Here is a 115011-nt window from a genome sequence, read left to right as displayed (position 1 = left end):
AGTCGACCCGCCACTGCAGGGTGTTGCCGGTCGGCCCGCCGCCGGTGGGCCGGTCCTCGGCGAGCTGGGCGAACCGGCCCCCGACCGAGGGCAGCAGGCTGACCCCGGCGACCGCGACGACCAGCAGGGTGGCGAGCATCCGACCGCTGCGGTGCAGCACCGCGACGACGATCAGCCCGAGCGCCGCGCCGAGGATCGCCGAACGGGTATTGGTCAGCATCAGGAAAGCCAGGGAAAGCCCGAGCAGTATGGCGAGGACCACCTGGGCGCGACGGGCCAGGAACCGGTAGATCGCGAACCCGAAGACGATCATGAACATCAGGTACCGGCCGAAGGTGGTCGACTGGCTGAACGGGCCGCTGACCCTGATGAACTGGCCTTTGACCTCGGACGGCACCTGCCCGAAGGCGCTGACCAGCACGGTGTAGAGCAGCGCCAGGGCCAGCGAGCCGTAGCAGGCGATCAGGATCCGCCGAACCGCCACCCGGTCGGGCATCAGTTGTTCGAGTACCACGAACATGACCACCACGGTCAGGATCCGCATCGCCTCGAGCAGGCTCGGCGTCGGCCGGTTCGCGCCGAGCGCGCTGACCAGCGCGGTCGCTCCGACCAGCAGCATCGCCCAGCCCAGCGGGGTGCCGCGCAACCGGCCGCTGCGGCGCAACTGGGCGGCGAGCCAGAGCCCGGCGGCGAGCAGGAAGAGCACCGCGACCATGGTCGACGGGTCGCTCAGCCGGGACGCCTGGTCGGTGTCCGTCCGGCCGGCGGTCGGTCCGCTCAGCTTGACCACGTCCAGCAGCGGACGCACGGCGAGCATCAGGATCACGTACCCGGAGAACCGGGTGATGGCCAGCACCCCGACGGCGGCTCCGGCGACGAGGGCGACAGGCAGCACCACACCGCGCCGGTCACCGGCGGCGAGTGCCAGGCCGACGGCAACGGCGACGGCCGCGGCGGCGGCCGCAGCGAGCACGCTGAGCAGCCGGCCCGCTGGCCGGGGTTCCCGCTGTCGTCTGGTCACCGCACGCCGATCCACTGTCCCGCTTTGCCAGTTGTCCCGCTTCGCCCGTTGTCGGGTCGAGCCGCGCCGCATACCCGGACCGCCACCGGCCCCGGGTCGGGGCGGACGGAGGTCGATCCGCCGTCCCGGTGGGCCGGCCCGGCCCACCGCCGTTCGCCGGTGGGCCGGCCTAATCTAGCTGGATCCGCAACGAGGCAGTATAGGCCGACACGCCGGGGCCGGCCATCAGCCGTCCGGTTCGCTGCGGGGCTGGCGGCGGGGCCGGATCAGCTGCGGCTTGCGGGCCGGCAGCAGATTCAGGTACAGCGCTTCCAGCTCGGCGGTGGCCGCGTCCCAGGTGTACTCGACGCCGACCCGGTCACGCAAGGCCTTTGCGCCAATGCGCTCCGCGTCCGGATCGGCGGCCAGCTGGCGCAGCGCGCGGACCAGATCGTCGGCGTCACCATCGCGGAAGATCCGGTGACCGGGTCCGTCGGCGGCGAGCACCTCGACGTGCGGGGTGATGTCACTAGCCACCACCGGCAATCCGTAGGAAGCCGCTTCCAACAGGGTCAGCGGCAGCCCTTCCAGCCGGGACGGCTGGACGAAAGCGGCGGCGTGCGAGTAGAGCTCGGCCAGCAGATCGCCGTACGCGAAGCCGGTGAAGACTACCCGAGGGTCGTCGACGGCCTCGGCGCGTACCCGGGCCACGAAGTCGTCGCTGAACGACGATCCGCCGACGATGGCCAACCGCAGGTCGGTGTCGACCTGGCGGAATGCGCGGACCAGCAGATCCGCCGATTTCTCCGGCACGAGACGGCCGACCATCAGCAGGTACCGGCCGGGGGTGAGGCCGAAGCGGGGGCCGATCTGTCGGGCCGGGACCTGGCGCGGGATGCCGACTCCGTTCGGGATGTAGCTGGCCGAACTGCCGAACCTGGTCTGGTAGTGGTTGGCCAGACCGCGGGAGACGGCGACCCGGGCGTCGGGCACGTACCCGCTGAGCCAGTGGGCGGTACCGAGCACCGTCTGGGCGAGCCGGCTCCACTTGGCCCGCTGCTGGTCGAGGCCGTGCACGGTGAGCACCACCTTGCTGCGGGCCAGGTAGCGGGGCAGCGGCGCGACCAGGCCGGGGCCGAGACCGTGGTAATGGACGATGTCCGGCCGGTCACGCATGGCGGCCAGGGTCGAGGTGGTGGAGTGCACGATGGCGTCGAGGTGTTTGCTGGCCACGGTTCGCACCTGGCGCAGCCGTACGCCGCGATACCGGTCCATCGGCACCGACCCGTAGCTGGGCCGGCAGTACACGGTGACGTCGTGTCCCCGAGCGGCCAGCCGGCTGGCCAACTCCTCGACGTGACGTTCAATCCCGCCGTACGTCGCGGGCATCCCCTTCTGGCCAATCATGGCTATCCGCAGCCGCCGGTGCTCCGTTCCCGGTTCGACACCATGCTGGTCGACCGGATGCGAACCACCGGTCACCTGGTGGGGTACGGCCACGATGCCTCCTTGGGTCCTGCGGGTCAGCTCTGCCGCTCGGCCACCGATTCAGCCAGGACGGTCAATTCCGCGCGCGTCTCGGGGGTCAACGACGCATCGACAAGAATGGTCACCGCTTCCTGGGTACGAATCCGGATCATCTGCTCGATCACCTCGAGAGCTCCCGTGTCGGCGATGATGCTGCGCAGTTCGTCGGCCCCGGTCGGGCCCAGCTCCGGATTGCCGAACAGCTCTCGCAACCGGGCTGCCTGGCTGCGGTCCGCCAGGTTGCGGGCCTGCGCCATCATCACCGTCGACTTGCCCTCTCGCAGATCGTCGAGCACCGACTTGCCGGTAACCGCCGGGTCGCCGAACACTCCGAGTACGTCGTCACGGAGCTGGAACGCGTCGCCCAGTGGATCGCCGAAGGCAGCGTACGCGTCCAGCAGTTCGGGGCCGGCCCCGGCAAGGGCGGCACCGATCTGTAATGGTCGGGTAACCGTGTATCTGGCGGCTTTCATCCGGATTACCGTCAGCGCACTGGCCACGGAACCGTCGCCTACGCCGGACACCAGGTCCAGGTACTGCCCGGCGATCACCTCGGTCCGCATCCCAGCGAAGATCGCGTAGCCGCGTCGGATCTGCTCGGCATCGAGCCCGCACTCGTGGAACATCTGGTCCGCCCAGGCGGCGCAGAGGTCCCCGCAGAGCAGCGCGGCGTTGTGACCGTAGCGGCCGGAGTCGCCCCGCCAGGACGAGCGGGTGTGCAGGTCGGCGAAGATTCGGTGCACCGACGGCTCGCCCCGGCGACGGTCGCTTCCGTCCATGATGTCGTCGTGGATCAGCGCGAACGCGTGGAAGATCTCCAGCGCGGCGGCGGCCGCGACGATCTCCCGGCAGTCCGCTCCCCCGGCACCGCGCCACCCCCAGTAGCAGAAGACCGGGCGCAGCCGCTTGCCGCCGGCCAGGACGAACCGGCGCAGTGTGTCGTACACCCCGCGCGATGCCCCGTCCGGCCAGTGCGGATCCTGCCGGTCGAGGAACGCCGTCAGTTCGGCGTCGCACCGCTCCCGCGGCGACCCGCCGATTCGACGGGCCGGCGCCACGGTCACCGGGACACCTCCGGTGCCGGTTCACCGGCACCGAGCCCGGCCAGCTCCAGCAGCAGCGACTTGACCTCGGTGGCGGCGAACCGGTCCTGGGCCGGCGCCGGGTCCGAGCAGAGCAGCACCGGGCCGTCGGCGGGGTCCTCCGGCAGCCGGCCGTGCGATCCGCGTACCGCCCGGGCACCGGCGTCCAGCCCGACCACGTTCATCGTGTACCGCAGGCCGATCTTCTTGCGGGCCAGGGCGATCGCCGCGCGTGCCTTGGCGGCACCCGCATTGGCCGGGTCGAACAGTAGCTCCGCCGGGTCGTAGCCGGGCTTGCGGTGAATCTCCACCAACTGGGCGAAGTCCGGCGCAGCGGTGTCGTCGCGCCAGTAGTAGTAGGTGAACCAGGCCTGCGGCTCGGCCACCAGCACCAGCTCACCGGAGCGCGGATGGTCCAGGCCGGCTGCCGCCTTCCTGTCGGCGTCGAGGACCTGCGCCACCCCGGGCAGGCCGGCACAGAGCTTGGCCACCGTCGCGACGTCGGCCGGATCCCGAACGTACACGTGGGCGACCTGATGGTCAGCGACGGCGAACGCCCGCGATGTCCACGGGTCGAGGTACTCCATCCCCGCCTGGGTGTAAACCCGCAGCAGCCCTTCGGCGCGCAGCAGCCGGTTCACGTGCACCGGCTGCGACACGTCGGTGATGCCGTACTCGGACAGCGCCACGACGGTCGCGCCGCGCGCCGCCGCCGCGTCCAGCAGCGGAGCCAGCACCGCGTCGAGTTCGGCCGCCGCCCGCTGCGCGTGCGGGCCGGCGCCACCGTAGCGTTGCAGGTCGTAGTCGAGATGCGGCAGGTACGCCAGGGTCAGATCCGGCGAATGGTCGGCCATGATCTGCCGGGTCGCCTTCGCGATCCACTCCGACGACACCAGCCCGGCACCCGGCCCCCAGTAGTTGAACAGCGGGAACGTGCCGAGCCGACCGGTCAGCTCGTCGTGCAGCTGCGGCGGATCGGTATAGCAGTCCGGATCCTTGCGCCCGTCGGCGTGGTAGATCGGCCGGGGGGTGACCGTCCAGTTGACGTCCGCACCCATGGCGTACCACCAGCAGATGTTCGCCACCGTGTAGTCGGGGCGGACCCGGCGCGCGGCCTGCCACAGTTTCTCCCCGCCGACCAGGGCGTTGTGCTGCCGCCAGAGAAACACCTCGCCGAGGCCGCGGAAGTACCAGCCGTTACCGACGATGCCGTGGCCGGACGGCGGCTCACCGGTCAGGAAGGTGGACTGCACCGAGCAGGTGACCGCCGGCAGCACGGTGCCGAGCTCGGCCTGGAAGCCGGAGTCGGCGACCGCCGCCAGCCGGGGCATGTGGCGCAGCAGCCGGGGGGTCAGGCCGACCACGTCGAGTACGAGCAGCGGGTTCATGCAGCGGCCTCCGATCCTGCGGCGGTACGGGTGGCGGCGGTACGGGTGCGGGCGCTCATGCCGAGCCCGACCAGTTCGTCGCGGGCCTGGGCGAGCTCGGCGGCGATCCCGGCGGCGAGCTGGTCGGGTCCGGTGGGGCGTTGTCCGGCCGGCAGCACCCCCCAGGTGTAGGTCTCCACGTCGAAGTGGTCGCAGCCGTCGCCGTCGATGATCGCGGCGAGACCGGCCCGCAGCTGCAGCATCGTCGAGGCCAGCGGCGCGACCGGCGCGGCGTGCAGTGGCACGTGGTAGTGCACCCGCCACGGGCCGGGCAGCCCGGCGTCGAGCGCGGCGTCGAGGTCGTCGGTCGCCCCGGCGACCCCGGACCGGGTCTGGTGCAGGAACCGAGGTTCGACGTAGCCGGCGATCGCGGACCGGTCCCGCACCGGGTCGGTGACCTCCAACGCGGCCGACACCTGGACCTTGACCACCGGTAGCCCGGCGGACCGCAGCCGACCGACCGCGGCGACCGGCTCCTCCCAGGCACAGGCGAGATGGGCCAGGTCGACGCAGACGCCGAGCCGGTCGGTGTCCACCCGGGCCAGCTGTTCGGCGGCCTGAGCGGTGGTCTCCACGACGCAGCCCGGTTCAGGTTCGAAGCCGACCCGGACGGTGCGGCCGGTGTCCCGTTCGACCTCGGTCAGACCGACGGCCAGCCGGTCCAGCATCCGGGCGCAGGCGTCGGCCCGCTCGGTGTCCCACGGCTCCCGCCAGGCCAGCGGCAGCGTGGAGATGGAGCCGCGCTCGGCGTCGTCGGGCAGCAGGTCGGCGAGGATCCGGGCCAGCGCCAGGGTGTAGTCGAGCCGGCGCGGGTCGGCCCAGTCCGGGTGGTACACGGCGTGTTTGACCACCGGCGCCTGAAACGCCTCGTACGGGAACCCGTTGAGAGTGACCACTTCCAGGCCACGGTCGGTGAGCGCGGTGCGCAGCCGGCGCCGGGCGGCCGGGTCGGCGGCGAGCGCGGCGGCGGCCGGCGCGGCCAGCCACAGACCCAGGCCGAGCGGGTCGGCAGCGAGCCGGTCGCGCACCGGCACCGCGTACGTGTCGAGCTGGCCGAGCACTCCGTCGAGGTCCTCGGCCGGGTGCACGTTGGTGCAGTAGCTGAGGTGGACGGTGCGCCGACGCCGGTCGTGCAGGCGCATCAGCCACCGCCCCGCATGATCGAGCTGCCTTCGAAGGTCGGTGCGGTGGCGGCGACGTCGCTCAGGTCGAGCCGGCCGGATTGGCCGTAGAACTCCACCGGGTTGCGCCACAGCACGCGGTCAACGTCGTCGGTGCTAAATCCGGCGGCCAGCATCGCCGCGCCGGTGGTCCGGGTCAGCAGCGGATCGGACCGGCCCCAGTCGGCGGCCGAGTTGACCAGGATCCGCTCCGGGCCGTACTCCTTGAGGATCTCCACCATCCGCGGCGGCGACACCTTGGTTTCCGGGTAGATGGAGAAGCCCATCCAGCAGCCGGACTCCTTGACCAGCCCGACTGTCACCTCGTTGAGGTGATCGAGCACCACCCGGCCGGCGTCGATGCCGGACTCGGCGACCACCGCCAGAGTCCGTTCGGTGCCCCGGGCCTTGTCCCGGTGCGGGGTGTGCACCAGGGCCGGCAACTCGTGCGCGCGGGCCAACGCCAGTTGGGCGGCGAACGCCTCGTCCTCGGCCGGGGTCATCGAGTCGTAGCCGATCTCGCCGACCGCCACCACCCCGTCCTTGACCAGGTAGCGGGGCAGTACATCGAGCACACCGGCGCAGCGGGGGTCGTTGGCCTCCTTCGGGTTCAGCGCGATCGTGGCGTGGTGCCGGATGCCGAACTGGCTGGCCCGGAACGGCTCCCAGCCGAGCAGCGAGTCGAAGTAGTCGACGAACGAGCCGACGTTGGTGCGCGGCTGGCCGAGCCAGAAAGCCGGTTCGACCAGGGCCCGGACCCCGGCGTCGGCCATCGCCTGGTAGTCGTCGGTGGTCCGTGAGGTCATGTGGATGTGCGGGTCGAAGATGCGCATTCACCCCTCCTGTCGGGTGGTGGTGTCTGCCGCGGTGCGCAGCCGCCGCAGCAGGGCGAGCGCGTCGTCCGGCAGGCTCCGGCCGGCGGCGACCCGCTCGTCGTGCAGCCCAGCGAGCATGATCAGCAGTTCGGCGTCGGCGCGGGCGTCGAGGCCGTGCACGGCAGCCAGCGGTACGCCGGTGAAGACGCACTTGAGCACCGCCTGACGCCACGCCGGCTGGTCGAGGTGGCGGGCGTACCGGCCGAGCGCGGCGGCCAGCAACCGGGTGTCGTTGGTCCGGATCGCGTCGTCGAGCAACGGCACCGCCCGGTCACCGACCGGCAGCAGCGGCAGCGCCTTGAGCACCGCCCGACGCTCCGCGGCGTCGCCGTGGTGGTAGCAGTCGGCGACCGCGGCGGCCAACTCCGCTTCAGTCGTGACGGTGGCCAGGTCGACGAGGAGCAGCACCCGGGCGGCCTCGTCGGCCGACCAACCCGGTACGGCAGCCAGCTCGGCCCGGCCGCAGCGGCGGCCCGCGCTGGCGAACAGCATCGGCAGGCTGACCGGGTCGGTGATGATCCGGCTCCGCGCCTGCGCGAGCCAGTCCGGATCGGGTACGCCGGCCAGCGCGGCGGCGAGTCTGCCTGCGACGTCGGCGGGGTCCTCGGCGGGCTGGGCGGACCGGTTCACAGCTGGCCTCCTTCAACGACGGTGCGGGCCGAACCCGTACTGGCTGATGCCGTACCGGCCGGTCCCGTGCGAGCCTGGAGTTCGGCGGACCGGAGGAACTCGATGGACCGGGCGGCGACCGCCGGGGCGGCATGTGAATGCCGGGGCAGCTCGACGGCGACCAGGCCCCGGTAACCGGCGGCGTCGAGGGCAGCCAGCACCGGCGGGAAGTCGATCTCCCCGGTACCGAACTCGAGGTGCTCGTGCACGCCCCGGCGCATGTCGTCGATCTGGACGTTGACCAGGTGCGCGGCCACGTCGGTGACACACTGCGGCACCGGCACCGGCTCCAGGCACCGACAGTGTCCGATGTCGAGAGTGATGCCGAACCGGACCGGGCGGCCCAGCGCGTCGCGCAGCCGCCACCAGCCGGCGATGTCGGCCACCAGCATCCCGGGCTCTGGTTCGAAGCCGAGGGTGACGTCGGCGGCGTCGGCCGCCTCGACGACCGTCGCGCAGCCGGCGACCAGCCGGGCCCAGGCGGTGGCGTCGTCGACGTCGCCCGGGCGCACCCCCGACCAGAAGGAGACCGCCTCCGCGCCCAGGTCGGCGCCGATCGCCACCGCCCGGCGCAGGAAATCGACCCGACGGGCCGCAGTGTCGTGCAGCAGGGTCGGGGCGTGTTTGTGCCACGGGTCGAGCAGGTACCGCGCGCCGGTCTCGACCACGACCGCGAGGTCGAGGTCCCGCAACTGGTCGGCGACCCGGGCCACCTTGCGGGGCAGACCGGCGGCGTACGGGTCGAGGTGATCGTGGTCGAGGGTGAGCGCGACACCCTGGTAGCCGAGGTCGGCGAGCAGCGCCAGCGCGTCACCGAGCCGATGGTTGGCGAAGCCGTTAGTGCCGTACCCGAACCGCAGCCCGGCTGCCGCGTCCGGGCCGGGCCCGCCGGTTGCCGGTTCCCGCTCGCCGGCCGGGTCGGCGGTCATGTCGGGGACACCTTGCGGGCCAGCCGCCGACCGATCGGCGCGGCGGCGGAGACGGCGAGCCCAACGGCGGTGGCCAGGCCGGTGCCGGTGGCCGCCGCCCGGGCGGTGAGCGCGCCCTGCAGGGCGGGCAGACCGACGATGCCGGCGCCGACCGCCGCGCGTACCTGTTCGGGCCGGGGGTCACGGGCGACCGCAGTCTGCGCGGCACCGTATCGGGCGGCGTACCAGCCGGCGAGTCCGGCGGTGACTCCGGCCCGCCACCAGTGGGCGGAGGTGGCCTGGCGGACCGACATGGCCCGGCCGACCGCCGGCGCGACGCTGGCCAGTGCGATGGCAGCGGTCCCGGCCAAGGTGGCCGCCGGCAGCCGGGGATCGGCACCGCTGACCTCACTACGGGACAGTTCGGTCACGGTGTAGGTGTGCGCGGCGACGGCCAGCGCGGCAGGCAGCGCGGCCCGGGTCCGGCCGGTGCCGGCCGAGCCGAGCAGGACATCGAGCCCTCGGCAGGCGGCCATCACCGCCGGGCCGGCCGGGGTGTTCTTGGCCCACAGGTCGTACGCCCAGATGGCGGCGGTCAGCGGCACGCCGACGGCGAGCGCCCGGCGGCCGCCGGTGACGGCGGTGAGCGCCAGCCCGGCGGTCGTGAGCCCGGCGGCGACACCGAGCGCGGCACCAGGTGTGACCCGGCCGGACGGGATGGGTCGCTGTGGCCGCTCGACCGCGTCGAGCTCCCGGTCGGCCCAGTCGTTGGCGGCCATCCCGGCCCAGTAGAGGCAGACCGACGCGCCGGCCAGCCCGGCGGTACGCGGGCCGAGCCCGCCGGCGGCAGCGGCCCCGGCGACCACGTCACCTGGCACGGACAGCGCTGCCGGTGCCCGGACCAGCTCGGCCAGATCCGACAGCTGTGGCGGTGTCATGCGACACCGCCCGGCTCGGCCGTCTGACCGTGCAGGTACGCGGTGAAGTCGACCAGGATCCGCCACTGGTCGCCGAGGGCGTGCGGGCCCGACCCGATCGGGTCCTTGAAGAAGAACGCCAGCTCCGGCAGGGGTCCGACGCGTCCGGCACGAGCGGCGGCGGCGGTCAGCCGGGCAAGGTCCAGCACCAACGGGGCGGCCAGTGCCGAGTCGCATCCGTGCCAGGTGAACTCCATCCGCATCCCGGTGCCGAGGAAGCCGGAGAAGGTGATCAGATCCCAGGCGGTCTTGAAGTCCCCGATGTCGTCGACGTACTCGATCCGGGTGTACCCCTGCGGCTGATAGCCGAGAATCTCGCCAAGTACCCGCTGCTTGCTGGCCGCCTTGGCCGCGTTGGCCGCCGGCTCGGCCAGGTTGGCCCCGTCGCCACCGCCCAGCAGGTTGCTGCCGGACCAGCTGCGGACCTGCAGGTTACGCAGCGCGAACATGGGTGCCAGCACCGCTTTCACCAGCGTCTCGCCGGTCTTGCCGTCATGCCCGGCGTACGGCGCCCCCCGCTGTCTTGCCAGCTCGTCGAGGGCCGGCAACCGGGCCCCCACCGACGGGGTGAAGTCGACGTAGCCGCAGCCGGCGCCGAGCGCGGCGTACGCCGCCAACGCGCTCGGCGGCAGCACCGGCGGGCCGCCGGATGCCTCGGTGAGCGCGGCGGCGAGCGCGGCCAGGTCGTGGTGCGCCGGATGCGGTGGCGGCGCCGGTTCGGTGGTCGAGACGTTGACCACCACTACCTGATCCAGGTCGTGCCGGCGGCGGAAGGCGACCAGGTCTGCGGCGATCGCCGCCGCTGTCTCGGCCTGGGTGGCCCCGGCCGGCAGCGGACGCAGCTGTGCTTCCAGACCGGTCAGCTCGGTGTGCAGGGCGGCGACCAGCCGCCCCGGGACCACACCGGCGCTGGCCAACGCGTCGGCCTTCTTCACCAGCGGCGTCGCGGCGATGTCGTGGCCGCCGAAGACGAGATCGGTGAAGTTGGGCAGGGCCGAGCCGCGCAGCGGCGGCAGTTCGGTGACGCAGCCGGTGGTGTCGGCCAGTCCGGCGCGCACGGCCAGCGCGCCGACGATGCTGGTGACCGCGACCGAGCCACGGGCTCCGATCAGCCAGACTCCGGTACGCATTCCTGCCTCCCAACGCCCGCCGCTGGCGGTGCTCGTTCTGCTGCCGGTTGTCTGCCTTGCCGGTTCGGCAAGGCCCCGTCCGTCCGGGCGCGCCAGGGTGGCACCACCGTCGACGGCGCCGAGGTCGGCGTCAACGACACCGTCGCGGGCCCGGTCGACCGGACGGACGGGGCTGTGGCAGGCAGGGACGTTCGGCGTTCGGCCCTGCCTCCCCCGCATTGAGTTGTCCCCGGCCGGCTCACGCCGGCCGCGGTACTGCTGGTCGGTCCCCGGCCGGGGACGGGTGGTGCGCCCGCCCCGGCGGTTACCGGGTCGTCGTCCGTGGGCCGGTGGCCGGCCGGCCACCGGCCCACGGACCGGTCAGCTCGCCGGGTTGAACATCCGGTCCCGGCTGAACTCACCGAAGAACACCGTGTCGTGGTAGTACGCCGGCAGCTTGTACTCCGACTCCAGCGATTCGTCGTACTTGTAGATCGGGCCACCCATCGGACCGACACCGCCGGTGCCGATCACCGGCCACTGGAAGTCACAGCTGCCGACCGGGTCGACCAGGTAGCTGTCCCGGCAAGTGGTGGTGGCGTTGAACGTGTACCAGAACTGCGGCTGCTCGACCGGCGGCAGCACGCTCAGAGCGGTGTTGCGCGGCGAGTCGTTGATCGGCGCGGCGCAGTTGAACGGCTCGCCCGAGGTTCCCGTCTCGAAGTCGTAGTCGATGTACGGCAGAGTCGGCGAGTAGCAGTACGGCCAGCCGTAATTGCCTGCGGTCTTGGTCGCGAACCACCGGCCGGTGCCCTCCGGGCCCCGCTGCGGGTCCGGGTTGCGCGAGTCCGGCGAGTAGTCACCGATGTAGACGAAGCCACGGTCGTCGACGTCGAACCGGAAGGGGTTGCGCAGGCCCATCAGGAAGATCTCCGGACGGGTCTTGTCATCGACGTCCTGCGACTCCCGGAACAGGTTGCCGGCCGGGATGCTGTAGCTACCGTCGTCCTTGACGCGGATCCGCAGCACCTTGCCCCGCAGATCGTTGGTGTTGGCCGAGGAGCGCGCGGCATCGTAGGCCGGACCCCGGGTCGCCGACCGGTTGATCGGGGTGTAGCCGTCCGAGCCACTGGCGTTGGTGTCGTCGCCGGTGACGAGGTAGAGCAGGCCCCGGCCGTCGAACTTGACCTCGCCGGCCACGTGGCAGCAGGCGCCCCGGTCGGTGTCGACCTTGAGGATCTCCTGCTCGGTCGACATGTCCAGGTGCGGGGTCGGCTCCTCGACGAACTTGACCCGGGAGAGCAGGTTGTAGCCCTTGAACGGCTCCCAGACGCTCGGGTCGTCACTGTTGGCCGGTGCGTCGCCCTCGTTGACGCCCGGGGTGGCCGGGTCGTCCACCGGAGTGTCCAGCGGTGGCGCGTAGTAGAGATAGACCCACTTGTTCTCGGCGAAGTTGGGGTCGAGGGTCACCGACTGCAGGCCGTCTTCGTCGTGCTGGTAGACGTCCAGGTTGTTGATGACCGGGCTGGCCCCCGACGATGGGTCGTACAGACGGATCTCACCGGCGCGGGTGTTGTGCAGCACCCGGCCGTCGGGCAGCACCGCGAGAGTCATCGGCTCACCGGGCTGGTCGTTGAGAACGACGCGCTCGTAGTTGGACTCGACGGTCGCGCCGCAGTCACCCTCGGCGATGCCCGCAGCCCATTCGATGCCACCGAGCAGGTGCTTGCGGACCGCCCCGATGGTGAAGGTGTCCGCCGAGGCGCCGAGACCGGTGTACCAGGACCGGCCGCCCTGGTAGTCCTGGCACCAGGAGATCGGGTGGTCGGCGCCCATGCTGCTGCCGTCCAGCGACGTCGGGTCGACGCTGGCCAGCACGTGCTGCACACCCCGGACGTTGCCGGTGTAGTTGAGGTACTCGTCCTCGACGATCACTTCGCGGGGCATCGTGGCCGTGGACGGGTGGTAGCGGTCGACGACGTCGATGACACCGGCACCGCTGGCGCTGGTGCCGGTCGAGGTGGTGCCTACCAGGCCACGGTAGAAGGCCCAGTCCGGCTCGGCGTCCACCGCGAGGTGCACGCCGAGGTAGCCACCGCCGGCCTTGACGTAGTCCTCGAACGCTTCCTGCTGCGCGTCGTCGAGCACGTCACCGGTGTTGTTGATGAACACCACTGCCGCGTAGTTGGCGAGGTTCGCACTGGTGAAGCTGGTCCCGTTGCGGGACACGTCGATCGTGAAGCCGTTGTTCTTGCCGAGGGTACGGATGGCGTTGACACCCTTGGCGGTCGACGGCTGGGCCGCCTCCTCGCTGTGGGTGTAGACCAGCACCTGGTAGTCGTCGTGGTGCTCGTGGCCGTCGTGGGCGACCGCTGGCGCGGTGGTGATCATGGGTGCGGCGAGTGCCGCACCCGCGGCGACGGCAAGCCATCGCCGGGCGGATCTACTCATCAGTCGTTCCTCCGGGGGTTCGGGAGGCTCACGCCTCACCGTGGGCACTGATTCCGTTGTAGACGGACAGTTACGGTTGGTGCCTCACCCCTGGCGCGGTGCCACGTCCGCCAGAGTCTTCTGGTACGCCCTGCTGGCCGTCCGGCGTGACCGGGGAATCCCGATCCGGTCACGCCGGACGAGCCGTCCTCGTACCCGCGGATCACCCGGCGCGGGGCGCAACCGCGCCGGGTGACCCTCGCCCACGGGACGAGGAGTCTCGGTTTCCAGACCTTGCCACGAAGGTCGGGCCGCTCAGGCCGGTGCCGTGGTCTTCACCGGATCCACGGTGACCCATTCGCCGAGCCCGGCCGACTGCTCCACCGCGGCCAGCGCCTGCTGGACCTGGAGTGCGTCGTCGAAGGACGGTGTCGGATCGTCTCCGGCCGCCAGCGCCGCGACGAAGTCACGGGCCTGGTGGGTGAAGGAGTGCTCGTACCCGATGCCGTGGCCGGGCGGCCACCAGGCGGACAGGTACGGGTGCTCCGGTTCGGTCACGATGATGCGGGTGAAGCCCTGCTCGGCCGCGGGCCGGGTGGCGTCGAAGAACTCCAGTTCGTTCATCCGCTCGAAGTCGAACGCGACCGACCCGAGCGAGCCGTTGATCTCGATCCGCAACCCGTTCTTGCGTCCGGTGGCGAAGCGGGTCGCCTCGTAGCTGGCCACCGCCCCACCGTCGAGCCGGGCCATGAACAGCGCGGCGTCGTCGACGGTGACCTCGCCGGTGGCCGGTTCGGCGTCGTCTGCGGACCCGCCGCCGGCCGAAGCGGTCAGCCCGCTGGAACCGGCCGGCAGCGGCCGCCGCTTGACGAACGTCTCGGTCAGCCCGCTCACCCGGGCGATCCGTTGGCCCGTTACGAACTGGGTGGCGTCGATGATGTGCGCACCGATGTCACCCAGCGCCCCGGAACCCGCCTTGTCCTTGCGCAACCGCCAGACCAACGGAAACTCCGGATCGAGGATCCAGTCCTGCAGGTACACCGCCCGCACGTGCCGGATCGTTCCAATCCGGCCGTCGGCGACGAGTTGACGCATCAACGTCACCGCCGGCACCCGCCGGTAGTTGAATCCGCACATCGACCGGACGCCGCCGGCCCGGGCGGCCCGAGCCGCGTCGGCCATCTGCTGCGCCTCGGCCACCGTGTTGGCCAGTGGCTTCTCGCAGAGCACGTGCTTGCCGGCGGCGAGTGCCGCGATGGCGATCTCGGCGTGGCTGTCACCCGGCGTACAGATGTCGACCACGTCGATGTCGTCCCGGGCGATCAGCGCCCGCCAGTCGGTGGTGTACGACTCCCAGCCGAGTTGGTCGGCGGCCTCGGCCACCTTGGACTCGTCCCGGCCGCACACTGCGGTCATCCGGACCCGCGCCGGCAGATCGTAGACCCGGTTCACGGTTCGCCAGGCCTGCGAATGCGCGGCGCCCATGAACGCGTAGCCGACCATGCCGACCCGCAGTTCGTTGTGTTCAGCGGACAAGGTAAGCCTCCCCGAAAAGGTCAGAACCCGAGCGGCAGGTACTCGCTCGCGTTCTCCTTGGTGATGGTCTCCGAGGCCAGGATGATCTCCTTGGGCACCTGCAGCTCGACCAGGTCGGACATGCCCCGGCCCTGCGCGATCAGGCGGGCGAGCGAGATCGCCGAGGAGGCCATCGACGGGCTGTAGGTGACGGTCGCCTTCAGCACGCTGTCGTCGGCCTGGATCGCCTCCATCGCCGCCCGCGAACCGGCACCGCCGACCATGATGAACTCCGACCGGTTGGCCTGGCTGATCGCGGCCAGTACCCCGATGCCCTGGTCGTCGTCGTGGTTCCAGATGGCGTCGATTTCCGGCAGGGCCTGCAGCAGGTTGGCCGCCTCGCGCTGACCGGAGTCGGCGGTGAACTCGGCCGCCCGCCGGTTGGCGACGGTGAAGCCGTGTACCTCGAGGGCGTCCTTGAAACCGGCGGACCGCTCCTGGGTCAACTCCAGCGCGTCGATCCCGGCGATCTCGGCGATCACCGGGTTGGCGATGCCCTTCTCCTGCATCTGAGCGGCGATGTAGTTGCCCGCCGACACGCCCATGCCGTAGTTGTCGCCCTTGATCTGAGTACGGTAGGCGAGCGCCTGGGTGAACGCCCGGTCCAGGTTGACCACCGGGATGCCGGCCTCCATGGCCTGCAGACCGCTGGCGGTGAGCTCAGCTCCGTCGTGCGGCAGCATCACGATGACGTCCGGACTCTGCGAGATCAGCGTGTCCAACGCGGCCCGCTGAGCGGCAGCGTCGGCACCTGCCTCGACGGTGAGGAACTCGACGTCCGAGTACGCCTCAGCCTGGGCCCGGGCGTTGTTGGTAATCGCCGCGAGCCAGCCGTGGTCGGCCGCCGGGGCGGAGAAGCCGATGGTGACGGTCTCACCGGGCTCGGAGTTGGGGTTGCCCTGGTTGGCTGCCTGCGTCTGGGTGTTGGTCGGGGCGGCTTCGTTGCTGGTGCACGCGCTCAGCAGTACACCAGCACCGACTGCGGCACCACCGGCGAGCAGCCGACGGCGGGACATGTCACCGGCGGCGGCACCGCGCGCGCCGAACAGTGTCCGGCGGGAGAAAGCGGTCATGACGACCTCCTGGATCGCAATGGCGAGGGGTTATCGGGGTGTGCGGGGCCTGGCGACCGTCGGAAGTCGACGGCCACCGGGCGGTGGATGGGTGTGTCAGGTGGGAGTCAGACGGTTCTTCGGTTGAAGAGCTGACTGAGGGAGTTGAACCGGAACTGCTGGATGAGAACGGCCACCACGATGATCCCGCCCTTGATCATGTTCTGGGATTCGGTGGATAGTCCGTTGATGGCGAACAGGTTGGTGATGGTGGAGAAGACCAGCACCCCGAACAGGGCGCCGATGATGGTGCCGCGACCGCCGGTGAGCAGCGTGCCGCCGATGATCGCCGCGGCGATCGCGTCAAGCTCGTACAGGTTGGCCATAGCGGCCTGGGCCGAGTTGGCCTGCGCGGTCAGCATGATCGCGCCGATGCCGCAGCACAGCCCGGACAGTCCGTAGATGAGCAGCGTGTGCCACCGGACGTTGATCCCGGCGAGCCGGGCCGCTTCGGCGTTGCCGCCGATGGCGACGGTGCGTCGGCCGAAGGTGGTGCGGTTGAGCAGCACCCAGCCGGCGGCGACCACCGCGGCGAGGATGACGACCAGCAACGGGATTCCGAGGATCCGCTGGGTGGCCATTCCGTTGATCACCGACGAGGTGGAGATTTGGGTCTGCTTGCCGGAGATGAGCGCGGCCAGCCCTCGCGCAGCCACCATCATCGCCAAGGTGGCGATGAACGGCACCAGCCGGCCGTACGAGATCAGCACTCCGTTGACCAGCCCGACGCACATCCCGACCACGACAGCGGTGAAGATCATGCCGCCGGGGCCGAAACTCTGGGTCGCTACCGTGGTGGCCCATACCCCGGCCAGCGCCATGATCGCGCCGACCGACAGGTCGATGCCGCCGGCGATGATCACGAATGTCATACCGACGGTGACCACGCCGATCGCGGAGGCCTGCTGCAAAATGGTGAAGATGTTGTTGCGGACCCAGGTAGGGTCACTGTATAGGTCGGGCCGGGTGGCAGCACCGATGATGACCAGAATGACGAGGACGCCGACCAGCCACAGGTTGCGGCGGGCGTACTCGCTGGCGTCGGAACGCCACCAGCTCTGCCGGGATGGTTCGTCCGCGCCGTGCGCCGGCGGCGCTGCCGGCTTCTCCTTACCGGGTACGGTCGCCGTGGCCTCTTCCGCGGTCACAGTCCTACTCCTTCGTTTACCGGCTGGCCGCTGGCCAACCGGTCGGGTCGCCCGGTCACGCCGTGGCACTTTCCTTCGCCGACCCCGACATGACGAGATCGAGCACGGTTTCCTCATCGATCTCACCGGCCGGGGCGTGGTGGACGACGCGTCCTTCCCGCATCACCAGCACCCGGTCAGCCAGCCCCAGTACCTCGGGCACCTCGCTGGAGACCAGCAGGACGCCCACGCCCTGCGCGGCGAGGTCGTGGATCACCTGGTACAGCTCGGCCCGGGCACCGACGTCGACGCCCCGGGTCGGCTCGTCGAGCAGCAGCAGCCGGGTGTCACCGAGCAGCCACCGGCCGACCACCACCTTCTGCTGGTTGCCGCCGGAGAGCTGGCGCACCGGACGGTGCACACCCCGGGGACGCAGCTCCAGCGAGCCGGCCACCCGTTCGGCGGCGCTGACCTCCCGGCCGGCGTCGGTGAACCCAACCCGGGCGAGGCGACCGAAGGTGGCCAGCGTGATGTTGCGGAAGATCGGTTCGCCCAGCAGCAGCGCCTGGCTCTTGCGTTCCTCCGGCGCCATGCCCATGCCGGCCCGCACTGCGGCACCGACGCTGCCGGCCCGTACCGGTTTGCCGGCCATCGTGACCCTGCCGGTGTCGGCGGTCCGGGCTCCGAAGATCGTCTCCAGCAGTTCCGAACGACCCGCACCGACCAGACCGGCGATGCCGACGATCTCCCCCCGTGCGACAGTCAGTGAGACGTCGCTGAACTCCCCCGCGCGGCTGAGCCGGGACACCTCCAGCAGCTGCTCCCCGTGCGGGTTGGGCTCCCGCTGTGGGAACACGTACTCGATCGACCGGCCGGTCATCCGGCTGACCAGTTCCTTGGTTGGGGTGGTTTGCGCCGACAGGTTCTGCGCGGTGGTCCGGCCGTCCTTGAGTACGGTGACCCGGTCACCGATCTCGCGGATCTCTTCCAACCGGTGCGAGATGTAGATGACCGCGATGCCCTGAGCGGTCAGTTCGCGAATGATCCGGAACAGGTTCTCGACCTCGTCGTGGGCAAGCACCGCGCTCGGCTCGTCCATGATGATCAGCTTGGCCTGGTGGGACAGTGCCCGGGCCATGCTGACCACCTGCTTGCCGGCCGCCGGCAGCGACCGGACCAGCCCGCGGGGTCGGATCTCGGCGTGGCCGAGTCGGCCCAGGATGTCGCGGGTGCGTCGGGCCATCGCCGACCGACGGACGAAGCCCGCGGTCCGCGGCTCGTGGCCGAGGAAGGCATTCTCCGCCACGGAGAGGTCGTCGACCAGGTCGAGTTCCTGGTAGATGGTGGCGATGCCGGCCCTCATCGCGGCCTGCGGATTGGCGAACCGGACCGGTCGGCCCTGCCATTCGACCCGCCCGGAGTCGGGGCGGTGCACGCCGGCCAGCACCTTGATCAGGGTCGACTTGCCGGCCCCGTTCTGGCCGAGCAGGCAGTGCACCTCCCCGGCGCGCACCTCGAGCTGCACCCCGTCCAGCGCGCGTACCCCGGGGAAGGTCTTCACGACATCGGTCAGCCGCAGCACCACGTCGCCGCCGGCAGCCACGGCCGGGGTGCCGCCGGGCTCGTCAACCGGCACGGCGCCGGTGGCCTCGGGGGCGCTCACGACGCCTGCTCGAAGGCGACGTCGCTGGCCAGCACGGAGGCGCCGGTCACGCCGGCCCGCGAGCCCAGCTCGGACAGCACGACAGGCAGGTTGCCGGTGGCCAGCGGCAGCGACCGCCGGTAGACCACGCTGCGGATCTCGGCCAGCAGGATGTGCCCGAGGTGGGCCAGACCACCACCGATCACGATCATCGACGGGTTGGCGAAACTGACCAGACCGGCGAGGACGCCGCCGAGCCGTCGGCCGCCGTCGCGGATCAGCCGGATGCAGGTGACGTCGCCTTCCATGGCGCACTCGGCAACGTCACGCGCGGTGAGCTCGGCCCGCTGGGTGAGCCGCTCGGCCAGCGCCGGAGAGGTGCCGGCCCGGGCGGCGGCGGCCGCCTCCTTGGCCAGCGCCGCACCGCTGAACAGCGCCTCCAGACATCCGGCGTTGCCGCAGGAGCACATCGGACCGTGCGAGTCGACCTGGATGTGGCCGATGTCGCCGGCGCAGCCGTCGATCCCCCGGTAGACCTGGCCCGCGAGGTAGATGCCGCAGCCGACGCCGGTGCCGAGCTTGACGAACAGGAAGTCGTCGACCGAGTGGGCCACGCCGCCGTGCCGTTCCCCGATGGCCATGATGTTCACGTCGTTGTCCACCACCGCCGGGCAGCCGTGCTCCCGGGCGAGCAGCTCGCGGACCGGGAACCGGTCCCAGCCCGGCATGATCGGCGGGGAGACCGGCACTCCGTCGCGGTAGCTGACCGGCCCGGGTACCCCGATGCCGATACCGTCGAGGCGCTCGTGCACCCCTTCGACCCGGGCCTTGGCGAGCAGCTCGTTGATTCGGTGCAGGATGACCTTTGGCCCCTGCCGGATGTCGGCGGGTTCGGTGTACGCGGCCACCGGCTCCAGCCGGCCGTTGGTGATCTCCACGTCGACCGAGCTGGCGCCCAGGTCGATCGCGGCGAACCGCAGGTCCGGGTTGAGCTCGACCAGGGTTGAGCGGCGGCCGCCCCGTGAGGCGGCCATCCCTGCTTCGGTCACGAAGCCGGAGGCGACCAGCCGCTCCAACTCGGACAGCAGGCGAGGGCGGGGAATCTCCAGCTGGTCTGCGAGCTCGGCCCGGGAGACCGGTCCGTTGTCCCGCAGCAGTCGCAGCAGCTGGAGGTGCAGAGGATCCGCCGTACGCATGGGGTCCACCTCCGACAGTGAGTAACACCGAGGCGACCTCGGCGTGTCGTGACCGAAACACTAAGAGTCTTCTCAGTCTCGTGTCCAGAGTTTCGGTCTACTGAAGCAAAACTTTTTCTGATCGTGACAGAAGTTGGGGCACCTACCCGAACCGAAGTTAACCTGGCCCGATGTATCTGGTTCAGGGCACGAGGGATCGACCGATCGGCCCTCGCGCAACGAGGGCGGAGCCCGGACACGCGGAACCGGGGTGCCGGCCGCCGCCGCGGCGGCGGCCGGCACCCCGGTCGGTTCACACGGTTGGATCAGTGGCCGCCGTGCCGGGTGACTGGCGACCGGTGGATCACTCGCTCTGGCTGTAGACGGTCAGTTCCGACATGTGCTGGTAGCTGCGCTCGGCGACCTCCAGCGACTGACCTGGGTTCTCCGATCCACCGGGAGCGGTGTCCTGCTCCCAGTTGGCGTGGTGGAAGTCGTAGTGCCCGATGGTCTGGAAGAACTGCTGGAAGTTGATGTCGCCGTCGCCCATCGGCGTCATCTCGTAGCCGTTGCTCAGCTCGGAGTTCTTGTTGCCGTCCTTGGCATGGAACAGCGGGAACCGCCGGGGCCGACGGGCCACGGTCAGGATCGGGTCGAACACCCGGGTCCGCTCCTTGCCGGCCGAGTTGATGAACGTGTGGTGCTTGTGCCGGGCGACGTAGCCCCAGTAAATGTCCATCTCGAAGTAGACGTACTTCGCGTCGGTCTTGGCCATGAAGTACTCGACCTTGCGGACACCGGACGAACGGGTCGGCCGTCCCTGCTCGTCCAGCGGGCCGGAGTCGAGCAGAAAGTTGTACGCAGCGTCATGGTTGTGGGTGTAGAGCCGCATCTTGCGTTCCCGGGCCTGCCGGCCGAGCTCGTTCCACAGGTCAGCGGCCTCGTTCCAGTCCGACTGGTAGTCGCTGCGGGTCGGGTCGCTGCCGGTGCCGATGTTCTTCATGCCGAGTTCCTCGGCGATGTCGAGCTCCTGCTGGAACGTCTCCGCATTGATCCTGGCGTGGGTGCCGTTTGCGACCAGGCCGTTGTCGTCCAGGATCTTGCGGATCTCGGTCGGCGTGATCTGCCGTCCGAGGATCTCCTCGCTCTGGGTGTAACCAGCGAACTCGACCTCCTTGTAACCGAGTTCCGCCAGGCGGGCCAGGACCCGCTCGAAGCCGTACGGCACGCCGCTGTCGTCCGGAGCGGCCCGGATGCGGTCCCGGACCGAGAAGAGGATGATGCCCCGGTTCTGCTCGGGGATCAGCGGGTCCACCGACCAGCCGTCCGGCCCGGGCCGGACGGCTGGTCTGCAGCACCGGCAGCCCGGCCGCACCGAGCACGGCAGCGGCACCGGCCGATGCGGCGAGGATGTTGCGGCGGGTGAGCGCCGGATTGGGTGGCGAGAGTTGCCCGTTGCGGCGTAGCACCTCGTCCATTCTGTCCACCTTTCTGCAGCGGCTCGCAGAGCCGCCGATGACGAGTGAGGAGGGTCGGGGTGTACGGAGCCGCACGCCGCCGAAACGCACGACCCCGGGGCGGAGAGGTTCGGATGGGTGGGTTCGGGTCGGTGCCGCGGTGGCGGGCACCGACCCCGAACCGCAGCTGTCTCCGCCATGCCCCTGGCGGGAGACAGCTCGGGCCTGGTGGCCCTGGTCGCGACCGGCGTTTACGACGCTGTGTCGCTGGTGTTACGTCTGGGGCAGACATCAGCCCCGGAGACCAGGGAAAGAATGACCCCGTCGAACTAAACTTTCAGGTGAACTACCGATGGCTTTGTCTTCCGCCAGCCAGAAGTCTGTACGACAGGACCCGGCAAGATCGATGACTGTCGCAGAAGGGTGCTTTAGGACGTCAGTTGCAGAGCAGCCGACCTACCCGACGCCCGGCGACGGTCAGCCCGAGCACCGTCACCCCGACCAGGTAGCCGACGTCGACCAACTGCGTCCACCCGACGGTGTCCACGGAGATCGCCCGGATCAGATGGACCGACCGGTACAGCGGGGTCAGCTCGACCAGCCAACGCAGCACCGACGGGTACGCCTCCGCCGGCACGAACGTCCCGGAGAACAGGAAGACCGCGAACTGGGCCGAGCCCATCAAGTCGAAGTCCTGCCAGCTACGCATGTAGGTGGACAGCGCCATGCCGAGCCCACCGAAGGCGAACCCGACCAGTACCGCCGCCGGGAACGCCAGCAGCGCCCGCGGGACGGTCGTCAACCCCATCACGACCATCACCAGCAGGAAGGTCGCCGAATAGATACTGCCCCGCGCCATCGCCCAGCCGAGCTCGCCGAAGGCCAACTCGGTCGGACGAACCGGGGTGGCCAGGATCCCGTCGTAGAGCTTGACGAACTTCATCTTGGCGAAGAAGTTGAAAGTCGTTTCCGACAACGCGCCGGTCATCGCCGAGGCGGCGAGCATCGCCGGCGCGACGAACGCGGCGTACCCGATGACGGCCCCGCTGCCCGGCAGGGCGATGTCCCCGATCAGCCGGCCCACGCCGACACCGATCGAGAACAGGTAGAGCAACGGCTCGACCACCCCGGAGATCATCACCACCCAGTACGCGGACTTCAGGGCGGCCGCGTTGCGCTCCATCACCGACCCGGCCCGCCGCACGGCCGCGCCGACCCCGAGCACCTGCGGCAGGACGAGGGTCACCACCGTTTGCCTCCTCTAGTGGATCAGACGCTCTCTAGTGGATCAGACGCCTGCGGAACCGGGTGACGGCCAGCCACCATCCGGCCGCCACCCAGAGGCTCAGGTAGCCGAGATGTCCGGGGACGGACCAGGCGGGCGTGGTGCCGAGCGAGGCCGCCCGGCACAGGTCGACCCCGTGCCAGAGCGGCGACAGGTAAGCCAGCCAGCGCACTGTCACCGGCAGCGACTCCACCGGAAAGAACACTCCGGCGAACAGGGTCATCGGGATGACCGCGAACCGGAACACGATGACCATGTAGCTGTCGCTGCGGATGGTGGCCGCGAAGGCGGCCACCGGCAGGGCGACGGCCGCTGCCAGCAGCACGGCCACCGGCAGGGTCAGCACCGCCCAACCTGAATGCAGCGCACCGAACGCGGCGGCCACCGCGAGGAAGGCCACGGCACTGGCCAGCACCCGCAGCAGGACGAAGGCGAGCAACCCACCGACGATGTCGGCGATCCGTAGCGGAGCGGCTATCTGTGAGTAGTAGGTTCGTTGCCAGGTGAACCCGCCCAGCACCGGCCACGAGGACTGCCCGATGGCCACCTGCAACGCGGTGGAAGCGATCAGACCAGGGACGATCCAGTCGAGATAGCTGAACCCACCGACCCCCTGGTCAACGTAGGCTCCCACCCCCACACCGAAGCTGAGCACCGTCAACAGCGGCAGCAGGAACGACGAGAAGACCGACGACCGCCAGGTCCGCCGGTAGCCGGTCAGGTTCGCTTCCAGGACGCTCGACGCCGGCCCGAACCAGCTCCGGGCCCGCGCCCCGGTCGATCGCGCGGTTGTCGTGGCCGTCGGCGTCGCGCCAGTGTCTGTCCCGGACATCCGTCGTCGCCCTCCCCGTACCCGGTCCCCGGCCGATGTTGTACCGCCCGGGTACGACATCGTGGAAACGACGCCCCGGCCCGACCGCCCGGGATCTACCGGCCCGGCGTACTCTACGGCGACGGCCGGACATCCTCACCGGGATTTCCGTCTCCCGGGTCCGCCGCCCGGGATGGTCGCCAAGTTCTCGACGGTGGTCAGCAACAGCACCCGTTGCAGCGCCTGCCCAGCTGCCAACCACCGCCGCTCGGTGTCGCCCGTGGTGGACAGCACGAGAATGGCGGGTACGGCTCGAAGCGTTCGGTGAACTGGGTCAGACGCGGCGCTACCAGGCCGAAGTTTCGGCGACCCAACTGTCAGTGCGGCCCCGCCGTCAGTGCGGGCGGTTGCGCTCGATCGCCGGCGCCGCGACGCGCTCCGCCCAGTCGATTCGGCGCACCTCGTATTCGACCTCGCCGTGCTCGACGCCCTCAATCGGATCGTCCCACTGCAGGTGGAAGCAGCGGGCCAGGCGCAACCCGGCCGCTTCCATCACCCGCCGCGAGGCGACGTTGACCGCCATCGTCTCGGCGAAGACCCGGTCGACGGTCGGGTGGTCGAACGCCATCCGCAGCAGCGCTCGGGCACCCTCCGAGGCGTACCCCCGGCCCCAGGAGGCGCGCCGCAGTCGGTACCCGAGCTCCACCTCGGTGATCGCCAGCCGACCACCCCGGCCGTTGACCACACCGCTGGCGGGACCGACACCGGCCGGACCGGCGGCGGCCGGCTTCAGCGCGAACCAGCCGATGAAGGCGCCGCTGGAGCGCTCGATGGCGGCCCACTTGCCAAAGCCCGGAAAGCGAAGATAGTCACGCAGGATCGCAGGCAGGACCTCGCGGCGTACGGTTTCGGCCGGGGTCGGTCTGCCTCCGGTGAGGTACCGCATCACCTCGGGGTCACTGTCCAGCTCGACGAGCAGTGGCAGGTCGTCGATGGTGAAGCGGCGTAGTGACAGCCGGTCGGTCTGCGCGATCATCCCCGGCCGATTCTAGTCGATCAGGGTCCGGCCGGTGAGATGCAGGAAGACGTCCTCCAGACCGCTGCGCCGGATCAACGCGCTGGTCGGCGCCAGCCCACGGCGGTGCACCTCGTTGAGCGCCCCGTCGCCGTCGCCGGTGTAGAGCAGGATCCGGTCCGGCAGCGCCTCGGTCCGTTCGGCGATTCCGCCCAGTTTGTCGGCGAAGCTGTCCTGGTCGTCGGTCGGGAACCGGAGTTCGACCACCTCCCGGGTGGAGTAGCGGGTGATCAGGTCCCGCGGCGAGCCCTCGGCGACGATCCGACCGCCGTCCATCACCACCAGTCGGTCGCAGAGCTGCTCGGCCTCGTCCATGTAGTGCGTGGTCAGCACCAGGGTGACACCCCGTTGCTTGAGCCGGAACAGCCGCTCCCACACCAGGTGCCGGGCCTGCGGGTCCAGCCCGGTGGTCGGCTCGTCGAGCAGCACGATGTCCGGCTCGTTGACCAGGGCACGGGCGATGGTGAGCCGGCGTTTCATGCCGCCGGACAGCGGCTCCACCTTGCTGCCCGCCCGGTCGCGCAACTGCACGAAATCGAGCAGTTCGTCGGCGCGTCGCCGGGCGACCGGGCGCGGGATCTGAAAGAAGCGGGCGTAACTGACCAGGTTCTCCCGTACCGTCAGGTCCTGGTCGAGGTTGTCCAGCTGCGGGCAGACGCCGAGCCGGGCCCGGATCGCCGGGCCGTCCCGCTGCGGATCCATCCCGAGGATGCGCAGGGTGCCGCCGCTGGGCGGGGAGACGCAGCCCACCATCCGCATGGTGGAGCTCTTGCCGGCGCCGTTCGGCCCCAGGAAGCCGAACGCCTCACCGGGCGCGACATCGACGTCGATGCCGGCGACCGCGGTGAACGCCCCGAACCGCTTGACCAGACCGCGTGCGTGGATGAGTGGCCCGCTACCCCGTTCAGTCACGGCCCCGACGCTACCGCGCGGCCCCGACAGGGACGCCAGCGAGTTTCGCAAGCAGGCACCTTCCGCCAGATCGGGGACAAAGTACTGTACGAGCATCTTGAAGTTTACGCTTTGATGCACTAAGTTTGCCATCCTGGCTCACTATTCCTGGGTCAGCGGGCGAGTTCGTCACCTCGCCCGATCCCTGCCCACGCCGGTCCGCTCCGCCCGCGTGTCCACCGGCCCTCCACGTCGGACGACGCCACGTGCCGGACCCAGGTGAAGGACAATGACCAACGTGTTGGGAGTGTGGCCGGAGAACACGCATCAGGCGCAGATCCTGCGCCTGCTCCGAGACGGCCCGTGCTCGCGCGCCGAACTCGGCGACGCGGTCGGCCTCTCCAGGTCGAAGGTGGCCACCGAGCTCGACCGGATGATCGACCGGGGTCTGGTGGAGACCGCCGGTCCGGCCGCGTCCCGCGGCGGTCGTCCGTCGTCGATCGTCCGGATCGCCGCCGCCACCCGCTTCCTCAGCATCGACATCGGCGCGAGCACTCTGGACGTGGCGCTCACCGACGGCGAACTGCAGGTCGTGGCCCGGCTGGCCGAGCGCACCGAGCTGCGTAAGGGTCCGACAGCGGTGATCGCGCAGGCCCTCGAACTGGTCACCAAACTGGCCGCCGACTCGGGCACCACGCGGTTCACCGGCGCCGGCATCGGGGTGCCCGGTCCGGTCAGTTTCCACGAAGGCGTGCCGGTCTCGCCACCGTTCATGCCGGGTTGGCACCGCTTTCCGGTACGGGAGATGTTCAGCACCGAACTCGGCTGCCCGGTGCTGGTCGACAACGACGTCAACATCATGGCGCTCGGTGAGAAACACGCCGGCATCGCCCGTTCGTTCGACGACTTCCTGTTCGTCAAGATCGGCGCCGGGATCGGCGCCGGGATAGTGGTCGGCGGGTACGTCTACCGGGGGGCCAACGGTTGCGCCGGCGACATCGGCCACACCGCTGTCGACGAGAACGGGCCGCAATGCCTCTGCGGCAACGTCGGCTGCCTGGAGGCGTACTTCAGCGGTGCGGCGCTGACCCGCGACGCGGTCGCCGCCGCCCGAGCCGGGCGTTCCGACCAGCTCGCCGAACAACTCGCCCGGATCGGCACGCTCACCGCGCTGGACGTCACCCGGGCGGCCGCCGCCGGCGACCCGGTCGCGGTCGGCATGGTCCGCGACGGTGGACGACGCGTCGGTCAGGTGCTGGCCCGACTGGTGAGCTTCTTCAACCCAGGGATGGTGGTGATCGGCGGCGGGCTCGCCGGAATGGGTCACGCGTTACTGGCCGAGATCCGAGGCGTCGTCTACCGCAGCTCACTGCCGCTGGCCACCGGCGACATGCCGATCGTCCTGTCCGAGCTGGGTGACCAGACCGGTCTGATCGGCGCTACCCGGATGATCAGCGACCACGTCTTCACCGCCAGCTGAGCCGACCTGCCCGACCCCGGGCGCATCCGCCACCGGACGGCTCCACCACCGCGGCCGGTCACGGCTGCTGCTCGACCGACGCCCGGGCCGCGGCCACCAATTCGGCGGTACGCTCGGGCAGCCAGGCCGCGTCGGTGTCGACGCCGGCGTCGTAGCGCACCGTCCAGCTCAGGCCGTCGATGCCGGACACCCGCCGGCCCACCACCCGAGCCCCACCACCATCCAGCTGGTGGTGCATGCTGTAGCCGACCGACCGGGTCACCCTGGTCCGGACCTGATCCGGAACGTCTCCCGGGTCCGAGAGGTCGAACGAGATTGCCGGCCCGTCGGCGACCACGGTGTAACCGTCGTGCTCAGACACCGTCTCGGCCGGCGTGACGACCAGCGTCTCGCCCGACCAGACCGCCTTGTGCACCCGGTGCCAGCCGAGCCGGGTGGCCCGGCCCGGCAACCACAGGCCCCGGTTGGTGACGACCAGCGTGCCGGTCGCGGTCCCACTCCAGGCCAGCACCCGCTCGTCACGGTCCAGCGGCGGCCGCTGGTCGGCCGGCAGCCGCGCGCTACGCCGAAACAGACTCCACACCGTCACAACCCTCCCACGGCTTGTTCGCGCAACGCACGCGCATGCTGTTCCAGGGAGAACAGCTCTCCGGCCAGGGTCAGATACTCGTCCTGGTTGGTCACCGGATTGATCCGCTGCACCTTCGACTTCAGCTCCCTGATCCGGGTGGTGACCGCTCCCCACTGCAGGCGGGCCAGGGTCACCGAGACGTAGTACGGGTCCGCCTCCCGGTCGACGTGCAGCGGTTCGACTGCCAGCTCGGCGACCAACGCCCGGGCCGCGAGGTCGGCGCAGTTGTCCCGGACCCGCTCGATCCACACCGCTCCGGTGGTAGCGGCTGCGGCCCCGCCGGCCTGCGCCATCGCGTCCCGCAGCACGGCGTGTACCGGATGCTGGTAGACCTCCGCGCCGAGATTGTCGAACATCGGACCGGCGAGCACCGGCACCTGGAGCCCGAGCTTCAACGCCTCCCGTTCGACCAACGTCTGAGGATCGTCCGGCTCGTTGCGCGGCTTCGGCGCCGCCGGCTCAGGCACCGCCGCCCGGCCGCCAGCGGTCCGCTGCGGCCCGGCCGCCGCCGCAAGCACTGCCCGCTGCACCGGTTCGATTTCCATCCCGAGGTCGCCAGCGAGCTTGCGCACGTACTCCGGGCGTTTGTCCCGGTCCTTGAGCTTCGCCACCAGCGGCGCGGCCCGCCGCATCGCCTCCACCCGGCCATCGACGGTGTCCAGGTCGAACCGGCTCAGTACCTGCCGCAGCGCGAAGTCGACCAGCGGTTCCCGGCGCGCGACCAGGTCGCGCACCGCGAGGTCGCCCTTTGCCAGCCGCAGATCGCACGGATCCATGTTGTCCGGGCTGACCGCGATGAAGGTACGCCCGACGAAACGCTGATCCTCCTCGAACGCGCGCAGCGCCGCCTTCTGCCCGGCCGCGTCCCCGTCGAAGGTAAAGATGACCTCCCCGGCGACCGCCTCGGTGTCCATCAGCAGCCGGCGCAGTACGCCGATGTGGTCCGCGCCGAACGCGGTGCCGCAGGTGGCGACGGCGGTCGGCACCCCGGCCAGGTGGCAGGCCATCACGTCGGTGTAGCCCTCCACGATCACCGCCCTGCCCTGCCGGGCGATCTCCCGCTTCGCCTGGTCGATCCCGTACAGCACGTGAGACTTCTTGTAGATCGGGGTTTCCGGGGTGTTCAGGTACTTTGGTCCGTCGTCGTCGTCGAAGAGCTTACGCGCGCCGAAGCCGATGACGTCGCCACCGAGCTCCCGGATCGGCCACAGCAGGCGGCGCCGGAAGCGGTCGATCAACGAGCCGGACCGGGCCTGGCGGGCCAGCCCAGCGGTGATCAGCTCCTGGGCGGTGTAGCCCCGCTGGCGCAGATGCCGGGTCAACTCGTCCCACGCGTCCGGGGCGAACCCGCACGCGTACCGCTCGGCGGTCGCCCGGTCGAACCCACGGCGGGCGAGGAACTCGCGGGCCGGCCGGGCCGCCGGGTCGGTCAGCCGGTCGACGTAGAACTCGACCGCGGCGGCGTGTGCCGCGGTCAGTCGTTGCCGCTGACCGGTCTGCTGGCGGACCGGCGCGGGACCGGCCTCGATGTAGCGCAGCTGGATCCCGGCACGGGCAGCGAGCCGCTCCACCGACTCGACGAAGGTGAGATGCTCGGCCTCCATCAGGAAGGTGATCGCGTCCCCACCCTTGCCACAACCGTGACAGAAGTACACGTTCCGGCCAGGTGCCACGGTGAACGACGGCGTCTTCTCGTCGTGGAAGGGGCAGAGCCCCTTGAGGTTGCCGCCACCGGCCGACTTGAGTGTGACGCTCTCCGAGATGATGTCGGCGATCGACGTACGCTCCCGCACCAGCGAGATGTCCTCGTCCCGGATCCGACCAGCCATGCTCTGCCGCCCTCCTTCGAGGTACATCCTGCCCTGCCGCCACCATCACCGACGGTGCGGGTGCCGAGAGCCGGGAGCCGGCACCCCACCGGCCGCAGCGGACCCCCGAACCCCACCCTGACCAGGCAGGCTTCTGTCAATACGCACTTTCCACGCCTCGCCGAAGAACAGACCTTGTCCTCACCTGTAACCAGGGCAATACTGTCTGTGTCGTACCTAGTGAACCGTTCGCTGGCTTGTTTCTCTTTCTTCACGATTCACTGTGTCTCGTCTACATTGCCGGATCCCCAGCCCGAAGGAGGAGGCACCCCCATGCCCCAGCTGCTACCCGAGACCAGCGCCACCGACCACCTGGACGTGATCGCCCTCGACGAAGCGCCCCGACTGTGCGCCCTCTACCGCGGCCAGGACGCCGAGCTGGCGCCGGAGGACGAGCTTCCACACATCGCCGGCTGGGTGCTGGCCTGGCCGGACGGCTCGGCCCTGACCCTGCTCACCGAGGGCGACCAGCCACGGATCATCTCCGGATCGCTGTCGAACGTCGAGACCTGGTGGTCGGCGCTGCTCGCCGCAGACCTGGTCGCGGTCCGCCCGCCGGCCGAGGGCCGAGTGAGCCACCGGCCGTGAACCGGATCAGACGCGGGTCGGACCCGGCCGCCCCGCCGGCCGGGTCAGCCGCCGGTGCCAGGAGATCGCCGCCAGATCGGTGAGTGACGCGACCTGGTCGATGATCACTCGGGCCCGGGCCCGGTCCTCCGACGCGTCCGACCACAATGGGAGAAATACCGGGTCCAGACCGGCCGGGGCGTACGCGGTCAACGCCTCGACGAGTTCGGCGAGGATTTCCCGCTGCCGCAGGTAGCCGGCGGCGGCACCCGGCCGACGCATCACGTAGCGCAACGTCAGCCCCTTCAACAGCGCGCACCGGGCGCGCACCACCCGCGGCACGACCAGATCGGCCGCGTACCGCCGCACCGGCTGCCCACCGGAACACTCCCGGGTGGCCGACACCGCGGCGGCGACGAACGCCCCGGTGAGCATGCTGGTCGTACCCTTCAGCGCTGCCTGGGCCGGGTGGCTGCCGTCGTAGCCCGCCAGCAGCCGCAGCTCCGGCCGGGCCAGCAACTCGGCCAGGATGCCGGTCAATTCGTCGGCGGACTCGGTGGAGTACATTGCGGCGACGTCGGCCGCCAGCGCAGCCTGTTCGTCGGGGTCCGCGATCAGCCGACCGAGGTCGATGTAGCCGCCATGGATACCGTCCTCCAGGTCGTGCACCGAGTACGCGACGTCGTCGGCCCAGTCCATCACCTGCGCTTCCAGGCAGCGCCGCCGGCCGTCGGGCGCGCCGTCGCGCAGCCAGGCGAACACCGGCTGGTCGTCGGCGTACACCCCGAACTTGCGCTCGCCGGGCCGGCGTGGCCAGGGGTACTTGCAGGTAGCGTCGAGCGAGGCCCGGGTGAGGTTGAGCCCGACGGAATCGCCGGACGGACCGATCACCTTTGCTTCCAGGCGGGTGAGCACCCGCAGCGTCTGCGCGTTGCCTTCGAAGCCGCCGTAGCCGGCGGACACCTCGTCCAGTGCCCGCTCACCGTTGTGCCCGAAGGGCGGGTGTCCGAGGTCGTGGGCCAGGCCCGCGACGTCCACCACGTCCGGGTCACAGCCGAGCCGGGCACCCATCTCGCGGGCGATCTGCGCGACCTCCAGCGAATGGGTCAACCGGGTCCGGGGTACGCCGTCCGCGCCGCTCGGATCCGCCAGATGCACCTGGGTCTTGGCCGCCAGCCGCCGGAACCCGGCCGAGTGCAGCACCCGGGCCCGGTCCCGCTCGTACGGGCTGCGCCCGTAGCCGGTGTCCTTGGCCGGCTCCGGCACCAGACGGTGCACGTCGGCGGCGCGACCAACCGCCGGGCCGTCCGGAGAGGGACTCACCTTCAGCAGCCTAACCGCCCTGGCGGCGCGGCGAACCGGCAACCCGACCGGCCCGTCGGGGGCGGCGAACCGAACCCCTCGTGCGGCGGCGCCGTCACCCGACCGGGTAACGATTTCGGGGTGGTTTCCGGTTTGTGTCGTGATGTTGACGTCGGCCCTGCGGGACCGCACCGACCAGCCCACAATCGGGGCGTGGCTGACCAGGGGTGGACCCGTACCAGCCGGCTCGTACACATCTGCGATGTCGCCGAACCGATGCGGTACGCCGTCGAGGAGCACTGCGCCGGCCAGCTCATGGGAGAGCTGGCCGGCGCCAGCGCCTGCTGTCTGACCAGTTCGACCGGCCCGACCGGATCGGCGCGACCACCGCGCCGTCATCATCGGGTCGACATCCTGCTCGGGCGGCACCTGGTCACTGCCGGGGACGATCCGCCGCACCGCTACGCCCGGTCGGCACGACTGGCCACGCTGGCGCTGGCCCTGCCGGCGGCGGACGGCATCCTGGTCACCGCCCGCTGGCAGACCCACGGCCGGCCCGAGTCCTGCTGGCTGGGGTTCGGCGACGGGCCGGACGGCCGGACGTTCCTGCTGCTGTTGCGGGCCGCGGTGGGGCGGGCCACTCAGCCACGTCCGCTGAGCACGCAGAACTCGTTGCCCTCCGGATCCGCCAGCACCATCCAGGTGACGTCGCCCTGGTCGATGTCGACCCGGCGGGCACCCATGTCGACCAGCCGCTCGACTTCTGCTGCCTGATCCGTCGGGCGCAGGTCGATGTGCAGCCGGTTCTTCAACTGTTTGCTCTCTGGCACCGGAACGAAGATCAGCCCGGGCAGTTGGTCCGGCGCGCGCCGGATCTCCACCTCGTCCGACGCCTCGTGCACAATCTGGTAGCCGAGCGCCTGCGCCCACCATCTGGCTAGCCGGGCCGGGTCGTGGGCGTCGACCACCAGGTTCTCCCACTGACTTGCCACCGGCCACCTCCTGAGGTCGTACGGACCCGGTTCCAGGCCTACCGTACGGCGACGACCACCGACCCGGCAGGGTGACGGGCCAAACACCCGAAGTCAGTTTGATGATCGTTCGCAATAGCCAATCAGTTATCAGTTGCTGTCCGATTGCCGATGGTTACGGGTCCACAAAGAAACATCGCCTGCGGTAACGTGCCAGGAGCACATCGTCACTGCCGCCTCGACCGGACGATTGGACAACCCGCTGGTGTCGATCATCGACCGACCGAGGCCCGCCGGCACCCCACCCGGCCCGGTGGCGGAACCCTGCGCCCACTGTCGCGCGGCGCGCAACGTCGCCGACGCCGCGCCGACCGCGGCCGCCCTCCCCGTCCGGCCACCACCCGCCGGTACGCCTGCGGCAGGTCGGTCGGGACGAGGTCGGCGACCAGCCAACCGGACGATCGAGTGAAGGAGACCGCCGGTGGACACTGACACCGCTATCGTTACCGAGCTGAACGGGCTACGCCACTGGGTGCCCGATGTGACCGGGTCCGTACTGACCGGGGTGGACGGCCTGCTGATCACCCACGACCTCGCCAGCACCGAAGCGGAGAGCATCGCCGCGCTGGCCGCCGCCAGCGTCGGCCTGGGGCGGCGGTTCGCGATGACCGCCGGCCACGGTGACCTGCGGGAGACCGTCATCCACGGCAACCGTGGCCAGGTCGCCCTCTACCCGGTGGGCGACCGGGCGCTGCTCGCCGTGCTCGCCGGACCGGGCACCGATCCGGGCCTGCTGCACGCCCATGGCCGTCGGGCCGCCCGGTCGATCGGCGAACTGCTGCGGAGCAGGCCGGCCGGCAACGTCGCGGCACCGGTGCCGGGCCTGCTGGACAACCACGCGCCGCTGGCGGTCCGCACCCCGATGGCGACCCTGCCGTACAACCCGGCGCTACCTCGCCGCCGGTTCTGACCAACGCCGGCCGGCGGGAACCGAGGCGGCGGCCGGGCACCCTCCTGCCCCCCAGGGTGCCCGGCCGTTCTTCGTCAGCGGCCGGTCAGCGGCTGTCCGAGCCGGTCGACTCGACCGTTGCCCGGCCGGCCTCCAGCCGGGCGACCGGCACCCGGAACGGCGAGCAGGACACGTAGTCCAGGCCCGCCTCGTGGAAGAAGTGCACTGAGTCGGGGTCGCCGCCGTGCTCGCCGCAGACCCCGATCTTCAGACCGGGCCGGGCGGCGCGGCCCTCCTCGACGGCGATCCGCACCAGCCGGCCCACGCCGTCCCGGTCGATCGACTCGAACGGCGAGATGCCGAAGATGCCAAGCTCCAGGTAACGCCAGAAGAACGCGCCCTCCACGTCGTCACGGGAAAATCCCCAGCCCATCTGGGTCAGGTCGTTGGTGCCGAAGGAGAAGAACTGCGCCGATCCGGCGAGCTGACCGGCGGTCAACGCGGCCCGGGGCACCTCGATCATGGTGCCGATCAGGATCTCGACTGACCGGTCGCCGAGCACCTCGGCGATGATCCGGTCGGCTTCCGCGCGTACCGTCTCCAGTTCCTGGACCGCACCGACCAGCGGGACCATGATCTCCGGGCGCGGATCGCGCCCGGCGGCGGCCAACTCGACGGCAGCCTCGGTGATCGCCCGCACCTGCATCGCGAACAACCCAGGGATGACCAGGCCGAGCCGCACACCGCGCAGGCCGAGCATCGGGTTCTGCTCGTGCATCCGGCGCACCGCGGCGAGCAACGCCGTGTCGCGGCCGGCGTCCTGACCCCGGGCCTGCGCCAGGGCGACCGAGACGGCCAACTCCTCAAGCGACGGCAGGAACTCGTGCAGCGGCGGGTCGATCAGCCGTACGGTGACCGGCAGGCCGTCCATCTCCTGGAAGATCTCCCGGAAGTCGGCCCGCTGCAGGGGCAGCAGTTCGGCCAGCGCGGCCGCACGCTCCGCCTCGTCACGGGCCAGGATCAGCCGCTCCACCAGTTCCCGGCGGTCGCCGAGGAACATGTGCTCGGTGCGGCACAGCCCGATCCCCTCGGCGCCGAACCGCCGGGCCCGCGCGGCGTCTGCGCCGGTGTCGGCGTTCGTACGCACCGCCAGCCGCCGCCGGTCGTCGGCGTGGGACAGGATCCGGTGTACGGCGAGCACCAGCGGGTTGGTGGAGCTCGCCGGGTCGACGGCGCCTTCGAAGTACTGCACCACCTCGGATGGTCGCACCGGCACCGCACCGAGGTACAGGCAGCCGCTGGTGCCGTCGATCGACACCACGTCACCTTCGGTGACGGTGAGATCGGCGACCATGAACCGCCCGGCCCTGGCGTCGATGTCGAGGGCGTCGGCCCCGCACAGGCAGGTCTTGCCCATCCCCCGGGCCACCACGGCGGCGTGGCTGGTCTTGCCGCCCCGGCTGGTCAGGATGCCCTGCGCGGCGATCATGCCGGGCAGGTCGTCGGGGTTGGTCTCCCGCCGGACCAGGATCACCTGCTCTCCCTGCCTGGCCAGCTCGACCGCCCGCGCCGAGTCGAAGACGACCCTGCCGACCGCGGCACCCGGCGAGGCACCCACCCCGGTGGCGATCGGCGGCGGCGCGTCGGACAGGTCGAAGCAGGGGAACATCAGCTGCGCCAGCTGTGCCCCGCTGACCCGGTGCAGCGCCTCGTCCAGATCGATGATCCCCTCGTCGACCAACTGGCTGGCGATGATGAACGCGGCGGCGGCGGTCCGCTTGCCGACCCGGGTCTGCAGCATCCACAGCTTGCCGCGTTCGATGGTGAACTCGATGTCGCACAGGTCCCGGTAGTGGTTCTCCAGCCGGGCCATGATGGCCAGCAGCTCGTCGTATGAACGGGGGTCGAGCCGGGCCAGCTCCTGCAGCGGCAGCGTGTTACGGATCCCGGCGACCACGTCCTCGCCCTGCGCGTTGGCCAGGTAGTCGCCGTAAACCCCCTGGTCACCGCTGGCCGGGTCGCGGGTGAAGGCGACGCCGGTGCCGGAATCCGGCCCCAGGTTGCCGAAGACCATCGCCACCACGTTGACCGCGGTGCCGAGTTCGGCGGGGATCCGCTCCTGACGCCGGTAGATCACCGCCCGTTCGGCGTTCCACGAGTCGAAGACCGCCCGGATCGCCAGGTCGAGCTGCTCGCGGGGGTCCTGCGGGAAGTCCCGGCCGGTGTGCGCGAAGAAGATCTTTTGGTACGCCCGGACCAGTCCGCGCAGCGCGTCGGCGTCCAGCGCGAGATCGTCGTCGGAGCCGGCGGCCCGCTTGGTTGCCTCCAGCGCCTGGTCGAACTCCTCCCCCGGCACCCCGCAGACCGTCCGGCCGAACATCTGGACCAGCCGACGGTAGGAGTCCCAGGCGAATCGTTCGTCACCGCCGGCCTGGGCGGCGAGCCCCGCCACGCACTCGTCGTTGAGGCCCACGTTGAGCACCGTCTCCATCATTCCCGGCATGGAGAACCTGGCCCCGGAGCGGACCGAGACCAGCAGCGGGTCGGCGGGGTCACCGAGCCGTTTACCCCGCTGGCGCTCCAGCCGGGCCAGGGCGGCGGCGATCTGGTCGGGCAGATCCGGCGGTACCGCGCCGGTCGTCAGGTAGGCCCGGCACGCCTCGGTGGTGATGGTGAAGCCGGGTGGGACCGGCAGGCCGAGATTGGTCATCTCGGCCAGGTTCGCGCCCTTGCCGCCGAGCAGATCCCGCTGGGAGCGGTTCCCCTCGGTGAAGTCGTAGACGTACCTGTGGTGATCGGTTGTCTGCCGGGACGGGTCGCCCGGTCCGCCGGATTCCGCCATTGTTGGCCTCCCATGTGCCGTTCGGCGCTGAACGATGGTTCACCAATGGCCATTGGTTGGCGCAGGTTAAGCGACCGGGGAGGCCAGCCGACAGTAGTGGGTGACCAGCCGCACAGGAAACGACACAGGCGGCGATCGGATACCCGTTCTGGGAGCGCTTCCGTGCGCAGTTCTGCGCATTCACCGGTGAGCTGGATCACGCCGGTCGACCGGTGTGAGGTACGGGATCCGCCAGCGGATCTCAGCCGCCGGAATCGGCGGTCTCCGCCCCGACCGGGACGGAATCGTCGTCCCGGCTGGCCAGCCATCCGCACGGAAGGAAGACCTTGCCCGGCGAGTTCGTCCGGCCCCGCGGCTGGCCCAACGTGTGCCGGGGGAACGGCTCGGCCGGGTCGAGCTTGGACAGCAGCGCGTCGAGCTCCGCCAGGCTGGACACCATGGCGAGGGCCCGGCGCAGCTCACCGCCGACCGGAAAGCCCTTCAGATACCAGGCCACGTGTTTACGGAAGTCGGTGCAGCCGTCCCGCTCGGCGTCGGCACGCCCGTCCCGTCCGGTGCCGAACCAGTCGACCAGCAGCTCGGCGTGCCGGCGCATGGTGGCGGCGACCGCGCCCAGGGTCGGCAACGTCCGCCCGGACCCGCCCTCGAACGCCGCCGACAGGTCGGCGAACAGCCACGGCCGGCCCAGACAGCCCCGGCCGACGACGACCCCGTCGGCGGCGGTGTGCGCCACCATCCGCACCGCGTCATCGGCCTCCCAGATGTCACCGTTGCCGAGCACCGGCACGCTCAGGGTCTGCTTGAGCCGGCCGATCGCGTCCCAGTCAGCGGTGCCCGAGTACCGCTGGGCGGCGGTACGGGCGTGCAGCGCCACCGCCGCGACCCCCGCCTCCTGGGCGGCCAGCCCGGCGTCCAGGTACGTAAGGTGATCGTCGTCGATGCCCTTGCGCATCTTCACCGTCACCGGTACTCCGGCGGGCGCGGCCGCCCGGACCGCGCCGGCGACGATCCGGCTGAACAGCCGGTGCCGCCACGGCAACGCCGCACCACCGCCCTTGCGGGTGACCTTGGGCACCGGGCAGCCGAAGTTCAGGTCGATGTGATCGGCCAGGTCACGTTCCACCACGATCCGCACGGCGGCTGCGGTGACCTGCGGATCGACCCCGTACAGCTGCAGGCTCCGGGGCCGTTCGGACGGCGCGAACGCGATCATCCGCAGCGTCTTCGGGTTGCGCTCGACCAACGCCTGCGTGGTGATCATCTCGCAGACGTACAGCCCGCCGCCCTGCTCGCGGCACAACCGGCGGAAGGCGACATTGGTGATCCCGGCCATCGGCGCCAGGACCACCGGTGGCCACACCTGGTGACGGCCGAGCGGCAGCGGCGGGAGGACCGGCGCGGACCCGCCGGCCGGCCGGGACACGGTGACAGACACGCCGTCCAGGATTCCACGGGCCCACCCGGCACCGGGCCCGGGCCCGGGCCCGGTGGTCAGCCGGTCGGCAACCGCTCCAGCAGGTACCGCTCGACCTGGTCCAGCGACACCCGCTGCTGCGCCATGGTGTCCCGGTCCCGCACGGTCACCGCGTCGTCGGTCAGCGTCTCGAAGTCGACCGTGACGCAGTACGGCGTACCGATCTCGTCCTGCCGCCGGTAGCGGCGACCGATGGCCTGCGAATCGTCGAACTCGACCATCCAGCGGCGGCGCAGCGCGGCGCCAAGGTCACGTGCCTTCGGCGAGAGGTCGGCGTTGCGCGACAGCGGCAGCACCGCGACCTTGACCGGGGCGATCCGCGGGTCGAGACGGAGTACGGTCCGCTTGTCGACGCCGCCCTTGGTGTTCGGTGCCTCGTCCTCGTCGTACGCCGCCAGCAGCAGAGCGAAGACCGTCGCGGTGAGGTCCGCCGCCGGCTCGATCGCGTACGGCACCCACCGCTCGCCCCGGTCCTGGTCGAAATAGGAAAGGTCGGCACCGGAATGCTTGGCATGCGCGGTCAGATCGTAGTCGGCACGGTTCGTGATCCCTTCCAGCACCACGAATTCCTGATAGGCGCCACCGAGCCGGAATTCGATCTCGACGATCCGCTTGGCGTGCTGCGGCAGGCCGGCGAGGGGCACCTCGGTACGGCGCAACTGCTGTGGCGCGAGACCCAGGTCGACGTACCAGTCCCACCGCTGCTGCGCCCAGTACCCCAGCCAGTCGTCGTCGCTTCCGGGCTCGACGAAGTACTCCAGCTCCATCCGCTCCCGCTCGTGGCTGCGCAGCAGGAACTCGCCGGGACCGACGACGTTGCGGAAGATCCGGCCGACCTGGGCGATGCCGAACGGCGGCTTCTTGCGGGCGGCGATCATTACGTTGGCGAAGTTCACGAAGGTGCCCGGTGCCGCCTCCGGCCGCAGGTAGTACCGGTCCGGTGGTGGCCCCGGACGGTCCGGTGAGACCTCGAGCAGCCCGCTGACCTGCTGCGGGTCGGTGAGGCTGCCCCGGCTGCCGCAGCTCGGACAGGCGAGCTCGGCGAGTGCGGCAGCCGGCTGTTCCCGGCGTACGGTGAACGCCTCGACGATCCGGTCCAGCGGTTGGGTGAGGTCGCAGGCCCGGCACCGGACCCGGGTCTGGGTGTAGGTGTCGAGCAGGCCGGACGCGGTGAACACCGGCCTCGCCTGGATGACCGCCGCGTCGAGGCCGACGACATCGTCGCGGTGCTGCACCACCGTGCGCCACCACTGCCGGCGGACATGCTCCTTGAGCTCCACACCGAGTGGCCCGTAGTCCCAGGCGACCGGCTGGCCACCGTAGACCTCACCAGACGGGAACGCGAAACCACGCCGGTGGGCGAGACTGGCCACGGCGTCGATGCGGTCGGCTGGCATGCGCTGCTCCTACACCGGCTGGCGGCCGGCGGGGATGTGCGGACGGGCTGATCTGGCAGATGTTCGGAGGCTACCCCTCGACGCCGCAGACCTCTAGCTCACCGGTGCCGGTGTCCTGGTTGAGCGACACTCGCAGGGTGTCGCCGCCGCCTCGGGCGTAGTCGACCTCCACCGGTACGACGATCCGGCTGGTGACCGAGACCTGACCGACCTCGTAGCCGGTGATCTCCGGCTCCGTGGCGAGTCGTCGGGCGAATTCACTGGCCGACTCGCGGCGCTGCGCCTCGGCGCAGAGCATGGCGTACGCAGCGTCGAAGTCCTGCTGGCTCACCGCCTCGAAGTAGTCGCCGACCGCGATCCGGGCCTGTTCGTCGATCGCTTCGGCGCCAGTGACGATGAGTCCGACCAACGCGACGGTGCCACCGCCACAGCACAGCAGCAGCGCGAGCGCCGCGACGCCCAGCCCGATCCAGACCCGCGCGGTACGGCCTTCGGCCGGCGGAGCGGCGAACGGCGGCGCGACTCCTGGACCAGCCGGCACCGGGTAGGTCGGACCGGGCACCGGAGTCACCGGGTTGGCAGCCGAGGTCACCGGGCCGGGCACCGGGGTTGCCGAGCCGGCAGCCGGCGTGTCGTCCGGTGCGGCCTCAGACTGTCCGGTCGCAGCAGGCTGCGGCGGCGGCTGGCGGTCCGGCGGCGCCCACGGCGAGGGTGCCTGCCACGGGGACGCCTCGTCGGGCACGGCGGACGGCGGGCGCGGCTGCGCCGGTCCGGGATCGGTCATGAGGCAAAGGGTAGTGCCCGCCGGCTCACCGTCCCGGCTCCGCCGCCCGGTCACTGCTGTGGGCTGCGGGTTCTTCTCCAGGCCCGGCGGTGACCAGCTCCTCGTACGCGGACGGCTCGTCGAGCGATTCGGCGAGCAGCGGCGTCGCGTCCACCTTCACCTCGAAGGAGCCGAGCGCCCGCCGGTAGGTGCCCACCGACTCCCATTCGGTGACCAGGCACCAGCGGTGCGGGTCCTCCAGCGCCCGGGTCAGTGCGCCGCGCCGGTACCCCGGGCGACCGGCCAGGGCCCGCAGCGCGGCCCGGGCGCGATCGACGAAGCCGGGCGTGTCCGCCTCCGGCACGGTGAACCGGTTGACCACCAGCACGTCGCGTCCCCTCCTGACTAGAGTCGGTCGGATGCAGCCTACGCAACCGTCGCCGCCGGTGTGCCCCGGGCGGATCAGCCCGACCGGGGCGTTCCTCGCCGCCCTGGTGCTCGTCCTGGTCGGGCTCTTCGCGCCGGGCGTCGTCGGCGCGACAGCGCTGCTGGTGCTGGCCGCCGGGCTGGTCTGGTTGCTGCGTCGCAGCTGGCCGGCGGTGCCGGCGGCCGGGCGCATGTTTCGCCTGGTAGCGCTCACCCTGCTGGTGGCGGTCGCCCTCGCCAAGGTGTTCTAGCCGGTTCAGCCCGATCGCCGCAGGCTGCAGCGAATCATGCAACCATGCGTTTTTGACAATCATTATCGTCGCCACGGACAGTTGCCTGATGCACAGCCACCTCTTCCGCCGTACCGTCGCCACCACCGCAGGTGCCCTGCTGGCCCTGGGCGGCACCGCCGCCTGTGCCCAGGACGGCGGCGACGGGTCCGCCGACGACACCACGGTCGACGTGGTCGCCGCCTTCTACCCCTTGCAGTTCCTGGCCGAACGGATCGGCGGCGACGCCGTCACGGTGACCGGTCTCGCGCCCCCCGGAGCGGAGCCGCACGACCTGGAGCTCAGCCCTCGGCAGGTCGGCGAGGTCAGCGACGCCGACCTGGTCGTCTACCTGAGTGGCTTTCAGCCCGCCGTCGATGACGCGGTGGAGCAGGAGGCTGGCGACCACGCCTTCGATGTGGTGGAGGTCGAGCCGCTGCTGGACGCCACGGACGGTGGGCACAGCCACGACCACGCCGACGAAGACGAGCACTCCGACGAAGACGAGCACGCCGAGAATGAGGCGGACGACCACGCCGACGAGACCGGCGCGAAGGACCCGCACCTGTGGCTGGACCCCACCCGGTTCGCCACCGTCGGTGACGCGCTGGCCGAGCGTCTCGCCGCCGTCGACCCGGACCACGCCGCCGACTTCACCGCCCGCGCCGCCGCGCTGCGCACCGAGTTGGAAACCCTGGACGCCGAGTACACCGAGCGGCTGGCCGACTGCGAGCGCCGGGAAATCATCACCAGCCACGCCGCCTTCGGCTACCTGACCGTCCGCTACCAGCTCGACCAGATCGCAATCACCGGGTTGAGCCCGGAGGACGAGCCGACCCCGCAGCGCCTCGCAGAGGTGATCGAGGAGGCCCGGGAGCACCAGGCGACGACGATCTTCTTCGAGACCCTGGTCAGCCCGAGCGTCGCCGAGACCATCGCTGACGAGACCGGCGCCGAGACTGCGGTGCTCGATCCGATCGAGGGACTGCAGCCGGACGCCGACGGGGACTATTTTTCGGTGATGCACGACAATCTGAACAATCTGACCGACGCCCTGGGGTGTTCGTGACCACCAGCGTCGTCCAGGTATCGCGCGGAGCGGTCGGCTACGACAACCGCACCGTACTTCGCTCCGTCGACCTCACCGTGACCAGCGGTGAGGTCGTCGCGCTGCTGGGCGCCAACGGCTCCGGCAAGTCGACCCTGATCCGCGCCGCGCTCGGGCTGGTGCCGCTGCGCGGCGGCTCGGTGCACCTGTTCGGGGTGCCGGCCGGACGGTTCCGGCAGTGGCACCGGATCGGCTACGTCCCACAACGGCTCGGTGCCGGCAGCGGCGTACCGGCCACCGTGGGCGAGGTGGTCGCCTCCGGCCGACTGGCCCGCCGCGGCGTACTGCGGCCGCCCGGCGCCGCCGACCGCACCGCTGTCGCCGCGGCGCTGACCGCCGTCGGCCTCGCCGACCGGTCCCGGGATCCGGTGGCCACGCTCTCCGGCGGGCAGCAGCAACGCACGCTGATCGCCCGCGCGCTGGCCGGCGAACCGGAGCTGCTGGTGCTCGACGAACCCACCGCCGGGGTCGACGCGGCCAGCCAGGAGGCGTTCGCCCGGGCGCTCGGCGCGTTCGTGGCCGGCAACGGTACGGTGCTCCTCGTCGCCCACGAGCTCGGTCCGCTGCAACCGCTGATCGACCGGGCCGTGGTGCTGCACCACGGCGAGGTGGTGCACGACGGCCCGGTGCCCGCGCCGGCCGGCCACCACGCGGACCCGGGACACGACCACGTCCATCCGCATGCTTCGGTGGAACCGTCCCGGATGTGGAGCGCATGAGCATCTTCCAGTACGAGTTCATGATCCGGGCACTGATCGGGGCCCTGGTCATCGGCCTGGCCGCCCCGGCCCTCGGCATCTACCTGGTGCAGCGTCGGATGTCGTTGATCGGCGACGGCGTCGGCCACGTGGCGCTGACCGGCGTCGGCGTCGGTCTGCTGCTGGACCGGTCCCCGGTGCTCACCGCCGTGATCGCTGCCGCGGTCGGGGCGGTCGCCATCGAGCTGCTGCGCGAACGCGGGCGTACCTCCGGTGACATGGCGCTGGCGCTGCTCTTCTACGGCGGCATCGCCGGTGGGGTGATGCTGGTCGGGCTGGCCGGCGACCGCAGCAACGCCAACCTGATGGCGTACCTCTTCGGCTCGCTCACCACCGCCTCCGTCGAGGACCTGTGGGTGATCGTGGTGCTCGCCGCGGTCGTGCTGACCGCGATGTTGCTGCTGCGGCCGGCGCTGTTCGCCATCTGCCACGACGAGGAGTACGCCCGGGTCTCCGGCCTGCCGGTGCGCACCCTCAACCTGCTGATCGCGGTGACCACCGCGGTGACCGTCACCATCGCCATGCGGGCGGTCGGCCTGCTGCTGGTCAGCGCGCTGATGGTGGTCCCGGTGGCGACCGCCCAGCAGATCACTCGGGGCTTCCGCAGCACCATGGCGATGGCGATGATCATCGGTACGGCCTCCGCCGGCTGCGGGGTGTGGCTGGCCGGCACCGCCGACACCGCGATGGGCGCGACCATCGTGATCCTGGCGATCGCTGCCTTCGCGGCCACCGCCGTCGGCGCCGGGACGTGGCGGCGGCTGCGCCGCCGGGCCGGCACGCTGGCCGTCCACCGCCGGCAGCCCCGCGAGGTCGAACCGCCCGAGGTGGTCCTGGACTGTCCCGCCGAGATGGTCCCGGATCGTCCCGTCTGACCTGGTACAGACCCGGCGACGAGCACCGCTGAGCCGCCTGCCTGCCGATCCGGCTCCGGTATTGGTTACCGTTGCGGGGTGACGATGGCCAACGGCTACGACGGGTACGAGAGCGCCAGCGAGTTGCTGCGCGCACTCTCTGCTCCGCTGCGGGTGGCCATCGTGACCGAGCTCGCCCAGGGTGAGCGATGTGTCCACGAACTCGTGCAGAAGCTCGGCGCGCCGCAGCCGCTGGTGTCCCAGCATCTGCGGGTGCTGCGGGGCGCGGGCGTGGTGCACGGCTCCCGGCGTGGCCGGGAGATCGCTTACGCGCTGGTCGACGAACACGTCGCGCACATCGTAGCGGACGCTGTCAGTCATGCCCGGGAGGTCCGGTGAGCAGCCGCCGGCACTGGCCCGGGCAGAACACGTCCCGGAGGCCCTGAATGAGGACTGGAGACACCACGCCCGGCACCGCGGAGCCCTCGACGGTGCGCAACACCCGGCAACGCAGCGCGGTCAGCGCCATCCTCGACGAGCTCGCCGGCTTCCACAGCGCCCAGGAGCTGCACGCCATGCTGCGCCAGCGGGGCGACCGGGTCGGTCTGACCACGGTCTACCGGACGTTGCAAGGGCTGGCCGACTCCGGCGAGGTCGACGTGATGCGCCCGCCCGGCGGCGAGCACCTGTACCGGCGGTGCAGCCAGGGCCACCACCACCATCTGGTCTGCCGCTTGTGCGGAAGCGCGGTCGAGGTGGCCGGGCCGGCGGTGGAGAACTGGGCGGAACGGATCGCGGCCCAGCACGGCTACGTCGGGGTCAGCCACACCATGGAGATCTTCGGGACCTGCCCGAAATGCGCCGCCCGGCGTACCCCTACGACGTGACCGCGCCCGCGCGATTCCGGTCCTCGTACGGCACGCTGTGCGCATGCAGATCTACGCCGACCGTTTTCCGCGCGCCGACCGGCAACTCGCCACCGACCTGATCGTCGTCGTTTCGGGTCTACCTGTGGATCCGCGCCGCCAGCTGGCTGCAGGACCGGGTCGGCGAGCTGGCCCTGGCGCTGGCCACCCGCCCGCTCGGCACCATCGGCGGCCACCGAGGCGTTGGCGGAACTGGAGCTGCGGGCGTTGGGCCTACGTGGCCGGCGCTGACCGGCCGCCACCCGCACCACGGTCGCCACCCGCACCACCGTCGGCACCACCGTCCTCGTCCTCATCCTCGTCGCCGTCCAGCCAACCACGGTGTACGAAGGGCAGGGCGACCCAGAAGATCAGGAACCATACCCCGGTGAGACCGCTGAGCACGAACGCGACCGGTCGGGACAGGATGAAGTCGGTGACCAGCAGCACCGAGCTGACCATGGCGACCAGCATCAGGCTGAGACCCCCGCTGGCCATCCGGTGGGCGAACCGGACCTGCTCCGGCTTACGGCCACGCCGGAAGAGCGCCCGGTGGAACGCCACCGGCGAAATGATCAACGCTGCGGCGGCCGCCGCCGCCAGCAGCGCCACCACGTACACGTCCCGTTGAAACCCGTTCGTGTCGGGGAACCCGCTGCTGAACGGCAGGGTCAGCAGGAACGCGAAGAGGATCTGCACCCCGGTCTGGGCGACCCTCAGCTCCTGTAGCAGATCGGAAAAGTTGCGCTGCCAGCGTTCCTTCTCAGTCTCCCGGTCCACGTCCGCTCGTCCTCCTGCCGGACCGCCCACGCTCAACTGGCGGTCAGCAACGTGCCCCGGACGCCACGGCGGGAAACCTCTACTCGTACTGCTGCCGGGGGGCGTCGATCTGCTGCCACGACTCGACCGCCAGATAGGGGATGCTGGCCCCGTTCACCGGGTCGGTGCCGATCCGGTCGCTGTACCGGCCGACCACCGCGATCCAGGTGTCCGCCGGCAGCCCGGTCGGGGCGCTGCCGTCCATCCCGACCTTGATCGGCCGGCCGTCGGCGGCACAGCAGGAGAGCACGATCCGGGCCAACATCGGCTCACCGTCCGGGCCGTCGGTGACGAAGCCGGTGAGCCGTACGTCGCGCCCGTCCAGCGACCGGCCCTCGTCGAAGATCGCCCGGGAGGCGTAGTCGAGCACGCTGATCTCGGCCGGATCGCCGTCCGGCAGCGGCGGATAATCCGACGATGCCTGCTCGCTGCTCAACGCGGTGCCGGCCTGCGCGACGGCGTACGAACCCAGCGCCGGCGGGGCGACCAGTAGCAGCCCGAGCACCGGCAGGATCAGCAGCCAGCCCACCCTCGGCTCGTGATGGGCGTGGCCGTGGCCGTCGTCGGCGGAGCAACCGTGCCCGTCGTCGACGGCGTGGCCGTGCCCGGCATGTACGCCGACGGCAGGGGCCGGTGTCGACCGACGCCGCAGGTCGTGCCAGAGCGTCATGACCGCTGCGACGATCAGCAGCAGGCCGGCGGCGATCAGGAACGGTTGCAGCGCCTCCTTGACGTACCGCAGGTACATGTCGGTGACGCTGGCCCGTACCACCGCGCCGCCGAGGAGCAGCAGCACCACGCCTTGAGCCTGTTTGTTCACAACAGCACCGTCCCCACCGCGACCGCCACCACGATGGCGATCAGGAATGTCGCCGGAGCGAACCGGTACGCGAATCTGCGCCCGAACGTGCCGGCCTGCATCGAGACAAGTTTCAGGTCGACCATCGGGCCGACGACCAGGAAGACCAGCCGTGAGGTGAGCGAGAACTGCGACAGCGAGGCCGCGACGAAGGCGTCCGCCTCCGAGCAGATCGACAACAGCACGGCGAGTACGGCGAGCGCCAGAATGGACAGCACCGGGTTGTCTGCGAGGGTCTGCAGCCAGCGCTCCGGCACCAGCACGTTGATGCTGGCGGCGGCCATCGCGCCGATGACCAGGAAACCGCCGGCGTGCATGATGTCGTGCCGGACCGCCGCCCAGAACGCCCGTGCCCGGGACAGGTCGTCCAGGTCGGGCCGGCGCGGCAGGCGAATCCAATCGGTGCGACCCAGCCGCAGCCACAGCCAGCCCATCACGACCGCGACGAGCAGGCTGGCGACACCTCGACCGACGACCATCTCGGGGTTGTTCGGGAAGGCAACCGCCGTGGCCACCAGCACGATCGGGTTGATCGCCGGAGCGGCGAGCAGGAAGGCCAGCGCGGCAGCCGGCGCGACGCCCCGACGGATCAGCGACCCGGCGATCGGCACCGAACCGCACTCGCAGCCGGGCAGCACCACCCCGGCGGCGCTGGCCACCGGCACCGCCAGCGCCGGGTGTTTCGGCAACGCCTTCGCCCAGAACGACCTGGGTACGAAGACTGCGATCACCGCAGAGAGCCCCACCCCGAAGACCAGGAACGGCATCGCCTGAACCATCACCGACACGAAGACCGTGGTCCAGGTCTGCAGCCGGGGGTCGGAGATCAGGTTGGCCAACGGCTCGCGGAAGATCACCAGCCCGATCAGCAGGAAGGCGAGCACCTCCACTGAGCCGACCCGGTCACCGAACAGCCGGCGTCGGGGCGGACGCGGGCCGCCGGGCGGTCCGGCGCCGCCGCCGGACCCGGGCAGGTCGTCGTCGGCCGGTGCGGCCCAGTCGATGTCGTCGCCTGGGCGCGTCCGACGCGTCGCGGTGCGATCGGCAGCGGTCACGGCGGGCTGGTCCCCTCGCTGGTGTGAAGGCGGGCAGTTCACGATAACCCGCGCAGGGGTGCCCGCCACCACACCGGGACGCGCCCACTGTCGGTGCGGTGCCGCCGGTGCTAGCGTCGGTGGCACAACCTGATGTCCCACAGGGGAGCGCACACAGCGCTGAGAGTGCGGGGAGTCCCGCAGACCCTCGAACCTGATCTGGGTAATGCCAGCGCAGGGAGTTGGAGCGACGTATGACGCAGCAATCTTTGCCCGCCGACCGCAGCTGGCGGACCGTCGACATCGTGGTCGCCTCGGTGATCGCCGTCGCGTTCGGGGTGGTCTTCTGGCTGTGGGGGTTGATCTGGGCCGCTACCGAGGCCGCGTTCACCTTCTTCCCGCCCGCTCAGGCGGTGCTGTACGGGGTATGGCTGGTGCCGGCCGTGCTCGGCGCACTGGTGATCCGCAAGCCGGGGGCCGCGCTGTTCTGCGAGCTGGTCGCCGCGGTCGTCTCGGCGGCGTTGGGCAGCCAGTGGGGCGCCGTGGTGATCGTGCAGGGGCTGGCCCAGGGGGTCGGTGCCGAGCTGGTGTTCCTGGCGGTGGCGTACCGCTCGTTCCGGCTGCCGGTGGCGCTGGCCGCCGGTGCGGCCGCCGGGCTCGGCGCGGCGATCTTCGACCAGATCCGCTACTACGCGCCGTACGACCTGGTCAGTTTCCGGATTCCGATCTTCATCGTCACCGTGGTCAGCGCGATCGTGCTGGCCGGTGCCGGCAGCGTGGCGCTGACCCGGGCCCTGGCCCGCACCGGGGTGCTCGACCGGTTCCCCGCCGGCCGCGACCGCACCACGGTGTGACCCGGCCGCGACCGTGCCACGGTGTTACCCGGCCGGGGCCGGCCGGGTCGTGAGCCGGCTGGAGCTGCGCGGGTTCGGCTGGCGGCACGCCGGCCGCCGGGCCTGGGCGGTCCGTGACGTCGACCTGAGCGTTGACGCCGGTGAACGGGTCCTGCTGCTCGGGCCGTCGGGGGCCGGCAAGAGCACGCTGCTGGCGGCGATCGCCGGGGTGCTGCCGGCTGACTCGGGCGAGCAGGCCGGCACCGTCACCGTCGACGGGCTCGACCCGCGCAAGGCCCGCGAGCGGGTCGGCATTGTCTTCCAGGATCCGCAGACCCAGCTGGTGATGGCGCGCAGCGGCGACGACGTGGCGTTCGGTCTGGAGAACCGGGGGGTGCCGGCCGAGCAGATCTGGCCGCGGGTGGACGCCGCGCTGGCCCGGGTCGGCTTCCGGTACGGCCGGGACCGGCCGACGGTCGCGTTGTCCGGCGGCGAGCAGCAGCGACTGGCCCTGGCCGGGGCGCTCGCCCTGCGGCCGGGTCTGCTGCTGCTGGACGAACCGACCGCCAACCTGGACCCGGCCGGCGCCGACCTGGTCCGCAACGCCGTCGCCGGGGCGCTCGACGGGGACCGGGACACCACACTGGTGATCGTCGAGCACCGGGTGGCGCAGGCGCTGCCGCTGGTCGACCGGGTGGTGGTGCTGTCCGCCGGGGGCGGGGTGCGGGCTGACGGCGAGCCGGACGAGGTCTTCGACCGGTACGGCGGGCAACTGGCCGCCGACGGTGTCTGGGTGCCCGATCAGCCGCTGCCGCAGCGCGGTGGTTTCCCTGCCCGGGCCGGTGAGCCGCTGCTGATCGCCGACCGGGTCGGGCTGGTGCCCCGGCTCGCCCCGCTCGCCGACGAGGTGCCGCTACGCGCCGGCGAGGCGCTGGCCGTGCTGGGGCCCAACGGTGCCGGCAAGACCACGCTGGCCCTGCTGCTCGGCGGGCTGGTCGCAGCCACCGACGGAACGGTCCAGGCCACCGCCGCGTTGACCGGCGACGGCCGGGTCGGCCCGGCCCCGCACCGGTGGCGGGCACCGGAGCTGGTCCGCCGGATCGGCAACGTGTTCCAGAACCCGGAGCACCAGTTCGTCGCCACCACGGTGGCCGACGAGCTGGCTCTCGGCCCGCGCCGCTGCGGGCTGGCGGAGTCGACCGTCGCCAGGGTGGTCGACGAGTTGCTGCAGCGGCTGCGGCTGGACCGGTTGGCGGCTGCCAACCCGTACACCCTCTCCGGTGGTGAGGCGCGGCGGCTGAGTGTGGCGACCGCCCTGGCCACCGCGCCCCGCCTGCTGGTGCTCGACGAGCCGACGTTCGGCCAGGACCGGCGTACCTGGCTCGAACTGGTCACGCTGCTCGGTGAGCTGCGCGACGCCGGGCACGGGATCGTGACGGTGACCCACGACGTCGACCTCGTCGCCGCCCTCGCCGACCGGCGGTTGACCCTATGAGCCGGCCGGCGGTTGATTCTGTGAGCGGGCCGGCGGCTGACCCGGTGATCGGCGAACCGGACGGCACCAGGACGGCGCCGCTGGCCCGCCGCAACCCGGTAGCGAAGCTCGCCGCCGCGCTGGTCTTCTCGGTGCTGCTGCTGGCCACTCTGGACCCGGTGGCGCCGGCCGTCGCGATCGCCGTCGAGCTCGCCGTGGTCCCGCTGTTCGGGCTCGGCTCCCGGGCCCTGCTGCGCCGGATGGCGCCGCTGCTGCTGAGCGCCGCCGGTGTGCTGGTCACCCTGACGTTGTTCGCCGCCGAACGGACCGGCCCGGTGCTGCTCGCCGCCGGGCCGGTGCTGGTGACCAGCGGCGTGCTGGTCACCGCACTCGGGCTGGCGTTGCGCCTGCTGGCCGTGGCGCTGCCCGGTGTGCTGGTCTTCGCCACCACCGACCCGACCGACCTGGCCGACGCCCTGGTGCAGAACGTCAAGGCCCCGCCCCGGTTCGCGATCGGGGCGCTCGCCGCGTTCCGGCTGGTGCCGATGCTGGCCGCCGAGTGGCAGTTGCTGGCGATGGCCCGCCGGGCCCGGGGCATCGACGCGGGTCGCAACCCGGTGCGTCGGCTCCGGTTGTTCGCGACGACCGCCTTCGGGCTGCTGGTGCTGGCGATCCGCCGGGGCACCCGGCTGGCCACCGCGATGGACGCCCGGGGATTCGACGCCGGCATCCCCCGGACCAGTGCCCGGCGGCAACGGTTCGGGGCGGCCGACGCCGCTCTGGTTGTCGGTGCCGCAGTCGCCGCCGGAGGGTCGCTGGCGGTCAGTTTCGCCGCCGGGGTCTTCCGCCCGGTGATCGGCTGAGCCCGGCCCGGCCACTCCCCGGCAGAAAGATCAGCAGGTCACGCCAGGTGTCACAGATGCACACATGGCAACACCTTCACGGCACGTGCGCCGCAACGACGGCAGTACGTCGCCTGCTGTTTCCCCACCTCCACGAGATTGACCGCGACAAAGTTGATCTGGGAGGCGGAACAGGGATGGGACACCACCACCATCATCACCACCACGACCACGCAGCGAGCGGTGCCGACGTACCGGCACCGCTCGACCTGTCGGTGCCGGACGCCGAACTGTCGCCGACCGAGGCGTCCCGGCGTACCTTCCTGCGGAACGCCGGGCTGCTCGGAGCCGGCGCAGCCGCGTCGTCGGTGCTGGCCGGCGGACACGCCGCGCACGCCGCACCGGCCAACGACGGTGAGTTCGTCTGGCTGGCCGGCGACCACCACATCCACACCCAGTACAGCTCGGACGCCATGTACCGGGTGGTCGACCAGGCCAAGCACGCCCGCGCGTACGGTCTGGACTGGATCGTCATCACCGACCACGGCAACGCCACCCACTCCCGCATCGGGGTGGAGAAGGTCAACCCGGACATCGTCGAAACCCGCAAGGAAATCAAGGACCTGCTGATCTACCAGGGCCTGGAGTGGAACATCCCGTCCGCCGAGCACGGCACGGTCTTCGTCCAGCCGGGGCCGAACGAGGTCGCCGTACTCAAGCAGTTCGAGACCGACTACGACGGTTCGGTCAACGGCACCAGCAGCCCGAGCCCGGAGAACGAGGCGCTCGCCATCGCCGGCATCAAGTTCCTCGGTGACGAGGTCCGCCGACGCCGGATCGGTGGTGCGCTGTTCCTGGCCAACCACCCGTCCCGGCGGGGCGTCGACTCGCCGCACGAGGTGCGGGCCTGGCGCGACGCCGACCCGACCGTGGCGGTCGGCATGGAGGGCGCCCCAGGTCACCAGGCGTCCAGCCTGCCGGCGCCGAACGGCCCGGGTCGCGGTCGCGGCTACTACGAGGGCAGCCCGTCGGCGGCGTCGTTCCCCGGCTACCCGTTGGAGAGCTACCGCACCTGGGGCGGGTTCGACTGGATGACCTCCACCGTGGGCGGGCTGTGGGACAGCCTGCTCGCCGAGGGCAAGCCGTGGTGGATCAGCGCCAACTCCGACTCGCACATCAACTACCTGGGTACGTCGATGCGCGGTCCGGACAGCGACTTCAACGCCAACGGTAAGTACAACGACCCGGTGTACGGGCCGCTGATCACCACCGCCGGTGACTTCTGGCCGGGACAGTACAGCCGTACCCACGTCGGCGCGCAGGCGTTCGGCTACCGCGCGGTGATGGACGCCATCCGGGCCGGCCGGGTCTGGGTGGACCACGGCGGTCTGATCCGGGGCCTGGACATGCGGGTCCGCCGGCTCAACGACCAGCGGCCGGGTGCCGGTGCCACGCTCGGCGGCACGCTGAAGATCAAGAGTGGTACGTCGGTCGTGGTGACCCTGGACATCGATCTGGCCACCGTGCCGAACTGGGCGCAGTTCGTGCCGAAGCTGGCCCGGGTGGACCTGATCGTCGGCGACGTCACCGGACCGGTCACCGACCAGGACACCTTCACCGCCCCGACCACCCGGGTGGCCGCCTCGTTCGAGGTGCAGCCGGGCCGCAAGCGGGTGTCGTTCAGCTACCCGCTGGGCCGGGTGGACCGGCCGATGTACGTCCGGGTGCGCGGCACCGACGGTAACCGCAGCGCGCCCGGTCTGATGGGTGCGGCGGTCGACCCGCACGGCCCGGCGATGGACGTGCTCGGCGACGCCGACCCGTGGCTGGACCTGTGGTTCTACGGCAACCCGATTTGGGTCCTGCCATCCTGACCGCCACCGCCATGATCATTACTGGGGTGAGCCTCGGGCATGCCGACGACGCCGCTGCCGAACATTGGCTGCACGACGTCGTCGGCGTGGCCGACCTGCCCGACCTCGTCGCCTGCACCCATCTGGTGCCGACGCCGAGGCCGCACGTGGCGATCAGTCTGGCCGCCCCCGACGGGCTGCGCGACCTGCCCGCCACCCCGGCCGATCTGGTCCCGGCGGCGGAGCTCGCCGCCGCCGAGCACCGGGCCGGCCGGTCCGGGCGGGCGGTGCGCTACCCCGGGGTCGACCGCCTGGTCGGCACACTCACCGTCGCGGAGCTGCTCGAACTCAGCGCGATCGAGCAGGTCATCATGCTCGGCGGCGCGCAGCCGGATGAGGACACTCCGCTGGTGACCCGGGACTTCGTCCGGCCGCAGTGGATCAACGGGGTACTGACGTTGATCACCACTGCGGTCGGGCCGGGGCGGATCGGGCCGTTCGAGTTGCCCGACCCGACCCCGTGCTGCGCCGATAAACACTGACCGTACGCCTCACCTGTTTAGCCTCACCTGTCCAGCCTCCGGCGCTGGTCACATCCTGTGGCCAGCGCCGGAGGCAGTCTCATGCTCAACGGCCTCCCGCTGCCGGAGCCGCGAGGTGACGCTGACGCACCTTGAAACGCGAAAATAAGGTGTGTCAGCGTCACCTCGCGGGCGGTGGTGTGGTGGTCATCTCGCCGCCGGCCTTACCGAGATGCAGGGTGTCACCGACCCGCAGGAGTTCACCGTCGGCCATCAGTCGTCCCGCCCGTCGTGGACGTACCCGTCCGGCCAGAGCCCGGCGTACTGCAACACCGCCCGCACCCGACGCGCCTTGACCTGATCCCAGCGGTCCAGCACGGCCAACGCGCTGATGAACGGCGGGCAGAACGCCGCCACGTCACACACCCGGCATCCGGCCAACCGACTCGGCATGTGCTCAGTGACCGTCGCCCGCGCACGGTCCAACACGTCGACTCCCGGCCGGTTCCGCATCGCCGCCGCCACCTCGGCGTCGAGACCGTTGACGCTGACGCACAGGTCGGACGCGCGTTCGGTCTCGCCGACACCGGACGAGCCGTCGTCCGCCGCCGACTCATCCTCGAAGACGACCGACCCGTCGAACTCGCCGACTCCTACTACCCGGAGTCCGTCGCCGCCGGCACCCCACTCGCCGACAACCGCAAGATCAAAGGCGGCGCAGTACGGGTCCTTACCAACCTCGGACTCGCGCCCCACCAGGTCAGCGAACACGTCACCGCACGACGGCCGACCGACCACGAACAGGAACTCCTCGACATCCCCGCCGACGAACCACTCCTCGTCCTCACCCGCATCAGCCGCGCCGCCACCGGCCAACCCGTCGAGTACGCCGTCATGCGCACCGTGACCAGCCGCTCCACCGGCCACACCTACCAAATGCAGGTCTCACCCGCATGACCAACGAACCCGACCACGCCGCCGCCAACGACGTACGCGACCGCCAACGCCAGATCGCAGCCGATCTCCGCCGACAGATCCTCACCGGCGAGTTCACACCCGGCGACAAGGTGCCCTCCACCGCCCAACTCTGCCAGCGGGACGGCGTCTCCAACCTCACCACTTAACGCGCACTCGCCATCCTCAGAAAGCAAGGATTCGTCCGTGGCGAGTCCGGGGTCGGCGTGTTCGTCACCGCCAACCAGCCGATCGCCGTCGAAGCGAACCCACTACCCGGGCCGGCGAATCGATCGAAGTCACCGAGATGATCAAAGCCGCCCACCTGCGCAAGGCCAGATACCTCCTGCCCGGACCAGACAAAGCCTGATCTCACCGCCCTCCCGCGACACTTACCAGACCTCCACCGAGGCAGTGGAGTTGGCCACGGCGAACTCCGCTTGGCGAACCGCTGCATGCGCACAACGGACAACTACTCCCCCTTGCCGGAGACGACCGGGTACGCGACAATTTCCACATCGACCTGTCGTTAGGTAGGCGGAGTCAAGTGAGACAGCCACGCCGAGCCAGCAGCATCCGTTGAGGACAGACAACGCATCGATGTACGCAAGATTAGGTGCCGGAGTTGGGGTGAAATGTCGATTGCGGCAACCTCCGACACGCCCAGGATCCAGGGGAGGTTGGCGGAAAGATCCCAAACTGCCCCCGAGCTGCGAAAACCAGCCTCATAGAGATCATCTGAGCCACTACCAAGATCATGATCAACCGAAGGTTGCCCTCCAGGCCCCCCGTTTGCCCAGGTCAGACCGCCCGACATTTCGGACACGGTCCCCGAGCACACGAAAACATCGGCACAGGTCGGCAGTTGACTGAATTTGTTCTGCGACGGCGCTGCCGCTATCCGGAGCGGAGGCCAGGCTTCCCGGGGTAGCCGACGGGGTCGATCGTACTAATGGCCGCGTTCGCATCACGCGCAACGTCCGCGAGCGTGTTAGTGCAGAGGTCGGATAAGGATCAACCGTCGAGTTGCTTCCCTTTGGAACAGGCCGGATGAGGGGACGGACTCCGCTGACCCCGTCACCCCACTCGGCTCGCGACCGTCAGCGACGGCCGGTGACGATGTACTGCAGCTTGAGCTCATGATCGGGTGCCACGCCGAACCGTTGATCGAGTTCGTAGATCGAGGTCAGCGGTACGGCCGTGACATCAGGCAGACCGGCTCCTTCCAGCACCGCCACGGTCTGGTCGATCGACTTCGCGGTGGCCAGCGGCAGCGCCGACCGGACCGCGTCGTCGTAGTGGTCGGCGAAGTTCTCCGAGGCGTTGTCCAGCCCGTCGGGGAACCAGGTGCTGTCGACCACGGCGACGGTGCCGCCGGGGCGCAGCAGGCGTACCCAGTTGGCCACGGCGACCTGCGGCTCCCGCAGCGTCCACATCAGGTAGCGGCTGGTCACCGCGTCGAAGCTGGCCGCCGGGAAGCCCGGGGACACGGCGTCGCCGTACGCGATGACTGGGCCGTCGGGCATCGCGGCGGCGTGGTGCTGGGCCCGCTCCAGCATCCCCTCGGACAGGTCGATGCCGGTCACTCGGTGGCCGAGGCCGGCCAGCACGATGGCCGCCTGCCCGGTGCCGGTGCCGACGTCGAGTACGTCCAGCGGGGCCGGCGGCAGCGCCGCCGCCCAGACCTGCGACCAGGCCTGCTGGTCGGCGGCGAACCGCTCAGGGCGCTGCACGTACGCGTCGTAGCCGGGGGCCCGGCCGGTCCAGTACGCGTTGATCCGATCCTGTACGGCCGTCATGCCGCAGTCCTCTCCTCGGTCACCTCGTGCGGGCGGAACAGCAGGTGGATGGCTCCGTCGAGGTCCAGCCGCCGGATGCCGATCCCGTAGACCGGTTCGAGCACCGCCGGGTCGAGCACCTCGTCCGTGCTGCCGGCGGCCGCCACCCGACCCTCGCCGAGCAGCACCAGGTCGTCGCAGTATCGGGCGGCCAGGTTCAGGTCGTGCAGTACGACGATGGAGCAGGTGCCGAGATCCCGCACCAGTTGCAGGACCTCGTGCTGGTAGCGGATGTCCAGATGGTTGGTCGGCTCGTCGAGCAGCAGATGGGTGGCCTGCTGGGCGAGAGCGCGGGCGATCAGCACCCGTTGGCGTTCGCCGCCGGACAGCCCGGCGAACGCGCGGGCACCCAGGTGGGCGGCACCGACCCGGGCCAGGCAGCGGGCCACGATCTCGTGGTCGGCCCGGCTGGTCCGCTGGAACGTCGACAGGTGCGGGCCCCGGCCCAGCAGCACCAGCTCGGCCACGGTCAACGCGGTGTCGGTGCCGCCGGTCTCCTGCACCACCACGGCCAGCCGGCGGGCGACCTCCCGCGACGGCAGGCCGGTCAGCTCGTCGCCGTCCACCACGACCCGCCCGGCCTCACCGCTCCGACCAGGACCGCTACTGCGCCCGGCGCCGCCGCTGCGCAGGGCACCGTGGAGCAGCCGGAGCAGGGTGGTCTTGCCGCTGCCGTTCGGGCCGATCAGCCCGAGGACCCGGCCCGGCCGGGCGGTCACACTGACCCCGTCGATCACCGGGTTGGCGCCGTAGCGCCAGGAGACCTCGGTCGCGGTGATCACGACTCGGCCTGGAAGTGCTGCACGATCCGTTCGAGTCCATCGATGGACAGTGGGGTCGGCGGCTCGGTGAAGTTGAACAGCTGGGTCAGCACGTCGCCGTTGCGCACGGCGGCCAGGTTCTCCGCCCCGGGCAGCCCGGTCAGGCCCTGTTCGACGGCGGCCGGGTCGCCGTCGCTGTACAGCAGGATCAGCACGTCGGGGTCGCGGCCGAGCAGTTCCTCCACGGTGACTTCGAAGACCCGTTCGGGTACGTCGTCGAAGACGTTGCGCAAGCCGGCCGCCTCCAGCTGAGGGTGCGCCATGCTGGCGGTGCCGTACGCGTAGGTGACACCGCCGCCGACGGTCGGGTACAGCACCGCAGCCGTACGGCCGGTGCCCGCCCCGGCCTGGGCCTGCACCTGTGCCATCCGCTCTTCCAGCGCGGCGACCGCCGCTGCCGCCTCGTCGGCCCGGTCGAACACCTCGCCGTAGGTCCGCATCTGGGCGTAGATGTCGTCGAAGGTCGGCACCGTCGTGCTTCCCGGGCACATCGCCGGCTCCTCCAGCAGCGGGATGTCCACCGCCGACAGCGTGTCCCGGGACAGGTTGTCCACCTCGCCGAGCACCAGGTCCGGCTGTTGGCTGATCACCACTTCCTTGGAGATCTGCAGGTGGCCGCTGGTGTCGGTCTTGTCGGTCAGCAGCGGAATCCGGTCCAGCTCGGCGAGGGTCGCCTCGTCGTAGTACTCCGCCGGGTACTGCCCGGCCCGGGCGGTGACCCGGTCCAGCACGCCGAGCGCGTGCAGGTACGGCACGGCAGCGCTCTTGAGCAGCACGACCCGTTCCGGCGCGGCGTTGAAGGTGACGTTGACGCGGCAGTTGGTGATGGTCACCGGGTAGCCGTCGGCCGCGGCCGGGGTAGGGCCGGCACCGGCTTCGCCGCAACCGGCGGCGAGCAGCGCGGCGGCGGAGATCGCCGCGACGGCGGTACGGGCGGTCGCCATCATTGCTCCTCGAAGGTCGCAGCTGGTCAGGCAGAGGTGGCGTGCAGGCGGCGGATCAGAACCAGCAGGAAAGGTGCGCCCAGCAGCGCGGTGATGATCCCGATCGGGATCTCCTGGGGAGCCAGCAGGACCCGGGCGAGCACGTCGGCCCAGACCAGCAGGATCGCGCCGAGCAGCGCGGCCACCGGCACCACCCGTACGTGTGGTGCGCCGACCAGCCGCCGGGCCAGGTGGGGCACGACTAGGCCGACGAAGCCGATGCTGCCGGCGGCGGAGACCAGCACGCCGACGCTCAACGAGACCAGTACCAGCAGGCGCAGTCGGAACCGGTCCGGGGACACGCCGAGGGTCTGCGCGGTCTCGTCGCCGATGGCGAGTACGTCCAGTCGCCGGCCGACGATGGTCAGGTACCCGGTCATCCCGACCAGCACGACGGCGGCTACCGCCAGCAGCGCGTCCCACCGGGCCAGCCCCAGCGACCCGAGCAGCCAGAACATCACCGACCGGGCGCCCTCGGCCGACCCGGAGGCGAAGATCAGGAAACTGGTGGTGGCGTACAGCGCGTAGCCGACGGCGACGCCGGACAGCAGCAATCGGATCGAGGTGACCCGGCCGCCGCTGCGGGCGATCAGGAAGACCAGCAGCGACGCGGCGAGGGCGCCGAGGAATGCGCTGGTGGACAGGGCGTACTGGCCGAAGCCGGCGCCGGCCCCGAACAGGATCGCCGCCGCCGCGCCGCTGGACGCTCCGGAGTTGATGCCCAGCAGGTACGGGTCGGCGAGCACATTGCGGACCATCGCCTGCAGCGCGACTCCGCACACGGCCAGCCCGGCGCCGACGAGCATGCCCAGCAGCACCCGAGGCAGCCGGACCTGCCAGACGATGGCCTGCTCCGGCAGGCTCCAGGTCGCCTCACCGGGCAGTCCGACGAGTTGGTGGCCGATGATGGCGGCGACGGTCGTCGGGGCGATCCCGATCCCGCCGGAGCCGACCGCCACCACGGCGGTGGCCACCAGCCCGACGGTCAGGACAACCAGCCAGATCCCGGTCCGGCGGCGCTGTGCGGCGACGCCGAGCAGGTCGCTGCGGGCTGCCGACAGGGTGGCCGCCGCCATCGCCCCACCCCCACACGCCGATTCCTTGCTCTTGCAAAGCTATGGCAAGAAGCTAGCAGCAAGATCAAGGGATCGGAAGGTGGTGAGTCACTGTTCACCTCGGCGTCGGTCAGCTGCGCCGGAACTGGTAGTTGCGGCCCTTGGCGGCGCGCTGACCGCGACCGGCGAGCCGGTCCGGGCGGACGCTCCTGGCCTGCGGGCCGGAGCCCGGCGCGACGGCGCGGGCAGCGCGGGCAGCGCGCCGACCCTCGGCGGGCAGCGCGTCCTCAGGCAGCGCGACCTCGGGCAGATCGATCTCGGACAGAGTGACCTCGGGCAGCGCGAGTTCACCCGGGGCGTCGTCGGGCACGGTGAACCGGGGCGTCGTCGTGTCTTGTTCTGGTCGTTGCGCCATGTGAGAAGACCTCCTGGCTACGAACCGCCACGCGAACCCGCGGCGGTGACGGGTGAGATGCGGGAGGCGGGCGCCGCAGACACCGACGACAGTCCACAACAGCGGGACCGGGCAGCCGGGACTCAGTGACGCCCGCAGTGCCGACCGGCGGCGGAAACCCCGCACGGCACGGATCGACGGCGACCGCCGAGCGGTCGCGGCACTGCGAAAGGGCGTCAGAAGCGCATGACAATCACGCTAACCGGTGCGGTCCCGCGGCGCACCCGGTTTTCCAGACAGTCCGGCGGCGGCGCCGGGACGGCTCGGTGGCTCAGCCCTGCGGGGCGACCGGGTTGGGCAGGGCACCACCGAAGCGGCGGTCCCGCTGGGCGTACAGCTCGCAGGCGTACCACAGGTGCCGCCGGTCGAAGTCGGGCCAGAGGGTGTCCAGAAAGACCAGCTCGGCGTAGGCCGACTGCCAGAGCATGAAGTTCGACGTCCGCTGCTCGCCGGACGGCCGCAGGAACAGGTCCACCTCGGGCACTTCCGGGTGGTAGAGGTAGCGGGCCAGCATCTTCTCGTTGACCCGGGCCGGATCGACCTTGCCGGCCGCGACGTCCCGGGCGATCGCCGCCGCCGCGTCGGCGATCTCCGCCTGGCCGCCGTAGTTGACGCAGAACTGCAGGGTGAGCGTGCTGTTGTGGCGGGACATCTGCTCGGCGGTCTGCAGCTCGGAGATCACGCTCTTCCACAGCCGGCCGGCCCGGCCCGACCACACCACCCGTACCCCGAGGTCGACCAGCTGGTCGCGGCGGCGGCGGATGACGTCGCGGTTGAAGCCCATCAGGAAGCGGACCTCGTCCGGCGAGCGGCGCCAGTTCTCCGTCGAGAACGCGTACGCCGACAGGTACGGAATGCCCAGCTCGATCGCGCCTTCGACGGTGTCGAACAGCGAGAACTCTCCCTGCTCGTGCCCCTTGGTGCGGGGCAGCCCACGGTCCTTGGCCCACCGGCCGTTGCCGTCCATCACGATCGCCACGTGGTCGGGCAGCGCCTGCTTCGGCAACGCCGGTGGCCGGGCACCGGACGGGTGCGCAGTGGGTGCCACCGGCGGGCGCAGGCCCCTGCCCTTGGTCATGATCAATCTCCTGGGGAACGGTCGACCAACGGCAGCGAGCGTAACCCGCGTTCCAGATGCCACTGCAGGTGCGCCGCCACCAGCCCGCTGCACTCCCGGCGGGTGGCCGGCTCCGAGGTGTCCGCCACCTGCCAGTCGCCGGTGGCCAGGGCGGCCATCAGGTCGATGGTGGCCGGCGCCGGATGGGCCGCGCCGGGTGGTCGGCAGTCCGGGCAGACACACCCCCCGGCCGGTACGGAGAACGCCCGGTGCCGGCCCTGGGTGCCGCACACCGCGCAGTCGCGCAGCGCTGGCGCCCAGCCGGCGAGGGCCATCCCGCGCAGCAGGTACGCGTCGAGCACCAGGGTGCCGGCGTGTTCGCCGTCGGCGAGGGCCCGCAGCGCGCCGAGGGTGAGCTGGAACAGCCGCAGCGACGGCTCCCGTTCCACCGGGGTGAGGCGCTCGGCGGTTTCGACGATCGCGCTGGCCGCCGTGTAGCGCGGATAGTCGGCCAGGAACCGTTTGCCGTACAGGTGCAGCCCTTCGACCTGGCTGACCGTGTGCAGTGAGCTACCGGGCCCGTCGGGGTTCCCGGCGATCTGCAGGTCGACGTGGCCGAACGGCTCCAGCCGGGCGCCGAACCGGGAGGTGGTCCGGCGTACCCCCCGGGCCACCGCCCGCAGCCGGCCGTGCCGGCGGGTCAGCAGGGTGATGATCCGGTCGGATTCGCCCAGCTTCTGTACGCGCAGCACCACCGCGTCGTCGCGGTAGAGCTGGCGGCGGTATCCGGGCACCCGGTCATTGTCCCGTGCCGACCGGGTGTGCCGGCGGCCGGCCCTGATATGGACTCAGGGTCGCGATCCGGGACAGATCCGTGGCCGTGCCGGATGTGTTCTGCCGTTGGCGCTCGTAGCGTCACCGGTATGCCTCCCACCCGTACCACGAGCACCGCGTTCGCCGCCGCGTCGACCGTCGCGCTGCTGGCCGTCGCCTCGGCCGCGTGCACACCGCTTGACTGGCACCAGCTGGACTTCCACGACACCGAGACGGTTCCGATCACCGCGGTGCGGATCGTGGAATCCGGCGACGGCGACGTGCTGGTGCGGACCCGGCCCGGTGACACGGTCGAGATTCAGCGGGTCGTCCGCTACCAGCGTTCCGAGCCGGGTCGGACCTACCGGATCGACGGGACGGTGCTCGAGCTGGACACGTCGTGCGGCTGGCGGTGCGACGTGTCGTACGAGATCGTCGCGCCTCCGGGCGTCTCGGTCGAGGGTGAGAACGGCTCCGGCCAGCTGATGCTGTTTGACGTGTCGGACGTGTCGGTGCGGGTCGGATCGGGGAGTATCACCATCGACCGAGCTACTGGTCGGGTGGACGCGCGGACCGGTTCCGGCGGCATCACCGCGTACCGGCTGTCCGGTCCGGCGGAGCTGCACACCGGTTCCGGCTCGATCGATGGCCGCGATCTCAGCGGCGACGGGGTGGTCGCGACCACCGGCTCCGGAAAGGTGGCACTCACCCTCGGTGACCCGGGTCCGGTGCGTGCCGAGGCGTCCAGTGGGTCGGTGCACGTCACCGTGCCCGCGGGTAGCTTCCGGATCCGGACCGAGACCGGATCCGGATCGGCCGACGTACGAGTGCCGGACGATCCGGACGGCGAGCATCTTATCGACGCGCGGACCGGCAGCGGGAGCATCGTCATCGACCGCAACCGGCCCGGACCAGAGTAGCGTCGCGCAGATACCAGGTCAGAAGCCCAGTTTGCGCAGCTGCCGGGGGTCACGCTGCCAGTCCTTGGCGACCCGCACGTGCAGATCGAGGTAGACCCGGCTGCCGAGCAGCTCCTCGATCTCCCGGCGGGAGCGGGTGCCGACGTCACGCAGCCGGCTGCCGCCGGCGCCGATGACAATCGCCTTCTGACTCGGCCGCTCGACGTAGATGTCGGCATATATCCGAATCAGCGAATCCTCCGGGAGGATCTCCTCGACGATCACCGCGATCGAGTGTGGCAGCTCGTCCCGTACGCCATCCAGCGCGGCTTCCCGGATCAGCTCGCCGATCAGCACCTGCTCGGGCTCGTCGGTGAGCATGTCGTCCGGGTAGAGCCGGGGAGATTCGGGCAGGTGGCCGGTCATCACCTCGACCAGGGTCTGCACCTGGTGGCCGGTGGCGGCGCTGACCGGCACCACGTCGGCGAAGTCGCCCAGCTCGCTGACCGCGAGCAACTGTTCGGCGAGCCGGCGCCGGTCGACCAGGTCGGTCTTGGTGACCACCGCCAGCACCGTTGCTTTGAGCTCGGCGATCTCTGCGGTGATGAACCGGTCGCCCCGGCCGACCGGCTCGTTGGCCGGGATGCACAGCCCGATCACGTCGACCTCGCTCCAGGTCTGGCGGACCAGGTCGTTGAGGCGTTCGCCGAGCAGCGTCCGCGGCCGGTGCAGCCCCGGGGTGTCGACCAGGACAAGTTGCGACTGCGGCTGGTGCAGTACGCCCCGGATCACGTGCCGGGTGGTCTGCGGCTTGCTGGAGGTGATCGCGATCTTCTGCCCGACGATCGCGTTGGTCAGGGTCGACTTTCCGGCGTTCGGGCGGCCGACGAAACAGGCGAAGCCCGCCCGGAAGGTCTCCGGCGGAGCTGACCCGTGCCGGCTCACTGGCGTACCGTGCCGAGCAGTTTGCCGTCCGGGGCCGCGACGTGGACCGGCGCGTCGGTGGCCAGGTCCCGCACCACCGCGTGGCCGGCACCATCCAAGGTGGATGCTTCGGTAACCACGGCGGCGGCCTCCAGCCGGGTGGCGCCGGACGCGACGGCCGACGCGACCGCCAGCTGCAACGCGGTCAGCGTCAACGACGGCAACGCGACGTTCGCCCCGGCGTAGGTGCGACCATCCTGGTCCCGTACGGCGGCGCCCTCGGCCGCGCCGATCCGGGCCCGGGCACTGCGGGCCAGCACGACCAGCTTGCTGTCCTCGGCGCTGATCTGCTGCTCCGGCTCCGACCCGGCCGGCGCGGCCGACGGCGACTCAGGCATCTGCGTGCTGCCTTTCCTCTGCTCTGGCATGACGGTGGTCTCTGCCACCGGCGGTGCGCTCGGCCGACGGCCCGGCCGGCCGGTCGCCGGTCGACTGGTCGACGGTCCGGCGTACCAGGACGGTGTCCACCCGGTTGCGCCGCCCAGTGGTGCCCTCGGCGACCAGCCAGAGGCCGGCGACGGTGACCTCCGCACCCGGGATCGGCACCCGGCCGAGCACGTGGGCCATCAACCCGCCGACCGTCTCGACCTCGTCGTCGGAGATCTCCACGTCGAACAGCTCGCCGAGGTCCTCGACCGGCAACCGGGCGGTCACCCGGACCCGATCGTCGTCGAGTCGTTCGACCGGTGGCCGCTCGACATCGTACTCGTCGGTGATCTCACCGACGATCTCCTCCAGGATGTCCTCGATGGTGACCAGTCCCCCGGTGCCACCGTACTCGTCGACCACGATCACCAGGTGGGTGCGGGCGGCCTGCATCTCGGAGAGCAGGTCGTCCACCGGCTTGGACTCCGGCACGAACGTCGCCGGACGCATCAGTTCGATCACTGGGACCTCGTCGCTGCCCGGCCCGACCGAGTGGGCCCGACGCACCACGTCCTTGAGGTAGATGATGCCCACCACGTCGTCGACGTTCCCGCCGATCACCGGAATCCGGGAGAAGCCGGACCGCAGGAACAGCGCCAGCGCCTGACGCAACGTCTTGTGCCGTTCGATCCACACCATCTCGGTCCGCGGCACCATCACCTCGCGGGCGATGGTGTCGCCGAGCGCGAACACCGAGTGGATCATCTGGCGCTCGCCGTGCTCCACGACGCCGCGCTGCTCGGCCAGGTCGACCAGCTCCCGCAGCTCGATCTGGGTGGCGAAGGGGCCCTCCCGGAAGCCCTTGCCCGGGGTCACCGCGTTACCGATCAGGATCAGCAGGGAGGCCAGCGGGTTCAGGGCGCGGCCCAGACCGCGCACCAGCGGCGCGGTCGCCCGCGCCACGACGAAGGCGTGCTGGCGGCCGATCGTACGCGGGCCGACCCCGACCACCACGAAGCTGACCACGGTCATCGCCCCGGCGGTGACCAGCGCCGCCGTCCAGCCGGCACCGAAAGTGTCCACGGCGACCAGCGCGACCAGGGTGGTGGCGGTCAGCTCGCAGAGCAGGCGGAGCAGCAGCAGCAGATTGACGTGCCGGACCGCGTCCGCGGCGACGATCTGCAGCGCCCGGGCGGACCGACTACCGTCGCGGGCCAACTCGGCGGCCCGGGCCGGGGAGACGACGACCAACGCCGCCTCGGTCATCGCGATGATTCCGGCCAGCACCACCAGACCGGCGGCGATGACCAACAGTTGCAGGTCCGGCAGCCCGGTGGCTGCCGCAGCGGCGGCCAGCGGGGTGCCGGTGGTATGGCCAGAGTTCACGTGGCCCGGGCTTCCTTCCAGCTGTAGAGCAGGCGAGCCTGCAACTCGAACATCTCACGTTCCTCGTCCGGCTCGGCGTGGTCGTAGCCGAGCAGGTGCAGCACCCCGTGCACGGTGAGCAGGTGGAGCTCGTCGGCGGCGGCGTGCCCGGCGGTGGCCGCCTGCTTGGCGGCCACCTCCGGGCAGAGCACGATGTCGCCGAGCAGCCCCGGCTCGTCCGGGCTCGACTCGCCCGGACCGTGGTCGACGCTGCCCTCGTCCATCGGGAAGGCGAGTACGTCGGTCGGCCCGTCGCCGCCCATCCAGCGGTGGTTGAGCTCGGCCATGTAGTCCTGGTCGACCAGCAGCACCGACAGCTCCGCGAGCGGGTTGACGCCCATCTCGTCCAGCGCGTGACGGGCGACGGCGAGCACCGCGTCGGTGTCGACGTCGATTCCGGACTCGTTGGCGATCTCGATGGACACGTATCTCTCCCGAAGCTCTATCGACGCCGGTTCGCCCGGCCGCCGTGGGCGGTCCGGCCCTGGACCGCGTGGACGCCCTGATTCTGCTGTGCTTCGCGGTCGGCGTCCCACCGGGCGTACGCGTCGACGATGTCGCTGACCAGCCGGTGGCGCACCACGTCGGTGCTGGACAGCTGCGCGAAGTGCACATCGTCCAGGCCGGTGAGGATGTCCCGCACGGTACGCAGCCCGCTGGAGGTGCCACCGGGCAGGTCGACCTGGGTGATGTCGCCGGTGACCACGATCCGGGAACCGAAGCCGAGCCGGGTCAGAAACATCTTCATCTGCTCGGCCGTGGTGTTCTGCGCCTCGTCGAGGATGATGAAGGCGTCGTTGAGGGTCCGACCCCGCATGTAGGCCAGCGGCGCGACCTCGATGGTCCCGGCCGCCATCAGCTTCGGGATGGAGTCGGGGTCGAGCATGTCGTGCAGCGCGTCGTAGAGCGGACGCAGGTAGGGGTCGATCTTCTCGTAGAGCGTGCCGGGCAGGAAGCCGAGCCGCTCACCGGCCTCGACCGCCGGCCGGGTCAGGATGATCCGGTTGACCTGCTTGGCCTGCAGTGCCTGCACCGCCTTGGCCATCGCGAGGTAGGTCTTGCCGGTGCCGGCGGGGCCGATGCCGAAGACGATGGTGTGCGCGTCGATTGCATCCACGTACCGCTTCTGGCCCAGGGTCTTGGGCCGGATGGTCCGCCCGCGCCGAGAGAGGATGTTGAGGGTGAGCACGTCGGCGGGGCGTTCGCTGCCGCCCTGCGCCAGCATGCCGACGGTACGCCGGACCGCGTCGGTGGTCAGCGTCTCGCCCTTGGCGATGAGCTCGAGCAGCTCACTGAACAACCGCTCGGCCACCGCGTTGTCCGACGGCACACCGGTGATGGTGATCTCGTTGCCGCGTACGTGGACGTCGCTGGCGAGGGACTGCTCGACCAGCCGCAGGATCTCGTCGCCTGCGCCGAGCAGGTTGACCATGATCTGCGGGTCCGGGACGGTGATCCTGGTCTGCACCCGGGCCTGCCCGGGAGGTGGAGTGCCGGTCATGGGTCGGCCTGACGGCCTTTCGCACCTGCTTCCATTTCAGCGCCCCGACCCGGTCGGCCGCGGCGGGCGGACTTGCTGCCATCGTATCCGCTCAACGCCCGGCGCAGCGGCTCCATTTCCGCCGGTCGTCACCGGGACAGCAGCGGACCGAGCGGTGCCCCACCGAGCACGTGGGCGTGCACGTGGAACACCTCCTGACCGGCGTACCGGCCGGTGTTGAAGATCAACCGGAAGCCGTCCGCAGCGAGCCCTTCGGCCTGCGCCACCGCGGCCGCCGTGGCCAGCAGCTCGCCCGCGACGGCGGGGTCTGCGGCGGCCAGGGCGGCGACGTCGGGGTGGTGCTGCTTCGGTATCACCAGCACGTGGGTCGGTGCCTGCGGGTGGAGGTCCCGGAACGCGACCGTGTTGGCCCCGTCGTACAGCAGGGTGGTCGGCAGTTCCCCGGCGGCGATCCGGCAGAAGACACAGTTGTCGCTCACCCGACGGATGGTAGCGGTGATCGGGTCCGGCCGGTCCACCGCCGCGCTACCAGCGCCCCAGCCGACCGGAGAGCAGGGCGAGTGCCGCGACACCGGCGGTCGACGTCCGCAGCACCGCCGGGCCGAGCCGCACCGGCCGGGCCCCGGCGTCGACGAAGGTGGCCAGCTCGGCGTCGTCGATCCCGCCTTCCGGCCCCACCACCAGCAGCACCGACCCGGTGGTCGGCAGGTCGGCGACGGCCAGCCGCTGCTGCGCCGACTCGTGCAGGACGAAGCCGGCGGCGGACGCCGCGCACCGGGCGGCGACCGCGTCGGTGGGCTCGGCCGGCTGCTGGTCGGAGCCGCCGATCGTCGGCAGCCACGGCCGGCGGGCCTGTTTGGTGGCCTCCCGCGCGGTGTCGACCCATCGTCGCCGGGCGCGGGCACCACGGTCGTCGCGCCAGCGGGTCACCGATCGGGCGGCCGCCCACGGGACGATCTCGTCGACCCCGACCTCGGTCATCGCCTGCACCGCCAGCTCACCCCGGTCGCCCTTGGCAATGCCCTGCGCCACCACCAGCCGGGGGTCGGCGGCGCTGACCTGCCCGGTGTCGAGGATCCGCAGGTCGAGCTGGTGCCGGCCGACAGCCTCGACCACCGCGTCGGCGACGCCGCCGCGCCCGTCGGCGAGCCGCAGCCGCTCGCCGAGACGCAGGCGGACCACCGTGGCGGCGTGGTGGCCCTCCGGCCCGTCGAGGGTGTGGGTCGGCCCGGTCGGCAGGCGGTCGACGAGAAACAGTGGGGCGCTCACGTCGGATCGGTCCTCCGCTGCTGCTCGCTGGCCGGACGGCGGGTCAGCCGTGGCCGTTGAACGCGTCGCGCATGCGGGAGAAGAATCCGCCCTGCTTGGTCAGCTCGGCGACCTCCTCGCCCCGGGCCTTGGCGAACTCCCGCAGCGTCCGCTCCTGCTCGGCGTCGAGCTTGGTCGGGGTACGCACGTCGAGGTGCACGTAGAGGTCACCGCGGCCGGTGCCGCGCAGATGCGGCACGCCGCGCCCGCGCAGCCGCAGCGTGGCACCCGGCTGGGTGCCCGGCTTGACGTCCACCGGCTCGTCGCTGTCCAGGGTCCGGATGGTCAGCCGGGTGCCGAGCGCCGCGGCGGTCATCGGCACGGTGACCCGGCAGTGCAGGTCGTCGCCCTTGCGGGAGTAGACGTCGTGCGGCTGCTCGTGGATCTCGACGTACAGGTCACCGGCCGTGCCCCCGCCCGGCCCGACCTCGCCCTGCTGGGCCAGCCGGATCCGCATCCCGTCCTCCACCCCGGCGGGGATCTTGACGGTCAGCGAACGTCGGGTCCGCACCCGGCCGTCGCCGGAACAGGTGGTGCAGGGGTGCGGGATGACGGTGCCGTAGCCCTGGCAGGCGACGCAGGGCCGGGACGAGACCACCTGGCCGAGGAAGGTCCGTTGCACGGACTGGACCTCGCCGCGCCCGCCGCACGCCTCGCAGGTCGCCAGGTGGGTGCCGGCTGCGGTGCCCGCGCCGGAGCATGTGGTGCAGATCACCGCCGTGTCGACGGTGATCGGCGCTTCCACGCCGAACGCGGTGTCGGTCAGATCGAGCTCCAGGCGCAGGATCGCGTCGGCGCCTGGGCGGGTCCGCGACCTCGGCCCACGGGAGCCGGCCGCCGCCCCGAAGAAGGCGTCCATGATGTCCTGGAAGCCGACGAAGGGCCCGGCCCCGCCGGGGCCGCCGCCGGGCGCGCCGCCGGGTGCCAACGGGTCGCCACCGAGATCGACGATCTGCCGCTTCTGGTCGTCGGAGAGCACCTCGTACGCGGCGTTGATGTCCTTGAACTTGTCAGCCGCCACCGGATCCGGATTGACGTCCGGATGGTACTGCCGGGCCAACTTGCGGTAGGCCCGCTTGATGTCGTCAGCGGAGGCGTCCCGGCTCACGCCGAGAATCCCGTAGTAGTCCTTGGCCACTGCGTCTGGTGTCCTCATGTGTCAGTCTCGCATGTGCAGTTCGCCGGGTCGTTTTGATCCTGCCCGCCGGTCAGTTCTGCGCCAGCAGATCGCCGACGTAGCGTGCCACGGCGCGAACCGTGGCGATGGTGCCGGGGTAGTCCATCCGGGTGGGCCCCAGCACGCCGAGGCCACCGACCATAACGGTGCCCGGACCGTAACCGGTGCTGACCACGGATGCGGCCCGCAGGTTGTCAACCTCGTTCTCGTCGCCGATGCGGACCCGCAGGGTGCTCGGCTCCACCTCGCCGATCAGCTTGAGCAGGACGACCTCCTCCTCCAGTGCCTCCAGTATCGGACGCAGGGAGCCCTGGAAGTCGAGTAGTCCCCCTCTGGCCAGGTTAGCGGTCCCGGCCAGGGCGAGGCGTTCCTCGTGCCGCTCGACCAGCGTCTCCAGCAGGACCGTCGAAAGCGTGGTCATCGCCGGTCGCAGGTCCGCTGGCACCTCGTCGACCAACGCCTGGACCAACGGCGGAGTGTCGGAGAGCCGACAGCCGTCGAGCTTCTCGTTGGCCAGCCGACGCAGGTCGGTCACGTCGTCGGCACTGATCGGGGCCGGCAGCTCCACCAGTCGCTGCTCGACCCGGCCGGTGTCGACGATCAGGACCAGCATCAGCCGAGTGGTCGAGATCGGCACCAGCTCCAGGTGCCGGACCGACGACCGGGACAGGCTCGGGTACTGCACCACCGCGACCTGGCGGGTGAGCTGGGCGAGCAGCCGGACGGTGCGGTGCACGACGTCGTCGAGGTCGACGGCGCCGACGAGGAAGCGTTCGATCGCCCTGCGCTCGGCCGGGCTGAGCGGTTTCACCCGGGACAGCCGGTCGACGAACAACCGGTAGCCACGGTCGGTCGGGACCCGCCCGGCGCTGGTGTGCGGCTGCCGAATGTAGCCCTCCTCCTCCAGCACCGCCATGTCGTTGCGGACGGTCGCCGGTGACACTCCAAGCTGGTGCCGCTCGACCAGCGCCTTGCTGCCGACCGGCTCCTGGGTGGCGACGTAGTCCTCGACGATCGCCCGGAGCACGTCGAGTTTGCGGTCGTCGAGACCCATCTGCACCTCCTTCGCCGGCACCGGTCGGACCGGTCACCGGTCGGACCGGTCCGAGGCTACGGTCCCGGCCGTCGCGGCGGCCGGTGGGTGGCCGGACCAACGACGCCCCTGCTGGCACTCGCCGGCTGTGAGTGCCAGCATACGTCGATCGGGCCGGGCCGGCGATGATCAGTTCGCCGGGCGGGGGCGTACCGGGCGATATGTCACCAAGCGCACTCACCCGGGTCGGATCGGTCGGCCGGCGGGGCTCCGCAAGCCGGCCGGCGGGCCAGAGAAGCCGGCCGGCGGGCCCCACACAAGCCGACCGACCAGCGGAGACGGCCTGCCCGGACGGGAAAATCGTCGGCGGGGCTAACTGGCGCGGCTTGATCCCTCCCCCTACCGTGTCGGGCATGACTGAACCACCTCGCCCACCAGGGGAGAACGGTCCCGGCGGCATGCCGCAGGACCCCAACTCCCCGCCGCCACCTCCAGCGTCCTACTCGATGCCGGGCGAGGCCTCCTCTCCCGGATACCCCCCGCAGCCCGGCGGCGCGAGCCCGCCCCCCGGCGGATACCCCCCGCCCGGCGGTTTTCCGCCTGGCGGTCCGGCGTACGGAGGTCAACCCCCGTCCGGTTACGCCACCAACGACGACAAGACCTGGGCGCTGATCGCCCACTTCGGTGGCGCCCTGGGCGCGTTCATCAGCTTCGGGCCGCTCGGCTTCGTCGGCCCGCTGATCGCCTACCTGGTCAAGGGTCAGCAGTCACCGGCCGTACGGGCGCACGCGCTGGCCGCGCTCAACTTCCAGATCCTCTGGTCGGCGATCGCCTTCGTGCTGCTCTTCATCAGCTGGTGCCTGCTGTTCATCCCCAGCCTGGTGGTGTTCGCGATCCAGATCATCTTCGGGATCATCGCGGGCGTGAAGGCCAACGAGGGGACGCTGTACAAGTACCCGATGTCCGCCAATTTCATCAAGTGACGCCGCTCGCCCCCGGATCCGTAACCGGCTCCGGGGGCGTCACGGTGGTGACAACGGGCCATCCCACGGAGAGTCGCCCAGCAGCGGTTTCACGGCAGCAGGTCCCGCACGACCGCGTCGGCCAGCAGCCGACCGCGCAGGGTCAGCACCGCCTGCCCGGCGGCGAGTGCGCCGGGGTCGAGCAACCCGTCGTCGCCGGCCCGGCGGGCCGCGACCCGGCCGGCCGGGGCCAGTCGCGTCAGCGGCAGCCCACTGGCCAGACGCAACCCCAGCATCACCTCTTCGACCTGCTGCTCGGTGCCGGTGAGCAGTTCCCGGCCGTGGCCGGGCGACCGGCCGGCGGCCAGCCGCTCGGCGTACGACCGGGGATGCCGCACGTTCCACCAGCGGACCCCGCCGACGTGGCTGTGCGCCCCCGGCCCGAGCCCCCACCAGTCGCCGCCGGTCCAGTACAACAGGTTGTGCCGGCACCGGCCGGCGGCCGAGCGGGCCCAGTTCGACACCTCGTACCAGTCGAATCCGGCGCCGGACAGGGCCGATTCGGCGGCGAGGTAGCGGTCGGCGGCGACGTCGTCGTCGGGATACGGCAGTTCGCCGCGCCGCATCCGGGCCGCCAACCGGGTGCCGTCCTCGACGATCAGCGCGTACGCGCTGACGTGGTCCACCCCGGCCGCCACCGCCGCCGCCAGCGACTCGTCGAAGTCCGCCGCGCTCTCCCCCGGCGTACCGTAAATCAGGTCGAGATTGACATGCTCGAATCCGGCCTCCCGGGCCTCCCGGGCGGCGGTGACCGCGCGCCCGGGCGCGTGCCGGCGGTCCAGCACGGCGAGCACCGCCGCCGCGGTCGACTGCATGCCGAGCGACACCCTGGTGTAGCCGGCGGCCCGCAGCGCCCGCAGCGACGCCGGGGTCACCGACTCCGGGTTGGCCTCGGTGGTGACCTCCGCGTCGGCGGCCAGCCCCCAGGTGGCGTCGATCGCGTCGAGCAGCCGGGCCAGCGCGTCGGCCGGCAGCAGGCTCGGCGTGCCGCCGCCGACGAAGACCGTGTCCACCTGCTGTGGCGGGCGGGCGGCCAGGACCTTCGCGGCCAGTTCCAGCTCGGCCAGCACGGCGTCCAGGTACTCGCCGATCGGCGCGCTGCCGCCGAGTTCGGCGGGCGTGTACGTGTTGAAGTCGCAGTAGCCGCAGCGGGTGGCGCAGAACGGCACGTGCAGATAGACCCCGAAGCCGCGCCGGCCGCTGCGGGCGAGCGCGGACGGCGGCAGCGCCCCGTCGGCGGGCACCGGCGTACCGGCGGGTGGTGCTTTCGGCATGGGACTAGTGTGCCGGCATGGATGAGCCCCGACCCACCAGGTCCGCGCAGCCACTGATCCGTACGGCCACCGCCGCCGGGATCGCCACCCTGACCCTGGACAGCCCGGGCAACCGCAACGCGCTGTCCACCCCGTTGATGACCGAACTACTCGCCGGCCTGGCCGAGGCGGTCGCCGACCCGCAGGTCCGGGTGGTGGTGCTGAGCCACACCGGTCCGGTCTTCTGCTCCGGCGCCGATCTGAAGGAGACCGCCGAGGCGTACGCGACCCGGCGGGTACCGGTCGGGATGCTCGGCGACGTACTGGCGGCGCTCTGGGAGTGCCCCAAGCCGGTGGTGGCCCGGGTCGGCGGCTCGGCGCGGGCCGGCGGGCTGGGGCTGATCGCCGCGGCCGACATCGCGATCTGCGACGCGGCGGCCACCTTCGCCTTCACCGAGGTACGACTCGGAGTGGTCCCGGCTGTGATCTCCGCCACTGTGCTGCGCCGGCTGCAGCCGCGGGCAGCGGCGCAGCTGTACCTCACCGGTGAGCTGTTCGACGGTGCCCGGGCGGCGCAGATCGGTCTGGTCAGCGCCGCCGTACCGGCCGGGGAGTTGGACCCCGCGGTGACGGCGAGCTGCGCTGCACTGGTCCGGGGCGCCCCGGACGCCCTGGCCGGCACCAAGCAGCTGCTCCGCCGCACTCCGGCGGCGGAAATCCGGGCCGATACGGCCGAACTGCGTGAGCTTTCCACCGGATACTTCCTCTCCGAAGAGGGCCGCGAGGGCGTACGGGCGTTCCGCGACAAACGCGACCCGAGCTGGCTGCCGGGGCGGTGACCATGGATAGTCGCCCCGAAACGGGGTATCTCCGGCGTAAGGGGTCGAGGCGTACGGCGTAAGGGCCGGCGTACGACAAGTGCGGGACCCGCTCCCGCTGGACGACACAACCGTCCCTGGTGTACCAAAGGTCCCAGCAACACGCGTGGGGGTGACGGTGCGGGCTCGGACGGTGCTGGTGCTGGTCGCCGTGCTGGCGGCAATCGCCCTGTTGGGCGGGGTCGGCCTGGGCCGGTGGATCGGCGATTTCGCGTTGCCCGGTGGCTGGCGGGGCTGCACGGTCAAGCTGCCCGACTCCATGCCCGGGGCTGGCGACAGCCAACTGCGTCGGGTGTCGCTCGATCCGGAGCAGATGGCGAATGCCGCGACGATCGCGGCGATCGGGGTGCAGCGGGGGCTGCCGCCCCGTGCCGTGGTGGTGGCGCTAGCGACCGGGTTCCAGGAGTCCAAGCTGCGCAACCTGACCGGCGGCGACCGAGATTCGGTCGGGTTGTTCCAGCAGCGGCCCAGCCAGGGGTGGGGCACGGTCGAGCAGATCCGCGACACCAGGTTCGCGACGAACGCGTTCTACGCCGGCCTGGAACGGGTCCGGGGTTGGCAGGACATGCGGGTCACCGACGCCGCGCAGGCCGTCCAGCGGTCGGCCTTCCCCGAGGCGTACGAGAAGTGGACTGACGAGTCGCAGGTGCTCACCGTGGCGCTGCTCGGCGAGGCCACCGGCGCGGTTGCCTGCACGGTGACCCGGGATCCGGTGATGCGGGGCGCCGAGGCGACGGCGGCGCTCACCGACGGACTGCGGCTGGACTGGGGCGGCCTGGAGTCACTGCTACCGGCGTCCAACACGCCATCGCTGAGCGTCCCGGTGGAGAACACGCAGGTCGGGTGGCGATATGCACACTGGCTCGTATCCCATGCCACTGATCATGGCGTCAAAAGGGTCACGTTCGGCGATCAGGAATGGACTGCGATAGGCGGCAGTTGGTCGTCGATTTCCGGCGGGGACATCGAGACCGGGCGGGTGATGGTGGAGGTCTTCGCCTGACGTCGACAACCGGTCCCCTGGTTGCATATCTTGACCGACTGCTAGCGCAATATACGGCAAATTGTGCAATCCGGACATTTTGCGCGGTGAACCTGTACCGAAAGCGCATGTCCCGACACCTCACGTGCAGTCGGCTGTGGCCGACCACGCGGTCCGCGAATTGCTGACAATCGGTCCGGGCGGGCCGGCCGAGAGGCGGGCTAGGATCGGCATCCGCCAGGCCCGAAAAAGGGCGCACCACCGACAGGACGGGAAAGCTGTGTTCGATTACGGCGGGCGGACCGGTTACGAAGCGATCAGCGACATCGACCTCAAGGAGTTCCACGAGCAGGGCTTCCTCCTGCTGCGCAACGTGCTGACCGAGGACCACCGGGCGGCACTCGAGGCCACGGTCGACCGGGTGTACGCCGAGGAAAAGGCCGCCGGCAGGACCACCGCCGACGGCACCCTGCACCTGCTGGGCTTCCTGGACCGCGACGAACTCTTCGGCGACCTGCTCACCCATCCGATCGCGTTCCCCTACATGTGGGGGCTGGCCGGCTGGAACATCTACACCCACCACAACCACCTCGACGTCACCCCACCGGCGCTGGAGCCGGAGAAGCCGTACTGGGGGTGGCACCAGGACGGCTACCGGCAGAACTCCGACCCGGAGACGATGGACCCGAACCTGCCCCGGCCGATGTTCTCGCTGAAGGTGGCCTACGTCCTGTCCGACCTGTCGGAGACCGGCCGCGGCGCCACCAAGGTGATCCCCGGCAGCCACCTGCGCAACTCGCTGCCCCGCCCGACGGACCTCACCGTGCACAACCCGGATCCCGAAGGCACGGTCGAGATCACCGCGAACCCGGGCGACGCGTTCATCTTCGACCGCCGGCAGTGGCACTCCCGGTCGACCAACCTGTCCACGATCACCCGCAAGATGCTGTTCATCGGGTACACGTACCGCTGGATCCGCCCGCTGGACGAGTTGCATGTCGACAAGGACGGCCAGTGGTGGGCGAACCGGACGCCGGTGCAGCGACAACTGCTCGGCGAAGGCACCCACACCGCCAACTACTGGGGCATCAACTGGGACGGCTACATCGACGACGAGATCCCGCTCCGTAAGGAACTCAAGGAGCGTGGGCTGCTCGACCGCAGCATCCCCTGGCTGCGCTGATCTGCGGCAAACCGGGTCCGTCGTCGGCGCCCATCCCCGCACAGGCGGGGCGGGCGCCGACGACGGACCCGGTGCCGTCAGCTGTCGATCGCGCGGCCAGTCCGTCGGCCCGACCGCTCGGCCAGTCGACCCGGCCAGTCAGTACCGGCTCATGCTGCGCCGGCCACCGACCCCGACGACCAGCGCCACACCGACCGCAGCCAGAATCACCTGCACGAAGAACTCCCGCCAGTCGAAGCCGGCGGTGCTGGCGAAGCCGCCGGCACGGGCGATGACGGTGCCCAGCAGGGCGGCGCCGACGCCGATCAGCATGGTCAGCCAGATCGGGATGTTCTGCTTGCCCGGCACGACCAGGCGGCCGAGCGCACCGATGATGAGGCCGACGATGAGAGCGGTGATGATGCCCATTACGGTCATTTTTTATCCTCCTTGTCGGAGATGTCGTGTTGTCCTTGGTGACCGCTAAGTTCCCGGCCATCGCGACAACCAAACCGATTCACCTCCGCCGACGATCAACCGCGTCAACGTCTGAAGGATGCCGCCACGTCCCGTACCGCCGCGTCCATGGTCGCGAAGGCCAACGGCGGCGGCTCGGCGAGGGCGAACCAACCGCACTCGGTGGCCTCGGCCGAGTCGAGTCGGACCCGGTCGCCGGCAAGGGTGGCCAGGAAGAAGCACTCCAGCACGCTCAACGTCTCGTCCTGGAACTCGTACTCACCCAGGTAGAGACCGACCAGCGCACCGAGCTCGACCTCGACGCCCAACTCCTCCCGGCACTCGCGCAGCGCTGCCGACCGGGGGTGTTCCGCCCCGTCGCAGAACCCGCCAGGAGTTTCCCACTGACCGGCCCGGGGCGGCTTGGCCCGCCGGATGGCCAGGAACCGGGTCCGGGCCGGGTTGGTCACCACCACGTTCACGGTCGGCCGGGAATTCTGGAACAGCTGGTAGCGGCAGCCACCGCAGCGCACCGGCGGCGGACCGGGAAGCCCGGCCCCGCACCGTGGGCAGTACGCCGCGCTCGGTCCGTACCCACGGGGGATCACCGCTTGCCACCGGACTTCCCGTCCGAGCCACCGCCGTCCGAGGTGGACAAGGCCGCGATGAACGCTTCCTGCGGCACCTCCACCCGGCCGACCATCTTCATCCGCTTCTTGCCCTCTTTCTGCTTCTCCAGCAGCTTGCGCTTGCGGCTGATATCGCCGCCATAGCACTTGGCCAGCACGTCCTTGCGGATCGCCCGGATCGTCTCCCGGGCGATCACCCGACTGCCGATCGCCGCCTGGATCGGCACCTCGAACTGCTGGCGCGGGATGAGGTTGCGCAGCTTGGCGGCGATCGTCGTGCCGTAGCTGTACGCCTTGTCCTTGTGCACGATCGCGCTGAACGCGTCCACCGGCTCACCGTGCAGCAGGATATCCACCTTGACCAGGTCCGACGGCTGCTCGCCGGAGGGCTCGTAATCGAGCGAGGCGTAGCCCTTGGTGCGGCTCTTCAACTGGTCGAAGAAGTCGAAGATGATCTCGGCGAGCGGCAGCGTGTAGCGCAGCTCGACCCGGTCGGCGGAGAGGTAGTCCATGCCCTGCAACGAGCCGCGCCGCCCCTGACACAGCTCCATCACCGCGCCGACGTAGTCGTTCGGGGTCAGTACGGTGGCCCGGACCACCGGCTCGTGCACCTCGGCGATCTTGCCGGTCGGGTATTCGCTCGGGTTGGTGACGGTGGCCGTCTCGCCGTCCTCCATCACCACCCGGTAGACCACGTTCGGGGCGGTCGAGATCAGGTCGAGGTTGAACTCCCGCTCCAGCCGCTCCCGGATGATCTCCAGGTGCAGCAGTCCGAGGAAGCCGCAGCGGAACCCGAAGCCGAGCGCGCCGGACGTTTCCGGCTCGTAGGTCAACGCCGCGTCGTTGAGCTTCAGTTTGTCCAGCGCCTCGCGCAGCGCCGGGTAGTCGGAACCGTCGATCGGATACAGCCCGGAGTACACCATCGGCCGGGGATCCTTGTAGCCGCCGAGCGGCTCGGCCGCCGGCCGGCCGTTGATGGTGACGGTGTCCCCCACCCGGGACTGCCGGACGTCCTTCACCCCGGTGATCAGGTAACCGACCTCGCCGACACCGAGCCCGGTCGCCTTGATCATCTCGGGTGAGATCACCCCGATCTCCAGCAGCTCGTGGGTCGCGCCGGTGGACATCATTTTGATCCGGTCGCGGGCCTCGATCCGCCCGTCAATCACCCGGACGTAGGTCACCACCCCCCGGTAGACGTCGTACACCGAGTCGAAGATCATGGCCCGCGCCGGTGCCGCCGCGTCACCGACCGGCGGGGTGAACTGGCGGACGATCTCATCGAGCAGGTACGAAACACCTTCGCCGGTCTTGCCGGAGACCCGGATGCAGTCGGCCGGATCGCCGCCGATCAGATGCGCCAGCTCCTCGGCGTACTTCTCTGGCTGCGCCGCCGGCAGGTCGATCTTGTTGAGCACCGGGATGATGTGCAGGTCGTTCTCCAGCGCCAGGTAGAGATTGGCCAGCGTCTGGGCTTCGATCCCCTGCGCCGCGTCGACCAGCAGCACCGCGCCCTCGCACGCGGCGAGTGAGCGGGACACCTCGTAGGTGAAGTCGACGTGCCCCGGGGTATCGATCATGTTGAGCACGGCCGACTCGCCCTGGCGTTCACCGGCTCGGATCGTCCAGGGCATCCGTACCGCCTGGCTCTTGATCGTGATGCCGCGTTCCCGTTCGATGTCCATCCGGTCCAGGTACTGGGCCCGCATCTGGCGCGGGTCGACCACCTCGGTGAGCTGGAGCATCCGGTCGGCGAGGGTCGACTTGCCGTGGTCGATGTGCGCGATGATGCAGAAGTTCCGGATGCTGCCGGGTTCGGTGGCACCGGGGGCGTTCACGCCGGAATCGGGCGTCGGAGGCACGGTGGTCCGTTCTGCTGGGCTGGAGTCCGTCGTCTCAGCCGGCGTCGCCGGCCGCAACCTATGTTCCCACGCCCCGATCGTCGGGGTGCCCATGCCCACCACTGGGCCACCACCTAGCGCGGCTGCCAACGCCGGATGCCGGCCGGGTGCCGCTGCCGGGGTTCGTGGCGGCGACGCGGCAGGATGGAGGGGTGGCTACAGTGCGGTTGCCCGCTATCCGGTATGACGCGACATCGGTTCGACCCGCCTGGGCGGACCTTCCACCCGATCTGCGCGCGGCGATCTGCGGTCGGCTCGGCAGCCCGGTGACCTGGGCGACCAGCGCCGGCGGCGGCTTCACCCGGGGCTTCGCCGCGACCCTGACCACCTCCGCCGGCGAGCGGGTGTTCGTCAAGGCCGCGTCGTTGGTTGAGCAGCGACACCTCAGCGACTGGTACGCCCGCGAGGCGGCGCTGACGGGGGAACTGCCGGCCCAGGTAGCGGCGGCCAGGCCGCGGTGGACACTCACCACCGCCGGCTACTTCGTACTCTGTCTCGACTCGGTCGACGGCCGGATGCCGGCGCTTCCCTGGGCTCCGACCGAGCTCGACGCGGCCCTGGCCAGTTGGGCTGGCGCGGCCCACGCCCTGCGCCGGCCGCCGGCCGGACTGGTCAATATCGGTCTGCCCCGGCTGGCCGACCTGGCCAGCGCCGACCTGGCCTGGTGGCAGGAGATAGCCGCCGGCCGGGAAGCCATGCCGGTGTTCGACACCGACACCGACACCGATGGGCTGCTCCGGCGGCACCTGCCAGAGCTGGCGTCGCTGGAGGCGGACCTTCCCCGCCTGGTGTCCGACGACGCGGTCATCCACGGCGACCTGCGCCTCGACAACCTGCTGATCGACCGGACCGGGATGGCGTGGATCTGCGACTGGACCTGGGTGTGTCACGGTCCCGCCTGGTTCGACACGACGAGCCTGCTGGTCACCGCATTCGCCAGTGGTCTCGACGCGGACACGCTGTTCGCCCGGCACCCGACTGCGGTCGACGCGCCGCCCGGCGGGCTGGACGCGGCGCTGGCGGCGCTCTCCGGCTACTGGCTGACCCAGGCGTCCGCCGGGCCCACCGGCGCCTCCCCGCACGTCCGCGCCCACCAGCGGTTCAGCGGGGAGACGGCGCTGGCCTGGCTGGCCGCCCGGCGCGGTTGGCCCGGCCCGTTTTGGCCGGCGCACCGGTGAGCTGGTAGCCTTGCCCTTCGCGCGTGGCGACACGCGCCGCCAGCATGCATCCCGGTTGTCGGGCCCGGCTATCCGCCGGACTCCCGATATCTGTCCGGACCGGCCACTGCGCCGGACCCGGTCACCGGGATGACTCGGGCGGCCGCGTACGCCACAGGCGGATTGTCATTTTGGTCGTTTCGATTTCGGATGAGCAGGGCGAGGCTGTCGCGTGGCGAACATCAAGTCCCAAATCAAGCGCAACCGGCAGAACGAGAAGCGTCGGCTGCGGAACAAGTCGGTCAAGTCGGCGCTGAAGACCGCCGTCCGCAAGTTCAACGAGGCCAACGCGAACGGCGACACCGAGCAGGCTGCCGCGCTGATGCGGGAGGCCAGCCGCAAGCTCGACAAGGCCGTCAGCAAAGGCGTGATTCACAAGAACCAGGCGGCGAACCGCAAGTCCGCGATCGCCAAGCGCCTGCAGTCGATCGGCTCCTGACGATCCCGTTCCCACCGACCAGCCGACCTCGCGGATCAGCCGACCCGCGAGGTCGGCTGGTCCGTTTCGGGAGACCGATGCCACCAGCTGGCTCCGACCCATCCGACCCAGCGGAGCTGCGCCAGTCCCGACCCAACTGGTTTACGTCACTCGGGTACCGGTGGTTGGTGCTCGCTGAGCTGACCGGTGTGGACCACGTCCAGCAGCACTGTCGGCGCGGCAAGCGCAGCAGCGGTCGCGGCCGTAGGGCTGGGCGGGACGGTCTGCAGGAGTACCGTCGGCGCCGCGAGGGCCGCACAGGTCGCCGCTGACGCGGTAGCCGTCGCTGCGGTCGCCTCGACGTGGGCACCGCCGATCCGCCTGATCCGGATACCGGGACCAATCTGGACACCGGAGCCGGTCTGGATGCCGGGGACGGCGCTGCCGGCCGGAAACGCCGGGCCGGTCCGGATCCCGGTAAACGACCGTACGGGCTGCCCGACCGCCGGGACCACCTCGCGGCGGAACATCTCCCGTTCCCGCTCGGGGACCAGCTCCGCCGACCGCTCGACCGCACCGGCGACCAGATCGTTGATTTTCACCATGACGGCCACCGCGACCGGCAGGACCAGCATGCCCCACCAGGGGATCAGTTCCGCCAGGGCGAGCAGCCCGCCCAGTACGAAGCTGCCCTCAAAGAAGGCCAGACAGGTCAACCCGCTGGGCTGCACGTACCGGAGCCGCAGCGCCCGGGCGTAGAGCGGCGGCAACTCGTCCTCGACGGCATCCTGCTCGTCGGCCGGGTTCTGATGGTCACGCGGCTCCCGATGGTCGCGACCGCTCACCGCTGATCACCACCGCTGCGACGGGCCTGCGCGACCGCGACAACGGCCCGCTCCAGCGCGTAGTCCCGGTCGTCCGACCCGCCCTTGACATCGGCATTGCACCGCGCCGCCGCGTGCATGGCATCGACCAGGCCTCCCGCACTCCAGCCCCGGCTCTGCCGTTGCGCACGCTCGATCTTCCACGCGGGCATGCCGAGACTGCTCGCCAGCTGGTACGGGCTCCCCCGACCGGCGGATGCGACCCGGGCCACGGTACGGATGCCGTCGGCGAGCGCGTCGGCGATCGGCACCGGATCTACTCCGACGTGCAGGGCCCACCGCAGTGCTTCCAGGGCTCCCGGCACGTCGCCGATGATCGCCGCGTCGGCCACGGTGAATCCGCTCACTTCGGCACGACCCCGGTAGTACCGGGCCACGGTCGCCGCGTCGACCCGGCCGCCCGTGTCGGCCAGCAGTTGGGTGCAGGCCGCAGACAGCTCCCGCAGGTCGTTGCCGACCGCGGCGAGTAACGCCTCGGCGGCGTCGTCGGTGCACCTGCCGCCGGCGCGCCGGAACTCGTCGCGGACGAAGGCGACCCGTTCCCGGTGCCCCTTGAGCTTGGCCGCCGGCACCACGGTCGCCCCGGCCGACCGCAGCCCGTCGGCGAAGGCCTTCCCCTTGGCACCGCCCGCGTGGGTGACCAGCAGCGTCACGTCCGGATCGGGTTGCCTCGCGTATCCGAGCAACGCGGCGGTCAGGTCCTTTCGGGCATCCTGGCCGCTGCGCAGGACGAGCAGTCGCCGACCGCCGAACAGGGACGGGCTGAGCATCTCGGCGACCTCGCCGGCGCTGACCGCGCCCGCCTCGTACTCCCGGACGTCGGCGTCGGGATCGGTGGACCGGGCAGCCTGGACGGCTTCCGTCACAGCCCGAGTGACCAGAAGTTCCTCGTCACCGAGCACGAGTACCACGGCGGGCGGGGCGGCAATTTTCACGCCCGCCATAGTCGCACGGGTCGTAGCACCGAGATCAACCCCCAATTTTTCGCTGAGTAGTCGTTCGATCACCCTCCGATAATAGGGACATTTGTCGGCGAGCTGTTACGAACGACACCGGAACATCCCAGTTGACTGTGGTGTTCCGTCCCACCCGGATCAGCCGCTACGGGCGTTGGCGTCAGCTCTCCGGTGGGAGACCGCGAGCCCGCCGTCACGCCATACCACCGCGAGATCACCGTCGACATCGGTCCGCAGCACCCGCGCTCCCCGCGCCGACAACCGGGCGAGCACTCCCGGATCCGGATGTCCGTACCGGTTGTCGGCACCGACCGGCACCACCGCAACCCTGGGTGCCACTGCGTCCAGGAAGCCGACATCCTGGAAGGCCGACCCGTGGTGGGCTACTTTGAGCACGTCCGCCCGCAGTCCGGCCGCCCCGAACCGGTCCAGTAGCGCTTCCTGCGATTCGTGCTCGGCGTCACCGGTCAACAGGATCCGTACACCATCCACGACGGCCAGCAGCATCAGGGAGTTGTTGTTCGGATCGGACCTGGTCCCGATGAACGGCTCGGTGGGACCGAGCACCGTCAGCTCGACCGGGCCGCGACGGTAGCTCCAGCCAGGCGAAACCGGTCCGACCGCGACGCCTCGGGCCGCCGCCGCCAACTGCACCGCGTCCCGGCCGGCAGCCGGCTCCGGCCACCCGGTAGTCGCCACCGCCGAGACCAGACGGTGCCGCAGGACACCCTCGACGCCAGCTACATGGTCGGCGTGGAAATGACTGATCACCAACAGCGGCACTCGGCTGATGCCGAGACGACGCAGGCACCGGTCGGCCGCAGCCGGGTCCGGGCCGGCGTCGACGACCACAGCGGACCGGGCACCGGCGGGTAGCACCACCACGTCCCCCTGGCCCACCGCACAGACCGCGACCACCCAGCCATCCGGTGGCCAGCCCGACGCGGCGAGCCGCACCGGCAGCGCCCCGACCACGGCTCCGACCGCCACCACCGCCAGCACTCGACGGGCGAACCCGTGGCGGGCCAGGACCAGCACGACGACCGTCAACGCGGCGAGGGACAGCGCACCGAACGCCCCGTCCGGCCACGGCAGCGACCCCCCGGGAACCCGCGCCCCGTATCGGGCCACCGTCACCAGCCACCAGGCTGGCCAGTGACTGAGCCAGGCGAGCAGCTCGGCACCGCCCGGCCAGACCGGTGAGACGACGGCTGTCGCCACCCCGAGCACCGTCGCCGGGGCGATCGCTGGCACCACGAGCAGGTTGGCGGGGACCGCGACCAGGCTGATCAGCCCGGACAGGCCGGCGACGACCGGGGTGCAGGCCAGCTGCGCCGCCGCCGGGATCGCCAACGCGTCCGCCAGCGGAGCGGGAACGCCACGAACCACCATCGCGTCCCGCCAGCCGGGTGCGAACAGCAGCAGACCACCGGTCGCCAATACAGACAGGGCGAACCCCGCGTCCGAGGCCAGCTCCGGATCGACCACGACCAGGACGGCCACGGTCGCGCCGAGCGCGGGCAACGCCGCCCGCCGACGTCCGGTCGCCAGCGCGAGCAGCCCGACTGCACCCATCACCCCGGCCCGTACCACACTGGGCGAGGGACGGGCCAGGATCACGAAGCCGACCAGCGCCACGGCGCACGCGACCGCAGTCAGGCCGGGACCAGCCCGACACCAGCGCATCCCGAGCAGGACGAAACCGACGACGACCGCGACGTTGGAACCACTCACCGCGACGAGATGGGTCAGCCCGGTCGCCCGGAAGTCCTCCTCCACCGCAGGATCCAGCCGGCTGGTGTCGCCGACGACGAGACCGGGCAACAGGCCACCGGGCTGGTCTGGCAACGGCTCGCAGGCGCGCTGCAGGCCCGACCGCAAAACACCGGCCGCCCGCTGCGTCCAGATGGAGGACCCGACCGGCGTCGGGTCCTCCCCGGTGGACAGCACGGCTGCAGTCAGATCACCACCGCGTGGTGGCGCCAACCGGCCGGCGACCCGCACCCGCTGCCCGGGCAGCAGCCCGTCCCAGGCATTGCTGGTGCCGAGAACGAGCAACCGCACCGGACCGACCAGCCGACCCGCGACGCCGTGGTCGGGCCGGACGGCCGGCGAGCCGGACAGGCCAGCCAGCCGGACCGGCACCAGCCACAGCGGCGGTCCCGCCACCGCCGACCTGACCCGTCGAGGATCATCGCGGATCACCAGCTCCGCAGTGACCGCCGCACGGTCGTCGACCAGTGCCGCAAGCGGCCCGGCGTCGCGCGCCGCCACCCGTGCGCCGGCAGCGGCGGCACCGCAGACGACCCCGAGCACCACCGCCATGGCCAGCCAGCCGTACGCGTGCATCCATCTGGTCAGCCGGGGCAGGTCGGAGTCGTTGCCGGGCCGCCGGGCCGCCCGGCTGCGGCCGGTGCCCGTACCCCTGGTCAGGTAGACGCCGAGCAGGCCGACCAGCGTCACGCCACCGATGACCAGTGCCACCGCCAGTACAGCCGTGCCGCACACCACAGCGAAGGCGGCCAGCCAGCAGGCCACCGCGAATCCGGCCAGCCGCAGATCCGGCGGCCCGACCCGGTTGTCGCCGGATGCCTTCACACCGTCACCAGCCCACGCAGCTGGTCGAATCGCGCGTCGCCGATACCGCTGACCTTGCGCAGGTCGTTGACGGACGCAAACCCGCCTACCCGCTCGCGATGATCGATGATTCGCTGGGCGAGCACCGGGCCGACCCCCGGCAGCGTCTCCAACTGCTGCTGGCTGGCGGCGTTCAGGTCGACCTTGCCGGTCCCACCCGGCTGGCCGGCGGCAGGGGCAGGCCCGGTCACGGCTCCCGGCGGCGGGGTGACCCCGACCACGACGAGCTCGCCGTCCTGAACCGGGCGGGCCAGATTGAGCCAGGCGACGTCGGTGTCGGGCAGTGCACCACCGGCCGCTTCCAGGGCATCGGCCACCCGGGAACCTGCCGGCAGGGTCACCAGACCTGGCCGGTGGACCCGACCGGTCACCGCGACGATCAGCTGTGTCGGTCCACCGGTACCGGTCGTCCCGGGTCCAGCCGCAGCGGGACGGCCCTCAGGACCCGGCCCACCGGCCGCGGCCGGCACCGGGGCGGTCTGGGCCGGGACGCCGTCGGCGGACGGCACCGGCTCGACCCGGGGTCGAGCCCGCCAGGCGAGCAGCGCGGCGACGGCGACCACCACGACAGCCACGGCGGCGAGTGCCCGTACTCCCCGCCGGCCAGGGTCGAAGGCGGGCAGCCGGGCGGCCGCCCCGGAGAAGGCCGGGCCGTCGAGGTCGAGTGGGTCGCCCGATCCGACCGGATCTCCGCGGTCGCGGTCGGCCGGACCGCTGCGGCCGGTCGGCTCCCCGTGGTCGTGGCCGGTCGGCCGGTCGTGGTCTACCGGCGCCCGTAGGCCGCCACCGGCGTGGGTCAGCAGGGCCAGCCGCCGCTGGACGGTGTCGTCGTCGGTCACGTGCAGAAGCTATGCCGCCGGCCAGGACGGCGGACCGGGCTGCGGGCCGGGCTGTGGACGACCGGCGCGTTGTGGACGATGCCCCGTACCGGACCCGGATCTTGCTATGGGCCGGCGGTCAGAAGCCCGCCTGCCGGTGCACCACGACCGAGAGCAGACCGGGGCCGGCGTGTGCCGTCACCACCGCCCCGATCTGCGCCACGTGCACGTCCTGCAGCCGGTCACCCAGCCGGGAGGTCAGTTCCGCACACAGGGCGGCGGCCCGGTCTGGATCGTCGAGATGGTGTACGGCGACATCGACCCGCGACGCGTCGCCGGCCGCGAGACAGGCGAGGTCGACCAGCTTGGCCAGGGCACGGGCGGCGGTGCGTACCTTGTCGCGCAGCACGATGTGGCCGTCCTGCACCCGCAGGATCGGCTTGACCGCCAGCGCCGTACCGAGCAGCGCGGACGCTGCCGTGATCCGACCGCCGCGCCGCAGATGCTCCAACGTGTCGACGTAGAAGAAGGTTCGGGTGCGCGCCGCTGCGGCGGTCGCGGCGGCGCTGACCTCGGCCAGGTCACCCCCGGTGGCCGCCACCGTCGCCGCAGCGAGCGCCGGGAAGCCGAGCCCCATGCCGGTCGAGCCGCTGTCCACCACCGCGACCCGGTCCGGGCCGGTCTGCCGGGCGGCCAGTTCGGCGGCCGCGACCGTGCCGGACAGCCCGGCCGACAGGTGCACCGACACGACCCCGGAGCTACCGGCACCCAGCAGTCGCCGGTACGTCTCGGCGAACTGCTCGGGCGCGGGTCGCGAGGTGCTGACCGTCGACCGCCGCACGGTCAACGCGTGGGCCACCTCGGTCGGGGTCAGATCGAGGCCTTCCCGGCGTTCGACGCCGTCGACCAGCACGGTCAGCGGCACCACCGTGAGGTGGTGCCGCTGCGCCAGATCGGCCGGCAGGTAGGCGGTGGAGTCGGTCACGACCGCGACGGACATGCCGGCACGCTAGCTGATCGTCGGTAATCGTGCCGGGTCAGGCCACCGGTGGGGTCGGACCGGCTGTCGGATAAGCCGGCGATCAGGTCGGACCGGCTGCCGGGTCAGACCGGGGCGGGGATGTCCCGGGTGCTGCTCACCCCGACGTTGTGTGCCCGCAGTTGCCAGCCACGCGACTCGTCGTACCGCAGCTCGGTCCAGTGGCAGTTCTGCAGCGGCGCGACGGTACGCAGCACCGCGACCCCCCAGCCGAGCAGATGGCCACAGCCCTGCCGGGCCGCACCGCCGTGGGTGGCGACCACCACGGTCCCGCCCGGCGCCGCGTCAGCCGCGTCCTGCAACGCCTCCCCGACCCGTTTACCAAGGTCGTCGAGGCTCTCCACGGCACAGCCGGGCGACGGATCGCCGGCTCGCCAGCGGGCGTGCTCGGCGGGGAACCGTTCCGCGATGGTCGGCATGGTGAGCCCCTGCCAGAGCCCGTACTGCCGCTCCCGCAACCGGGGATCGGATCGGATCGGAAGGCCGGTGAGTGCCGCCAGGGCCGCTGCAGTGTCGGCGGCCCGCTGCAGGTCGCTGGCGACGATCGCGTTCGGTCGTAGCGCCGCGATCAGCGGCGCGGCGGCGGCGGCTTGGGTCCGGCCGAGGTCGTTGAGCGCGGTGTCGGTCTGGCCCTGCACCCGGTCGCCGGCGTTCCAGTCGGTGTTGCCGTGCCGCCAGACGATCAATCGGGTCACTCGGTGGCCCCGGCTTCGGCCTCGACCAGGTCGCGGTCGACGAACGGGATGACCGGACAGTCCTTCCAGAGCCGGTCGAGGGCGTAGAACTCGCGTTCCTCGGTGTGCTGGACGTGTACCACGATGTCGTTGAAGTCGAGCAGCACCCACCGGCCGGCACGGTCGCCTTCACGCCGGATCGGCTTGGCCTTGTCCGGCAGCCGGACCAGGCTCTCCTCGATGGCATCGACGACGGCCAGCACCTGGCGCTCGTTGGGCGCCGAGGCGAGCACGAAGGCGTCGGTGATCGCCATCCGGTCGGCCACGTCGATGACGACGATGTCCTGCGCCTTCTTGTCGGCGGCGGCCTGGGCGGCCGTCAGGGCCAGCTCCCGCGCGCGCTCTGAGGCGCTCATCGGATCACCTCGACAACACTCCTTCAGCTAGACAGCTTCGCTGCTCTAGCCTCTCACACTCGACCAGCCAGGAAATGCGGATATAACACCCAAATTATGACACCGAGGAGTCATCCCCCCGAAGATTCCGTCTCATACAGCCGACGTTTGGCGATGTACTGCACCACCCCGTCCGGCACGAGGTACCACAGCGGTTTGCCGGCAGCCACCCGCGCCCGGCACTCGGTCGACGAGATCGCCATCGCCGGCACCTCGACCAGGGACACCGTGTCGGCCGGCAGGTGTTCGGCGGACAACTCGAACCCAGGCCGGGTCACCCCGATGAAGTGGGCCAGCTCGAACATCGTATCTGTGTCCTTCCAGGACAGGATCTTCTCCAGGGCGTCCGCGCCGGTGATGAAGAACAGCTGCGCCTTCGGCCCGTACACCGAGTGCAGGTCGCGCAACGTGTCGACGGTGTACGTCGGGCCGGGCCGGTCGATGTCCGCCCGGCTCACCTGGAACGTCGGGTTCGACGCGGTCGCGATCACGGTCATCAGATACCGGTCCTCGGCCGGAGTGACGGTCAGCCCGGCCTTCTCCCACGGATCCCCGGTCGGCACGAATACCACCTCGTCGAGCGCGAAACGCTCGGCCACCTCGCTCGCCGCGACCAGGTGACCCTGGTGGATCGGATCGAAGGTGCCGCCCATGATGCCGACCCGACGGATGCCATCGTCCATCGACGAATCGTATGCCGATGATCCACCCACCCGGGCTGTCGCGTGGCGTAGGCAACACTTTCGGGGGGCTGCTCCCGCTTTGCGCCTACGGCGATCCCCGCCTACGCGGGTCCTGCACCGGCACCGGCTGCGTACCGACGTCGGGCGGCCAACGCCCGGTCCAGTTCGTCGGTGGCGTCGGTTACCACCCGGCGCAGCCCGGCGGTGAGATCGTCGCGGGCCAGCATCGCGGTCGCCGCCGCCCGGGTCCGCTCGCTCACCGCGAACTGTGGAAAGGCCGATTCCGCCACCCGGTCGGCGAGCCACGCCGTACGGCGCCGGGTCGCCGCCGGCAGATCGGCGAAGTACCGGTCGACGTACGGCGCCGTCAGCTCGGTCTGTTCCGGCTGCCAGAACCCTTCCGCGTACGCCTCGACGAGACGGTTGGACAGCCTGGTATCGGTCACGATCGTCTGCCAGGCACGCTCCTTGGCGGCCGGGTCCGGCACCGCCGCACGGCACTTCGCGGCCCACTGCTCACCGGCCGCGCTGCGGTCCCGGCCGGCCTCGTCGTCGATCTCGGTCACGCCGACACCGCCGCACGCTGCCAGCCGGTAGAGCAGCAGCCAGCGCAGGTCGGCGTCGACCGCCAACCCGGCCGGCACCACCCGCCCCGTCAACCACCCGCGCAACCAGTCCACGTCCCCGCTGGCGGTGATCGCCCCCCGGGCAGCGGCCAACTGGACCGACGTTCCGGGCCCGGCCACGGCCAGCAGCCGGGCGCAGGCGGCACCGAGCCGGGATCGCAGCACCGGACGGTCCACCGGATGCGCGTACCGGTCGATCACCGACCGGCTCAGCCGCAGCACGTCCCCGATGACCACCACCACGGTCTCGGTCGGCAGGGTCAGCTCGATCAGCGCCGCCAGGTCGGCGACCGGCTGCTGCGCGTCACGTACCGCGTCCAGGGTCGCGGTCCACGACACCGCCCGGGCCAGCGGTTCGGTCATTCCGGGCAGCATCGCCGGCAGCGCGGCCGCCGACGCCGGGTCGAACCGTGCCTTGGCGTACGTAAGGTCACCGTCGTTGACCAGCAGCAGGTCGGCCGCCGGCTCACCGACCAGCGCCGGCACCAGGGTCCGCCCGCCGTCGACGTCCGGGGCCAGGTCCACCGCCAGCCAGCGCCGCCGCACCGACACTCGCCGGTCCCCGGTCGCCTCGGCGTCGAACAACCCCAGCCCGATCCGGTGCGGACGCAGCACCGGATGGCGCTGCGGTGCGGTCTGGATCAGGGCGACCTCCCGGTATCGACCGGCCTCGTCGACGACCGTCTCGGCCCGGATCGTGTTCACCTGCGCCTGCCGCAGCCACCGTTCCGCCCAGCCGGACAGGTCCCGGCCGCTCGCCGCAGTCAACGCGTCGAGCAGGTCGGCCAGCGTGGCGTTGCCGAACCGGTGGGCGGCGAAATGCGCCCGCAGCCCGGCCAGCAACGGCTCGTCGCCCAGCCAGGCCACCAACTGGCGCAGCACCGACGCGCCCTTGGCGTACGAGATGCCGTCGAAGTTGAGCAACGCCCGCTCGGCGTCGGCGACCTCCTCCGGCGCCACCGGATGGGTCGACGGGCGCTGGTCCGCGGCGTACCCCCAGGATTTGTAGAGGATGCCGAAAGTCGTCCAGGCGTCGGTGAACCGGGTCGCCTCGGCGGTCACCCGCACCCCGAGGTACTCGGCGAACGACTCGTTCAGCCACAGGTCGTCCCACCACCGCATGGTGACCAGGTCGCCGAACCACATGTGGGCCATCTCGTGAGCGATGGTGGTGGCCCGCCGCTCGCGTTCGCTGTCGGTGACCGCCGATCGGAAGATGTGGTCGTCGCGGAAGGTCACCAGGCCCGGGTTCTCCATCGCGCCGGCGTTGAACTCGGGCACGAACGCCTGACCGTAGCCGCCGAACGGATACCGCACGTCGAACAGCTCGTGGAACCGGTCCAGGCACTGCCGGGTGATCGTGAAGATCTCCTCGGCATCGACGTCCAGGTGCGGGCCGAGCGAACGCCGGCAGTACAGCGCCAGCGGGACGCCGTCGTGCTCGGCGTGGCGGGCGTGGTACGGCCCGGCGATCAGGGTCACGAGGTACGTCGCCAGCGGCACCGTTGGCGCGAACTCCCAGCGCCCGTCCACCGGCGCGCCGACCGGCTGGCCGTTGCCGGCCACCGTCCACTGCGGCGGCGCGGTGACCCGTAGCCGTACGGGTGCCTTCAGGTCTGGCTGGTCGAAGCAGGCGAAGATGCGCGGCGCGTCGTCCAGGAACGACATGGCATACAGGTACGTCTCACCGTCGGCCGGGTCGACGAAGCGGTGCAGCCCCTGCCCAGAGTTGGAGTACGCCATCCGCGCCTCGACGGTCAGCGTGTTACGCCCGGCGAGCCCGGTCAGCGGCACCCGGTTGTCGTCGAGGCCCGCCGGATCCAGGTCGACGTCGTTGAGCCGTACCCGGGTCAGTTTCGCCGGGGCGACCTCGACGAACGTCGCGGCTCCCGGCGCGGCCCGGAACTCGATCACGCTGGTCGAACCGAACTCGGTGTCACCGATGGTCAGGTCGAGGTCGATCGTGTACGACTCGACGGTGATCGCCTCGGCGCGCTCGGCCGCCTCGACGCGGGTCAGGCTCGGCATCAGACCATCCTGCCGCACCCGCCCGGGGCGGCGGGCGTTAACCTGTGCCGGTAACCGGGCGTGTACCGCCCGACAGGTCCCGCGTGTGTTCCCCAGTATGTGTTTCCAGTATCGAAGGAGTCGACGATGGCGCAGCACCCCAAGGGCGATTTCGACCTGTCGCGGGCGGTGTGGCAGCGGGCCGAGGGCGACGCGTCCGAGGGCGCAGTCGAGATCGCGTTCGTCGACGACCTGATCGGGATGCGTAACTCGGCCGAGCCGGACGGTCCGATCCTGGTCTTCACCCAGGCCGAGTGGGACGCGTTCGTCGCCGGCGCCCAGGACGGCGAGTTCGACCTGGATTGACTCGACGGTTGCGACGGCCCGGGGCAGGAGCGCGGTCAGCCGCCACTGTGCGGCCGCTTTGTCGCCAGCCGAGTCAGCCGACCTGATCGCACAGGTGGCCAAGAGCATCGGCTAACCGGGAGTGCGTGACAGTGGACCACATTGAGTTGGTCAGGGCCCACGGGTAGTCAGCTTCGCTGAGTCGTTCCGCTGGATGGTCGCCGAGTATCTGGGACCGGTCCGCCGGGCCGGGCAGGGCCTGCGGCGCTCAGATCGTAACGACGGCGAGTGCTTCCCCTGCTCGATGGCGATGACGGTCTGTCGGGGCACGCCGAGCCGTTTGGCCAGCTCGGCCTGGGTCATCTCACCGTTGGCGAACCGTAGGGCGGCCCGGATCGAATTGGTCACCCTGGTCGGTCTGCCCACCTGTCACCACCCCCGGCGATACGCGACGATCTTGACGATCGCGCCGACCGACATCGACACCACGAACACCGCGTAGATGGCGTTGGCGATCCAGAAGAGGTCGAGCTCGGCCAGGGTCAGCCCGAGCGGCAGTACCATCCCGGTCGAGAGGATCAGCCCGGCGACGTAGTCGCCCCGGCGGTTGATGTCCTTGTCGCGGACGTCGATCTGGTACGTCTCGCTGGGTGCCGCCATCTCCACCACGATCCGTACCACCATCGCCGCGACGATGGCGACAATCTTTGACACTCCTGGACTGAGAGACACCGGCTGCAGCAGGCGGGTCGGGCCAGGACTACAGCGCGTCGTCGAGCAGGATGCGCCGCTGGTCGGTCGGCGTCACCAGGTGTACGCCGAGCAGCCGCACGCCGGCCTGCCCGCACACGTGGTACGCGGTGTGGAACCAGAGCCGGTCCGGGTCGCCGACCGCGCTCGAACCGGACCGGGTGAGCACCACCAGCATCGAGCCGTCACCCGCCCGCTCCGCGAGCGCGTTGGCGAAGATCCCGACCGCCTGGGCGCAGTCGTCCGGGTCGAGCCGCGCCGGCAGGTCGTCGACCGGACAGTGGACCTGAACGCGGTCCTCCTCGTCACAGAGAACGAACCGCACCCCGCGCCGACCCCGCTCCCACCGCTCAATCGCCGCAGCGAGATGAGCATCGATAGCCTCGGGGCTGTCCAGAACCGGCGAATCGCTCATGACCCGACATCGTCCACCATTCGCCCGGGATCGGCCACCCCGTCCGCTTCGCCGGGCAGCATGAGCCAGGACGGTCAGGCCGCAGCGACCGGAATCCGCTTTTCAAAGCAGACGCTGTACGGATTGCCGACGTACTCGCCGTAAACCGGGATCCGGGCGTAGCCTGCCGACGCGTACAGGTGCAGCGCCACCGGCAGGTAGCTGCCGGTCTCCAGTCGGAAGACGGTGTGCCCGGCCGCGTACGCCGACTCCTCCAGCGCGGTCAGCAAGTGCCGTGCGATCCCCCGGCCCCGGTAGGCCAGCCGTACGTACACATGTCTGATCTCGGCGGTCTGCGCGTCCAGCGCCTGGACGGCACCACAGGCGACCGCCCGCCCGTCCAGCACGCACACCAGATACCGGGCGTCGTCGTGCACCGGGAACCCGACCGGGTCGACCGGTCGGCCGGCACGCTCCGCCTCAGCCAGCTCGCGCTGCTGGGTCATGATCAGGGCGGCGACCTCCGGGTCGGTAGGCAGACGGCGCTCGATCAACACTCAGTCACAATAGACAAGACGCGTTTCCCGAAGGTTTCGTCCAGTTGGCCGGGATCAGGCCTGATTCCGACAACCCGACGTTCACCTGCCACCCACCCACTTGGTAACAGTCAGTTACCTCGATACGTCCGGGTCGTCCTCGACCGGCCGCTGCCGGCGGGCCGTGCGGTCCGCCAGCCGCTGCGCGGCGCTGGCCCGGCTCGACTGCTCCTCCAGCCGGACGTCTGTGCCACGGGAGCTCGGCACATACTCGACGTCAGCGAAGTGGCTCGGCTGCCAGTCGAACTCCCACGAGCCAATTCGCACCAACGCACCCGGCTCGGCGCCCGCCTTGGCCAACGCGTCCTCCACGCCCAGCCGGGCCAGCCGATCGGCGAGGAAGCCGACCGCCTCGTCGTTGTCGAAGTTGGTCTGCCGTACCCAGCGTTCCGGGCGGGATCCCCGGACCCGGTACCCGCCGTCGGCGGCCGGCTCGACGGTGAATCCGGCGTCGTCGACGGCCGCCGGCCGCAGCACGATCCGAGTCGGCTCCAGCTCCGGGGCGGCCGCACGAGCGGCGGCGACCAGTTCCGCCAGTGCGTAGGTCAGCTCCCGCAGCCCTTCCCGGGTCGCCGTACTGACCTCGAACGCCCGCAGCCCGCGCGCCGTCAGGTCGTCTCGGACCAGCTCGGCCATCGCCCTGCCGTCCGGTACGTCGATCTTGTTCAGCACCACCAGCCGTGGACGGTCCGCCAGACCGCCGTACGCGGCCAGCTCCGCCTCGATCGCGTCGATGTCGGCCAGCGGGTCCCGCCCAGGTTCCAGAGTCGCCGTGTCGACCACATGGGCCAGCACGGCACACCGCTCGATGTGCCGCAGGAACTCCAGACCGAGGCCCTTGCCGGTGGCCGCACCGGGAATGAGCCCGGGTACGTCGGCGACGGTGAAGGTGTGCTCGTCGGCCCGGACCACCCCGAGGTTGGGCACCAGTGTGGTGAACGGGTAGTCAGCGATCCTCGGCCGCGCCGCCGAGATCACCGAGATCAGCGACGACTTGCCGGCCGAGGGAAAACCGACCAGACCCACGTCGGCGACGCTCTTGAGCTCCAGTACGACGTCAAGCTGCTCGCCCGGCTCGCCCAACTCAGCGAAGCCAGGGGCCTTGCGCCGGGCGCTGGCCAACGCGGCGTTGCCCCGGCCGCCCCGGCCACCCCGGGCGATCTCCAGGCTGGTGCCGGCGCCGACCAGATCGGCCAGCACTTCGCCGTCGAGACCCTGCACACTCGTCCCGTTCGGCACCTTGAGCACCAGATCGGCACCTTTGGCACCGTCCCGGTTGCCGCCCGCACCGCCCTTGCCGTTCTCCGCCTTGGCGTGCGGCCGGAAGTGGAAATCGAGCAGGGTGTGCACCTGCGGGTCGACGACCAGGGTGACGCTGCCGCCATGCCCGCCGTTGCCGCCGTCCGGTCCACCGAACGGCTTGAACTTCTCGCGGTGGATCGAGACGCAGCCGTGCCCACCGTTGCCCGCCAGCACATGCAGTACAACCCGGTCGACGAAGGTCGTCACGGCCCTATCCTCTCCACTGCCGCCGGAGGGACCGGCGGACACGACAGAGCGGGCTGGGACCTCTGGTCCGCAGCCCGCTCGTCAGGTTGCTCGACAAGCGTCAGCCAGCAACGCCAGGGCGCCTGCCGGCGGCGGCGCTGTACGGCAGATGCTACTGCGCCGGCGGCACGATGTTTACCGTCTTGCGACCGCGCTTGGTGCCGAACTGCACCGAGCCGGTGGCCAGCGCGAACAGCGTGTCGTCGCCGCCCCGGCCAACCAGGTCACCCGGGTGGAACTTGGTGCCGCGCTGACGGATCAGGATCTCGCCGGCACTGACGACCTGACCACCGAACCGCTTCACACCGAGACGCTTGGCCTCGGAGTCACGGCCGTTCCGCGAGCTGGACGCGCCCTTTTTGTGAGCCATGGCTGGTGCCTACTTCCCGTTCGAGATGCCGGTCACCTTGACCTGGGTCAGCGGCTGACGGTGACCCTGGCGCTTGTGGTAGCCGGTCTTGTTCTTGAACTTGTGGATCCGAATCTTCGGACCCTTGGTCTGCGCGGCGATCTCGCCGGTCACAGCGACCTGGGCAAGCTTGGTCGCGTCGGTCACCAGGTCGTCGCCATCGACGAGGAGCACCGCGGGAAGCGTCACCGCGTCACCGGGGGCGCCGGTGATCTTCTCGACCTCGATCACGTCGCCCTCGGCGACCTTGTACTGCTTGCCGCCGGTCTTGACGATCGCGTACATCGGACGCGGACTCCTGTCGTTTGTCGCTGGCGGATGGTGTTCGTGGCAGCTCGGTGGACCGTCGGCTACGCCGTAGGGAACGGACGCGGCGGTCTCGGACTGAGCAGTCACGGGCACGCGGGAACCTGGCGCACCGGGTGCGCCACCGGCAAGGGTACGCCATGCCGGTGGCAACCCTCAAATCGACCCCGGTCAGGGATGGGTCCGGCGGCGGGTGCCCCCGCTGCGACGGACCCGCCGCCGACCGCCGGCGGCGTGGTCGGCCGCGGACGCGTCCTGGTCATCGTCGTCATCGGCGAGGTCGGGATCGTCCGCCCCGGCCAGGCGGACCGGTGCCGCGCCGTTGCCGTTCTCGACCACCGGATCCACCTCGTAGCGGGACAGGTCGTAGCCCATCGTCTCGTCCTCGTCCTCCGCGGTCGGATCGACCAGCGGTTGCGCTGCCGCGACGGGAACTTTGATCACGCCGGTGGTGATCGGGGCAGCCTCGGCCTCGGCCGCAGCCTCGGCGACGCCGACGACCACCACGTCGGCCGGCTCATCCGGCTGGTCCGCCCCGGTCACAGCCGTTACCTCAGGGGTACCCGTGACGTCAGGCGCCGGGGAGGTGTCGTCCGCCGGTTGATTGGCCTTGCGGCCCCGGCGGCGACCGCCGCCGGCCGTCGCACCACCCGTACCGCCACCGCTGGCCGGAGCTGCGGCGACCGCCTTCGCCCGGTCCCCGGCCCCGGTCCCGCCCGACGAACGCGGCTTCTCCGGCACCGGCTCGGTGTGAATGATCAGCCCGCGGCCCTTGCAGCAGTCACAGGTCTCGCTGAACGCCTCCAGCAACCCGGCACCAATCCGCTTACGGGTCATCTGCACCAGACCCAGCGACGTGATCTCGGTGACCTGGTGCTTGGTGCGGTCCCGGCCCAGGCACTCGGTCAGCCGACGCAGCACCAGTTCCCGGTTCGACTCCAACACCATGTCGATGAAGTCGATCACCACGATGCCGCCGATGTCGCGCAGCCGTAGCTGGCGGACGATCTCCTCGGCTGCCTCCAGGTTGTTACGGGTGACCGTCTCCTCCAGGTTTCCGCCGGCGCCGGTGTACTTGCCGGTGTTCACGTCGATGACGGTCATCGCCTCGGTCCGGTCAATCACCAGGTGACCACCGGACGGCAGGAACACCTTGCGGTCCAGGCCCTTGAGGATCTGCTCGTCGATGCGCCGCTCGGCGAACACGTCCGCCACCGCAGCGTGCCGGCGCAGCCGAGCCAGCAGGTCCGGCGAGACGTGCGCGAGGTAGGACTCCACCATCTCGTACGCGGTGTCACCCTGCACGACCAGTTCGCGGAAGTCTTCGTTGAACAGGTCCCGGACCACCCTGATGACCAGGTCCGGCTCCTCGTAGAGCAGCGTCGGTGCGCCACCGGAACCCGCCTTTGCCTGGATGTCCTCCCACTGTGCCTGCAGTCGCTTGACGTCGCGGGACAGCTCGTCCTCGCTGGCGCCTTCGGCCGCGGTCCGCACGATGACCCCGGCGCCGTCGGGCACCAACTTTTTGAGGATGTCCCGGAGCCGCTTGCGTTCGGTGTCCGGCAGTTTGCGGCTGATCCCGGAGGCGTTGCCGTTCGGCACGTACACCAGATGCCGGCCGGAGAGCGCGACGTGACTGGTGAGCCGAGCGCCCTTGTGCCCGATCGGGTCCTTGGTGACCTGCACCAGCACCGAGTCACCGGAACGCAGCGCCTGCTCGATGGACCGGGACCGACCTTCCAGGCCGGTGGCGTCCCAGTTGACCTCACCGGCGTACAGCACCGCGTTGCGGCCACGCCCCACGTCAACGAAGGCGGCCTCCATGCTCGGCAGCACGTTCTGCACCTTGCCGAGGTAGACGTTGCCGGCCATGGTGCCCGACGAGGCCCGGGTGACGTAATGCTCGACCAGGACGCCGTCCTCCAGCACGGCGATCTGGGTCCGGTCACCGCGCTGGCGCACCACCATGTCCCGGTCGACGGCCTCCCGCCGGGCCAGGAACTCCGATTCACTGAGGATAGGCGGACGGGTCCGCCGCTGCTCACGACCGTCCCGACGGCGCTGCCGCTTGGCTTCCAAGCGGGTCGACCCAGTGACGCCCTGCACCTCGTCAACGGTCTTGCGCGGTTCACGGATCTTGACGACGGTCGGCACACCGTCCTCGGCGCCGGACTCGGCGTCGCCGGAGCCACGTCGGCGGCGCCGACGCCGCCGACGGGTCGTGGAGTCGCCGTCGGCGTCGGCGTCGGCGTCGTCGGCCGATCCCGCGTCAGCGGGCGCCTCGGTCTCGTCGCCGGTGTCGGCGTCGTCCTCCTCCGCGCCGCCCTTGCCGCGGCCCCGGCCCCGGCGGCCACGGCGCCGGCGGCGCCGGCCGGCAGGCGTGTCGTCGTCATCGTCGTCCGCGTCGGTGTCGGTGGTCGCCGCAGCGGGCTGCTCCTGCGGCGCCTCGGCTGCTTCGGTGACGGCCTCGGCCGTCGGCTCGCCGTCGGCGCTACGCCGGCCCCGCCGTCGGCGCCGCACCGGCTCGTCCTCGCCGGCCGCCTCAGCACCGTCGACGGCCCGGACAGCGGCCTCCGCTGCCGCCGGCTGGCCGGCGTCGGTGGCGACCGGCGGGCTTTTCGGATCGGGCGCCATGAACAGTACGACCGGTGGGCCGGCTGCCGCTCTGCGGCGGCGGGAAGGCGGCGCGGCGTCCGGCGCCGCAGCCGCGCCGTCGGTCGCCGAGCCGGGCTGGTCCACGGCGGCACCCGGTTCCGCGTCGGAGGCGGCGGTGGCCAGCGGCTCGGCTACCGGCGTCGCGGGACCGGCCGGCGGCGATGTGGCCAGTTGGGCAGCGGCTGCTCCCGGGGCGGGTTCACTCTCCTCGGCCGGCACCACGACGGCCGGCTCGGCCGCCTTCTTCCGCCGGGTCCGAGTGGTCTTCTTGACGGCCGGCTCGGCCGGCTCGGCCGGCTCCGCAGCGGAGTCGGCCGGCGGGCCGGCGTTGTCGGCCGGGCCACCCGTACCGGTGGTATCCGCGCCGGTGGTGTCCGCTGCCGTCGAACGGCGACGGCGGGTCCGCGACACCGCAGCCGGTTCACCGGTGGCTGGTGCCGGATCGGCCGAACCGCCGGTCGCGGCCGTATCGCCGCCGGTGGCCTCCGCCGCCGGCTCGGCGGCCGCCGCTGCGGCCTTGCTGGTCCGCCGCCGCGTCGTACGGGCGGTCGTGGATCGGGTCACATCAGCGGTGGCGCCGGCCGGTTCGGTACCGGTCCGGTCCCCGCCCTCGGGCTCGTTTTCGAGCATTGGACGTTCTCCAGTTCTGGCCGCCCCGGGCGCGGGTGAGCGCTGCCACGCAGGGTTGCCGCAAAAAGTGATCCGGCGGACGCGCCGCTGAGCTTCCGGCCCGGTGGGGCGAAAGACCCGGAGGCAGACCGCCGAAGTCTGGCTTACTGAGCGCCGGCCGGAACACGGCTGGCGTTCACCGATGGCTGCCCAGCTCGATCCGCCTCCAACGGATCGACGATCTCCCCCTGCGCGGTCAGTGTTCCCTGCGCTAGCCGGGTCACTCGGGGCGGCACCGGCGGCTCCAGGTCGGCCATGACGCGCAGGCCGGAGAGGACGTCATCGGGTCGTACCGACGGGGTGACCTGCCGGACGACTAGGTCGAGTATCGCACACGGCACCGAGCTGACCTCGGAAGGTAGGCCGCTGCCCGGACCGGCACCTGGTCCGTCGGTGTTGTCGGACCGGTCGACGACCAGAATCCGCACCACTGCGGCACGGGCGTCGAAGGTCCGTCGGCCCTGCTTGGTCAACCGCTCCACCAGCACCTCCTCGGCGGCGGCGAACGTCGCCACCGCCCGGCCGGCCGACTCCGGATCGACCTCGGGCAGCTCGATCCGCCACCGCGACGCGTCGATCCGGTCGGCCAGGCTGCCGCCGGTCGCCTCGACCGCCTCCAGCACGTCGAGACCGGACGACAGCGCGGCGTCGAGCGCCACCCGCAGCCGGTCGGGATCGACCTGCTGCTGCAGACCGATCTCCAAGTACTCGGCCTCGCTGGCGACACCGGTCGGGGCCGCGCTCGCGTAGGAGATCTTGGGGTGCGGGGTGAATCCCTGAGAGAAGGCGACCGGGACACCGCCCCGACGCAATGCCCGTTCAAACGCCCGGGCGAAGTCGCGGTGCGAGGTGAACCGCAGCGGGCCGCGCTTGGCGTACCGGATCCGGATCCGTTGCACGACCGGTGCCTGGCCGCCTGCCGGTTGTGGCTTCCTGCTGATCGTGATGCTCCTCGGAAGGGGTAGGGAACGTCGTCATCTTCACCCGGATGGGTGCGGCGCGCCAGTCAGCCCGCTGTCGGGGTCCGCAGGCCGGTGTTGACCGGCGTCAGCGGCAGCAGCTTCTGCCCAGTCGGACCGATCTGGATCTCAGTATCCATTGACGGACAGACACCGCAGTCGAAACAGGGCGTCCACCGGCAGTCATCCTGCTCGTACTCGCCCAACGCGTCCTGCCAGTCTTGCCAGAGCCAGTCCTTGTCCAGCCCGGAGTCCAGGTGATCCCAGGGCAGCACCTCGGTGGCGTCCCGGTCGCGGACCGTGAACCAGTCCAGGTCGATCCCGTACGCTGGCAGCGTGTCAGCGGCCGCGTCGACCCACCGCTGGTACGAGAAGTGCTCGCTCCAGCCGTCGAACCGGCCACCGGACTCCCAGACCCGGCGGATCACCGCGCCGACCCGCCGGTCACCGCGCGACAGCAGCCCTTCGATCAGCGACGGCTCACCATCGTGGTAGCGGTAGCCGATTGCCCGGCCAAGTGACCGGTCGGCGTTGATCGCCTGTTTGAGCAGCCGCAGCCGGTTGTCGATTACCTCCGGGCGCTGCATCGACGCCCACTGGAACGGGGTGTGCGGTTTGGGCACGAACCCACCGATCGACACGGTGCAACGGATGTCCTTGGAGCCGGTCGCCGCCCGGCCCGCCTTGATCACCTCGTGGGCGAGCCGGGCGATCTGCAACACGTCTTCGTCGGTCTCGGTGGGCAGCCCGCACATGAAGTAGAGCTTCACCTGACGCCAGCCGTTGGTGTACGCGGTCACCACCGTGCGGATCAGGTCCTCCTCCGAGACCATCTTGTTGATCACCCGGCGGATCCGTTCCGAGCCGCCCTCCGGGGCGAAGGTCAGCCCGGTACGCCGACCGTTGCGGGACAGCTCCTGCGCGAGCTCGATGTTGAACGCATCGACCCGTGTCGACGGCAACGACAGCGACACGTTGGTGCCCGCGTACTGCTCGGCCAGGCCGGAGCACATGTCGCCGATCTCCGAGTGGTCGGCCGAGGACAGCGACAACAGACCGACCTCGTGGAAACCGGAGTACTCCAGGCCGTCGGCGACCATCTGCCCGACCGTGGTGATGGACCGTTCCCGCACCGGACGGGTGATCATGCCAGCCTGGCAGAACCGGCAACCGCGCGTACAGCCGCGGAAGATCTCCACCGCGTAGCGTTCGTGGACCGTCTCGGCCAGCGGCACGATCGGCTTCTTCGGGTACGGCCAGGCGTCCAGGTCCATGGTGGTGCGCTTGTGCACCCGGAACGGCACATCCGCCCGGTTCGGCACCACCCGCTGAATCCGGCCGTCCGGCAGGTAGTCCACGTCGTAGAAGCGCGGCACGTAGATGCTCTCCGTACGGGCCAGCCGCAGCAGCAGCTCATCGCGCCCGCCCGGCGACCCTTCGGCCTTCCACTGCCGGACAATGCCGGTGATTTCCAGGACGGCCTCCTCGCCGTCGCCGAGCACCGCCGCGTCGATGAAGTCGGCGATCGGCTCCGGGTTGAACGCGGCGTGCCCACCGGCCAGCACCACCGGGTGTGAGTCGTCCCGGTCGGCGGCGGACAGCGGGATCCCGGCCAGGTCGATCGCGGTCAGCAGGTTCGTGTAGCCCAGCTCGGTGGCGAACGAGACACCGAAAACGTCGAAGTCGCCGACCGGCCGGTGCGCGTCGACGGTGAACTGCGGCACCCCGTGCGCCCGCATCAGCCGTTCCAGGTCCGGCCACACCGCGTAGGTCCGTTCGGCCAGCACATCGGGCTGCTCGTTGAGTACCTCGTACAGGATCTGCACGCCCTGGTTCGGCAGGCCGACCTCGTAGGCGTCCGGGTACATCAGCGCCCAACGCACCGCCGCGGCGTCCCAGTCCTTGGCCACCGCGCCGAGCTCGCCGCCGACATACTGGATCGGCTTGCTGACCTGAGGCAGCAGCGGCTCCAACCGGGGCCAGACCGACCTGGCCGTCGGGCCACCCACGGTCGCCGTCGGGGCAGCGCCTGCCGGGACACCCATCAAACCTCCTCCAAACCGCATCGGACACCGGATCAACCACCCAGAGTACGCGGGCGGAGCGGGCGTGCTGGCCGCACGGTACTAACCTCGAACGGGTCCGAGAGGAGATGCATCTGCGATGCGGCAGCCGCAACCGGATGAAGGTCCGATCACGGACCAGCCGGCCGGGGCGGGCGGGTCCGACCCGGCCACGTCACCGGCCCCGTGGCGGGGCTCGGCAGCGGTGCCGCCACCGCGGCCGCACCAGCGCTGGTGGCAGCGGGACGCCCCCCGGACGGAGCAACCACCACCCCGTGACCCCACCCTGCAGCTACCACCCGACGGGTTCGCCGAGGACGATCCGGCGACCCGCACCCCGGTCGACCCGTGGGCCGCCGCCGACCCCTGGCCGGCAGGTCAGTCGACCGGTCCACCCGACGAATGGCCCGGTGCCGGGGCGCCGACACCGGAACCGATGGCCTTCCCCCCGCCGGTGTCCCCACCCGCGCCCTCCTCGCCCCCGGACCCGCCGCCACCACCGGTCGCCGGCCCGCACCCACCACCACCGGTCGCCGGCCCGCACCCACCGAACCCGAGCCGGCTCCCGGTGACCCGACCGCCAGTCACCGGGCCGCCGGCGCCGACCGGGAAGGCGGCCCGTCGGCAGCGCCGACAACAACGCCGACGACGCTGGCCCTGGAAGACGACGCTGTTCACCCTGCTCACCGTCGCCTGCTGCTGTGGCTGCCCGGCCTACTACGGCAAGCCACTGTGGGACCAGTACCCGGCGAACGCCGCGCTCCCCGGGCAGGTCGCCGACCTGCGACTCAGCGACGACGGTTCCAGCCAGGAGACGGTCACCCGGTTGGAAGGTGAGATGCGCACCGCCCATCTGCTGGCCGAGGACACCTTCGCCGGGGTCTACCGGGACGGCAACGGCAAGCTCGTGGTGCTGTACGGCATCACCGGCTTCCGGATGACGCCAGGCAGCGACCTGGACAGCGAGGTCGGCCGGATCAGCGACGCGTACCAGATGGATGCCGTCGAGACGTTCGAGACCGGCGCCCGGGGCACCCACCTGAGCTGTGGAACCGGCGTCTCCGACGGCGACGACGTGGTGGTCTGCGCCTGGGCCGACCACGGCAGCCTCGGCACCGCGCTGTTCACCCGCCGGTCGGTCGAGGAGAGCGCGACGTTGACCGGGCAACTACGCGCCCAGGTGATCAGCCGGGAGTGACCCGGGAGCGGCTCAGCCGGCGGCGTCGCCGTTGCCGCTGCCCGGCTGGCCGTCGCCGGTCCTGGCCCCACCGGCGGTACGCGGTGGCGCGTACCGGGGCACGTACTCCTGGCCGGTGAGCTGCTGAATCTCGCTCATCACCTCGTCGGTGATCCGGCGCATCTCGGAGCGGTCATCGCCGCGTCCGGTGAAGTCGAGCGGCTTGCCGAACCGGACCGTGACCGCGCCCCGGCTCAGCTTCGGCCAGAGCGACCCGATCGGCTGGACCTGCGCGGTGCCGACGAACCCGACCGGGACGACCGGCACCCCGGCGGCCAGCGCCAGCCGGGCCACCCCGGTCCGGCCCCGGTACAGCCGCCCGTCCGGCGATCGGGTGCCCTCCGGGAAGACGGCCACCTGCCGGCCGGCCCGCAGCAGCGGGATCGCGCCGTCGAAGGCGCTCAGCGCCGCCCGCCCGCCGCCGCGTTCCACCCGGATCGCGCCGAGCCCGGTCACCAGGCCCTTGGTCAGCAGCCCACGGAATCCGGTGCCGTCGAAGTACTCGGCCTTGGCCCAGAACGCCACGTGCCGGGGCAGCACCGCGCCGAGGAAGTACTCGTCGGCGACGGACAGGTGGTTCGCGGCCAGGATCACTCCGCCGGTGGTGGGGACGTTCTCCCGCCCTTCCACCTTGGGCCGCCAGCCCAGCAGCAACGCTGGTCCGACAGTGACTTTGCCGATCGAATACAGCGGCGGCACGGATCCTCCGGCGACGGGACAGGCATGGGTGGGTCGGACAGACACGGTAACGGACGGGATCCCGCCCGGACCGGTCAGACCCGCTGCACCCGCACCGACACCGGCTCACCGTCGCCTACCTCACCGGCGAATCCACCTGCCGGACCGACGGCCGACGCACCGGACGGAACGAACGTCACCTCGTCGGCGAGCACCTCACCGGCGACGAAGTCCTGGTACGCCCGTACCGCCGCTGCCACCTCGGCCCCGGCGACCACCGTGACCCGGACCCGGTCGGTGATCCGCAGATCCGCCTCCCGCCGGGCCTGCTGGATCACCCGGACCAGGTCCCGGGCCAGCCCTTCGGCGGCCAGCTCCGGCGTGACGGTGGTGTCCAGCACCACCACCCCCTGCCCGGCCGGCAACGGTGCGGAATGCTCCGGGTCGGCGGCGACCAGCTTCAGCTCGTACTCCCCCTCGGCCAGCCGGACCCCGGCGGCGACCGGCGCGCCGTCGTCGCCCAGCGCCCAGTCACCGGACTTCACCGCCCGGATCACCGCCTGCACCTGGCCACCGACCCGGGGGCCGAGCACCCGCGGCACCACGGTCAGCACCTGCTGGCAGTGGTCGGCGACCGCGTCGGTGAACTCCACCGACTTGACGTTGACCTCGTCGGCGACCAGGTCGGCGAACGGCCGCAGTTGCGGCGCGGCGGCGCTGGCCACGGTCAGCCCTGGCAGCGGCAGCCGGACCCGCAGATTGCGGGCCTTGCGCAGCGACAGCCCGGCCGAGCAGACCTCGCGGACCGCGTCCATCGACGCGACCAGGTCGTGGTCGGCGGGGAACTCGCCGGCGGCCGGCCAGTCGGTCAGGTGCACCGACCGTTCACCGGTCAGCCCGCGCCAGATCTCCTCGCTGGTCAACGGCGCCAGTGGCGCCACCACCCGGGTGAGCGTCTCCAGCACCGTGTAGAGCGTGTCGAACGCGTCGGTGTCACCGGACCAGAACCGGTCCCGGGACCGGCGGACGTACCAGTTGGTCAACGCGTCGAGGTAGGTGCGCACACTGGCGCAGGCACCGGAGATGTCGTAGCCGTCCATCTGCCGGGTGGCCTCGTCGACCAGTTCACCGGTCTTGGCCAGCACGTACCGGTCGAGCAGGTGGGTGCTGTCGGTACGCCGGGTCGCGGTGTAGCCCTCCGCGTTGGCGTACAACGCGAAGAAGTACCAGACGTTCCACAGCGGCAACAGCACCTGCCGGACGGCGTCGCGGACGCCGCTCTCCACCACCGCCATGTCGCCGCCGCGCAGCACCGGCGAGGCCATCAGCATCCAGCGCATCGCGTCCGAGCCGTAGGTGTCGAACACCTCGTACACGTCCGGGTAGTTGCGCAGGCTCTTGCTCATCTTGCGCCCATCGGCGCCGAGCAGGATGCCGTGGCTGACGCAGTTGCGGAACGCCGGCCGGTCGAACAACGCGGTGGCCAGCACGTGCATGGTGTAGAACCAGCCCCGGGTCTGCCCGATGTACTCGACGATGAAGTCGCCCGGGTAGTGGTGCTCGAACCACTCCCGGTTCTCGAACGGGTAGTGCACCTGGGCGAACGGCATCGACCCGGACTCGAACCAGCAGTCGAGCACCTCCGGCACCCGGCGCATCGTGGACCGTCCGGTCGGGTCGTCCGGGTTGGGCCGGGTCAGCTCGTCGATACCGGGCCGGTGCAGGTCGGCCGGGCGTACGCCGAAGTCGCGTTCCAACTCGTCGAGCGAGCCGTAGACATCGACCCGCGGATAGGCCGGGTCGTCCGAGCGCCACACCGGGATCGGCGAGCCCCAGAACCGGTTCCGGCTGATCGACCAGTCCCGCGCTCCGGCCAGCCACTTGCCGAACGAGCCGTCCTTGACGTGCGTCGGCGTCCAGGAGATCTGCTGGTTCAGCTCCACCATCCGGTCCCGGAAGGTGGACACGGCCACGAACCACGACGACACCGCCTTGTAGACCAGCGGCGTGTCACAGCGCCAGCAGTGCGGGTACGAGTGGGTGTAAGTGTCGTGGCGCAGCAGCAGACCCCGGTCGCGCAGCTCACGGATGATCGGCTTGTTGGTGTCGAACACCTGCTCCCCCGCGTGCGGCGGGACCAGAGCAGTGAACCGGGTGTGGTCGTCCACGGTGACGATCGTCGGGATGCCGGCGGCGTTGCAGGTGTTCTGGTCGTCCTCACCGAACGCCGGGGCCAGGTGCACCACCCCGGTGCCGTCCTCGGTGGTGACGAAGTCGGCGCCGAGGACCTGGTAGGCGTTCGGGCCGGCCCGGTCGACCAGGTAGTCGAACAGCGGGGTGTAGCGGCGTCCGACCAGGTCGGCGCCGCGGACCGTGCCGACCCGCTCGAACCCGTCCAGTTCCTTGGCGTACGCCTCGAGGCGGGCCGCCCCGAGCAGGTACCGCTGCCCGTCGCGCCGCAGTACCGCGTACTCGATGTCCGGGCCGACGGCGAGGGCCAGGTTCGACGGCAGCGTCCACGGCGTGGTGGTCCACACCCCGATCCGTTCCGTCTCGCCACCGGGCTGCGCGGGCGCCAGCTCGAACCAGACGGTGACGGTCGGGTCCTGCCGGTCCCGGTAGACGTCGTCCATCCGGGTTTCGGTGTTGCTCAGCGGCGTTTCGCACCGCCAGCAGTAGGCCAGCACCCGGAAGCCCTCGTAGACCAGCCCCTTGTCGTACAGGGCCTTGAAGGCCCACATGACGCTCTCCATGTAGTCCAGGTCGAGCGTCTTGTAGTCGTTGACGAAGTCGACCCACCGGGCCTGCCGGGTGACGTAGCGCTCCCAGTCCTGGGTGTAGGTCAGCACCGAGCTGCGGCAGACATCGTTGAAGCGTTCCATGCCCAGCTCGACGATCTCCGCCTTGGTGGAGATGCCGAGCTGACGTTCGGCTTCGACCTCGGCGGGCAGCCCGTGGCAGTCCCAGCCGAAGCGGCGCTCGACCCGCCGGCCGCGCATCGTCTGGTAGCGCGGTACCACGTCCTTGACGTAGCCGGTGAACAGGTGGCCGTAGTGCGGCAGGCCGTTGGCGAACGGCGGGCCGTCGTAGAAGACGTACTCGTTGGCGCCGTCCGGACCCGGGTCGCGCTGGTCGACGCTGGCTTCGAAGGTCTTGTCCGCGGTCCAGTAGTCCAGGACGCGGCGCTCCACCTCGGGCAGGTCCGGACTGGCCGGCACGCCGGTGGCGGCGGGGTCGGTCATCGGGTACGCCATGGTGGTGCCCTCTCCTCGCACAGCTCACTGTCTCGTGGTCTGCGAGGACGAACCCGCCGGGCGGTCGCCGGCTGCTGCCGGACGTCGCCACGGTGGGCCGCGGTACCACCTCGCTTGGCGGTCGCCGAGGTGCGCGACCGCCCGCTCGTCGGCCGGCTGTGACGGGCCGGACCCGTCCGGTTCTACTGGGGCCGCCACTGCCTGGCAGTGGTGGCCGGTTCTTCCGGAGGCTCACCGGTGATGGCCGGGTCGTCGCCTTTGGGTTACCTTCGGTTCCGAGCGTATCCCACCCGTCGAGCCGGTTTCCGTCCGCCCGCCACTTCCGGGATCAGCGGGCGGACGGGGCCGGCAGGGTGGTCGACCAGAGCGAACGTCCGTCCCGGTCGCGCAGATGCACGGTGAACGCCCGGGACCCGCCGTCGACGAACACCTCGCCGTAGTGCTGGAAGCCCTCGGCCGGTGAGGTGTTGGCCCGCAGCGGGGCGTTGACGAACACCGCTTCCGGGCCGAACGTACCGTCGAGGGTGTTCGGGCCGAACGCCCCGGCGTGCGCCGGGCCGGAGACGAACTCCCAGAACGGGGTGAAGTCGGCCACCGCCGCCCGTGCCGGATCGTAGTGATGGGCGGCGGTGTAGTGCACGTCGGCGGTGAGGAAGACAATACCGGTGACGCCGGACCGGTGCGCCGCGTCGAGAATCTCGGCGAACTCCAGCTCCCGCCCGGCCGGCGCGCCACCGTCGCCCTGGGCGACCCCTTCCTGGGCCCCGCCACCGTCCGGCACGATCAGGCCGATCGGCAGGTCGCTGGCGATCACCTTCCAGGTGGCCGTCGACCGGGTCAGCTCGCGGATCAGCCACTGCCGTTGCTGGGTGCCGAGCAGGCCACGATGCGGGTCGGCGTACGTGTTGCCGTCGTTGGGGTCCTTGTAGGTGCGCATGTCGAGGACGAACACGTCCAGCAGCGGCCCGTAGCGGACCACCCGGTACAGCGGTCCGTCGTCCGGGGTCGGCAGCCACTCGTGAAACGCCTGCCAAGACCGCGCTGCCAGCACGTCGACCCGGGTCTCGGTGTAACGCGGGTCGGTAAGGATCTCGCCGGGATACCAGTTGTTGGTTACCTCGTGGTCGTCCCACTGGTTGAGTTGCGGCACCTCGGCGGCGAACGCCCGCAGGTGCGCGTCGAGCAGGTTGTAGGCGAACTGACCACGGAACTCGGGGAGCGTCTCGGCGACCTTGGACTTCTCCGGGGTCACCAGGTTGCGCCACACCCGCCCGTCCGGCAGCGTCACCGTCTCAGCGAGCGGGTTGTCGGCGTACACCGTGTCGCCGCTGCACAGGAAGAAGTCCGGCCGGCCACGCCGCATCGCCTCGAAGATCCGCATCCCGCCGAAGTCGTCGCTGATCCCCCATCCCTGACCGGCGATGTCCCCGGTCCAGACGAATCGCACGTCGTCGACCCGCCCGCCGGTTCCGCCGACCGGCCGGCCTCGGTGTCCGTGGTGGCCACCGGCGCGGGGTGCGGTGCGCAGCGAACCGGTCAACGGTTCACTGACCAGGCCGGGACGGTGCAGGCTCTCCACCCGCACCCGGTAGTGCAGCCGCTCGCCGGCGGGCAGGCCACGCAGCCGCACCTTGCCGGTGAAGTCGCCCCGGTCGTCGAGCACCGGGCCGCGTACCCGTCGGGCGTCGCGCAGGTCGGGCCGGCGGCCGACCTCGACGATCAGCCGGCCGACCCGGTCGGCGCGGGTCCAGACGACGGCCTCGCCGGGGCCGACCACGCCGCTCTGCACTCCGTGGGTGAGCACCGGCCGGCCGGTGGGGTGCCAGGCTGGTGCCGCGGGCCGGCCGGACGCGAGGTCCGCGCCAGCGGCCGCACCGGCTCCACCGAGCAGCGCGCCGCCGGCGAGCCCGGCACCGCCGGCCAGTCCGGCCCGCAGCAGGGTACGGCGGTCGAACGGGTTCATCGAAATCCTCCTGGGAAGTACGGCGTTCCCAAGAGGTCTATCGATGGAATGTGGCGAGATCCACCGGATCAGGTGACCAGCACACGAACCGGCCGATAACCCGCGGCTGATCGACCGGGATCAGCCCAGGTCGGGGAACCAGAGCTTGATCTCGCGGGCCGCGCTCTCCGGGGAGTCCGAGGCGTGCACCAAATTCTCCCGGTTGGACAGCGCCAGGTCACCGCGAATGGTGCCGGCTGCCGCCTTGCGCCCGTCGGTGGTGCCGATCAGCGCACGCACCACCTCGATCGCCTGGTCACCGGCGAGCACCAGGGCGACCAGCGGCCCGCTGGTCATAAACTCCTTCAGCGGCGGGTAGAACGGCTTGTCCACATGGTCGGCGTAGTGCGCGCCGGCCAGCTCCTCGTCCATCCGGCGCGACTGCAGGGTGACCAGGTGCAGTCCTTTACGCTCGAACCGGCCGAGGATCTCGCCGACCAAGCCGCGCCGGACCGCGTCCGGCTTGATCAACACGAGGGTACGTTCGACATCGGTGGGGCTGGACACGCTGGCTCCTTATCGACGGACCGGCACCGCTCCCCTGCGGAGCGATCCGGTACGGACTGGCGCTGCCAGCCTAGTGGGTGCACGCCGCCCCGCGCGTCATGATGGAGGGCCAGGGGACGGACGAGGACCGGCGGCTACCGACGCCACCGGTCGCGGCTCTTCCATCCTCGCCGGGCCCGGCCTAGCCTGGCCTTGACGCAGGGAGGTCTACTGTGGCGAACGGCCATCGATCGGTTTCCACCGCCCGCAAGCTCATCGCGACGGTGCTGGGCACTTTCGCCACGTTCATCATCCTCTTCGGCGCCGGCATGACCAGCTGGGCGATCGCCGCGCTGGGCGTGGCGCTGCTGGTGCTCGCGGTCAGCCTGGTGCTGATCACCGCGTTTCCCGGCGCTGAGCGCGCCTGGGTGGCCGGCATCGCTCACGTCCGCAGCGTTTCCGAGCCACCGGCCTCCTCCACCTACGGCCGCTGCGAACTGCAGATTCTGGTGGACGCGCCGGGCGTACCGCCCCGGTCGGTCAAGGTCCGCGACCCCCGGGTGCCGGTGGCGAAGTGGCCCGACCCTGGCGCCACGCTGCCGATCATGGTCGCCATCGACGACCAACGCCACGTACGGATCATCTGGGACGACGTGCTGACCCACGCCGAAGCCGCCGCAGAGCGGGCCGACCTGCCGCCGGAGTTCGACGAGCCCGACTTCAGCACTCTCGACGACGACCTGCTCGACGTGGATGAGGAGCCGCCGTGGGCGCGGCGACGCTCCGACGGCCTGTTCCTCGACCCGGACACCGCCCAGACCGCCGATCTCGGCGCGGGGCTGCGCGACGATCCGGCCGAGCCTGCCGGTCCGGCCGTCGACCCGCGTCAGCGTCGACGCGACCCGGCGGAAAATCCCCGGCCGGACTTCACCACCCCGGGGTTCGACCCCGACATCGAACAGTCCGAGCCGGCGGTTCCGGGCCGGGTCGACGCCCCCGGCAAGGTCGACGACCCCGTCGTGATGAGCCAGTCACCGGGGGGCCACAAGGTGGTGGACGGCACCGTGGTGGACCCGCAGCCGGTGCCGCTGCCGCGCAGTGCCCGGCCACGGCCGTACTCCCCACCCGCCGAGTCGGAGGCCGGCACGGTCGCCGCCGGAGCGGACCGGGGCCGGGCCGCCGCCGAGGCCCGCGCCGAGTCGCCGACCGTCACCGGGACGGCGCTGGCCGACCAGCCCGACCAGGACGCAGACGACCCCGACCGCGGGTCGGTGACCGACCCGGACGGCCCGCTCGCCGACCTGGCCGCCGCCGGCCCGGTGACCGGCCCCAACACCCTGGCCGGCGAACCGGGCGACGACCACGGGCCGATCCACGGCGTCGGACTGACCCTGCTCGTCGCGGACCTCGACCGGTCGGTCGGGTTCTACCGCGACATGCTCGGCTTCTTCGAGATCGACGGCGGGGACGGCAACGCGGTGCTCGCCTCCGGGCAGACCCGCCTGGTGCTGCGGTCGGTGCCCGAGGTCGCCCCGGTCAACCGTCGGCTCATGCACCTCAACCTCGAAGTCGACGGCCTGCAACGGATGCACGACGAACTCAAGGCCAAAGGGGTGCGGTTCACCTACGCGCCCCGGGCGGTCAACCGTGGTGCCCGGCTGGAGCTGTGGGCGGCTGCTTTCCGCGACCCGGACGGCCACGGTATCGCCATCATCGAGTGGCGTGACCGTGACCAGCCGACGTCCGACACCGACGCACCGCAGTGACCCCGGCGCCAGTTGTGGTCAGCTGAGAATGACCCGCCGGACGTGCCACACGTACGCCCAGACGACGCCGAACAGCACCCCCACCACCAGCAGTGACCAGTGCAGCAGGCCGGCGAGCAGGACCAGCCCTTGCAGCACCGTGCCGGCGTACCAGGCCCAGCCGCGCCGCAACAGGCCGGCGAGCAGCACTGCGCCGACGGCGAGGACGGCGCTGGCCACCATCGCCGCCGGGCCGGAACCGTCGCCCAGCATCCGGATCGGCTGGATCGCGAGCACCAGCACCAACGCTTCCAGGCCGAGGGTCGCCGCGCCGAGCCCGCGCACGGCGGCCGGCGGGTTGCGCAACCCGGACCGACGCGGCGGCGGTCCGGCCGGGTCGTCGGTCGTCGGGTCGCCGGTCACCGGGTCAGCAGCCGGCGTGCGTCGGCCACCGTCACCACCGATCCGGTGATCAGGACCCCCACCCCGCTGAGCTCCCCGTCGAGGTCAGCCTCGGCCAGCTCCACCGCCGCCTCGATCGCGTCCGGCATCTGCTGGGTCACCCGTACCCGGTCCACGCCGAACGCCTCGACCGCGAGACCGGCCAACTGACCGACCGGCATCGCCCGCGGCGACGTGTTGCCGGTCACCACCAGTGCGTCCGCCACCGGCTCCAGCAGATCCAGCAGCGCCTCGGCGTCCTTGTCGGCCAGCACGGCGAGTACCACCACGAGCCGCCGGAACGCGAACTCCTCCTGCACCGCAGTGACCGTGGCCGCCATTCCGTGCGGGTTGTGGGCGCCGTCGAGCAGGATCGTCGGCGCGCTGCGTACCCGCTCCAGCCGGCCCGGTGACGTCACCCCGGCGAAGCCCTGCCGGACCGGCTCAGCGTCCAACGTCCGACCCGGTCCGGCACCGAGGAACGCCTCCACCGCTGCCAGCGCCAACGCCGCGTTCTGCGCCTGATGCGCCCCGTGCAGCGGCAGGAACACCTCGTCGTAGCGGCCGCCGAGCCCCTGCAACGTGAGCATCTGCCCGCCGACCGCGACCGCGCGGTGGACCACACCGAACTCGCCGCCCTCCCGAGCGATGGTGGCCCCCACCTCGGCGCACCGGTCCAGGATCGGCCCGGCCGCCTCCTCCGGCTGCACCGCGGTGACCACCGTCGACCCGGCGTGCACGATGCCGGCCTTGGCCCAGGCGATGTCGGTGAGGGTGTCGCCCAGCCACTCGGTGTGATCCAGACCAATCGGAGTGATCACGCAGACACCGGCGGACAACACGTTGGTGGCGTCCTCGGCGCCACCCAGCCCGACCTCCACCACCGCCACGTCGACCGGGGCGTCGGCGAACGTCGCGAACGCCAACGCGGTCGTCATGTCGAAGTACGTCAACGGCTCCGCCGCCTGCTTGTCGACCAGCTCGGCCAACGGCGCGACCTCCCGGTACACGGCGGCGAACCGCTCCTCGCTGACCGGTTCACCGTCCAGGCTGGTCCGCTCCCGCACCGTCTCCAGATGCGGGCTGGTGTAGCGGCCGGTGTGCAGCCCGAAGGCCCGCAGCAGCGAGTCGATCATCCGCGCGGTCGAGGTTTTGCCGTTGGTCCCGGTCAGGTGAATCGACGGGTACGCCCGCTGCGGGCTGCCCAGCAGGTCCAGCAGCTGGCCGATCCGGTCCAGGTCAAACACCATCCGGGTGAAGCCCCGGTCGGCGAGCTCCTGCTCGACCCGCGCAAACTCGCCACCCGGCCGCTGCTTCGCGCCGCCGGTGGCTCCGGGTCGCCGTACCGTCACGACTGCCCACCGTCAGCAGCCGGCAGCGCGGCGAGCGCTCCGGCGATGCGGGCCAGCTCCGCCTCGGCCACTGCCAACCGAGTACGGATCTTGTCCACCACCAGGGGCGGTGCCTTGTCGACGAACGCGCTGTTGCCCAGCTTGGCCCGGCACTGCTCGGCTTCCCGCTCGGCCGCCGCCCGGTCCTTGGTCAACCGGGCGCGTTCAGCCGCCACGTCGATCGAACCGCGGGTGTCGAACTCGACACCGACCTGTGCGGTCACGGCAAGCTTCGCGGTAGCCGAGAACTCAACGGCCGGCTCGTCCAGCCGGGTCAGCGACCGGATCAGCGGCTCGTGCCCGCCGACGCCTGCATCGGCCAGACCGGTCAGCCGGGCGCTGACCCGTTGGGTCGGCCGCAGCCCCTGGTCCGACCGGAACCGGCGGACCTCGGTGACCACCCGCTGCACCACGGCCAGCTCCGCCTCCGCCGCCGGATCGTGCCACGCTGGATCGGCGACCGGCCAGGAAGCCACCATCAGGCTGCCGGCCGCCGGCTGGCCCGACCCGGCCAGCGCCGACCACAACTCGTCGGTGACGAACGGAGTAACCGGGTGGAGCAGCCGCAGCAGCTGGTCGAGCACGTGGCCGAGCACCCGGCGGGTCCGGTCGGCGGCCTCCCCGCCAGCGCCCAGCACCGGCTTGCTCAGCTCCAGATACCAGTCGCAGACGTCGTCCCAGGCGAAGTGGTAGAGCGTGTCACACGCCTTGGCCAGCTCGAACGCCTCGAACTGCTGGTCGACCTGGGCCGTCACCTCCTGCAGCCGCGACATGATCCACCGGTCGGTCATGCCCAGATCCGCCGGGTCGGGCAGGTCACCGGTCAGGTGCGCGCCGTTGAGCAGCGCGAACCGGGTCGCGTTCCACAGTTTGTTGCAGAAGTTGCGCGAGCCCTGGCACCACTCCTCGCTGACCGGCACGTCGGCACCCGGGTTGGCACCGCGGACCAGGGTGAAGCGGGTCGCGTCGGCACCGAACCGGTCGATCCAGTCCAACGGGTCGACGACGTTGCCGAACGACTTCGACATCTTCTTGCCGAACTGGTCGCGGACCATGCCGTGCAGGGCCACCACGTCGAACGGCGGCCGGCCGTCCATCGCGTACAGCCCGAACATCATCATCCGGGCCACCCAGAAGAACAGGATGTCGTAACCGGTCACCAACACGCTGGTCGGGTAGAAGGTCCGCAGGTCGTCGGTCTGGTCCGGCCAGCCGAGCGTGGAGAACGGCCACAGCGCGCTGGAGAACCAGGTGTCGAGGACGTCCTCGTCCTGCCGCCAGCCGGCACCGGCCGGCGGCTGCTCGTCGGGGCCGACGCAGACGACCTCGCCGGCCGGGCCGTACCAGACCGGAATTCGGTGCCCCCACCACAGCTGCCGGGAGATGCACCAGTCGTGCATGTTGTCGACCCAGGCGAAGTAGCGTGCGGCCAGCTCTGGCGGCTCAACCCGGGTCCGACCGTCACGCACCGCGTCCCCGGCGGCCTTCGCCAACGGGCCGGTCCGGACGAACCACTGCAACGACAGCCGCGGTTCGACCGTGGTCCGGCACCGCGAACAGTGACCGACCGCGTGCACGTACGGCCGCTTCTCGGCCACCACCCGACCTTCGGCCCGCAACGCCGCGACGATCGCCGGCCGCGCCTCGAACCGGTCGAGTCCTTCGAACGGTCCGGCGGCCGTGACTACCGCCCGCTCGTCGAGGATGGTCAGACTCGGCAGCCCGTGCCGTTGGCCGATCTCGAAGTCGTTGGGGTCGTGCGCCGGGGTCACCTTCACCGCGCCCGTGCCGAACGTCGGATCGACGTGCGCGTCCGCGACGATCGGGATCCGCCGACCGGTCAACGGCAGCTCGACCTCGGTGCCGACGAGATGCCGGTAGCGGTCGTCGTCCGGGTGCACCGCGACTGCGGTGTCGCCCAGCATCGTCTCGACCCGGGTGGTGGCCACCACGATTGACGCGTCGCCCTCGCCGTACCGGATGGAGACCAGCTCGCCGTCGTCGTCGCTGTGTTCCACCTCGATGTCGGACAGGGCGGTCCGGCACCGCGGGCACCAGTTGATGATGCGCTCGGCGCGATAGATCAGCTCGTCGTCGTAGAGACGCTTGAAGATGGTCTGCACCGCCCGGGACAGGCCCTCGTCCATCGTGAAACGTTCCCGGTCCCAGTCGACCGAGTCACCGAGACGGCGCATCTGCCCGAGGATGGTGCCGCCCGACTCCGTTTTCCACTGCCAGACCCGGTCGATGAACTGTTCCCGGCCAAGGTCGTGCCGGGACAGCCCTTCGGCGGCGAGTTGTCGCTCCACGACGTTCTGGGTGGCGATCCCGGCATGGTCCATGCCGGGCAACCAGAGCGCCTCGAAGCCCTGCATCCGCTTGCGTCGGATCAGCGTGTCCTGGATCGAGTGGTCGAGTGCGTGCCCGACGTGCAGCGACCCCGTGACGTTCGGCGGCGGCACCACGATGGTGAAGGGCGGCTTCCCGGTACCCGCGTCGGCCCGGAAGTAACCTTCGGCTACCCACCACTCGTACCGCCGCTGTTCGACCTCACCCGGAGCGTACTGGGCCGGCAACATAGGGGCTGCGTCGTGTTGGGGTTGCGGAGTCTCGGTCACCCATCGAGTTTACGGAGCCCCCGCACCCGAATTCACGCAGGCCCGACCGCGGCAGGCCAGCTGTCTCGGGCCGCTTTGACGGGGCCGACGGGCGGCACCCACCGCTCGGCGGACTCGGTGACGTACGGTGTCGGGCATGGTCGACGACATACTCGGCGGACGACGGTCGGCTCACCAGGAACCGGTCGACGTTACCCCGGACGCCCAGCCGACGCCGGGCGACGGAGAGAGCCGCGGCCGAGGTGCCCGGGTCGGGCGCGGCCGGCGCGTCGTCGTCATCGGCTCACTTGCCACGATCGGTGTGCTGGGCGTCGGTCTGCTCGGTTCGACCGGCTTGCGCATCGTCGCGCAGAAGGATGCCAGCCTGAGCGCCCCGGACAAGGCGGCCGGGCTGGTCCGCGACGACGGAGAACAGGCCAGGAGTACGGCCGACTACCTGCACAGCGCCTTCGCCGCCGGAATCGACCTGGACCACAGCACGGCTGCCGTCTACCGGGACCCGTCGGCGGCGGACCGCAGCGTTCTGGTCTTCGGTGGCACCGCTCTGCTCTGGTCACCCGAGCACGACCTGGACGCGCTGCTGAAGATCGTCGGTGACGAGGAGGGTTCGGTGACCGGCGTTTACCAGGTGCCGCCCGGGACGTACGGCGGGGTGATGAAGTGCGGCAGCACGCCTACCGGTGACCAGGAGATGCCGGTATGCGGTTGGGCGGACCACGGGAGCATCGCGGTGGCGCTGTTCCCGGGGCGTACCGTCGCCGAGTCGGCCGCGCTGCTCGCGGACCTGCGGATGGACCTTCAGCAGCGGGACTGACGTCCGGTCGACGGTGTACTGCACGGTCGGCACGGGGTCGTTGCACAGGGCGGTCTTCCGAGGGATTTCCCCTGGAAAACACTTGTGGGCCACCCGTACGGGTGGCCCACAAGTAAAGATGTCCGGCGGTGACCTACTCTCCCACACCCTCACGAGTGCAGTACCATCGGCGC

Annotated in this window: 106 protein-coding genes and 1 riboswitch (1 of these 107 only partly in view); of the genes, 27 read left to right on the top strand and 79 right to left on the bottom strand. The window is 71.0% G+C overall.

Annotated elements, in window-relative coordinates; genetic code table 11:
* The 21 genes from ACFHW1_RS07540 to ACFHW1_RS07440 all read right to left on the bottom strand — a co-directional run.
* A protein-coding gene (locus tag ACFHW1_RS07540) for an O-antigen ligase family protein (RefSeq protein WP_416568106.1) crosses the window boundary here: on the bottom strand, nucleotides 1-1021 show its 5' portion. It extends 461 nt beyond the left edge of the window; the window shows 1021 of its 1482 coding nt (coding positions 1-1021); its start codon is at nucleotides 1019-1021; the stop codon falls past the left edge of the window.
* A gap of 225 nt (nucleotides 1022-1246) precedes the next feature.
* Nucleotides 1247-2500, bottom strand: coding sequence for a glycosyltransferase family 4 protein (locus ACFHW1_RS07535; RefSeq protein ID WP_416615129.1), 1254 nt, complete (start codon nucleotides 2498-2500; stop codon nucleotides 1247-1249).
* 23 nt (nucleotides 2501-2523) lie between these two features.
* A complete protein-coding gene (locus tag ACFHW1_RS07530; protein ID WP_416554488.1) occupies nucleotides 2524-3591 on the bottom strand; it encodes a polyprenyl synthetase family protein in 1068 nt (355 codons plus the stop codon).
* Nucleotides 3588-4997: an alkaline phosphatase family protein gene (locus ACFHW1_RS07525; protein ID WP_416554486.1), complete on the bottom strand. Its 1410-nt coding sequence runs from the start codon at nucleotides 4995-4997 to the stop codon at nucleotides 3588-3590. The genes ACFHW1_RS07530 and ACFHW1_RS07525 overlap by 4 nt, the downstream gene beginning before the upstream one ends.
* Nucleotides 4994-6178: a metabolite traffic protein EboE gene (eboE, locus tag ACFHW1_RS07520; RefSeq protein ID WP_416590570.1), complete on the bottom strand. Its 1185-nt coding sequence runs from the start codon at nucleotides 6176-6178 to the stop codon at nucleotides 4994-4996. Before eboE ends, ACFHW1_RS07525 begins: the two co-directional genes overlap by 4 nt.
* Nucleotides 6178-7029: a TatD family hydrolase gene (locus tag ACFHW1_RS07515; RefSeq protein ID WP_416615127.1), complete on the bottom strand. Its 852-nt coding sequence runs from the start codon at nucleotides 7027-7029 to the stop codon at nucleotides 6178-6180. The genes eboE and ACFHW1_RS07515 overlap by 1 nt, the downstream gene beginning before the upstream one ends.
* A complete protein-coding gene (locus ACFHW1_RS07510; RefSeq protein ID WP_416554480.1) occupies nucleotides 7030-7701 on the bottom strand; it encodes an EboA domain-containing protein in 672 nt (223 codons plus the stop codon). It lies immediately after the preceding gene.
* Complete coding sequence (locus tag ACFHW1_RS07505; protein WP_416554478.1) at nucleotides 7698-8669, bottom strand: sugar phosphate isomerase/epimerase family protein; 972 nt, start codon at nucleotides 8667-8669, stop codon at nucleotides 7698-7700. Before ACFHW1_RS07505 ends, ACFHW1_RS07510 begins: the two co-directional genes overlap by 4 nt.
* Nucleotides 8666-9586 (bottom strand): SCO3242 family prenyltransferase, encoded by a 921-nt coding sequence (locus tag ACFHW1_RS07500; RefSeq protein WP_416615125.1) that lies wholly within the window; start codon nucleotides 9584-9586, stop codon nucleotides 8666-8668. The genes ACFHW1_RS07505 and ACFHW1_RS07500 overlap by 4 nt, the downstream gene beginning before the upstream one ends.
* Nucleotides 9583-10755, bottom strand: a complete 1173-nt coding sequence (locus ACFHW1_RS07495) for an inositol-3-phosphate synthase (protein WP_416554474.1) — start codon at nucleotides 10753-10755, stop codon at nucleotides 9583-9585. The genes ACFHW1_RS07500 and ACFHW1_RS07495 overlap by 4 nt, the downstream gene beginning before the upstream one ends.
* A gap of 360 nt (nucleotides 10756-11115) precedes the next feature.
* Nucleotides 11116-13185: a ThuA domain-containing protein gene (locus ACFHW1_RS07490; protein ID WP_416615124.1), complete on the bottom strand. Its 2070-nt coding sequence runs from the start codon at nucleotides 13183-13185 to the stop codon at nucleotides 11116-11118.
* Between the two features lie 294 nt (nucleotides 13186-13479).
* Entirely contained in the window at nucleotides 13480-14667 is a 1188-nt protein-coding gene (locus ACFHW1_RS07485; RefSeq protein WP_416615160.1) for a Gfo/Idh/MocA family protein, read from the bottom strand.
* Nucleotides 14668-14720: 53 nt separating this feature from the next.
* Complete coding sequence (locus tag ACFHW1_RS07480) at nucleotides 14721-15812, bottom strand: substrate-binding domain-containing protein (protein ID WP_282231735.1); 1092 nt, start codon at nucleotides 15810-15812, stop codon at nucleotides 14721-14723.
* Nucleotides 15813-15919: 107 nt separating this feature from the next.
* On the bottom strand, nucleotides 15920-16999 hold the full coding sequence (locus tag ACFHW1_RS07475; RefSeq protein ID WP_416554468.1) for an ABC transporter permease: 1080 nt from the start codon (nucleotides 16997-16999) through the stop codon (nucleotides 15920-15922).
* A gap of 55 nt (nucleotides 17000-17054) precedes the next feature.
* Complete coding sequence (locus tag ACFHW1_RS07470) at nucleotides 17055-18563, bottom strand: sugar ABC transporter ATP-binding protein (protein WP_416568128.1); 1509 nt, start codon at nucleotides 18561-18563, stop codon at nucleotides 17055-17057.
* Between the two features lie 74 nt (nucleotides 18564-18637).
* The gene (locus tag ACFHW1_RS07465; RefSeq protein ID WP_123602931.1) at nucleotides 18638-19816 is read right to left on the bottom strand and encodes an ROK family protein; all 1179 of its coding nucleotides are present in this window, start codon (nucleotides 19814-19816) and stop codon (nucleotides 18638-18640) included.
* 343 nt (nucleotides 19817-20159) lie between these two features.
* Nucleotides 20160-21110: a sugar phosphate isomerase/epimerase family protein gene (locus ACFHW1_RS07460; RefSeq protein WP_416615122.1), complete on the bottom strand. Its 951-nt coding sequence runs from the start codon at nucleotides 21108-21110 to the stop codon at nucleotides 20160-20162.
* A gap of 578 nt (nucleotides 21111-21688) precedes the next feature.
* Nucleotides 21689-22501 (bottom strand): ABC transporter permease, encoded by an 813-nt coding sequence (locus ACFHW1_RS07455; RefSeq protein ID WP_416554463.1) that lies wholly within the window; start codon nucleotides 22499-22501, stop codon nucleotides 21689-21691.
* 31 nt (nucleotides 22502-22532) lie between these two features.
* Nucleotides 22533-23369: an ABC transporter permease gene (locus ACFHW1_RS07450; RefSeq protein WP_416590564.1), complete on the bottom strand. Its 837-nt coding sequence runs from the start codon at nucleotides 23367-23369 to the stop codon at nucleotides 22533-22535.
* Nucleotides 23370-23742: 373 nt separating this feature from the next.
* Nucleotides 23743-24384 (bottom strand): GNAT family N-acetyltransferase, encoded by a 642-nt coding sequence (locus tag ACFHW1_RS07445; protein ID WP_416554459.1) that lies wholly within the window; start codon nucleotides 24382-24384, stop codon nucleotides 23743-23745.
* Nucleotides 24385-24396: 12 nt separating this feature from the next.
* Nucleotides 24397-25335: an ABC transporter ATP-binding protein gene (locus ACFHW1_RS07440; RefSeq protein ID WP_416554457.1), complete on the bottom strand. Its 939-nt coding sequence runs from the start codon at nucleotides 25333-25335 to the stop codon at nucleotides 24397-24399.
* A gap of 268 nt (nucleotides 25336-25603) precedes the next feature.
* Between ACFHW1_RS07440 and ACFHW1_RS07435 the strand changes: the two genes are divergently transcribed.
* Nucleotides 25604-26794 carry an ROK family transcriptional regulator gene (locus ACFHW1_RS07435; protein ID WP_416554454.1) on the top strand — a complete coding sequence of 397 codons (1191 nt, stop codon included), beginning with the start codon at nucleotides 25604-25606 and terminating at the stop codon, nucleotides 26792-26794.
* A gap of 58 nt (nucleotides 26795-26852) precedes the next feature.
* Here ACFHW1_RS07435 and ACFHW1_RS07430 read toward each other — a convergent pair whose 3' ends face one another.
* Together ACFHW1_RS07430 and dnaG are read right to left on the bottom strand one after the other, a co-directional pair.
* A complete protein-coding gene (locus ACFHW1_RS07430; RefSeq protein ID WP_416568114.1) occupies nucleotides 26853-27377 on the bottom strand; it encodes a hypothetical protein in 525 nt (174 codons plus the stop codon).
* Nucleotides 27378-27379: 2 nt separating this feature from the next.
* A complete protein-coding gene (gene dnaG / locus ACFHW1_RS07425; RefSeq protein ID WP_416554450.1) occupies nucleotides 27380-29281 on the bottom strand; it encodes a DNA primase in 1902 nt (633 codons plus the stop codon).
* Between the two features lie 285 nt (nucleotides 29282-29566).
* On the opposite strand from dnaG, the gene ACFHW1_RS07420 reads away from it, so the two are divergent.
* On the top strand, nucleotides 29567-29881 hold the full coding sequence (locus ACFHW1_RS07420) for a hypothetical protein (protein ID WP_416554448.1): 315 nt from the start codon (nucleotides 29567-29569) through the stop codon (nucleotides 29879-29881).
* A gap of 6 nt (nucleotides 29882-29887) precedes the next feature.
* On the opposite strand, the gene ACFHW1_RS07415 is transcribed toward ACFHW1_RS07420, so the two are convergent.
* Together ACFHW1_RS07415 and ACFHW1_RS07410 are read right to left on the bottom strand one after the other, a co-directional pair.
* On the bottom strand, nucleotides 29888-31183 hold the full coding sequence (locus ACFHW1_RS07415; protein ID WP_416615121.1) for a deoxyguanosinetriphosphate triphosphohydrolase: 1296 nt from the start codon (nucleotides 31181-31183) through the stop codon (nucleotides 29888-29890).
* Nucleotides 31184-31803: 620 nt separating this feature from the next.
* Nucleotides 31804-32154 carry a VOC family protein gene (locus tag ACFHW1_RS07410; RefSeq protein WP_416554444.1) on the bottom strand — a complete coding sequence of 117 codons (351 nt, stop codon included), beginning with the start codon at nucleotides 32152-32154 and terminating at the stop codon, nucleotides 31804-31806.
* A gap of 460 nt (nucleotides 32155-32614) precedes the next feature.
* On the opposite strand from ACFHW1_RS07410, the gene ACFHW1_RS07405 reads away from it, so the two are divergent.
* A complete protein-coding gene (locus ACFHW1_RS07405) occupies nucleotides 32615-33103 on the top strand; it encodes a roadblock/LC7 domain-containing protein (RefSeq protein WP_416554442.1) in 489 nt (162 codons plus the stop codon).
* A gap of 85 nt (nucleotides 33104-33188) precedes the next feature.
* Here the strand turns inward: ACFHW1_RS07405 and ppdK are convergent, their stop codons facing one another.
* The 5 genes from ppdK to ACFHW1_RS07380 all read right to left on the bottom strand — a co-directional run bounded on the left by ppdK (nucleotide 33189) and on the right by ACFHW1_RS07380 (nucleotide 39946).
* A complete protein-coding gene (ppdK, locus tag ACFHW1_RS07400) occupies nucleotides 33189-35924 on the bottom strand; it encodes a pyruvate, phosphate dikinase (protein ID WP_416554440.1) in 2736 nt (911 codons plus the stop codon).
* 241 nt (nucleotides 35925-36165) lie between these two features.
* The gene (dusB, locus tag ACFHW1_RS07395) at nucleotides 36166-37359 is read right to left on the bottom strand and encodes a tRNA dihydrouridine synthase DusB (RefSeq protein ID WP_416554438.1); all 1194 of its coding nucleotides are present in this window, start codon (nucleotides 37357-37359) and stop codon (nucleotides 36166-36168) included.
* A gap of 56 nt (nucleotides 37360-37415) precedes the next feature.
* Nucleotides 37416-38795 carry a glycine--tRNA ligase gene (locus tag ACFHW1_RS07390; RefSeq protein ID WP_416554436.1) on the bottom strand — a complete coding sequence of 460 codons (1380 nt, stop codon included), beginning with the start codon at nucleotides 38793-38795 and terminating at the stop codon, nucleotides 37416-37418.
* 70 nt (nucleotides 38796-38865) lie between these two features.
* The gene (locus tag ACFHW1_RS07385; RefSeq protein WP_416554572.1) at nucleotides 38866-39357 is read right to left on the bottom strand and encodes a hypothetical protein; all 492 of its coding nucleotides are present in this window, start codon (nucleotides 39355-39357) and stop codon (nucleotides 38866-38868) included.
* Nucleotides 39358-39604: 247 nt separating this feature from the next.
* Nucleotides 39605-39946: an antibiotic biosynthesis monooxygenase family protein gene (locus ACFHW1_RS07380; RefSeq protein ID WP_416554434.1), complete on the bottom strand. Its 342-nt coding sequence runs from the start codon at nucleotides 39944-39946 to the stop codon at nucleotides 39605-39607.
* Between the two features lie 31 nt (nucleotides 39947-39977).
* Here ACFHW1_RS07380 and ACFHW1_RS07375 point away from each other — a divergent pair, with 31 nt between their 5' ends.
* From ACFHW1_RS07375 to ACFHW1_RS07350, 6 genes are all read left to right on the top strand, one after another.
* On the top strand, nucleotides 39978-40235 hold the full coding sequence (locus tag ACFHW1_RS07375; protein ID WP_416615119.1) for a DUF6703 family protein: 258 nt from the start codon (nucleotides 39978-39980) through the stop codon (nucleotides 40233-40235).
* 88 nt (nucleotides 40236-40323) lie between these two features.
* Nucleotides 40324-41322, top strand: a complete 999-nt coding sequence (locus ACFHW1_RS07370; protein ID WP_416615117.1) for a metal ABC transporter substrate-binding protein — start codon at nucleotides 40324-40326, stop codon at nucleotides 41320-41322.
* The gene (locus ACFHW1_RS07365; RefSeq protein ID WP_416554428.1) at nucleotides 41319-42080 is read left to right on the top strand and encodes a metal ABC transporter ATP-binding protein; all 762 of its coding nucleotides are present in this window, start codon (nucleotides 41319-41321) and stop codon (nucleotides 42078-42080) included. The genes ACFHW1_RS07370 and ACFHW1_RS07365 overlap by 4 nt, the downstream gene beginning before the upstream one ends.
* Nucleotides 42077-42994, top strand: coding sequence for a metal ABC transporter permease (locus ACFHW1_RS07360; RefSeq protein WP_416554426.1), 918 nt, complete (start codon nucleotides 42077-42079; stop codon nucleotides 42992-42994). Before ACFHW1_RS07365 ends, ACFHW1_RS07360 begins: the two co-directional genes overlap by 4 nt.
* 84 nt (nucleotides 42995-43078) lie before the next feature.
* Nucleotides 43079-43372, top strand: a complete 294-nt coding sequence (locus ACFHW1_RS07355; RefSeq protein WP_370461550.1) for an ArsR/SmtB family transcription factor — start codon at nucleotides 43079-43081, stop codon at nucleotides 43370-43372.
* A 47-nt stretch (nucleotides 43373-43419) separates the two neighbouring features.
* The gene (locus tag ACFHW1_RS07350; protein ID WP_416615115.1) at nucleotides 43420-43860 is read left to right on the top strand and encodes a Fur family transcriptional regulator; all 441 of its coding nucleotides are present in this window, start codon (nucleotides 43420-43422) and stop codon (nucleotides 43858-43860) included.
* A 252-nt stretch (nucleotides 43861-44112) separates the two neighbouring features.
* Here ACFHW1_RS07350 and ACFHW1_RS07345 read toward each other — a convergent pair whose 3' ends face one another.
* The 3 genes from ACFHW1_RS07345 to ACFHW1_RS07335 all read right to left on the bottom strand — a co-directional run bounded on the left by ACFHW1_RS07345 (nucleotide 44113) and on the right by ACFHW1_RS07335 (nucleotide 46530).
* Complete coding sequence (locus tag ACFHW1_RS07345; protein ID WP_416554422.1) at nucleotides 44113-44658, bottom strand: DUF6328 family protein; 546 nt, start codon at nucleotides 44656-44658, stop codon at nucleotides 44113-44115.
* Between the two features lie 79 nt (nucleotides 44659-44737).
* Nucleotides 44738-45517, bottom strand: coding sequence for a TIGR03943 family putative permease subunit (locus tag ACFHW1_RS07340; protein WP_416554420.1), 780 nt, complete (start codon nucleotides 45515-45517; stop codon nucleotides 44738-44740).
* Entirely contained in the window at nucleotides 45514-46530 is a 1017-nt protein-coding gene (locus tag ACFHW1_RS07335) for a permease (protein ID WP_416554570.1), read from the bottom strand. The genes ACFHW1_RS07340 and ACFHW1_RS07335 overlap by 4 nt, the downstream gene beginning before the upstream one ends.
* 212 nt (nucleotides 46531-46742) lie before the next feature.
* Nucleotides 46743-46848: riboswitch (TPP riboswitch) on the top strand.
* Between ACFHW1_RS07335 and ACFHW1_RS07330 the strand changes: the two genes are divergently transcribed.
* The 7 genes from ACFHW1_RS07330 (at nucleotide 46845) to ACFHW1_RS07300 (ending at nucleotide 53237) form a co-directional block, all read left to right on the top strand.
* The gene (locus ACFHW1_RS07330; protein ID WP_416554418.1) at nucleotides 46845-47444 is read left to right on the top strand and encodes an ECF transporter S component; all 600 of its coding nucleotides are present in this window, start codon (nucleotides 46845-46847) and stop codon (nucleotides 47442-47444) included. Its footprint overlaps the riboswitch before it by 4 nt.
* Before the next feature lie 49 nt (nucleotides 47445-47493).
* On the top strand, nucleotides 47494-48918 hold the full coding sequence (locus ACFHW1_RS07325; protein ID WP_416554416.1) for an ABC transporter ATP-binding protein: 1425 nt from the start codon (nucleotides 47494-47496) through the stop codon (nucleotides 48916-48918).
* A gap of 44 nt (nucleotides 48919-48962) precedes the next feature.
* Entirely contained in the window at nucleotides 48963-49760 is a 798-nt protein-coding gene (locus ACFHW1_RS07320) for an energy-coupling factor transporter transmembrane component T family protein (protein ID WP_416615158.1), read from the top strand.
* Nucleotides 49761-49936: 176 nt separating this feature from the next.
* The gene (locus ACFHW1_RS07315) at nucleotides 49937-51613 is read left to right on the top strand and encodes a PHP domain-containing protein (protein ID WP_416615113.1); all 1677 of its coding nucleotides are present in this window, start codon (nucleotides 49937-49939) and stop codon (nucleotides 51611-51613) included.
* Between the two features lie 26 nt (nucleotides 51614-51639).
* On the top strand, nucleotides 51640-52134 hold the full coding sequence (locus tag ACFHW1_RS07310; RefSeq protein WP_416615112.1) for a hypothetical protein: 495 nt from the start codon (nucleotides 51640-51642) through the stop codon (nucleotides 52132-52134).
* A gap of 174 nt (nucleotides 52135-52308) precedes the next feature.
* Nucleotides 52309-53070: a GntR family transcriptional regulator gene (locus tag ACFHW1_RS07305; protein WP_416615110.1), complete on the top strand. Its 762-nt coding sequence runs from the start codon at nucleotides 52309-52311 to the stop codon at nucleotides 53068-53070.
* Entirely contained in the window at nucleotides 53067-53237 is a 171-nt protein-coding gene (locus tag ACFHW1_RS07300; protein WP_416554405.1) for a GntR family transcriptional regulator, read from the top strand. The genes ACFHW1_RS07305 and ACFHW1_RS07300 overlap by 4 nt, the downstream gene beginning before the upstream one ends.
* 930 nt (nucleotides 53238-54167) lie before the next feature.
* On the opposite strand, the gene ACFHW1_RS07295 is transcribed toward ACFHW1_RS07300, so the two are convergent.
* From ACFHW1_RS07295 to recO, 7 genes are all read right to left on the bottom strand, one after another.
* Nucleotides 54168-54866, bottom strand: coding sequence for a class I SAM-dependent methyltransferase (locus ACFHW1_RS07295; protein ID WP_416615109.1), 699 nt, complete (start codon nucleotides 54864-54866; stop codon nucleotides 54168-54170).
* Nucleotides 54863-55687 (bottom strand): ABC transporter ATP-binding protein, encoded by an 825-nt coding sequence (locus ACFHW1_RS07290; protein ID WP_416554401.1) that lies wholly within the window; start codon nucleotides 55685-55687, stop codon nucleotides 54863-54865. Before ACFHW1_RS07290 ends, ACFHW1_RS07295 begins: the two co-directional genes overlap by 4 nt.
* Nucleotides 55684-56670, bottom strand: a complete 987-nt coding sequence (locus tag ACFHW1_RS07285) for an ABC transporter substrate-binding protein (RefSeq protein WP_416554399.1) — start codon at nucleotides 56668-56670, stop codon at nucleotides 55684-55686. The genes ACFHW1_RS07290 and ACFHW1_RS07285 overlap by 4 nt, the downstream gene beginning before the upstream one ends.
* A gap of 26 nt (nucleotides 56671-56696) precedes the next feature.
* Complete coding sequence (locus tag ACFHW1_RS07280) at nucleotides 56697-57785, bottom strand: FecCD family ABC transporter permease (protein WP_416554397.1); 1089 nt, start codon at nucleotides 57783-57785, stop codon at nucleotides 56697-56699.
* Between the two features lie 109 nt (nucleotides 57786-57894).
* A complete protein-coding gene (locus tag ACFHW1_RS07275) occupies nucleotides 57895-58179 on the bottom strand; it encodes a hypothetical protein (RefSeq protein WP_416554395.1) in 285 nt (94 codons plus the stop codon).
* Between the two features lie 310 nt (nucleotides 58180-58489).
* A complete protein-coding gene (locus ACFHW1_RS07270) occupies nucleotides 58490-59296 on the bottom strand; it encodes an isoprenyl transferase (RefSeq protein WP_416554393.1) in 807 nt (268 codons plus the stop codon).
* 2 nt (nucleotides 59297-59298) lie between these two features.
* Nucleotides 59299-60069, bottom strand: a complete 771-nt coding sequence (gene recO, locus ACFHW1_RS07265; protein ID WP_416554391.1) for a DNA repair protein RecO — start codon at nucleotides 60067-60069, stop codon at nucleotides 59299-59301.
* Between the two features lie 129 nt (nucleotides 60070-60198).
* On the opposite strand from recO, the gene ACFHW1_RS07260 reads away from it, so the two are divergent.
* Nucleotides 60199-61008, top strand: coding sequence for a DUF4097 family beta strand repeat-containing protein (locus tag ACFHW1_RS07260; protein ID WP_416590554.1), 810 nt, complete (start codon nucleotides 60199-60201; stop codon nucleotides 61006-61008).
* 18 nt (nucleotides 61009-61026) lie between these two features.
* On the opposite strand, the gene era is transcribed toward ACFHW1_RS07260, so the two are convergent.
* The 9 genes from era to hrcA form a co-directional block, all read right to left on the bottom strand.
* Entirely contained in the window at nucleotides 61027-61932 is a 906-nt protein-coding gene (era, locus tag ACFHW1_RS07255; RefSeq protein ID WP_416554387.1) for a GTPase Era, read from the bottom strand.
* Nucleotides 61929-62309, bottom strand: coding sequence for a cytidine deaminase (locus ACFHW1_RS07250; RefSeq protein WP_416554385.1), 381 nt, complete (start codon nucleotides 62307-62309; stop codon nucleotides 61929-61931). The genes era and ACFHW1_RS07250 overlap by 4 nt, the downstream gene beginning before the upstream one ends.
* On the bottom strand, nucleotides 62302-63723 hold the full coding sequence (locus ACFHW1_RS07245) for a hemolysin family protein (RefSeq protein ID WP_416554383.1): 1422 nt from the start codon (nucleotides 63721-63723) through the stop codon (nucleotides 62302-62304). The genes ACFHW1_RS07250 and ACFHW1_RS07245 overlap by 8 nt, the downstream gene beginning before the upstream one ends.
* Nucleotides 63720-64187, bottom strand: coding sequence for an rRNA maturation RNase YbeY (gene ybeY / locus ACFHW1_RS07240; protein ID WP_416554381.1), 468 nt, complete (start codon nucleotides 64185-64187; stop codon nucleotides 63720-63722). The genes ACFHW1_RS07245 and ybeY overlap by 4 nt, the downstream gene beginning before the upstream one ends.
* A 17-nt stretch (nucleotides 64188-64204) precedes the next feature.
* Nucleotides 64205-65263 (bottom strand): PhoH family protein, encoded by a 1059-nt coding sequence (locus ACFHW1_RS07235; protein ID WP_278170666.1) that lies wholly within the window; start codon nucleotides 65261-65263, stop codon nucleotides 64205-64207.
* Nucleotides 65264-65391: 128 nt separating this feature from the next.
* Nucleotides 65392-65742 carry an HIT domain-containing protein gene (locus ACFHW1_RS07230; RefSeq protein WP_416554379.1) on the bottom strand — a complete coding sequence of 117 codons (351 nt, stop codon included), beginning with the start codon at nucleotides 65740-65742 and terminating at the stop codon, nucleotides 65392-65394.
* Nucleotides 65743-65788: 46 nt separating this feature from the next.
* A complete protein-coding gene (locus ACFHW1_RS07225; protein WP_416590552.1) occupies nucleotides 65789-66532 on the bottom strand; it encodes a 16S rRNA (uracil(1498)-N(3))-methyltransferase in 744 nt (247 codons plus the stop codon).
* A gap of 43 nt (nucleotides 66533-66575) precedes the next feature.
* Complete coding sequence (dnaJ, locus tag ACFHW1_RS07220; RefSeq protein WP_416554567.1) at nucleotides 66576-67709, bottom strand: molecular chaperone DnaJ; 1134 nt, start codon at nucleotides 67707-67709, stop codon at nucleotides 66576-66578.
* Between the two features lie 70 nt (nucleotides 67710-67779).
* Nucleotides 67780-68802, bottom strand: coding sequence for a heat-inducible transcriptional repressor HrcA (gene hrcA / locus ACFHW1_RS07215; RefSeq protein ID WP_416554376.1), 1023 nt, complete (start codon nucleotides 68800-68802; stop codon nucleotides 67780-67782).
* Nucleotides 68803-69194: 392 nt separating this feature from the next.
* Here hrcA and ACFHW1_RS07210 point away from each other — a divergent pair, with 392 nt between their 5' ends.
* Nucleotides 69195-69764 carry a DUF4870 domain-containing protein gene (locus ACFHW1_RS07210; protein WP_416568119.1) on the top strand — a complete coding sequence of 190 codons (570 nt, stop codon included), beginning with the start codon at nucleotides 69195-69197 and terminating at the stop codon, nucleotides 69762-69764.
* Nucleotides 69765-69853: 89 nt separating this feature from the next.
* Here the strand turns inward: ACFHW1_RS07210 and hemW are convergent, their stop codons facing one another.
* A complete protein-coding gene (gene hemW, locus ACFHW1_RS07205) occupies nucleotides 69854-71077 on the bottom strand; it encodes a radical SAM family heme chaperone HemW (RefSeq protein ID WP_416554372.1) in 1224 nt (407 codons plus the stop codon).
* 17 nt (nucleotides 71078-71094) lie between these two features.
* On the opposite strand from hemW, the gene ACFHW1_RS07200 reads away from it, so the two are divergent.
* From ACFHW1_RS07200 to ACFHW1_RS07190, 3 genes are all read left to right on the top strand, one after another.
* Nucleotides 71095-71895, top strand: coding sequence for an enoyl-CoA hydratase-related protein (locus tag ACFHW1_RS07200; protein ID WP_416615107.1), 801 nt, complete (start codon nucleotides 71095-71097; stop codon nucleotides 71893-71895).
* Nucleotides 71896-72046: 151 nt separating this feature from the next.
* Entirely contained in the window at nucleotides 72047-72937 is an 891-nt protein-coding gene (locus tag ACFHW1_RS07195; RefSeq protein ID WP_416554565.1) for a hypothetical protein, read from the top strand.
* 259 nt (nucleotides 72938-73196) lie between these two features.
* Entirely contained in the window at nucleotides 73197-74099 is a 903-nt protein-coding gene (locus tag ACFHW1_RS07190; RefSeq protein WP_416554368.1) for a phytanoyl-CoA dioxygenase family protein, read from the top strand.
* A 138-nt stretch (nucleotides 74100-74237) separates the two neighbouring features.
* Here ACFHW1_RS07190 and ACFHW1_RS07185 read toward each other — a convergent pair whose 3' ends face one another.
* From ACFHW1_RS07185 to lepA, 3 genes are all read right to left on the bottom strand, one after another.
* Nucleotides 74238-74516, bottom strand: coding sequence for a GlsB/YeaQ/YmgE family stress response membrane protein (locus ACFHW1_RS07185; protein ID WP_278170675.1), 279 nt, complete (start codon nucleotides 74514-74516; stop codon nucleotides 74238-74240).
* A 104-nt stretch (nucleotides 74517-74620) separates the two neighbouring features.
* A complete protein-coding gene (locus ACFHW1_RS07180) occupies nucleotides 74621-75142 on the bottom strand; it encodes an NUDIX hydrolase (protein WP_416568121.1) in 522 nt (173 codons plus the stop codon).
* Nucleotides 75139-77025, bottom strand: coding sequence for a translation elongation factor 4 (lepA, locus tag ACFHW1_RS07175; protein ID WP_416554364.1), 1887 nt, complete (start codon nucleotides 77023-77025; stop codon nucleotides 75139-75141). Before lepA ends, ACFHW1_RS07180 begins: the two co-directional genes overlap by 4 nt.
* A 200-nt stretch (nucleotides 77026-77225) precedes the next feature.
* On the opposite strand from lepA, the gene ACFHW1_RS07170 reads away from it, so the two are divergent.
* The gene (locus ACFHW1_RS07170) at nucleotides 77226-78242 is read left to right on the top strand and encodes a phosphotransferase family protein (RefSeq protein WP_416615105.1); all 1017 of its coding nucleotides are present in this window, start codon (nucleotides 77226-77228) and stop codon (nucleotides 78240-78242) included.
* A gap of 211 nt (nucleotides 78243-78453) precedes the next feature.
* Nucleotides 78454-78720: a 30S ribosomal protein S20 gene (gene rpsT, locus ACFHW1_RS07165; protein WP_278170679.1), complete on the top strand. Its 267-nt coding sequence runs from the start codon at nucleotides 78454-78456 to the stop codon at nucleotides 78718-78720.
* Between the two features lie 146 nt (nucleotides 78721-78866).
* Here the strand turns inward: rpsT and ACFHW1_RS07160 are convergent, their stop codons facing one another.
* The 9 genes from ACFHW1_RS07160 to pepN all read right to left on the bottom strand — a co-directional run bounded on the left by ACFHW1_RS07160 (nucleotide 78867) and on the right by pepN (nucleotide 89499).
* On the bottom strand, nucleotides 78867-79544 hold the full coding sequence (locus ACFHW1_RS07160; RefSeq protein WP_416554360.1) for a hypothetical protein: 678 nt from the start codon (nucleotides 79542-79544) through the stop codon (nucleotides 78867-78869).
* Nucleotides 79541-80527, bottom strand: coding sequence for a DNA polymerase III subunit delta (gene holA / locus ACFHW1_RS07155; protein ID WP_416554359.1), 987 nt, complete (start codon nucleotides 80525-80527; stop codon nucleotides 79541-79543). The genes ACFHW1_RS07160 and holA overlap by 4 nt, the downstream gene beginning before the upstream one ends.
* 150 nt (nucleotides 80528-80677) lie before the next feature.
* The gene (locus ACFHW1_RS07150) at nucleotides 80678-83137 is read right to left on the bottom strand and encodes a ComEC/Rec2 family competence protein (RefSeq protein WP_416554357.1); all 2460 of its coding nucleotides are present in this window, start codon (nucleotides 83135-83137) and stop codon (nucleotides 80678-80680) included.
* Complete coding sequence (locus ACFHW1_RS07145; RefSeq protein ID WP_416554563.1) at nucleotides 83134-83799, bottom strand: helix-hairpin-helix domain-containing protein; 666 nt, start codon at nucleotides 83797-83799, stop codon at nucleotides 83134-83136. The genes ACFHW1_RS07150 and ACFHW1_RS07145 overlap by 4 nt, the downstream gene beginning before the upstream one ends.
* Nucleotides 83800-84133: 334 nt before the next feature.
* Nucleotides 84134-84994 (bottom strand): DegV family protein, encoded by an 861-nt coding sequence (locus tag ACFHW1_RS07140; RefSeq protein ID WP_416615103.1) that lies wholly within the window; start codon nucleotides 84992-84994, stop codon nucleotides 84134-84136.
* A 104-nt stretch (nucleotides 84995-85098) separates the two neighbouring features.
* A complete protein-coding gene (locus ACFHW1_RS07135) occupies nucleotides 85099-85728 on the bottom strand; it encodes a histidine phosphatase family protein (RefSeq protein WP_416615101.1) in 630 nt (209 codons plus the stop codon).
* On the bottom strand, nucleotides 85725-86123 hold the full coding sequence (gene rsfS / locus ACFHW1_RS07130; RefSeq protein ID WP_123602988.1) for a ribosome silencing factor: 399 nt from the start codon (nucleotides 86121-86123) through the stop codon (nucleotides 85725-85727). Before rsfS ends, ACFHW1_RS07135 begins: the two co-directional genes overlap by 4 nt.
* A gap of 110 nt (nucleotides 86124-86233) precedes the next feature.
* Nucleotides 86234-86845, bottom strand: a complete 612-nt coding sequence (nadD, locus tag ACFHW1_RS07125; RefSeq protein ID WP_416554351.1) for a nicotinate-nucleotide adenylyltransferase — start codon at nucleotides 86843-86845, stop codon at nucleotides 86234-86236.
* 101 nt (nucleotides 86846-86946) lie between these two features.
* Nucleotides 86947-89499, bottom strand: coding sequence for an aminopeptidase N (pepN, locus tag ACFHW1_RS07120; protein ID WP_416615100.1), 2553 nt, complete (start codon nucleotides 89497-89499; stop codon nucleotides 86947-86949).
* Nucleotides 89500-89625: 126 nt separating this feature from the next.
* Here pepN and ACFHW1_RS07115 point away from each other — a divergent pair, with 126 nt between their 5' ends.
* Nucleotides 89626-89844: a DUF397 domain-containing protein gene (locus tag ACFHW1_RS07115; protein WP_278170686.1), complete on the top strand. Its 219-nt coding sequence runs from the start codon at nucleotides 89626-89628 to the stop codon at nucleotides 89842-89844.
* Nucleotides 89845-89994: 150 nt separating this feature from the next.
* Here the strand turns inward: ACFHW1_RS07115 and ACFHW1_RS07110 are convergent, their stop codons facing one another.
* The 10 genes from ACFHW1_RS07110 to ACFHW1_RS07065 form a co-directional block, all read right to left on the bottom strand.
* Nucleotides 89995-90186, bottom strand: a complete 192-nt coding sequence (locus ACFHW1_RS07110) for a helix-turn-helix transcriptional regulator (protein ID WP_416554561.1) — start codon at nucleotides 90184-90186, stop codon at nucleotides 89995-89997.
* Nucleotides 90187-90252: 66 nt separating this feature from the next.
* Nucleotides 90253-90537 carry a hypothetical protein gene (locus ACFHW1_RS07105; protein ID WP_416590543.1) on the bottom strand — a complete coding sequence of 95 codons (285 nt, stop codon included), beginning with the start codon at nucleotides 90535-90537 and terminating at the stop codon, nucleotides 90253-90255.
* A gap of 46 nt (nucleotides 90538-90583) precedes the next feature.
* A complete protein-coding gene (locus ACFHW1_RS07100) occupies nucleotides 90584-90988 on the bottom strand; it encodes a hypothetical protein (protein ID WP_416554345.1) in 405 nt (134 codons plus the stop codon).
* Between the two features lie 74 nt (nucleotides 90989-91062).
* Nucleotides 91063-91524 (bottom strand): GNAT family N-acetyltransferase, encoded by a 462-nt coding sequence (locus ACFHW1_RS07095; protein WP_416615099.1) that lies wholly within the window; start codon nucleotides 91522-91524, stop codon nucleotides 91063-91065.
* A gap of 114 nt (nucleotides 91525-91638) precedes the next feature.
* A complete protein-coding gene (gene obgE / locus ACFHW1_RS07090; protein WP_416615097.1) occupies nucleotides 91639-93072 on the bottom strand; it encodes a GTPase ObgE in 1434 nt (477 codons plus the stop codon).
* A gap of 151 nt (nucleotides 93073-93223) precedes the next feature.
* Nucleotides 93224-93481, bottom strand: coding sequence for a 50S ribosomal protein L27 (gene rpmA, locus ACFHW1_RS07085; RefSeq protein ID WP_416554339.1), 258 nt, complete (start codon nucleotides 93479-93481; stop codon nucleotides 93224-93226).
* A gap of 9 nt (nucleotides 93482-93490) precedes the next feature.
* Nucleotides 93491-93805, bottom strand: a complete 315-nt coding sequence (gene rplU, locus ACFHW1_RS07080; protein ID WP_123602998.1) for a 50S ribosomal protein L21 — start codon at nucleotides 93803-93805, stop codon at nucleotides 93491-93493.
* A 192-nt stretch (nucleotides 93806-93997) separates the two neighbouring features.
* The gene (locus tag ACFHW1_RS07075) at nucleotides 93998-97111 is read right to left on the bottom strand and encodes an Rne/Rng family ribonuclease (RefSeq protein ID WP_416615095.1); all 3114 of its coding nucleotides are present in this window, start codon (nucleotides 97109-97111) and stop codon (nucleotides 93998-94000) included.
* Nucleotides 97112-97254: 143 nt separating this feature from the next.
* Nucleotides 97255-98010, bottom strand: coding sequence for a TIGR03936 family radical SAM-associated protein (locus ACFHW1_RS07070; protein WP_416554559.1), 756 nt, complete (start codon nucleotides 98008-98010; stop codon nucleotides 97255-97257).
* A 146-nt stretch (nucleotides 98011-98156) separates the two neighbouring features.
* Nucleotides 98157-100154 carry a TIGR03960 family B12-binding radical SAM protein gene (locus ACFHW1_RS07065; RefSeq protein ID WP_416554335.1) on the bottom strand — a complete coding sequence of 666 codons (1998 nt, stop codon included), beginning with the start codon at nucleotides 100152-100154 and terminating at the stop codon, nucleotides 98157-98159.
* Between the two features lie 118 nt (nucleotides 100155-100272).
* Between ACFHW1_RS07065 and ACFHW1_RS07060 the strand changes: the two genes are divergently transcribed.
* Nucleotides 100273-101370: a hypothetical protein gene (locus ACFHW1_RS07060; protein WP_416554333.1), complete on the top strand. Its 1098-nt coding sequence runs from the start codon at nucleotides 100273-100275 to the stop codon at nucleotides 101368-101370.
* A 12-nt stretch (nucleotides 101371-101382) separates the two neighbouring features.
* On the opposite strand, the gene ACFHW1_RS07055 is transcribed toward ACFHW1_RS07060, so the two are convergent.
* From ACFHW1_RS07055 to ndk, 4 genes are all read right to left on the bottom strand, one after another.
* The gene (locus ACFHW1_RS07055; protein ID WP_416554331.1) at nucleotides 101383-102108 is read right to left on the bottom strand and encodes a lysophospholipid acyltransferase family protein; all 726 of its coding nucleotides are present in this window, start codon (nucleotides 102106-102108) and stop codon (nucleotides 101383-101385) included.
* 74 nt (nucleotides 102109-102182) lie between these two features.
* Nucleotides 102183-105341 (bottom strand): isoleucine--tRNA ligase, encoded by a 3159-nt coding sequence (gene ileS, locus ACFHW1_RS07050; protein ID WP_416554329.1) that lies wholly within the window; start codon nucleotides 105339-105341, stop codon nucleotides 102183-102185.
* 328 nt (nucleotides 105342-105669) lie between these two features.
* Nucleotides 105670-107304, bottom strand: coding sequence for an alkaline phosphatase D family protein (locus tag ACFHW1_RS07045; RefSeq protein ID WP_416590537.1), 1635 nt, complete (start codon nucleotides 107302-107304; stop codon nucleotides 105670-105672).
* Nucleotides 107305-107424: 120 nt separating this feature from the next.
* Nucleotides 107425-107850, bottom strand: coding sequence for a nucleoside-diphosphate kinase (gene ndk / locus ACFHW1_RS07040; RefSeq protein WP_278170707.1), 426 nt, complete (start codon nucleotides 107848-107850; stop codon nucleotides 107425-107427).
* A gap of 212 nt (nucleotides 107851-108062) precedes the next feature.
* On the opposite strand from ndk, the gene ACFHW1_RS07035 reads away from it, so the two are divergent.
* Nucleotides 108063-109595: a VOC family protein gene (locus tag ACFHW1_RS07035; protein WP_416590536.1), complete on the top strand. Its 1533-nt coding sequence runs from the start codon at nucleotides 108063-108065 to the stop codon at nucleotides 109593-109595.
* A gap of 18 nt (nucleotides 109596-109613) precedes the next feature.
* Here the strand turns inward: ACFHW1_RS07035 and ACFHW1_RS07030 are convergent, their stop codons facing one another.
* The 3 genes from ACFHW1_RS07030 to ACFHW1_RS07020 form a co-directional block, all read right to left on the bottom strand.
* Entirely contained in the window at nucleotides 109614-109997 is a 384-nt protein-coding gene (locus ACFHW1_RS07030) for a DUF4233 domain-containing protein (RefSeq protein WP_416554323.1), read from the bottom strand.
* Nucleotides 109994-111265 (bottom strand): bifunctional folylpolyglutamate synthase/dihydrofolate synthase, encoded by a 1272-nt coding sequence (locus ACFHW1_RS07025; protein ID WP_416568130.1) that lies wholly within the window; start codon nucleotides 111263-111265, stop codon nucleotides 109994-109996. Before ACFHW1_RS07025 ends, ACFHW1_RS07030 begins: the two co-directional genes overlap by 4 nt.
* Nucleotides 111266-111363: 98 nt before the next feature.
* On the bottom strand, nucleotides 111364-113985 hold the full coding sequence (locus tag ACFHW1_RS07020; RefSeq protein WP_416554555.1) for a valine--tRNA ligase: 2622 nt from the start codon (nucleotides 113983-113985) through the stop codon (nucleotides 111364-111366).
* A gap of 175 nt (nucleotides 113986-114160) precedes the next feature.
* Between ACFHW1_RS07020 and ACFHW1_RS07015 the strand changes: the two genes are divergently transcribed.
* Nucleotides 114161-114838 carry a hypothetical protein gene (locus tag ACFHW1_RS07015; RefSeq protein ID WP_416615094.1) on the top strand — a complete coding sequence of 226 codons (678 nt, stop codon included), beginning with the start codon at nucleotides 114161-114163 and terminating at the stop codon, nucleotides 114836-114838.
* Nucleotides 114839-115011: the final 173 nt, after the last annotated feature.

Source organism: Micromonospora sp. LOL_014, assembly GCF_048060245.1.
Taxonomy (GTDB): Bacteria; Actinomycetota; Actinomycetes; order Mycobacteriales; family Micromonosporaceae; genus Micromonospora_E.
This window is presented reverse-complemented; position numbering and strand designations above follow the sequence as displayed.

What these genes read in the sequence shown, in the direction of transcription:
- ACFHW1_RS07525 (WP_416554486.1), bottom strand. Translation starts at nt 4,997, where the DNA reads ATGAACCCGCTGCTCGTACTCGACGTGGTCGGCCTGACCCCCCGGCTG.
- eboE (WP_416590570.1), bottom strand. Translation starts at nt 6,178, where the DNA reads ATGCGCCTGCACGACCGGCGTCGGCGCACCGTCCACCTCAGCTACTGC.
- ACFHW1_RS07515 (WP_416615127.1), bottom strand. Translation starts at nt 7,029, where the DNA reads ATGCGCATCTTCGACCCGCACATCCACATGACCTCACGGACCACCGAC.
- ACFHW1_RS07505 (WP_416554478.1), bottom strand. Translation starts at nt 8,669, where the DNA reads ATGACCGCCGACCCGGCCGGCGAGCGGGAACCGGCAACCGGCGGGCCC.
- ACFHW1_RS07500 (WP_416615125.1), bottom strand. Translation starts at nt 9,586, where the DNA reads ATGACACCGCCACAGCTGTCGGATCTGGCCGAGCTGGTCCGGGCACCG.
- ACFHW1_RS07495 (WP_416554474.1), bottom strand. Translation starts at nt 10,755, where the DNA reads ATGCGTACCGGAGTCTGGCTGATCGGAGCCCGTGGCTCGGTCGCGGTC.
- ACFHW1_RS07490 (WP_416615124.1), bottom strand. Translation starts at nt 13,185, where the DNA reads ATGAGTAGATCCGCCCGGCGATGGCTTGCCGTCGCCGCGGGTGCGGCA.
- ACFHW1_RS07485 (WP_416615160.1), bottom strand. Translation starts at nt 14,667, where the DNA reads ATGGTCGGCTACGCGTTCATGGGCGCCGCGCATTCGCAGGCCTGGCGA.
- ACFHW1_RS07480 (WP_282231735.1), bottom strand. Translation starts at nt 15,812, where the DNA reads ATGACCGCTTTCTCCCGCCGGACACTGTTCGGCGCGCGCGGTGCCGCC.
- ACFHW1_RS07465 (WP_123602931.1), bottom strand. Translation starts at nt 19,816, where the DNA reads ATGCGTACGGCGGATCCTCTGCACCTCCAGCTGCTGCGACTGCTGCGG.
- ACFHW1_RS07450 (WP_416590564.1), bottom strand. Translation starts at nt 23,369, where the DNA reads ATGTCCGGGACAGACACTGGCGCGACGCCGACGGCCACGACAACCGCG.
- ACFHW1_RS07445 (WP_416554459.1), bottom strand. Translation starts at nt 24,384, where the DNA reads ATGATCGCGCAGACCGACCGGCTGTCACTACGCCGCTTCACCATCGAC.
- ACFHW1_RS07435 (WP_416554454.1), top strand. Translation starts at nt 25,604, where the DNA reads ATGACCAACGTGTTGGGAGTGTGGCCGGAGAACACGCATCAGGCGCAG.
- dnaG (WP_416554450.1), bottom strand. Translation starts at nt 29,281, where the DNA reads ATGTACCTCGAAGGAGGGCGGCAGAGCATGGCTGGTCGGATCCGGGAC.
- ACFHW1_RS07420 (WP_416554448.1), top strand. Translation starts at nt 29,567, where the DNA reads ATGCCCCAGCTGCTACCCGAGACCAGCGCCACCGACCACCTGGACGTG.
- ppdK (WP_416554440.1), bottom strand. Translation starts at nt 35,924, where the DNA reads ATGGCGGAATCCGGCGGACCGGGCGACCCGTCCCGGCAGACAACCGAT.
- ACFHW1_RS07390 (WP_416554436.1), bottom strand. Translation starts at nt 38,795, where the DNA reads ATGCCAGCCGACCGCATCGACGCCGTGGCCAGTCTCGCCCACCGGCGT.
- ACFHW1_RS07375 (WP_416615119.1), top strand. Translation starts at nt 39,978, where the DNA reads ATGCAGCCTACGCAACCGTCGCCGCCGGTGTGCCCCGGGCGGATCAGC.
- ACFHW1_RS07370 (WP_416615117.1), top strand. Translation starts at nt 40,324, where the DNA reads ATGCACAGCCACCTCTTCCGCCGTACCGTCGCCACCACCGCAGGTGCC.
- ACFHW1_RS07360 (WP_416554426.1), top strand. Translation starts at nt 42,077, where the DNA reads ATGAGCATCTTCCAGTACGAGTTCATGATCCGGGCACTGATCGGGGCC.
- ACFHW1_RS07355 (WP_370461550.1), top strand. Translation starts at nt 43,079, where the DNA reads ATGGCCAACGGCTACGACGGGTACGAGAGCGCCAGCGAGTTGCTGCGC.
- ACFHW1_RS07350 (WP_416615115.1), top strand. Translation starts at nt 43,420, where the DNA reads ATGAGGACTGGAGACACCACGCCCGGCACCGCGGAGCCCTCGACGGTG.
- ACFHW1_RS07330 (WP_416554418.1), top strand. Translation starts at nt 46,845, where the DNA reads ATGACGCAGCAATCTTTGCCCGCCGACCGCAGCTGGCGGACCGTCGAC.
- ACFHW1_RS07315 (WP_416615113.1), top strand. Translation starts at nt 49,937, where the DNA reads ATGGGACACCACCACCATCATCACCACCACGACCACGCAGCGAGCGGT.
- ACFHW1_RS07300 (WP_416554405.1), top strand. Translation starts at nt 53,067, where the DNA reads ATGACCAACGAACCCGACCACGCCGCCGCCAACGACGTACGCGACCGC.
- ACFHW1_RS07295 (WP_416615109.1), bottom strand. Translation starts at nt 54,866, where the DNA reads ATGACGGCCGTACAGGATCGGATCAACGCGTACTGGACCGGCCGGGCC.
- ACFHW1_RS07285 (WP_416554399.1), bottom strand. Translation starts at nt 56,670, where the DNA reads ATGGCGACCGCCCGTACCGCCGTCGCGGCGATCTCCGCCGCCGCGCTG.
- ACFHW1_RS07280 (WP_416554397.1), bottom strand. Translation starts at nt 57,785, where the DNA reads ATGGCGGCGGCCACCCTGTCGGCAGCCCGCAGCGACCTGCTCGGCGTC.
- ACFHW1_RS07275 (WP_416554395.1), bottom strand. Translation starts at nt 58,179, where the DNA reads ATGGCGCAACGACCAGAACAAGACACGACGACGCCCCGGTTCACCGTG.
- ACFHW1_RS07270 (WP_416554393.1), bottom strand. Translation starts at nt 59,296, where the DNA reads ATGACCAAGGGCAGGGGCCTGCGCCCGCCGGTGGCACCCACTGCGCAC.
- ACFHW1_RS07260 (WP_416590554.1), top strand. Translation starts at nt 60,199, where the DNA reads ATGCCTCCCACCCGTACCACGAGCACCGCGTTCGCCGCCGCGTCGACC.
- ACFHW1_RS07250 (WP_416554385.1), bottom strand. Translation starts at nt 62,309, where the DNA reads ATGCCTGAGTCGCCGTCGGCCGCGCCGGCCGGGTCGGAGCCGGAGCAG.
- ACFHW1_RS07235 (WP_278170666.1), bottom strand. Translation starts at nt 65,263, where the DNA reads ATGACCGGCACTCCACCTCCCGGGCAGGCCCGGGTGCAGACCAGGATC.
- hrcA (WP_416554376.1), bottom strand. Translation starts at nt 68,802, where the DNA reads ATGGGTCTCGACGACCGCAAACTCGACGTGCTCCGGGCGATCGTCGAG.
- ACFHW1_RS07210 (WP_416568119.1), top strand. Translation starts at nt 69,195, where the DNA reads ATGACTGAACCACCTCGCCCACCAGGGGAGAACGGTCCCGGCGGCATG.
- hemW (WP_416554372.1), bottom strand. Translation starts at nt 71,077, where the DNA reads ATGCCGAAAGCACCACCCGCCGGTACGCCGGTGCCCGCCGACGGGGCG.
- ACFHW1_RS07200 (WP_416615107.1), top strand. Translation starts at nt 71,095, where the DNA reads ATGGATGAGCCCCGACCCACCAGGTCCGCGCAGCCACTGATCCGTACG.
- ACFHW1_RS07185 (WP_278170675.1), bottom strand. Translation starts at nt 74,516, where the DNA reads ATGACCGTAATGGGCATCATCACCGCTCTCATCGTCGGCCTCATCATC.
- holA (WP_416554359.1), bottom strand. Translation starts at nt 80,527, where the DNA reads ATGGCGGGCGTGAAAATTGCCGCCCCGCCCGCCGTGGTACTCGTGCTC.
- ACFHW1_RS07140 (WP_416615103.1), bottom strand. Translation starts at nt 84,994, where the DNA reads ATGTCCGTCGCGGTCGTGACCGACTCCACCGCCTACCTGCCGGCCGAT.
- rsfS (WP_123602988.1), bottom strand. Translation starts at nt 86,123, where the DNA reads ATGAGCGCCTCAGAGCGCGCGCGGGAGCTGGCCCTGACGGCCGCCCAG.
- nadD (WP_416554351.1), bottom strand. Translation starts at nt 86,845, where the DNA reads ATGGACGATGGCATCCGTCGGGTCGGCATCATGGGCGGCACCTTCGAT.
- pepN (WP_416615100.1), bottom strand. Translation starts at nt 89,499, where the DNA reads ATGCCGAGCCTGACCCGCGTCGAGGCGGCCGAGCGCGCCGAGGCGATC.
- ACFHW1_RS07115 (WP_278170686.1), top strand. Translation starts at nt 89,626, where the DNA reads ATGGCGCAGCACCCCAAGGGCGATTTCGACCTGTCGCGGGCGGTGTGG.
- ACFHW1_RS07110 (WP_416554561.1), bottom strand. Translation starts at nt 90,186, where the DNA reads ATGACCCAGGCCGAGCTGGCCAAACGGCTCGGCGTGCCCCGACAGACC.
- ACFHW1_RS07100 (WP_416554345.1), bottom strand. Translation starts at nt 90,988, where the DNA reads ATGAGCGATTCGCCGGTTCTGGACAGCCCCGAGGCTATCGATGCTCAT.
- rpmA (WP_416554339.1), bottom strand. Translation starts at nt 93,481, where the DNA reads ATGGCTCACAAAAAGGGCGCGTCCAGCTCGCGGAACGGCCGTGACTCC.
- rplU (WP_123602998.1), bottom strand. Translation starts at nt 93,805, where the DNA reads ATGTACGCGATCGTCAAGACCGGCGGCAAGCAGTACAAGGTCGCCGAG.
- ACFHW1_RS07075 (WP_416615095.1), bottom strand. Translation starts at nt 97,111, where the DNA reads ATGCTCGAAAACGAGCCCGAGGGCGGGGACCGGACCGGTACCGAACCG.
- ACFHW1_RS07065 (WP_416554335.1), bottom strand. Translation starts at nt 100,154, where the DNA reads ATGGGTGTCCCGGCAGGCGCTGCCCCGACGGCGACCGTGGGTGGCCCG.
- ACFHW1_RS07060 (WP_416554333.1), top strand. Translation starts at nt 100,273, where the DNA reads ATGCGGCAGCCGCAACCGGATGAAGGTCCGATCACGGACCAGCCGGCC.
- ileS (WP_416554329.1), bottom strand. Translation starts at nt 105,341, where the DNA reads ATGGCGTACCCGATGACCGACCCCGCCGCCACCGGCGTGCCGGCCAGT.
- ACFHW1_RS07045 (WP_416590537.1), bottom strand. Translation starts at nt 107,304, where the DNA reads ATGAACCCGTTCGACCGCCGTACCCTGCTGCGGGCCGGACTGGCCGGC.
- ACFHW1_RS07025 (WP_416568130.1), bottom strand. Translation starts at nt 111,265, where the DNA reads ATGGTGTTTGACCTGGACCGGATCGGCCAGCTGCTGGACCTGCTGGGC.
- ACFHW1_RS07020 (WP_416554555.1), bottom strand. Translation starts at nt 113,985, where the DNA reads ATGTTGCCGGCCCAGTACGCTCCGGGTGAGGTCGAACAGCGGCGGTAC.
- ACFHW1_RS07015 (WP_416615094.1), top strand. Translation starts at nt 114,161, where the DNA reads ATGGTCGACGACATACTCGGCGGACGACGGTCGGCTCACCAGGAACCG.